At 71.8% G+C, this 83,724-nt stretch carries 80 protein-coding genes and 1 tRNA gene; 43 read left to right on the top strand and 38 right to left on the bottom strand.

All coding sequences use genetic code 11. The features are described from left to right. Positions 1 to 106: 106 nt before the first annotated feature. The 7 genes from ACZ56L_RS34605 to ACZ56L_RS34575 all read right to left on the bottom strand — a co-directional run bounded on the left by ACZ56L_RS34605 (position 107) and on the right by ACZ56L_RS34575 (position 9,262). Positions 107 to 1,663, bottom strand: coding sequence for an amidohydrolase family protein (locus tag ACZ56L_RS34605; RefSeq protein WP_471069021.1), 1,557 nt, complete (start codon positions 1,661 to 1,663; stop codon positions 107 to 109). Between the two features lie 180 nt (positions 1,664 to 1,843). Continuing rightward, the gene (locus ACZ56L_RS34600) at positions 1,844 to 3,508 is read right to left on the bottom strand and encodes a type IV secretory system conjugative DNA transfer family protein (protein ID WP_471069019.1); all 1,665 of its coding nucleotides are present in this window, start codon (positions 3,506 to 3,508) and stop codon (positions 1,844 to 1,846) included. Position 3,509: 1 nt separating this feature from the next. Continuing rightward, positions 3,510 to 4,937: an ATP-binding protein gene (locus tag ACZ56L_RS34595; RefSeq protein ID WP_345220518.1), complete on the bottom strand. Its 1,428-nt coding sequence runs from the start codon at positions 4,935 to 4,937 to the stop codon at positions 3,510 to 3,512. Positions 4,938 to 4,961: 24 nt separating this feature from the next. Further along, positions 4,962 to 6,512 (bottom strand): SCO6880 family protein, encoded by a 1,551-nt coding sequence (locus tag ACZ56L_RS34590; protein WP_345220516.1) that lies wholly within the window; start codon positions 6,510 to 6,512, stop codon positions 4,962 to 4,964. Then, a complete protein-coding gene (locus ACZ56L_RS34585; protein ID WP_471069016.1) occupies positions 6,509 to 7,912 on the bottom strand; it encodes a hypothetical protein in 1,404 nt (467 codons plus the stop codon). Before ACZ56L_RS34585 ends, ACZ56L_RS34590 begins: the two co-directional genes overlap by 4 nt. Further along, positions 7,902 to 8,747: a DUF8175 domain-containg protein gene (locus ACZ56L_RS34580; RefSeq protein ID WP_471069014.1), complete on the bottom strand. Its 846-nt coding sequence runs from the start codon at positions 8,745 to 8,747 to the stop codon at positions 7,902 to 7,904. The genes ACZ56L_RS34585 and ACZ56L_RS34580 overlap by 11 nt, the downstream gene beginning before the upstream one ends. Positions 8,748 to 8,953: 206 nt before the next feature. Continuing rightward, positions 8,954 to 9,262, bottom strand: a complete 309-nt coding sequence (locus ACZ56L_RS34575) for a hypothetical protein (RefSeq protein ID WP_189826809.1) — start codon at positions 9,260 to 9,262, stop codon at positions 8,954 to 8,956. A gap of 425 nt (positions 9,263 to 9,687) precedes the next feature. On the opposite strand from ACZ56L_RS34575, the gene ACZ56L_RS34570 reads away from it, so the two are divergent. The 3 genes from ACZ56L_RS34570 to ACZ56L_RS34560 all read left to right on the top strand — a co-directional run bounded on the left by ACZ56L_RS34570 (position 9,688) and on the right by ACZ56L_RS34560 (position 13,140). After that, positions 9,688 to 10,875 carry a hypothetical protein gene (locus tag ACZ56L_RS34570; RefSeq protein WP_471069012.1) on the top strand — a complete coding sequence of 396 codons (1,188 nt, stop codon included), beginning with the start codon at positions 9,688 to 9,690 and terminating at the stop codon, positions 10,873 to 10,875. Between the two features lie 195 nt (positions 10,876 to 11,070). Further along, positions 11,071 to 12,075 (top strand): C40 family peptidase, encoded by a 1,005-nt coding sequence (locus ACZ56L_RS34565; protein ID WP_401765648.1) that lies wholly within the window; start codon positions 11,071 to 11,073, stop codon positions 12,073 to 12,075. A gap of 330 nt (positions 12,076 to 12,405) precedes the next feature. Beyond that, positions 12,406 to 13,140, top strand: a complete 735-nt coding sequence (locus tag ACZ56L_RS34560) for a phosphatase PAP2 family protein (protein WP_468690871.1) — start codon at positions 12,406 to 12,408, stop codon at positions 13,138 to 13,140. A 72-nt stretch (positions 13,141 to 13,212) separates the two neighbouring features. Here the strand turns inward: ACZ56L_RS34560 and ACZ56L_RS34555 are convergent, their stop codons facing one another. Together ACZ56L_RS34555 and ACZ56L_RS34550 are read right to left on the bottom strand one after the other, a co-directional pair. After that, positions 13,213 to 14,793: an FAD-binding oxidoreductase gene (locus ACZ56L_RS34555; protein WP_471069009.1), complete on the bottom strand. Its 1,581-nt coding sequence runs from the start codon at positions 14,791 to 14,793 to the stop codon at positions 13,213 to 13,215. A gap of 274 nt (positions 14,794 to 15,067) precedes the next feature. Next, the gene (locus ACZ56L_RS34550) at positions 15,068 to 15,241 is read right to left on the bottom strand and encodes a hypothetical protein (RefSeq protein ID WP_345220498.1); all 174 of its coding nucleotides are present in this window, start codon (positions 15,239 to 15,241) and stop codon (positions 15,068 to 15,070) included. An 83-nt stretch (positions 15,242 to 15,324) separates the two neighbouring features. On the opposite strand from ACZ56L_RS34550, the gene ACZ56L_RS34545 reads away from it, so the two are divergent. Both ACZ56L_RS34545 and ACZ56L_RS34540 read left to right on the top strand, forming a co-directional pair. Further along, on the top strand, positions 15,325 to 16,137 hold the full coding sequence (locus tag ACZ56L_RS34545; protein ID WP_345220496.1) for an SCO4651 family lipoprotein: 813 nt from the start codon (positions 15,325 to 15,327) through the stop codon (positions 16,135 to 16,137). Between the two features lie 190 nt (positions 16,138 to 16,327). Then, the gene (locus ACZ56L_RS34540) at positions 16,328 to 16,489 is read left to right on the top strand and encodes a hypothetical protein (protein ID WP_266665070.1); all 162 of its coding nucleotides are present in this window, start codon (positions 16,328 to 16,330) and stop codon (positions 16,487 to 16,489) included. A 146-nt stretch (positions 16,490 to 16,635) separates the two neighbouring features. On the opposite strand, the gene ACZ56L_RS34535 is transcribed toward ACZ56L_RS34540, so the two are convergent. Next, positions 16,636 to 17,001, bottom strand: a complete 366-nt coding sequence (locus ACZ56L_RS34535) for a metal-sensitive transcriptional regulator (protein ID WP_471069006.1) — start codon at positions 16,999 to 17,001, stop codon at positions 16,636 to 16,638. A 206-nt stretch (positions 17,002 to 17,207) separates the two neighbouring features. Here ACZ56L_RS34535 and ACZ56L_RS34530 point away from each other — a divergent pair, with 206 nt between their 5' ends. Together ACZ56L_RS34530 and ACZ56L_RS34525 are read left to right on the top strand one after the other, a co-directional pair. Continuing rightward, positions 17,208 to 17,828 carry a DUF47 domain-containing protein gene (locus ACZ56L_RS34530; protein WP_345220491.1) on the top strand — a complete coding sequence of 207 codons (621 nt, stop codon included), beginning with the start codon at positions 17,208 to 17,210 and terminating at the stop codon, positions 17,826 to 17,828. A 5-nt stretch (positions 17,829 to 17,833) separates the two neighbouring features. Next, a complete protein-coding gene (locus tag ACZ56L_RS34525; RefSeq protein ID WP_345220489.1) occupies positions 17,834 to 18,832 on the top strand; it encodes an inorganic phosphate transporter in 999 nt (332 codons plus the stop codon). 192 nt (positions 18,833 to 19,024) lie between these two features. On the opposite strand, the gene pstB is transcribed toward ACZ56L_RS34525, so the two are convergent. The 8 genes from pstB to ACZ56L_RS34485 all read right to left on the bottom strand — a co-directional run bounded on the left by pstB (position 19,025) and on the right by ACZ56L_RS34485 (position 27,947). Further along, positions 19,025 to 19,801 carry a phosphate ABC transporter ATP-binding protein PstB gene (gene pstB, locus ACZ56L_RS34520; RefSeq protein WP_345220487.1) on the bottom strand — a complete coding sequence of 259 codons (777 nt, stop codon included), beginning with the start codon at positions 19,799 to 19,801 and terminating at the stop codon, positions 19,025 to 19,027. Positions 19,802 to 19,860: 59 nt separating this feature from the next. After that, positions 19,861 to 20,937: a phosphate ABC transporter permease PstA gene (gene pstA / locus ACZ56L_RS34515; protein WP_471069002.1), complete on the bottom strand. Its 1,077-nt coding sequence runs from the start codon at positions 20,935 to 20,937 to the stop codon at positions 19,861 to 19,863. Beyond that, positions 20,934 to 21,929, bottom strand: a complete 996-nt coding sequence (pstC, locus tag ACZ56L_RS34510) for a phosphate ABC transporter permease subunit PstC (RefSeq protein ID WP_471069000.1) — start codon at positions 21,927 to 21,929, stop codon at positions 20,934 to 20,936. The genes pstA and pstC overlap by 4 nt, the downstream gene beginning before the upstream one ends. Positions 21,930 to 22,077: 148 nt before the next feature. Continuing rightward, positions 22,078 to 23,208, bottom strand: a complete 1,131-nt coding sequence (gene pstS, locus ACZ56L_RS34505) for a phosphate ABC transporter substrate-binding protein PstS (protein WP_468690862.1) — start codon at positions 23,206 to 23,208, stop codon at positions 22,078 to 22,080. Between the two features lie 333 nt (positions 23,209 to 23,541). Further along, entirely contained in the window at positions 23,542 to 23,946 is a 405-nt protein-coding gene (locus tag ACZ56L_RS34500; protein WP_471068998.1) for an NUDIX hydrolase, read from the bottom strand. After that, the gene (locus ACZ56L_RS34495) at positions 23,943 to 24,932 is read right to left on the bottom strand and encodes a CHAD domain-containing protein (RefSeq protein WP_401765639.1); all 990 of its coding nucleotides are present in this window, start codon (positions 24,930 to 24,932) and stop codon (positions 23,943 to 23,945) included. The genes ACZ56L_RS34500 and ACZ56L_RS34495 overlap by 4 nt, the downstream gene beginning before the upstream one ends. Further along, positions 24,919 to 27,219: an RNA degradosome polyphosphate kinase gene (locus ACZ56L_RS34490; RefSeq protein WP_401765637.1), complete on the bottom strand. Its 2,301-nt coding sequence runs from the start codon at positions 27,217 to 27,219 to the stop codon at positions 24,919 to 24,921. Before ACZ56L_RS34490 ends, ACZ56L_RS34495 begins: the two co-directional genes overlap by 14 nt. Positions 27,220 to 27,440: 221 nt before the next feature. Then, positions 27,441 to 27,947, bottom strand: a complete 507-nt coding sequence (locus tag ACZ56L_RS34485) for a GbsR/MarR family transcriptional regulator (protein ID WP_345220469.1) — start codon at positions 27,945 to 27,947, stop codon at positions 27,441 to 27,443. Between the two features lie 101 nt (positions 27,948 to 28,048). On the opposite strand from ACZ56L_RS34485, the gene ACZ56L_RS34480 reads away from it, so the two are divergent. Continuing rightward, on the top strand, positions 28,049 to 28,960 hold the full coding sequence (locus ACZ56L_RS34480) for an ABC transporter ATP-binding protein (protein ID WP_468690856.1): 912 nt from the start codon (positions 28,049 to 28,051) through the stop codon (positions 28,958 to 28,960). Continuing rightward, the gene (locus ACZ56L_RS34475) at positions 28,957 to 30,561 is read left to right on the top strand and encodes an ABC transporter permease (protein ID WP_471068994.1); all 1,605 of its coding nucleotides are present in this window, start codon (positions 28,957 to 28,959) and stop codon (positions 30,559 to 30,561) included. Before ACZ56L_RS34480 ends, ACZ56L_RS34475 begins: the two co-directional genes overlap by 4 nt. A gap of 100 nt (positions 30,562 to 30,661) precedes the next feature. On the opposite strand, the gene ACZ56L_RS34470 is transcribed toward ACZ56L_RS34475, so the two are convergent. Continuing rightward, on the bottom strand, positions 30,662 to 31,561 hold the full coding sequence (locus ACZ56L_RS34470; RefSeq protein WP_471069028.1) for a diacylglycerol kinase family protein: 900 nt from the start codon (positions 31,559 to 31,561) through the stop codon (positions 30,662 to 30,664). A gap of 229 nt (positions 31,562 to 31,790) precedes the next feature. Here ACZ56L_RS34470 and ACZ56L_RS34465 point away from each other — a divergent pair, with 229 nt between their 5' ends. Further along, complete coding sequence (locus ACZ56L_RS34465; protein ID WP_345220462.1) at positions 31,791 to 33,074, top strand: adenylosuccinate synthase; 1,284 nt, start codon at positions 31,791 to 31,793, stop codon at positions 33,072 to 33,074. A gap of 193 nt (positions 33,075 to 33,267) precedes the next feature. Then, complete coding sequence (locus ACZ56L_RS34460; protein ID WP_401765631.1) at positions 33,268 to 34,644, top strand: lipase family protein; 1,377 nt, start codon at positions 33,268 to 33,270, stop codon at positions 34,642 to 34,644. 67 nt (positions 34,645 to 34,711) lie between these two features. Here the strand turns inward: ACZ56L_RS34460 and ACZ56L_RS34455 are convergent, their stop codons facing one another. Beyond that, a complete protein-coding gene (locus ACZ56L_RS34455) occupies positions 34,712 to 35,977 on the bottom strand; it encodes an MFS transporter (RefSeq protein ID WP_471068991.1) in 1,266 nt (421 codons plus the stop codon). 26 nt (positions 35,978 to 36,003) lie between these two features. Between ACZ56L_RS34455 and ACZ56L_RS34450 the strand changes: the two genes are divergently transcribed. Beyond that, the gene (locus ACZ56L_RS34450; RefSeq protein WP_471068989.1) at positions 36,004 to 36,528 is read left to right on the top strand and encodes a CGNR zinc finger domain-containing protein; all 525 of its coding nucleotides are present in this window, start codon (positions 36,004 to 36,006) and stop codon (positions 36,526 to 36,528) included. A gap of 34 nt (positions 36,529 to 36,562) precedes the next feature. Here the strand turns inward: ACZ56L_RS34450 and ACZ56L_RS34445 are convergent, their stop codons facing one another. The 3 genes from ACZ56L_RS34445 to ACZ56L_RS34435 form a co-directional block, all read right to left on the bottom strand. After that, entirely contained in the window at positions 36,563 to 37,222 is a 660-nt protein-coding gene (locus ACZ56L_RS34445; protein WP_471068987.1) for a TetR/AcrR family transcriptional regulator, read from the bottom strand. Between the two features lie 184 nt (positions 37,223 to 37,406). After that, positions 37,407 to 37,652 (bottom strand): DUF397 domain-containing protein, encoded by a 246-nt coding sequence (locus tag ACZ56L_RS34440; protein ID WP_471068985.1) that lies wholly within the window; start codon positions 37,650 to 37,652, stop codon positions 37,407 to 37,409. Then, positions 37,649 to 38,485: a helix-turn-helix domain-containing protein gene (locus tag ACZ56L_RS34435; protein ID WP_471068983.1), complete on the bottom strand. Its 837-nt coding sequence runs from the start codon at positions 38,483 to 38,485 to the stop codon at positions 37,649 to 37,651. Before ACZ56L_RS34435 ends, ACZ56L_RS34440 begins: the two co-directional genes overlap by 4 nt. 146 nt (positions 38,486 to 38,631) lie before the next feature. On the opposite strand from ACZ56L_RS34435, the gene ACZ56L_RS34430 reads away from it, so the two are divergent. From ACZ56L_RS34430 to ACZ56L_RS34415, 4 genes are all read left to right on the top strand, one after another. Then, positions 38,632 to 39,072 carry a hypothetical protein gene (locus ACZ56L_RS34430; RefSeq protein ID WP_468690845.1) on the top strand — a complete coding sequence of 147 codons (441 nt, stop codon included), beginning with the start codon at positions 38,632 to 38,634 and terminating at the stop codon, positions 39,070 to 39,072. Positions 39,073 to 39,210: 138 nt separating this feature from the next. Further along, positions 39,211 to 40,152, top strand: a complete 942-nt coding sequence (locus tag ACZ56L_RS34425) for a hypothetical protein (protein ID WP_468690843.1) — start codon at positions 39,211 to 39,213, stop codon at positions 40,150 to 40,152. A 141-nt stretch (positions 40,153 to 40,293) separates the two neighbouring features. Further along, complete coding sequence (locus ACZ56L_RS34420) at positions 40,294 to 40,557, top strand: hypothetical protein (protein WP_345220447.1); 264 nt, start codon at positions 40,294 to 40,296, stop codon at positions 40,555 to 40,557. Further along, positions 40,554 to 40,946, top strand: a complete 393-nt coding sequence (locus ACZ56L_RS34415) for a PIN domain-containing protein (RefSeq protein ID WP_345220445.1) — start codon at positions 40,554 to 40,556, stop codon at positions 40,944 to 40,946. Before ACZ56L_RS34420 ends, ACZ56L_RS34415 begins: the two co-directional genes overlap by 4 nt. Before the next feature lie 68 nt (positions 40,947 to 41,014). On the opposite strand, the gene ACZ56L_RS34410 is transcribed toward ACZ56L_RS34415, so the two are convergent. After that, positions 41,015 to 42,934 carry a serine/threonine-protein kinase gene (locus tag ACZ56L_RS34410; RefSeq protein ID WP_471068979.1) on the bottom strand — a complete coding sequence of 640 codons (1,920 nt, stop codon included), beginning with the start codon at positions 42,932 to 42,934 and terminating at the stop codon, positions 41,015 to 41,017. A 51-nt stretch (positions 42,935 to 42,985) separates the two neighbouring features. Continuing rightward, complete coding sequence (locus tag ACZ56L_RS34405) at positions 42,986 to 43,444, bottom strand: hypothetical protein (RefSeq protein ID WP_471068977.1); 459 nt, start codon at positions 43,442 to 43,444, stop codon at positions 42,986 to 42,988. A 119-nt stretch (positions 43,445 to 43,563) separates the two neighbouring features. Between ACZ56L_RS34405 and ACZ56L_RS34400 the strand changes: the two genes are divergently transcribed. The 4 genes from ACZ56L_RS34400 to ACZ56L_RS34385 all read left to right on the top strand — a co-directional run bounded on the left by ACZ56L_RS34400 (position 43,564) and on the right by ACZ56L_RS34385 (position 47,546). Next, positions 43,564 to 44,214, top strand: a complete 651-nt coding sequence (locus ACZ56L_RS34400) for a M15 family metallopeptidase (RefSeq protein ID WP_345220439.1) — start codon at positions 43,564 to 43,566, stop codon at positions 44,212 to 44,214. Between the two features lie 131 nt (positions 44,215 to 44,345). Beyond that, positions 44,346 to 44,939, top strand: coding sequence for a type 1 glutamine amidotransferase family protein (locus tag ACZ56L_RS34395; RefSeq protein ID WP_471068975.1), 594 nt, complete (start codon positions 44,346 to 44,348; stop codon positions 44,937 to 44,939). After that, positions 44,936 to 45,436: a MarR family winged helix-turn-helix transcriptional regulator gene (locus tag ACZ56L_RS34390; RefSeq protein ID WP_468690835.1), complete on the top strand. Its 501-nt coding sequence runs from the start codon at positions 44,936 to 44,938 to the stop codon at positions 45,434 to 45,436. The genes ACZ56L_RS34395 and ACZ56L_RS34390 overlap by 4 nt, the downstream gene beginning before the upstream one ends. Before the next feature lie 112 nt (positions 45,437 to 45,548). Next, positions 45,549 to 47,546, top strand: a complete 1,998-nt coding sequence (locus ACZ56L_RS34385) for a serine/threonine-protein kinase (RefSeq protein WP_471069026.1) — start codon at positions 45,549 to 45,551, stop codon at positions 47,544 to 47,546. A 10-nt stretch (positions 47,547 to 47,556) separates the two neighbouring features. On the opposite strand, the gene ACZ56L_RS34380 is transcribed toward ACZ56L_RS34385, so the two are convergent. From ACZ56L_RS34380 to ACZ56L_RS34365, 4 genes are all read right to left on the bottom strand, one after another. Further along, entirely contained in the window at positions 47,557 to 48,204 is a 648-nt protein-coding gene (locus ACZ56L_RS34380) for a hypothetical protein (protein WP_345220432.1), read from the bottom strand. 214 nt (positions 48,205 to 48,418) lie between these two features. Continuing rightward, positions 48,419 to 49,150, bottom strand: coding sequence for a GntR family transcriptional regulator (locus ACZ56L_RS34375; RefSeq protein ID WP_471068972.1), 732 nt, complete (start codon positions 49,148 to 49,150; stop codon positions 48,419 to 48,421). Between the two features lie 155 nt (positions 49,151 to 49,305). After that, positions 49,306 to 50,667 carry an aminotransferase class III-fold pyridoxal phosphate-dependent enzyme gene (locus ACZ56L_RS34370; protein ID WP_471068970.1) on the bottom strand — a complete coding sequence of 454 codons (1,362 nt, stop codon included), beginning with the start codon at positions 50,665 to 50,667 and terminating at the stop codon, positions 49,306 to 49,308. 185 nt (positions 50,668 to 50,852) lie between these two features. Next, positions 50,853 to 51,632, bottom strand: a complete 780-nt coding sequence (locus ACZ56L_RS34365; RefSeq protein WP_380837417.1) for an SLATT domain-containing protein — start codon at positions 51,630 to 51,632, stop codon at positions 50,853 to 50,855. 318 nt (positions 51,633 to 51,950) lie between these two features. Between ACZ56L_RS34365 and ACZ56L_RS34360 the strand changes: the two genes are divergently transcribed. The 7 genes from ACZ56L_RS34360 to ACZ56L_RS34330 all read left to right on the top strand — a co-directional run bounded on the left by ACZ56L_RS34360 (position 51,951) and on the right by ACZ56L_RS34330 (position 59,126). After that, a complete protein-coding gene (locus ACZ56L_RS34360; RefSeq protein WP_468690828.1) occupies positions 51,951 to 52,286 on the top strand; it encodes a YbaB/EbfC family nucleoid-associated protein in 336 nt (111 codons plus the stop codon). A 96-nt stretch (positions 52,287 to 52,382) separates the two neighbouring features. Then, entirely contained in the window at positions 52,383 to 52,982 is a 600-nt protein-coding gene (recR, locus tag ACZ56L_RS34355; RefSeq protein WP_345220423.1) for a recombination mediator RecR, read from the top strand. Then, on the top strand, positions 52,975 to 53,643 hold the full coding sequence (locus tag ACZ56L_RS34350) for a DUF5063 domain-containing protein (RefSeq protein ID WP_468690825.1): 669 nt from the start codon (positions 52,975 to 52,977) through the stop codon (positions 53,641 to 53,643). The genes recR and ACZ56L_RS34350 overlap by 8 nt, the downstream gene beginning before the upstream one ends. Positions 53,644 to 53,920: 277 nt before the next feature. Beyond that, positions 53,921 to 55,192, top strand: a complete 1,272-nt coding sequence (locus ACZ56L_RS34345; protein WP_345220417.1) for an aspartate kinase — start codon at positions 53,921 to 53,923, stop codon at positions 55,190 to 55,192. Further along, positions 55,189 to 56,250 (top strand): aspartate-semialdehyde dehydrogenase, encoded by a 1,062-nt coding sequence (locus tag ACZ56L_RS34340; RefSeq protein WP_471068965.1) that lies wholly within the window; start codon positions 55,189 to 55,191, stop codon positions 56,248 to 56,250. Before ACZ56L_RS34345 ends, ACZ56L_RS34340 begins: the two co-directional genes overlap by 4 nt. A gap of 759 nt (positions 56,251 to 57,009) precedes the next feature. After that, positions 57,010 to 57,636 carry a SigE family RNA polymerase sigma factor gene (locus ACZ56L_RS34335; RefSeq protein WP_401765667.1) on the top strand — a complete coding sequence of 209 codons (627 nt, stop codon included), beginning with the start codon at positions 57,010 to 57,012 and terminating at the stop codon, positions 57,634 to 57,636. Beyond that, positions 57,633 to 59,126 (top strand): hypothetical protein, encoded by a 1,494-nt coding sequence (locus tag ACZ56L_RS34330; RefSeq protein WP_471068963.1) that lies wholly within the window; start codon positions 57,633 to 57,635, stop codon positions 59,124 to 59,126. The genes ACZ56L_RS34335 and ACZ56L_RS34330 overlap by 4 nt, the downstream gene beginning before the upstream one ends. On the opposite strand, the gene ACZ56L_RS34325 is transcribed toward ACZ56L_RS34330, so the two are convergent. Together ACZ56L_RS34325 and ACZ56L_RS34320 are read right to left on the bottom strand one after the other, a co-directional pair. Then, positions 59,096 to 60,010, bottom strand: a complete 915-nt coding sequence (locus ACZ56L_RS34325) for an SURF1 family protein (protein ID WP_471068961.1) — start codon at positions 60,008 to 60,010, stop codon at positions 59,096 to 59,098. The genes ACZ56L_RS34330 and ACZ56L_RS34325 overlap by 31 nt on opposite strands. Before the next feature lie 93 nt (positions 60,011 to 60,103). After that, positions 60,104 to 61,924 carry a S9 family peptidase gene (locus ACZ56L_RS34320; RefSeq protein WP_468690819.1) on the bottom strand — a complete coding sequence of 607 codons (1,821 nt, stop codon included), beginning with the start codon at positions 61,922 to 61,924 and terminating at the stop codon, positions 60,104 to 60,106. A gap of 94 nt (positions 61,925 to 62,018) precedes the next feature. Here ACZ56L_RS34320 and ACZ56L_RS34315 point away from each other — a divergent pair, with 94 nt between their 5' ends. Then, the gene (locus ACZ56L_RS34315; protein ID WP_468690817.1) at positions 62,019 to 62,435 is read left to right on the top strand and encodes a nuclear transport factor 2 family protein; all 417 of its coding nucleotides are present in this window, start codon (positions 62,019 to 62,021) and stop codon (positions 62,433 to 62,435) included. Between the two features lie 145 nt (positions 62,436 to 62,580). On the opposite strand, the gene ACZ56L_RS34310 is transcribed toward ACZ56L_RS34315, so the two are convergent. The 3 genes from ACZ56L_RS34310 to ACZ56L_RS34300 all read right to left on the bottom strand — a co-directional run bounded on the left by ACZ56L_RS34310 (position 62,581) and on the right by ACZ56L_RS34300 (position 65,844). Continuing rightward, on the bottom strand, positions 62,581 to 63,633 hold the full coding sequence (locus ACZ56L_RS34310; RefSeq protein WP_471068958.1) for an acyltransferase family protein: 1,053 nt from the start codon (positions 63,631 to 63,633) through the stop codon (positions 62,581 to 62,583). An 871-nt stretch (positions 63,634 to 64,504) separates the two neighbouring features. Continuing rightward, positions 64,505 to 65,074 carry a GNAT family N-acetyltransferase gene (locus ACZ56L_RS34305; RefSeq protein WP_471068956.1) on the bottom strand — a complete coding sequence of 190 codons (570 nt, stop codon included), beginning with the start codon at positions 65,072 to 65,074 and terminating at the stop codon, positions 64,505 to 64,507. Further along, positions 65,071 to 65,844, bottom strand: a complete 774-nt coding sequence (locus ACZ56L_RS34300; protein ID WP_471068954.1) for a GntR family transcriptional regulator — start codon at positions 65,842 to 65,844, stop codon at positions 65,071 to 65,073. Before ACZ56L_RS34300 ends, ACZ56L_RS34305 begins: the two co-directional genes overlap by 4 nt. Positions 65,845 to 66,343: 499 nt before the next feature. Here ACZ56L_RS34300 and ACZ56L_RS34295 point away from each other — a divergent pair, with 499 nt between their 5' ends. The 14 genes from ACZ56L_RS34295 to ACZ56L_RS34230 all read left to right on the top strand — a co-directional run bounded on the left by ACZ56L_RS34295 (position 66,344) and on the right by ACZ56L_RS34230 (position 78,704). After that, positions 66,344 to 66,616, top strand: a complete 273-nt coding sequence (locus ACZ56L_RS34295; RefSeq protein ID WP_471068952.1) for a DUF6284 family protein — start codon at positions 66,344 to 66,346, stop codon at positions 66,614 to 66,616. Next, complete coding sequence (locus tag ACZ56L_RS34290; RefSeq protein WP_471068950.1) at positions 66,613 to 67,284, top strand: GGDEF domain-containing protein; 672 nt, start codon at positions 66,613 to 66,615, stop codon at positions 67,282 to 67,284. Before ACZ56L_RS34295 ends, ACZ56L_RS34290 begins: the two co-directional genes overlap by 4 nt. Further along, on the top strand, positions 67,281 to 67,817 hold the full coding sequence (locus ACZ56L_RS34285) for a hypothetical protein (protein ID WP_471068948.1): 537 nt from the start codon (positions 67,281 to 67,283) through the stop codon (positions 67,815 to 67,817). Before ACZ56L_RS34290 ends, ACZ56L_RS34285 begins: the two co-directional genes overlap by 4 nt. 8 nt (positions 67,818 to 67,825) lie before the next feature. Further along, a complete protein-coding gene (locus ACZ56L_RS34280; RefSeq protein ID WP_471069023.1) occupies positions 67,826 to 68,833 on the top strand; it encodes a DUF2637 domain-containing protein in 1,008 nt (335 codons plus the stop codon). A 47-nt stretch (positions 68,834 to 68,880) separates the two neighbouring features. Further along, complete coding sequence (locus ACZ56L_RS34275) at positions 68,881 to 69,210, top strand: RRQRL motif-containing zinc-binding protein (RefSeq protein ID WP_471068946.1); 330 nt, start codon at positions 68,881 to 68,883, stop codon at positions 69,208 to 69,210. A 101-nt stretch (positions 69,211 to 69,311) separates the two neighbouring features. Next, positions 69,312 to 70,907, top strand: coding sequence for a hypothetical protein (locus tag ACZ56L_RS34270; RefSeq protein WP_471068944.1), 1,596 nt, complete (start codon positions 69,312 to 69,314; stop codon positions 70,905 to 70,907). Between the two features lies 1 nt (position 70,908). Continuing rightward, on the top strand, positions 70,909 to 73,029 hold the full coding sequence (locus ACZ56L_RS34265) for a hypothetical protein (RefSeq protein ID WP_471068942.1): 2,121 nt from the start codon (positions 70,909 to 70,911) through the stop codon (positions 73,027 to 73,029). 224 nt (positions 73,030 to 73,253) lie between these two features. Beyond that, the gene (locus tag ACZ56L_RS34260; protein WP_471068940.1) at positions 73,254 to 73,577 is read left to right on the top strand and encodes a hypothetical protein; all 324 of its coding nucleotides are present in this window, start codon (positions 73,254 to 73,256) and stop codon (positions 73,575 to 73,577) included. Positions 73,578 to 73,591: 14 nt separating this feature from the next. Beyond that, positions 73,592 to 73,756, top strand: coding sequence for a hypothetical protein (locus ACZ56L_RS34255; RefSeq protein WP_471068938.1), 165 nt, complete (start codon positions 73,592 to 73,594; stop codon positions 73,754 to 73,756). Positions 73,757 to 73,846: 90 nt separating this feature from the next. Then, entirely contained in the window at positions 73,847 to 74,575 is a 729-nt protein-coding gene (locus ACZ56L_RS34250; protein WP_471068936.1) for a DNA methylase, read from the top strand. Then, complete coding sequence (locus ACZ56L_RS34245; protein ID WP_471068934.1) at positions 74,572 to 75,462, top strand: bifunctional DNA primase/polymerase; 891 nt, start codon at positions 74,572 to 74,574, stop codon at positions 75,460 to 75,462. Before ACZ56L_RS34250 ends, ACZ56L_RS34245 begins: the two co-directional genes overlap by 4 nt. A 346-nt stretch (positions 75,463 to 75,808) precedes the next feature. Continuing rightward, a complete protein-coding gene (locus tag ACZ56L_RS34240; RefSeq protein ID WP_471068932.1) occupies positions 75,809 to 77,002 on the top strand; it encodes a DUF3631 domain-containing protein in 1,194 nt (397 codons plus the stop codon). Positions 77,003 to 77,215: 213 nt separating this feature from the next. After that, positions 77,216 to 77,434: a helix-turn-helix domain-containing protein gene (locus ACZ56L_RS34235; RefSeq protein WP_471068930.1), complete on the top strand. Its 219-nt coding sequence runs from the start codon at positions 77,216 to 77,218 to the stop codon at positions 77,432 to 77,434. A gap of 79 nt (positions 77,435 to 77,513) precedes the next feature. Beyond that, the gene (locus ACZ56L_RS34230; RefSeq protein WP_471068928.1) at positions 77,514 to 78,704 is read left to right on the top strand and encodes a tyrosine-type recombinase/integrase; all 1,191 of its coding nucleotides are present in this window, start codon (positions 77,514 to 77,516) and stop codon (positions 78,702 to 78,704) included. 93 nt (positions 78,705 to 78,797) lie between these two features. Here the strand turns inward: ACZ56L_RS34230 and ACZ56L_RS34225 are convergent. The 3 genes from ACZ56L_RS34225 to ACZ56L_RS34215 all read right to left on the bottom strand — a co-directional run bounded on the left by ACZ56L_RS34225 (position 78,798) and on the right by ACZ56L_RS34215 (position 80,714). Continuing rightward, positions 78,798 to 78,871: transfer RNA gene (locus tag ACZ56L_RS34225), tRNA-Pro, on the bottom strand. Positions 78,872 to 78,901: 30 nt separating this feature from the next. Continuing rightward, positions 78,902 to 79,630 (bottom strand): Pr6Pr family membrane protein, encoded by a 729-nt coding sequence (locus tag ACZ56L_RS34220; protein WP_471068926.1) that lies wholly within the window; start codon positions 79,628 to 79,630, stop codon positions 78,902 to 78,904. Positions 79,631 to 79,784: 154 nt separating this feature from the next. Then, the gene (locus ACZ56L_RS34215) at positions 79,785 to 80,714 is read right to left on the bottom strand and encodes a metallophosphoesterase (protein ID WP_401765579.1); all 930 of its coding nucleotides are present in this window, start codon (positions 80,712 to 80,714) and stop codon (positions 79,785 to 79,787) included. Positions 80,715 to 80,803: 89 nt separating this feature from the next. On the opposite strand from ACZ56L_RS34215, the gene ACZ56L_RS34210 reads away from it, so the two are divergent. Next, positions 80,804 to 81,280, top strand: a complete 477-nt coding sequence (locus ACZ56L_RS34210; RefSeq protein ID WP_345220380.1) for a GatB/YqeY domain-containing protein — start codon at positions 80,804 to 80,806, stop codon at positions 81,278 to 81,280. Positions 81,281 to 81,369: 89 nt separating this feature from the next. On the opposite strand, the gene ACZ56L_RS34205 is transcribed toward ACZ56L_RS34210, so the two are convergent. Further along, positions 81,370 to 83,580: a transglycosylase domain-containing protein gene (locus tag ACZ56L_RS34205; RefSeq protein ID WP_345220376.1), complete on the bottom strand. Its 2,211-nt coding sequence runs from the start codon at positions 83,578 to 83,580 to the stop codon at positions 81,370 to 81,372. Between the last annotated feature and the right edge of the window lie 144 nt (positions 83,581 to 83,724).

Below are 83,724 nucleotides of genomic sequence, written 5' to 3'. Positions count from 1 at the left end.
CAGGGGGGACCCTGTGGGAGAGTAGGACGCCGCCGAACAATCATTGTGGAAAAGCCCCGTACCGGGAAACCGGTACGGGGCTTTTCTGCGTTCGGGGGCTTTTGCGTCAGTGGGGTGCGTTGCAGGCGCAGCCGGGAGTGGCCGTGGCCGGAAGTGCTTCTTCTTCGGGAGGGGTGCTTTCGGCTGCGGCCTTTTCCACGTCCGCGAGCAGACGGACGCGGTCGGCGGGGGAGAGGTAGTGGCCGGCGTTGACCACGGAGTGGATGTCGCGGGTGCGACGGATGTCGTGGAGGGGGTCGCTGTTGAGGACCAGGAGGTCGGCGGGACGGTACTTCGGGAGGCGCAGGAGGGCGTCGGGGTGGGTGGTGGCCGTGGCGAGGACGTCGGGGGCGGGGAGACCGGCTTCGGAGAGGAGGCGGAGTTCCTCGTGGAGGGAGAAGCCGGGGACGGCGTATCCCGTGCCCGTATCCGTGCCCGCGGTCAGGCGGACGCCGGCGCGGTGCATCTCGGAGACGAGGGTGAGGCGGTGCTCGTAGATGCGGCGGATGCGGGCGGTGTCCTCCGGGGTGCGGGAGCCGGTCATCGCTTCCCAGATGGCGGGCCAGGAGGCGACCGCCCAGGCGGGGAGGTACTTCCAGTCGGGGGAGGAGGCGGGCAGGTCCGCGATGCGTTCCAGGGAGTGGTGGACCAGGAGGGTCGGGGTGACGTACGTGCCGTTCTCGGCGAGGGTGTCGAAGAGGCGGCGGGCGCGGCCCTTGTCGTACGAGAGCGTGGCCTGCCACTCCAGCGGGTGGACCTGGCGGAACCAACTGCCGTAACGGGAGAGGCTGGAGGGGTCGGTGGGGTCGATGCGGACCTCGGCGAGGGCTCGGCGGATCTCGTCCTCGCGGGAGGACGTGGCCAGGAGCATGGCGTGCAGGTGCTCGATGGAGCGTTGGCCGGAGGTGGCGGCGCGGGACATCGGCAGGATGTCCGGGCAGTGGCCGGCGAAGGGGATGCGCAGGCGCTTCGCCTCGTCGGCGATCGCGTAGTAGGCCTCCGGGGAGAGGCGGGAGTAGACCTTGACGAAGTCGGCGCCCTCGCGGTGGACCTTGCGTACGGCGGCGCGGGCCGCCTGCGCGTCGGCCACTTCGAGGACGGGCAGACCGAGGTCGTCCGCCCAGATGGACGGCGGGCCGTCGAGGATCGGGCTCGCGATGACGAAGCGGGGACCGAGGAGGGTTCCGGAGGAGATCCTGCGGCGCCAGGCGTGGTGGAAGGGCTGGCCCCACATCTCGCGGACCGAGGTGATGCCGGTCAGCGGGAAGAGCGGGGCGGTGAGGGCCTCGTCGCCCAAGGTGTGGATGTGCGACTCGGTCAGGCCCGGGACGATGTACTTGCCCGTGAGGTCGACGACCCGGGCGTGCGGCGGGGGTTTGAGTTGGGAGCTCGGTCCGGTGGCGGTGATTCTGCCGTCGGTGAGGAGGAGGGTGTGGTCGGGGAGCGGGCGGGAGTGGGGGGTGAGCAGAACGGTGGCGTGGGTGAGGGCGAGGACGAGGGGTGCCGGGCGGGCGGCCCGGGGGCTCGCGGTGGCCGGAGCGGGGGCGAGGTCCGTGGTGGTGGGCGCGGCCGTGGTGGCGGGGGCCGGGCGGCGGTCGGGGTGGGTGTGCGGGGGCTTGGACATGGGTGGGCGTCTCTTCCGACGGGAGTGGGTGCGGGCCGGGTGGGTGCGCGCCGGGCCCGCGCGTCCGTGAGGTCCGCGAGGCCGGTGCGTACGACTCGTCACTCTTGTCGAAGAGAGGGGCGAGGGGGAGGGGGGTGGCGGGCCTGTTCGGGGTGGTGGTCGGTGCACCCCGGGGGCGTTTCAACGTGTGCTGGGCCAGGCCGAGTTGAACTGTTCCTGGGAGCGGAGCAGGGCCAGGGTCGGGAGGCCCTGGGCCCGGCCGGAGGTGAGGAGGTCCGGGAGCTGGGGGAGCGGGGCCACGGCCGCGATGTCGTCCAGGACGAGCGTCATTGGTGGGTCGAGCCGACCGTCGGATGACCGTGCGGCCATGCGGCGGCCGTGCTCGACCACGTATGAGGCGAGGGCGGTGAGCAGCGGCATCGCGCCCGGTCCCGAGGGGCGGGTGCGGGGGTCCTCGATGGATTCACCGACCATGTAGAGCGTTCCCCCCTCGACCACAAATGATTCCAAGGTGAGCGAATCGGTTCGGTTGGGGGTGCAAGCCTCGCGGAGGTGGATCGAGGAGAGGGCGGAGAAGGCGCGGGTGGTGAGGTTTTGGGCCTGTTCGCGGCGTTCGGGATAAGCGGTGAGGGCCGATTCGAGGAGGCCGGCGGCACCGGAGCGGGCGCGGGGGTGGGTGCGGAGGATGCGGACGGGCTCGTGGGCCCCTGATCCTTGCGCCCAGCGGAGCAGGTGCTTGAAGGGGCGGTCGTCTATGGCTGCGGCCTGCAGCCAACTGCTGAGGAGGGTCTCGGCGGTTTCGGCGACGGCGGAGTCGGCTCGGGCGCGGGGGCGGACGGGGGCGAGCAGGGCCCGGGCGCGGGCGGTCGCCGTGCCGGGGTCCTGGCAGCCGGTGGTGGGGGACCAGTGGAGGCGGGAGGGGGTGTCGCAGCGGTGCTCGGGGTCGTAGAGGAGGACGGGGCCCAGTTTGGCGCGGGCGTCTTTGGTCTCCGACCAGAGGGCGGGGTCGGAGGTGAGGACGAGGGCGGGGCCGGGGGCGTCGAGGATGGCTTCGGTGGCGGTGGTGCGGTGGGTGTGGCGGTTGAGGAGGAGGCCCTCGTGGGGCGTACGGGGTGAGGGGGACGGGGCGATGCGGGGGGTGGTCAGGTGGGCGGTGGTGGTGGGTGCGGGGGGCTGGGTGGTGCCGGGGTGGGCCGGGGCAGGGGCCTGGGCGGCACCGGGATGGGCCGGGGCGGTGTCGAGGTGGGCCGGGGCGGGGGGTTCGGCTCCGCCGGGGGCCGCCCCCTTGCCCGCCCGTTCCGCCCCCTTGGGGCGGCCCCGTCGCCCAAGGGGGCTCAGGGGAGCGGGGACCTCTTGGGCGAGGGGGCTCACGGGAGCGGAGCCCCGTCGCCCAAGAGGGCTCACGGGGGTGGGGTCCTCTTGGGGGAGGGGGGCGGTGGATGTGCGGGAGCGGGCGCGGGTGTGGCGCCAGCGGGTGAAGGTGCCGATGGCGAAGATCGTGAGGACCAGCAGGACCAGGAGCTGGCCGATGAGCAGGCCGTAGAAGAGGCCGTAACCGGAGAGTTCGGCGGGCGGGGTGGCGGGCCAGGCGGCGGGGATGTCGCCGGGGTCGGCGGCCAACTGGCGCAGGGCGGACGGGGTGTGGGGGAAGGTGACCCGGCTCGGCCAGGAGCCGTGGGCGAACAGGCCCGCCAGGCCCGTGGAGGTCCAGGTGAGGACCGTCAGGCCCAGCAGCAGGCCGAGGAGGGCCAGCAGGAGGCCGTCCGGGATGCCGCCCGTTCCTCCGCGGTTCCGGTCGCCGCCCCGACTGCCGGCGCCGTGTCCCCGATCGTACGAACCGGGCATGTCAGGCCACCGTCGCGTCCGAGGACTCGACTTCGGCCATGTGCTGCTCGATGAGGGCCGCGCGCTGCTCCGCCTCCCAGTCGGCGGCGCGGGCGTCGTCGTTGAGGAAGGACTCCTCGGGGGTCGCCGAGGACTCGGTCATGGCGCGGTCGGTGAAGACCAGGGGGCGTTCGGCCTCGGTGATCAGGTGTTTGACGACCTGGACGTTGCCGTTGACGTCCCAGACGGCGATGCCGGGGGTGAGGGTCGGGATGATCTCCACCGCCCACCGGGGGAGGCCGAGGACCTTGCCCGTCGCGCGGGCCTCGTCGGCCTTCTGGGCGTAGATCGTGCGGGTGGAGGCCATCTTGAGGATCGCCGCGGCCTCGCGGGCGGCGGCTCCGTCGACGACGTCGGAGAGGTGGTGGACGACGGCGACGAAGGACAGGCCCAGGCGGCGGCCGAATTTGAGCAGGCGCTGGAAGAGCTGGGCCACGAAGGGGCTGTTGATGATGTGCCAGGCCTCTTCGACCAGGAAGATGCGCTTCACGCGGTCCGGGCGGATCCAGGTGTGTTCCAGCCACACGCCGACGATCGCCATGAGGATCGGCATGGCGATGGAGTTGCGGTCGATGTGGGAGAGGTCGAAGACGATCAGGGGGGCGTCCAGGTCGATGCCCACGGTGGTGGGGCCGTCGAACATGCCGCGGAGGTCGCCGTCGACCAGGCGGTCCAGAACCAGCGCGACGTCCAGGCCCCAGGCCCGTACGTCGTCCAGGTCGACGTTCATCGCCTGGGCGGACTCCGGTTCCGGGTGGCGGAGTTGTTCGACGATGTCGGTCAGGACGGGCTGGCGGTTGGTGATCGTCTCGTTGACGTAGGCGTGCGCGACCTTGAGGGCGAAGCCGGAACGTTCGTCCAGGCCGTGGCCCATGGCGACTTCGATGATGGTGCGGAGCAGGGCGAGCTGGCCGGTGGTGGTGATGGCGGGATCGAGGGGGTTGAGCCGGATGCCGTCGTTGAGGGCGGCCATCGGGTCCAGGCGGATGGGGGTTATGCCCAACTGCTGGGCGATGAGGTTCCACTCGCCGACGCCGTCCTCGCCCTGCGCGTCCAGGACCACGACCTGGCGGTCCTTGAAGCGGAGCTGGCGCAGTACGTAGGTCTTCTCCAGGGCGGACTTCCCGTTTCCGGATTCGCCGAGGACCAGCCAGTGGGGGGCCGGGAGTTGCTGGCCGTACAACTGGAAGGGGTCGTAGATGTAGCCCTTGCCGCTGTAGACCTCGCGGCCGATGATCACACCGGAGTCGCCGAGGCCCGGGGCGGCGGTGGGGAGGTAGACCGCCTGGGCCTGGCCGGTGGAGGTGCGGACCGGGAGGCGGGTGGTCTCGACCTTGCCGAAGAGGAAGCTGGTGAAGGCATCCGTGAGTGCGGACAGGGGGTCTCGCATGGTCTGTCCTTCCGGGGGGAGCGGTCAGCGACGGATGCCGGTGGCGAAGGGGAGGGTGTTCACGAAGGCGCGGTGGTGCTCGCGGTCGCACCATTCGAGCTTCAGGTACGACTTTCCGGCGGAGGCGCGGATGGTGCGCTTGTCGCGGGCCAGCTCCTCGGGATTGCGGGAGGAGACCGTGATGTAGCCGACGATGTTGACGCCGGCGGCTCCGGAGGCCAGGTCCTCGCCGCGCTGGTCGAGGCGGCCGTGGGCGGCGATGTCGCGGGGGTCGACGGTGCGGTTCATCTTGGCGGCGCGCGACGCGTCGGCCTCGTCGTTGGTCTTCTCGGTGAGCATGCGCTCGATGGCGACCTCGGTGGGTTCGAGGTCCATGCAGACGGCGACGGTACGGATCACGTCCGGGGTGTGGACGAGGAGCGGGGCGAGGAAGTTGACGCCGACGGGGGTCATCGGCCACTCCTTCACCCACGCGGTGGCGTGGCACCAGGGCTCGCGGGTGAGGGACTCGCGGGTCTTGGCCTGGAGGTAGGTCGGCTCGACGGCGTCCAGCTCGGCGGGCCAGGCGTTGCGCTTGGTCATGGCCTGGATGTGGTCGATGGGGTGGTCCGGGTCGTACATGGAGTGGACGAGGGAGGACAGCCGGGACTGGCCGAGCGGCTGGCGCACCCGGATGTCGGCCTCGGCGAGGCGGGCGCAGATGTCGGTCAGCTCGCGGGCCATGACGATGGCGAGGCCGGAGTCCTTGTCGAGCTTGCGCTGGCCCTTGGGACGCGACGCGCGGGCCATCGCGGCCCCCTCGGCGGCGAGTTCGCGGGTGTAGTGCATGCAGGCGACGAGGTAGGCGCGGTGCTGCTCGCTGGAGGTGGACACCATCGACTGGAGCTGGTCGTACGAGTCCAGGAGCCAGTCGGGGGCGGTGCGGTCGCCGCGCTGGGCGACGTCCTTGGCGTGCGCGTCGGGGTCGGCGGGGAGGGTGCGGGCGAGCATCTGGAGGCGGGTGACGAAGCCGTCGCCGTTCGCGACGTGCTTGAGGAGCGTGCCGAAGCGGTCGACCAGGGCCTCCTGGTCCTCGCTGTCGCGCAGCCCGACGCCGGGGCCCTCGATCTCGATGGCGGCGGTGACGGTGCGCCGGTCCGCGTGCAGCAGGACGGCGATCTCGTCGGGGCCGAAGGGGGCGGCCAGCCAGTTGATGCGGCCGATGCCGGGGGGCGGGCCGATCTCGACCTCGCGGCCGTCGATGCGGGTGCCGGCGTCCATCGCCTGGGAGCGGTAGGCGGTGCCCTTGCGGAGGTTCCGCTTGTAACTCCGGTTGATCTCGAACCACTTGTAGAAGGTGCGGTGCTTGTACGGCACGTACACCGCCATCAGGGCGAGCAGGGGGAACCCGACGAGGAGCAGGATGCGCAGGGAGAGGCTGGGGACCAGCAGGCCGCACATCATGCCGATGAAGCCGCCGGCGATGATCAGGGCGATCTCGCCGGTCTCGCGGTTCTTGCCGACGATGGCGTTGGGGCGGGCCCGGCCGATGAGGTAGGTGCGACGGGGCGCGATCGGGTGGGACTGGGTGGTCAACGCCCTCCCCCTCCTGAGTTCTTGCGGTGGCTGTGCGGGGAGTTGGAGGTGCCCGTGTTGCCGGTGCCGCGGTTGCTGTGGGTGCTGTTGCTACGGGCCGACGGGGCGGCGGAGGGGATGGACCCGGTGCCGCCGGTTCCTCCGGTCGGGGTTCCGCTCGAGGTGGGCCCCGGATTTCCCGTACGGGAGCCGTGGGCGGTGACGCCGGAGGAGGCGTTCGCGGCCTGGCGGGGGGCGGGGGCGCTGCCTCCGCCTCCGCCGCCGCCCCGGCTGCTGTGGGTCTTGATGCCCTGGGAGACGAGGTTGGCCGGGGAGGAGAGGACCGCGGAGGCGCGGGCGCCGTCGGTGACCTGCTTGCGGCTGGCGCTGGCGGCGGCGATGTCGTCGCCGAAGCCGGGCACGAAGCGGTAGATCATCGCGGAGGCGAAGATGGCGAGCAGGATGATCGCCAGGCCCGAGACGACGGCGGAGAAGGCGTTGGGGCCGTCGCCGGTGGAGAGCGCTCCGGCGAGGCCGAGGACGATCACGATGACCGGTTTGACCAGGATGACGGCGATCATGATGCCGGCCCAGCGGCGGACGTGGCTCCACAGGTTCTTGTCGACGAGGCCCGCGTAGACGACCGTGCCGAGGAGGGCGCCCACGTAGAGGAGGGCGGCCCTGATCACCAGTTCGAGCCAGAGGACGCCGGCGGCCAGGATCGTGACGAGGGCGACGACGATCAGCATGATCGGGCCGCCGCCGATGGACTCGCGGTTCTTCAGGGCCTCGGCGAAGGAGCCGAAGAAGACGTCGGTCTGGCCGCCGGACGCGGCGGCGATGACCTCGGTGACGCCGTCGGTGGCGGAGACGATCGTGTAGAGGATCAGCGGGGTGAAGGCGGAGGCCAGGACGGTCAGCCAGAGGAAGCCGATGGCCTCGGATGCGGCGGTGGCGAGGGGGACGCCGCGCATGGCGCGCTTGGCCACCGCGAGGAGCCACAGGACGAGGGTCAGGACGGTGGAGGCGGCGAAGACGACGGCGTACTGCTGGAGGAACTTGGGGTTAGTGAAGTCGACGTTGGCGGTGGACTTCACGGCCTCGCTGAGCTTGCCGACGATCCAGGCGGCGGCGTCGGCGCAGCCCTTGGCGAGGGAGGTGAGGGGGTCGAGGGGGGCGTCATTGGCGGGCGGCGACGGGGCGGCGCCGGGGTCGGAGCTGCCCCGCTCGCAGTACTCCCGGGACGAACCGATCAACCCGTCGCAGACGTTGCTGCTCGGGCTGGGCGAGGGGGTCGCGGCAGGGCTCGGCGGCGGGGTGGGCGCCGCCACGGCACGGGTGGCCGCCATCAGGACGGCGACCTGCGCGGTGACCAGTACGGCCAGCGCCGGGGCGGTGCGGCTGCGGAGGCTACCTGGCATAAGTGAACCCTCCATACTCTTCGACTGCCTTGCTGATCTCTGCCGAGTCGGAGGCCGCCTGGTCGCCGGGCAACGGAGCCGGTCCCTTCTTCTCCGTGGTGCTGACGACCTTCCAGTCGCCCTTCTCCCACCTCAGCCGGAAGGTCAGGGTGTTCCAGCTGGACTTCACGGGGTCGGTGGAGCTGGGGCTGGACATGCCGATCAGGGCCGAGTACCAGACGGACACGGTGGCGTTGTCCGCGTCCGCCGACTCGACCTTCGTCCCCACCGGGAGCGCGCGGGACACGAACAGACTCCCGGCCGGGGCCTCGCCCCGGGCGTCGAGGCCGGTCCGGCGCAGGAACTCCGCGGAGTACAGGGCGTCCTGCGACGCCTTCAGCCCCGGCGCCTCGGCGGAGGTGTAGAGGGCGTCGACGATGGCGTGCCGCTCGGCGGTCTTGAACATGTCCGCCGAATTCAGCGCCACCGTGTAGTTCGACGCCGCGCTCTGCGCGCCCTGGCTGCTCCGCGCGAAGCCCGAGGGGATGCCGGACGGGCCCTTGGCCGTCACGGGCTTGTCGCCCGTCGCCGCCGTCGAGCTGGACTCCGGCTCGCCGCCCGCCCGGCCCGTGCCGCCGCCGCTGCTCCCCGGCCCCCGGTTGACGAACGCGATCGCCGCGATCAGCAGCACCGCCACGCCCACCACCGTGACCGTCGAACGCGACGCCCGGGCCCGTGGGGCGCGCGGCCGGGCCGTGCCCGTGTCGTCCGGCATGCGGGTACGCGTCTGACGGGTGCCGCCCATCGTCGTATAGGGGTCGTCCGTCCCCCGTCGCTCGTCGTCACCGCGGTTCATGCCGCGTACGCCCCCTCAGCCTTTCGCCGTCCCGTGTCCGTCCCGCCGCACCCGCACACGTATGCGGAGGCGTACTGCTTAGACGGTAGCGGTGCCGCTTCCCGGGTGGGCGCGGTGTGGTGACTCGTCAGGTGAGTCGGCATCAGAGAACGCAACCTCGGGGGGAATTCCGGGCACGCCCGGTGCGGAGTGGGGGGGGAAGGGGGCTAGACAGCCATGCCGTACACGATGGTGAACAGCGTGCCGAGCGAGCCGATGATGAACACGCCGGTCAGACCCGCGACGATGAGGCCCTTGCCCTGTTCCGCGCTGAACGTGTCGCGCAGTGCCGTGGCTCCGATGCGCTGCTTGGCCGCGCCCCAGATGGCGATGCCGAGGCACAGCAGGATCGCCACGGCCATGACGACCTCGACCATGATGCGGGCCTCGTTGCCGAGGTTTCCGAACGGTCCCCAGTTCGGCGCGATTCCGCCGATGATGGTGGTGATGTCGCCCTTTTCGGCTGCCAGGATCATTAAGTCACCGCCCCTGTCGGGTAGTTCGCACTCCTGCCGGACGGCAGGGAGCATCGCCCTATCTTCGCTGATGAAACCGCCCGGGTATGTCGACTTGGCGGCAATCTTTGTCGGTTTTTCGCACACAGGTCCGGTCTCACCGCTCTGACCTGCGGTGCGGAGGGGTCCAAACCGGTTGTCGGGCGAAAAGCCGTACGGTCACTCTGTGTATCACGGGGGGTGACTCCGGGCAATGACTGGCGTTGTGCACCTTGGCCCTGTTACATCCGGCCGAGGCGTGCGCTCCCCTGCGCCCGCGTTGCGTCCACGCGCGCGGGCGCTGCGTCGGATGCGGTGGCGGGCCGGCGTTCCGACGTCCTTTCGTCGGGGCCCCTCGATCCGAACGCATGTGCTTTCCGGGGCGTCGCCGCGCGATAGTGTCCAGCATGCCCGAGACCCAGGCGCCGCCCCGGCCCCGGACGGACGGAGTGGAACCGGCCGCCGCCGCCCGCCCGTTCGCGGACGCGCTGCGGTACGCCGCCCCCGCGCTGCTCGGCTATGCCGCCGTGCGGCTCACCGGTCTGGCGATCCTGCTGGCCGTCGCCGCCGCCCGGGGCCAGGACGGCGTGCTGCGGCTGCACGGACGCTGGGACTCCCTCTGGTACCAGCGCATCGCCCAGCACGGCTACGGCCACACCGCGGTGCTCCCCGACGGCACGCTCCACTCCGACCTCGCCTTCTTCCCGCTGCTCCCGGCACTGGAACGGGCCCTGCACGCGCTCGTGCCGCCGCTGGACGTCGCCGGGGCGGGGCTGCTCGTCTCCTGGGCCGCGTCGGTCGCCGCCGCGTGGGGGATCTTCGCGGTCGGCGCGCGGCTTTACGGACGCCGGGCGGGCGTGCTGCTGGCGGTGCTGTGGGGGGCGTACCCGACGGCCTTCGTGCAGTCCATGGCGTACACCGAGACGCTCTTCACCGCGCTGGCGGCCTGGTCGCTGTACGCGGTCCTGCGCGACCGGTGGGTGTCGGCGGGCCTGCTCGCGGTGGGCGCGGGGCTGACCCGGCCGGTGGCGGCGGCGCTCGTCGCGGCGATCGCCGTCGCGGGGGTGCGGCGGCTGGCTGCCCGGCGGGGGTCCGGCGTGCGTCCCCGGCGGGTGGTCGCGGGCGTGCTGCTGGCCCCGCTGGGCTGGCTGGGATACGTCTGCTTCGTGGCGGTACGGGAAGGGCGGCCGTTCGCGTACTTCGACGTCCAGGCGGGGTGGGACAACCGGATCGACGGCGGAGTGGCGCTGGCGCGGTTCGTCGCCGGGCAGTTCGCGGTGAACGCCTTCGCGGGGGCGGGCCTGTGCGCCGCCTTCGCGGTGCTGGGGTGGGCGCTGTGGGCGGCGCTGCGGCTGCGGCCTGCGCTGCCGGTGGCGGTGTACGGGGTGGCGGTCGTCGTGGTCTCGCTGGTCGGGTCCGGGTACTTCGGGTCGCGGCCGCGGCTGATGATGCCGTCGTTCCTGTTGCTGCTGGGGCCCGCGGTGGCGCTGGCGGGGCTGCGGCGGCGCTGGGCGCCGGCGGTGGTCGTGGGGGCGGCGGGGGTCGCGTCGGGGGCGTACGGGGCGCTGACGCTGCTGGGGACGGGGCCGCCGTGAGACGCGAGGGCAACGGGGCTGCTCCGCCGGGGGGTTCGGGCGGGCCGCGCGCCGCGTGACGAGCCCCGCGAACGGCGAGTGCGACGCCTGCCGCGCTCCCTGCCGCATGCCGGGCGCTCTTGCCTGGACCGGCGGCGCGACACGACAGTGTGGAGAACCCCCGTGAACCGGGCCGCGATGAGGGAGGGTTGGGGCGTGCGCAAAGTCTGGGTGGCGAGCGGGGCCGGGATCGGGCTGTTCCTGGCCTTCGTCGTGCTGCTCGTGGTCGGTACGTTCTCGGCGGCGGCGGGCATCGCGGGCCAGGGCGGTGCCGGCGGGCGGGCCGTCGGACTGGTCAAGGGGGCGGTGCCGGCCCTCTACCAGCCGCTCGTCCAGAAGTGGGGCAACCTCTGCCCGGCCATCAACCCGGCGCTGCTGGCCGCCCAGCTCTACCAGGAGAGCGGCTTCGACCCGAAGGTGGTGAGCCCGGCCAAGGCGCAGGGCATCGCCCAGTTCATCCCCGGTACCTGGGCCACGCACGGCATCGACGGCGACGGCGACGGCGACCGGGACGTGTGGGACCCGAAGGACGCCATTCCGTCGGCCGCCTCGTACGACTGCGAACTGGCCGGGTACGTGAAGAAGGCCCCCGGCGACCCGACGAACAACATGCTGGCCGCCTACAACGCGGGCGCGTACGCGGTGATCAAGTACGGCGGGGTCCCCCCGTACAAGGAGACCCAGAACTACGTCAAGATCATCCGCTCCCTGGAGCAGAGCTTCGCCAAGCCCGTCGGCCGGGTCGCGCCCTCGCGGGCCGCGGCGACCGCCATCAACTACGCGCAGAGCAAGCTCGGCACGCCGTACCTGTGGGGCGGCAACGGGACGCCGGACCAGCAGGGGCGGTTCGACTGCTCCGGGCTCACGCAGGCCGCGTACCGGACCGTCGACATCGAGCTGCCGCGCGTCGCCAACGACCAGTACAACGCCGGACCGCACCCCTCCCGCGACGAGCTGCTGCCGGGCGACCTGGTGTTCTTCTCCGACGATCCCGCCAACTCCCGGATGATCCGGCACGTGGGGATCTACGTGGGCGGCGGTTACATGATCAACGCGCCCTTCACCGGTGCCGTGATCCGCTTCGACAAGATCGACACGGATGACTACTTCGGGGCCACCAGAGTCACCGCTGATGGCGCGAAGGCATTGCCCAAGGCGTGATGCGCGCCGTCGTCCGGAAGCCTGACGGGACGTCGGTTCTGGCCGGAACTCTCTGTGACGACTCCGCCCTGAGCTGGGACGATGAGTCTCTCTTCGATAACGTCATGGTGATCGTTCGGTGGAGAGTGGAACCTCGGGACGCCCCAGGGCGTTCCCTGGACGCGACGACCGTGACGACGCGGCGACCGTGCTGTCGAGGGCGTCGGCTCCAGCTTCGGGAAAGACTTTCGGGAAGAACTGTCACGGGGGTGATGGGCCCGCCGCGCACAACGACGTGCGCGGGCCGGGAGACGTGCGACTGCGACACAGCAAGGGCAAGGGGCCGTGCAGATGGCTGGACTCTCGATGGACGGGTCGAACCCCGATGTCAGCCTGCTCTACGACATCAACGGCATCGCCGCCGACGCACCCGGCTGGGCCGACCGGCTCGTGGAGTACGTCGGCGAGTACGGAATCCTGCTCGGGCTCGTCCTGGTCGCCCTGTGGTGCTGGTGGCGCGGGCGCACGCGCGGGAGCGCCGAGGACTCGGTGGCGTCGGCGGCGGCGATCGTGTGGGCCCCGCTCGCGGCCGGCATCGCACTGCTGGTCAACATCCCGATCCGGAGCTTCGTGGAGCGGCCGCGGCCCTTCCTGGAGCACAAGGGGCTGGAGGTGCTGGTCGCCGGCAAGACGGACTTCTCCTTCGTGAGCGACCACGCCACCCTGGCCATGGCCGTCGCCATCGGGGTGTTCATGGCGAACCGCAGGTGGGGGCTGCTGAGCATCGCGCTCGCCTGCGCCGAGGGCTTCTGCCGGGTCTACATGGGGGTGCACTACCCGACCGACGTGGTGGGCGGCTTCGCGCTGGGCACCGCGGTGACGCTGCTGCTGGCCCCGCTCGCGCTGATGCTGCTGACACCGGCCGTGGGGGCGCTGTCCCGCTGGGGGGCGACGCGCTTCCTCGTGCGGTCCAGGAGCGCGCGGGAGCGGGACGCCGAGCGGCGGACCGCCGCGTCGGCCGGACAGGCACGGGCGGCGGTGGAGGCGCGGCAGGACGGCAGCGGTTACAACGGACTCGCAGCTTAGGTTTTTTGGCTGAAAACCGTCGGGCCGAGCCGCGGCCGGCGGACCTCGGGGGTCCGGGCGGCCGTGGCGGAATCAGAGGGCCTGCGGGAAGTCGAAGAGGCGGTCCGGGTCGTAGCGGGCCTTGAGCCCGGTGAGGCGGCCGGCCGCGCTGCCGAAGTACGCACGGCGCCAGTCGGGCAGGTTCGCGTCCGGGTAGTTCTGGTAGGCGGAGCCCGAGGCGTGCCTGCGCAGCGCGTCATGAGTGGCCGTCAGCCACTGCTGGTGCGCGGTGCCGGGGGTGGCGGGCCGCCAGGACGCCGTGTACTGGGCGAGCATCCGCATGTTCCGGTGGACGAAGGCGGTGGCCTCGGGCGCGACCCGGTTGACCGCGCCGCCCAGTGCGGTGAGCGCGACGCTGCCGGCGCCGCCCTGCGCGGCCGGGACACGGGTGAAGCGCTCGACGGCGGCGAGCAGGGTCCGTACCCCCGCCCGGTCGAGGGACGCGGCGAAGAAGGCGGAGCGGGCGCCGTAGTTCTCCCGGCCGAGGGTCCCGGCGGGGTCGCGGCCCGGGGTCGTGCCCGGCAGGTGGCACTGGGCCTCGGAGAGTCCGGCGCAGCCCGCGTACTGGAGCATCGCGTCGAGGTGCGGGGTGGTGCGCAGAGAACTGGAGCGGGGGGCTCCGGCCCGCGCGGTGAGGCGGTCGAGGGCGTCGGCCAGTGCGGAGCGGGAGCCCAGGGAGCAGGCGGTGACGTTCACGGTGGGGGTGCCGCCGCCCGCGCCCGCGGAGAAGTGCGCCGAGGACCAGATCTCGTCGGGCTGGGCCGGGCCCCACTCCTGCCAGGCGGTGAGGACGGCCGCCGCCTTCGACCAGGGCCAGGTGAGACGGGCGATGACGACCTCGGGGGCCGGGTGGGTGCGGAATTCGAGCCGGGTGACGACGCCGAACTGCCCGTTGCCCGCGCCGCGCAGGGCCCAGAAGAGGTCGGGGTGGGTGGCGTCGTCGCAGCGCAGTGTCGTGCCGTCGGCGGTGACCAGGGTCGCGGCGGTGAGGCTGTCGCAGGTCAGTCCGTACGCACGGGACAGCACGCCGTGCCCGCCGCCGAGGGTGAGTCCGGAGATGCCGACGGTGGGGCAGGAGCCGCCGGGAACGGTGCGGCCGGTGCTGGTGGTGAGGGTGCGGTAGACGTGGACCAACCGGGCGCCGGCACCGACGGTGGCGGTGGAGGGGGTGGTCGTGATGGCGCTGAGCTGCGACACGTCGATCACCAGGTGGCCCGTGCCGCTGGACCAACCGGTGTAGGCGTGGCCGCCGTTGCGGATCGAGACGGGGGTGCGGGCCGTCCGGGCGAACGCGAGGGCCTCGCGGACGTCGGCCTCGTGCGCGACGTAGGCGACGGCGGCGGGGCGCAGGCCGTCGAAGCGGGGGTTGTAGAGCTGGCGCGCGGTGGCGTAGTCGGCGTCCTGGGGGCGGACGAGGGGGCCCTGGAGGGAGCGGGCGAGGGCGGCCCAGTCCTGCGGGGCCCTGGGGGCGGGCCTGGGAGGCGCCTCGGGGGCGGGGTCCGCGCCGGGCTTCGGGTCCGTCGGCGGCCGCGGCGCGGGAGCGGTGTCGCAGGCCGAGGTCAGGGCGGCGGCGCCGGTGGCGGCGAGGAGGGTGCGTCGGCGGGGCAGGGGCATGGCGGTCTCCCGGGGCGGACGGGGCGGCGGCCCGGGACGGGGGCGGATGGGCGTTGCCGCTGCGCGGGGCGGTGTGCCCGGCGCGGAGGGGGTTGAACCGAGGGGGCGGGGTGCGGGACCGCCGGTCGGACTGGGGCTTCCCGCCGGGGAGCTCGGGTCGCTCGGTGGGCCGGGGCTTCCCGCCGGGAAAGCTTGGGCCGCCGGCCGGGCAGGGGCTTCCCGCCGGGGGTGCTCGGGTCGCCGGTCGGGCCGGGGCTCTTGTCGGGCGGGGCGGTCAGCGGGCCGCGGAAGCGTGTTCCGTCGCGTCCGTTCTGGCCCGGTCGCGGCTGCGGCGGGCTGGGCCGCGCCAGCCGCACGGGCAGTGGGCGTGGGTGAAGGAGCCGTGTTCGGTGACGGTGGGGGTGTGGGGGGCGGTGGAGGCCTGCCGGGGGGACTCGTTCTCGGGCACCTCTCCACGGTACGGCGTGACGAAGTTCCCCCGGCACTCGTTAGGCGGGGCGAGCAGGAGGCTCGTACTCCGGAGGCAGACGGATGGACAGGGTGAGCGGGGGCGCGGCTGCGCTGGCCGTCGTGGTGGGGCTGGTGGGGACCTGCGCCGGGTGCGGCGGGAGCGGGGCCGCCGCCGAGGACCGTAAGGGCGTCGATCCGGGGCGGGCCGTCAGGGGAGCCGCCGACGCGGTGCTGCGCGCGGGCAGCGCGGACGCGGTGCGGACCGGCATGGAGATGGCGGCCGGCGGCACGCGGGTGACCATCCGGGGCACGGGTGTCTACGACTTCCGGCGCAGCCGGGGCCAGTTGGAGGTGTTGCTGCCGACCGGCCCGGCGGGCAAGCAGGAACACCGGCCGATCATCGAGGTGTTCGTGCCCGGGGCCCTGTTCATGAAGAACCGGGGAGCCGGGGTGCCCGCCGACAAGTGGGTGCGGATCGACACGGCGGCCCTGGCCGACGGGAACCTCGTGACGGGCGGCGCGACCGATCCGCTGGCCGCCGTGGAGCTGTTGCGCGGGGCGCGGGAGGTCGCCTTCGTGGGGCAGGGGGCGGACGGCGTCCGGCGCTACCGGGGCGTCGCCGATCTCGCGCTCGCGTCGAAGGCCGCTTCGCCGCAGGTCCGGGGGCCGCTCGGAGCGGCGGCGAAAGGGTTCTCCACCAAGGGGGTGCCGTTCGAGGCGTACCTGGACGGGGCGGGCCGGGTGCGCAAGGTGCGCCACGAGTTCAGCTTCGTGAACGCCGGGAAGACGGTCGCGGTGGCCTCCACCGTCACGTTCGACGGGTTCGGGAAGCCGGTACGGGTCGTCACACCGCCCGCCGGCGACATCTACACCGGGAAGATCCGCAGGCAGTAGCGGTCGGGGGCGGGCCGACCGGGGTTCCGGCCGGCCCGGGGGCCGGGTCCGTGGTCCCGGCGCGCCCCGGCGCATGGCGAGGGCGGGTGGGGGTGAAATGGCCCGTCCGTGCCATGCGCGGTGAGTGCCGTCCTCCCTACGCTAGGAAGTCGGCCCGCGGGGGGAACGAGGTCGGGAAGAGGTGATGCACGTGGGTTCGATGCGTGGTGCGGCCGTACAGGACCGTGTCGCCCTCGCCGAGATCGAGCTGTGCGGCGAGTTGATGATCGCGGCGTCGTCCGTGGACGGCGACCGGCTCAGTCCGGACCGGATCGACGAGGTGCTGATGCACGCGGCGAAGGAGTTCGAGTAGCCGAGGGGGACGCGTGCGGGCGGGACCGCTCCGGCGCCGGCGGGCGATCCGCGTTCCGGCGGCCCCGGGCAGGAGGAGAGGGGGGAGGCGACCGATGTCGTCTCCCCCCTCTTCCGTGCGCCCGGCTCGCGCACGTGCGGGAACGGTCACGTCCGCAGCATGCGGGCGATCGCCTTCGTCGCCTCCTCCACCTTCTCGTCGATCTCCGCCCCGCCCTTGACGGCCGCGTCCGCGACGCAGTGCCGCAGGTGCTCCTCCAGGAGCTGGAGCGCGAAGGACTGGAGGGCCTTCGTGGAGGCCGAGACCTGGGTGAGTATGTCGATGCAGTAGACGTCCTCGTCCACCAGGCGCTGGAGGCCGCGGATCTGGCCCTCGATCCGGCGCAGGCGCTTGAGGTGCTCGTCCTTCTGCTTGTGGTAGCCGTGCGTGGCGTGCACCACGGCGGTGCCGGCGGCCTCGGTGGAGGGCGCGTCCGTCGTGGTCACGCCGGCCGCCTCTTCGGTGGTCGTCATCGCGTCCTCCTGGGGAAGGGGGGAGGGGCCGTATACGGGATCGCATACCCCTCGTGGGTATATTCTACGGGATTTTGCCGGGGTGCTCGGGGGCCGCTGCCTGCCACTGTCCCCGATGGGCGACACTGAAGAACGCCGGTTAGCCGTGGCCGGATGATGCGCCTAGCATCAGCCTGACCGAATCCAATGCACCCCGAGGACCCCACGTGCGCTTTCGTCTGACCCCCCGGGAGACGAGCTTCTACGACATGTTCTCCGCATCCGCGGACAACATCGTCACGGGCTCCAAGCTCCTCATGGAACTGCTCGGTGCGGATTCCGCCGCCCGGGCCGAGATCGCGGAGCGGATGCGGGCAGCCGAGCACGCGGGTGACGACGCCACGCACGCGATCTTCCACCAGCTCAACTCCTCCTTCATCACGCCGTTCGACCGCGAGGACATCTACAACCTCGCGTCGTCGCTCGACGACATCATGGACTTCATGGAGGAGGCCGTCGACCTCGTCGTCCTCTACCAGGTGGAAGAACTGCCCAAGGGCGTCGAGCAGCAGATCGAGGTGCTCGCGCGGGCCGCCGAGCTCACCGCGGAGGCCATGCCCGGTCTCCGTACGATGAGCAATCTGACCGAATACTGGATCGAGGTCAACCGCCTGGAGAACCAGGCCGACCAGATCCACCGCAAGCTGCTCGCCCACCTCTTCAACGGCAAGTACGACGCCATGGAGGTGCTGAAGCTGAAGCAGATCGTGGATGTGCTGGAAGAGGCCGCCGACGCCTTCGAGCACGTGGCGAACACGGTGGAGACCATCGCCGTCAAGGAGTCCTGAGCTTCGTGGACACCTTTGCGCTGGTCGTGACCATCGCCGTCGCGCTCGGCTTCACGTACACCAATGGCTTCCACGACTCGGCGAACGCGATCGCCACGTCGGTCTCCACGCGTGCGCTGACGCCGAGGGCGGCGCTGGCCATGGCCGCGGTGATGAACCTCGCGGGCGCCTTCCTCGGGCAGGGCGTCGCGAAGACCGTCAGTGAGGGGCTCATCGCCACTCCGCACGGTCAGAAGGGCATGGGAATCCTCTTCGCCGCGCTGGTCGGGGCGATCGTGTGGAACCTCGTGACCTGGTACTTCGGGCTGCCGTCCTCGTCCTCCCACGCACTGTTCGGCGGCATGGTCGGAGCGGCGCTGGCGGGCGGGACGGAGGTGATCTGGGGCGGTGTGCTGTCCAAGGTCGTCATCCCGATGTTCCTGTCGCCGTTCGTCGGCCTGGTCATCGGCTATCTGGTGATGGTCGCGATCATGTGGATGTTCCGGAAGTCCAACCCGCACAAGGCGAAGCGGGGCTTCCGTATCGCCCAGACGGTCTCGGCGGCCGGCATGGCGCTCGGTCACGGTCTCCAGGACGCGCAGAAGACCATGGGCATCGTGGTGATGGCGCTGGTCATCGCCGATGTCGAGGGTCAGGACGACGCCATTCCGATCTGGGTCAAGATCGCGTGCGCGGTGACGCTCTCGCTCGGCACGTACGCGGGCGGCTGGCGCATCATGCGGACGCTGGGACGCCGGATCATCGAGCTGGACCCGCCGCAGGGATTCGCGGCGGAGACGACCGCGGCTTCGGTGATGTACACGGCCTCCTTCATGTTCCACGCGCCCATCTCGACTACGCACGTGATCACCTCGGCGATCATGGGCGTCGGCTCGACGAAGGGGCCGCGCGCCGTGCGGTGGGGGGTCGCGAAGAACATCGTGATGGGCTGGTTCATCACGATGCCGGCGGCGGCGATCGTGGCGGCGGTCAGCTTCTGGGCGGTTCAGCTCGTCTTCGGCTAGACGCTCTCCTTTCTTCGTACGGTCCTGGGCCCGTTCCCGGCGCTTTTCGGCGCGGGGGGCGGGCCTTCTCCGTGCCCCGGGGACCACGTGCTTCGCCCCGCCGGGGTCTGGCCCGGCGGGGCGAAGGGGACTCGCGGTGGCACCGCCATGCAGCACCGCGAGGATCAGGGGGGCCGCTGGGGCCCGTCCGGTTCAGCCGAAGCGGCCGGAGATGTAGTCCTCGGTGGCCTGGACGGAGGGGTTGGAGAAGATCCGTTCCGTCTCGTCGATCTCGATCAGCTTGCCGGGCTGGCCGACCGCCGCCAGGTTGAAGAAGGCGGTGCGGTCGGAGACGCGGGCGGCCTGCTGCATGTTGTGCGTCACGATGACGATCGTGAAGCGCTCCTTGAGCTCCCCGATCAGGTCCTCGATGGCGAGGGTGGAGATCGGGTCCAGGGCGGAGCACGGCTCGTCCATCAGGAGCACCTGGGGCTCGACCGCGATGGCGCGGGCGATGCACAGACGCTGCTGCTGGCCGCCGGAGAGGCCCGAGCCGGGCTTGTTCAGGCGGTCCTTGACCTCGTTCCAGAGGTTGGCGCCCTTGAGGGACTTCTCCACGACGTCGGCCAGTTCGGACTTCTTGTACGAGCCGTTCAGGCGCAGCCCCGCCGCCACGTTGTCGAAGATCGACATGGTGGGGAAGGGGTTGGGGCGCTGGAAGACCATGCCGACGGTACGGCGTACCGAGACCGGGTCGACGTTGGAGGCGTAGAGGTTCTCGTCGTCCAGGAGGACCTTGCCCTCGACCCGGCCGCCGGGGGTGACCTCGTGCATGCGGTTGAGGGTGCGCAGGAACGTCGACTTTCCGCAGCCGGAGGGGCCGATGAAGGCCGTGACGGAGCGGGGTTCGACGGTCATGGAGATGTCGTCGATGGCCCGGTGGGAGCCGTAGTAGGCGGAGAGTCCGGAGACGTCGATTCGCTTGGCCATGATGTCGGTCACTTCGCTTTCGGGGGGTGTCTCACGCGGCAGGGCCGCTCATCGGCGCTTCAGCGACCGGTCTTGGGTGCCTTCCAGCGGGCGATGCCGCGAGCCACCAGATTGAGGATCATGACGAAGGCGATGAGGACGAGGGCCGCTGCCCAGGCGCGGTCGTAGCTCGCCTCGCTGCCGACCCGGTACTGCTCCCAGATGTAGAAGGGGAGCGAGGACTGGGCGCCTTCGAAGGGGTTCGGGTTGATCAGCTGGCTGCCGAAGACGAGGAGCATGATCGGCGCGGTCTCGCCGGCGATGCGGGCGATGGCGAGCATGACGCCGGTGGTGATGCCGCCCAGGGCGGTCGGCAGGACCACCTTCAGGATCGTGCGCCACTTCGGTACGCCGAGGGCGAGGGAGGCCTCGCGCAGCTCGTTGGGGACCAGCTTGAGCATCTCCTCGGTGGAGCGGACGACCACCGGGACCATCAGGATGGCCAGGGCGAGCGCGCCCAGCAGGCCGGAGGGGCCCAGGCCGAACATCAGCATGATGGCCAGCAGGAACAGGCCGGCGACGATCGAGGGGATGCCGGTCATGACGTCCACGAAGAACGTCACCGCCTTGGCGAGCGCCCCCTTGCCGTACTCGACCAGGTAGACGGCGGTCAGCAGGCCGACCGGCGCGGCGATCAGGGTGGCGATGCCGACCTGCTCCAGGGTGCCGATCAGGGCGTGGTAGACGCCGCCGCCGGTCTCGAAGCCGGGGACGCCCGCCATCGAGTGGGTGAGGAAGTAACCGTCGAGGACCTTGATGCCGCGGCTGATCGTCGTCCACAGGAGGGAGACCAGCGGAATGATCGCGAGGAGGAAGCAGACCCAGACGACGCTGGTGGCGACCCGGTCCTTGGCCTGCCGCTTGCCCTCGACCGCGGTGCTGACCGTGTAGGTCAGGACGACGAACAGGAGGGCGGCGATCAGGCCCCACTGGACCTTGCTGTGCCAGCCGGCCACGAGGCCGAGGCCGGCGCCGAGCGCCAGGGACACGGCGGCGAAGCCGAAGGGCGACCAGCGCGGCAGGCTCTTGCCGGCCAGCGAGGAGGGGCGGGGGGCCGCGGGGGCGGTGGTGTCCTGGGTCATCGTTGCCTGGCTCATGCGTTGGCCCCCGAGTACTCCTTGCGGCGGGCGATGATCAGCCGGGCCGCGCCATTGACGATCAGGGTGAGGACGAAGAGGACCAGACCGGAGGCGATCAGTGCGTCCCGGCCGAGGTCGTCGGCCTCGTCGAACTTCGCGGCGATGTTCTGCGCGAAGGTGCCGCCGCCCGCGTCGAGCAGGTGGAAGGAGAGCAGGAAGTTGGGGGACAGGACGGTGGCGACGGCCATCGTCTCGCCGAGCGCGCGGCCCAGGCCCAGCATCGAGGCGCTGATCACTCCGGAGCGGCCGAAGGGGAGCACCGACATCCGGATGACTTCCCAGCGGGTGGCGCCGAGCGCGAGGGCGGCCTCCTCGTTCATCTTCGGGACCTGGAGGAAGACCTCGCGGCTGACGCTGGTCACGATCGGCAGGATCATGATCGCGAGCAGGATGCCGACGGTGAACAGGTTGCGGGCGGCGCCCACCTCGGTCTTCTCGAAGACGATCGTCCAGCCGAGGAAGGCGTCCAGCCAGGAGTTCAGGCCGTCGAGGTAGGGGACCAGGACCAGGGCGCCCCAGATGCCGTAGATGATCGACGGCACGGCGGCCAGCAGGTCCACCACGTAGGCGAGCGGCGCGGCCAGCTTGCGGGGCGCGTAGTGCGAGATGAACAGCGCGATGCCGACGGCGATCGGGACCGCGATGACCATCGCGATGACCGAGCTGACGACGGTGCCGTAGAGGAGTACGGCGATGCCGAAGACCGGCGGGTTGGCGGCCGGGTCCCAGTCGAAGGTGGTGAAGAAGTTGCCCTCGTTCTGGGTGAGGGCGGCGGTGGCGCGGACCGTCAGGAAGATCGCGATCGACGCCATGACGACGAGCAGCAGGATGCCGGAGCCCCGGGAGAGGCCCGAGAAGATCTTGTCGCCGGGGCGGTTCGCGGATTTCGCGGTGACGGGCGGTGGAGGTGGGGAGGGGGGCGAGTCGGTCGGTGTGGCGGTGATGGTCATGGTGGGTCTTTCCGGTCTGGGAGGGAGCGCCCTGGGGCGCTCCCGGGCGGCGGTGCACCGGATCGGGCTGGGTGGGGCGGGGTCGTGCCGGGCGGGCGGGGAGGCGGGCCGTGCGGGGCGCGCCTCCCGTCCCGGGTGCTGCGGGGTGTTACTTCAGGCCGGCGATGGTCTCGCGGACCTTGGCGTTGATCTCGGCCGGGATGGGCGCGTAGCCGATGCCGGAGAGGGCCTTCTGGCCGTCGTCGGAGGCGGTGTAGCCGAGGAAGGACTTGAGCGTCGGCAGGGTCTCCGGGTTGTTGCCCGAGTCGCAGACGATCTCGTACGTGACGAGGACCAGCGGGTAGGCGCCCTCGGCCTTGGTCGCGTAGTCCAGCTCCAGCGCCAGGTCCTTGCCGGTTCCCTTGATCTTGGCGGCGGCGATGGCCTTCGAGGCGTTCTCGGAGTTGGCGGCGACCGGGGCGGAGGCGCCGGTGTCGACCTTCACCGTGGGGATGGACTGCGAGGTCGCGTAGCTGAGCTCGAAGTAGCCGATGGCGCCTTCCACCTGCTTGACCTGGGCGGCGACACCGGCGGAGCCGTTGGCGCCCTGGCCGCCGGGGGCGGGCCACTTCTTCTCGGCCTCGTACTTCCAGTCGTTCGGGGCGGCCTTGCCCAGGTACTTGCCGAGGTTCTGGGTGGTGCCGGAGTCGCCGGAGCGGTGGACGGACTGGATGGGCTTGTCCGGCAGCTTGGCGTTCGGGTTGAGCTTGGCGATCGCCGGGTCGTTCCACTTCTTGATCTGGCTGTTGAAGATCTTGGCGATCGAGGAGGCGTCCAGGACCAGGTCCTTGACCTCGGGGAGGTTGTAGCCGATCGCGATCGGGCCGCCGACCATCGGCAGGTCGATGCCCTGGCCGGTCTTGCAGGCGGTCTTGGAGGCGGCGACCTCTTCGGGCTTCAGCGCGGAGTCGGAACCGGCGAAGCTGACGACGCCCTTGGTGAAGTTGCTGATGCCCTCGCCGGAGGAGGAGGACTTGTAGTTGACCTCGATGCCCTGGCAGGCGGCCATGTAGTTCTTGACCCAGAGGTCCATGGCGTTCTTCTGCGCGGAGGAGCCGGCGGCGAGGAGCTTGCCCTTGGCGCCTTCGCACTTGACGTTCTTGGCGGCGGTGTTGGTGCCGGTGCCGCCGGTGCCACCGGTGTTGTTGTCCGAGCCGCACGCCGTGAGGAGCAGGGCGCCGGAGACGGCGAGGGCGCCGAGTGCGGAGGCGCGGAGCCGGTTCTTGCGCGGGAGCTTCATCACTCTCTGGGTTCCTTCCGGGTGCCGCCGGGCCCTGTGGCGGGCGGCGTGCGAGGTGGGACAGGGGGGTTCTCGGCCGGATAGCCGGTCCCTTGCGTTGCCAGTACGAAATTAGGCAGATCAGGTGAAGCGGGCTGCGGGGGAGAGTGAACGGGGGGTGAACCGTGGCGGGCGGGCAGGGGACTTCCGGAGCTTCGCGTTCCTGCCCGGCTCATCCGTGCCCCGTTCCGGGGCGCGGGCAATCGCGCGCCCGCACATCGCCATGCGGGAACGAGGGGAATCAAGGGGGAACGGAGCCGTCCAGGGAGAGCGGGGAGAGGGAAGCTCCGCAGCTCAGAGGCTGGAGAGGAGGGCGGGCAGGAGCGGCCGGTCACGGGGGTGGGTGAGGCGGGTGGCGGCCGCGCCCGGCGGCAGCCAGAGGAGCCGGTCCACCTCGGAGTTGGCCGCGAAGGAGCCGGACACCGCCTCGGCGGCCCAGTAGAGGACCTGCTTGGGCCGCCCCCCGGTGACATACCGCAGGGTGGGCAGCCGCGCCCCCGGCCGGGCGTGGAAGCCGGTCTCCTCCAGGACCTCCCGCAGGGCCCCGGCGAGCGCATCCTCGCCGCGCTTCAGCTTGCCCTTGGGGAAGGACCAGTCGTCGTAGCGCGGCCGGTGCACCAGGCACACCTCGAGCTCCCCGTCGTACGGCGCCCGCCGCCACAGCACGCACCCCGCCGCCCGCACCACCCCGCTGCTCACCGCGCCACCACCGCCTGCCGCCACGCCCGCTGGAAGGCGAAGCGGGCCGCCTCGACCTCGTGGCGCTGTGAGGAGTGGAGCACCCCGAGCGCGTACGCCGTGGCGGGCGCGATGCGGGCGGTCCTGGCGGCCGCCGCCGCGGCGGCCCCCGCGTCGGCCGCGTCGCGGTGCCGGTCCAGGGCTCCGCCCGCCTCGGCGAGGGCCCCGGTGTCGCCGCCGGTGACGTCGGCCGCATACCGGTGCAGGCGGAGCAGCAGGCGTACGTGGTGCCAGGGGGAGTCCTGCCCGTCGTGGGCGGCCTCCGCGTTGTACGGGCGGGCCGCCCGGCCCAGGGGCAGCGCGTCCACCGCCTCGGTCAGCCGGCGGGCGGCCCGCGCCGCGTGTTCGTACGGGTCGCCGGGCACCACCGGCGCGTCCGACGCCAGCAGCGCCACCGCGTCGGCCAGCGCGTGGAAGCGGGCGGAGCCGAGGGCCTGGAGGGCGGCGGAGTGGGCCCGGGTGCGGGCCAGGGTGAGCTGCCGCTCCAGCAGGGCGCCGGCCCGGGCGATGCCGAGCGCGGTCTCCCGTACGGAGGCGGCGGACGGGTCGTCCCGCTGGCCCGGCACGGAGGCGCCGGAGCCCAGCCGCTCCATCGCCTCCAGCAGCCTGCCCAGCCGTGCCGCGCACGCGTGCTCCCGGCCCAGGGTGCTGCCCAGCCAGGCCAGTTCGGCCCGCAGCGGGTCCGCCCAGGCGGTGTCGGTCATCGGCCGGAAGGTGTGCAGGGCGCTGCCGATCCGGCGGGCCGCGCGCCGCATGTCGAGCGCCGAGCGCGCGGCCTGCGCCGGGTCGGCGGCGTCCGAGCCCTCCCGGTGCCGCCGCAGTGCGCGCAGGAACTCGGCGGCGTGGGCGTTCAGGTGGCCGGCGAGCATGGCCTCACCGCCCGTGACGGCGGCCGCGGCGCCGGGCCGGGCAGGGGGAGTCGAGGTAAGCGGTTCATGGTGTGGCACGCCGGCGCCTCCGGGCGTCGATCAGCATTTCCTGTACGTGACGAAGGGGGTGCCCGTCCGCGTCCGTGGCGTGGCGCGTCCAGTTGCCGTCCGGGCCCAGGTGCCAGGACGAGGTGGTGTCCGACATGCCGGTCTCCAGCATCCGGGACAGGGCGGCGCGGTGGGCCGGGTCGGTGACGCGGACCAGGGCCTCTATGCGCCGGTCGAGGTTGCGGTGCATCATGTCGGCGCTGCCGAACCAGACTTCGGGCTCGCCGCCGTTGCCGAAGGCGAAGACGCGGGAGTGCTCCAGGAACCGGCCGAGCACGGAACGCACCCGGATGTTCTCCGACAGGCCCGCCACGCCCGGCCGCACCGCGCAGATCCCGCGCACCCACACGTCCACCGGGACGCCCGCCTGGGAGGCCCGGTAGAGGGAGTCGATGACGGCCTCGTCGACCATCGAGTTGACCTTGATCCTGACGTACGCGGGGCGGCCGGCCCGGTGGTGCACGACCTCCTGGTTGATCCGCGAGACGAGGCCGTCGCGCAGGGACTTGGGCGCGACGAGCAGCCGCCGGTAGGTCTCGCGGCGCGAGTACCCCGACAGCCGGTTGAAGAGGTCCGAGAGGTCCGCCCCGACCTGCGGATCGGTCGTGAGCAGCCCCAGGTCCTCGTACAGGCGGGCCGTCTTGGGGTGGTAGTTGCCCGTCCCGACGTGGCTGTAGCGGCGCAGCGTGTCGCCCTCCTGCCGGACGACCAGGGAGAGCTTGCAGTGGGTCTTCAGCCCGACGAGGCCGTAGACGACGTGGCAGCCCGCCTCCTCCAGCTTCCGCGCCCACTTGATGTTCGCCTGCTCGTCGAAGCGGGCCTTGATCTCCACCAGTACGAGGACCTGCTTGCCGGACTCGGCGGCGTCGATCAGCGCGTCCACTATCGGCGAGTCGCCCGAGGTGCGGTACAGCGTCTGCTTGATGGCCAGCACGTCCGGGTCGGCGGCGGCCTGCTCCAGGAAGAGCTGGACGGAGGTCGAGAAGGAGTCGTACGGGTGGTGCAGCAGGACGTCCCGCTCGCGCAGGGCGGCGAAGATGTCCGGCGCGGACGCCGACTCGACCTCGGCGAGGTCGCGGTGGGTGCCGGCGATGAAGCGCGGGTACTTCAGCTCGGGCCGGTCGAGCCCGGCGATGCCGAAGAGGCCGGTGAGGTCCAGCGGGCCGGGCAGCGGGTAGACCTCCGCGTCGGAGACCTTCAACTCCCTTACCAGCAGGTCCAGTACGTACGGGTCGATGGACTCCTCGACCTCCAGGCGCACCGGCGGCCCGAAGCGGCGCCGCATCAGCTCCTTCTCCAGGGCCTTGAGGAGGTTCTCGGCGTCGTCCTCCTCGACCTCCAGGTCCTCGTTGCGCGTCACCCGGAAGGCGTGGTGGGCCAGCACCTCCATCCCCGGGAACAGCTCCTCCAGGTGCGCCGCGATGACGTCTTCGAGGGGCACGTACCGCTCGGGCGAGGCCTCCAGGAAGCGTGTGAGCAGCGGCGGGACCTTCACGCGGGCGAAGTGGCGGTGCCCGCTGACCGGGTTGCGCACCACCACCGCGAGGTTCAGGGACAGCCCCGAGATGTACGGGAAGGGGTGCGCGGGGTCCACCGCCAGCGGGGTCAGCACCGGGAAGATCTGCTGCCGGAACAGGGTGAAGAGGCGGGCCTGCTCCTTCTCCGTGAGTTCCGGCCAGCGGATGAGGTGGATGCCCTCGTCGGCCAGCGCCGGGCAGATGTCCTGCTGGAAACAGGCGGCGTGCCGGGCCATGAGCTCGCGCGAACGCGTCCAGATCAGGTCCAGCACCTCGCGCGGCTGGAGTCCGGAGGCGGACCGGGTGGCCACTCCCGTCGCGATGCGCCGCTTGAGACCGGCGACCCGGACCATGAAGAACTCGTCCAGGTTGCTGGCGAAGATGGCCAGGAAATTAGCCCGTTCGAGGAGGGGGGTGCTGGGGTCCTCGGCCAGTTCCAGGACCCGCTCGTTGAACGCGAGCCAGCTCCGCTCCCGGTCCAGGAAACGCCCCTGGGGCAGCGGGACGCGGGTGCCGTCCCCGCCCTCCTCCTCGCTCTCCTCGTACGTGTCCAGGTCGGAGTCCAGGTCCGGATCGAACCCGGAGGAGGGTGCGGCGGCCAGGGTGTGCGGCCGGTGGGCGGCTATGGCGCCGACCGAGGGCTGCGCGTGCTGGACCGGGACGTCGGCACTCGCGCCGGCGTTCTCGCTCGCGCTCTGGCTCGTGCTCTTGCTGGCGCCGGTGCTGGGCTGCTGGCTCATGGACCCATTCTTCCGTGCGGGGCCCTCGGCGGGCGCGCCGAAATAGAGGGCGGCGGGAGGGGTGGGCGCGGGGGGTCGCATTGAGCGAGGGTCGCAAGGGTGTCTGAATCCCGGGTTACGGGGAGGTGGCCCCTCGGGGAGCGGCGGCGAACCGGGTCCCTCCGCACCGGACCGCCCGCGGCCCTCCGGCCGGGACGCCGGCGCCCCGTGCCCCGCGGGTTCTATTCCTCCCGCTGCCGCGCCCGCTGGGCCCGCCAGCGTTCCATCATCAGCGGGATCTCCTCCTGGACGAAGGCGAAGAATTCCGCCGACTCCGCGATGCGGCGGCCCGCCGGGGTGTCCGGGCCCAGCAGCTCCGCGCCCTCCACGAGGACCGCCTCCCAGCGCACCAGGATCTGGTCGCGGCGGCCGAAGGCCTCGTACCAGAGCTGGTCGTGCAGGAGGTAGCGGTCGCGCCGGGTGCCCGGTTCGCGTTCGCGGCGGACCATGCTCACGTGCGTGAGGTAGCGGATCGCGCCCGAGACCGCCGCCGGGCTGATCCGGAGCTGCTCGGAGAGCTCGGTGGAGGTCAGGGAGCCCTTCTCGGAGGCGAGGAGCGCCGCGAAGACCCGGGAGGCCATCCGCTGCATGCCCGCGTCCGCCATCTCGCCCGCGAAGCGCTCCACGAACCGGGACACGGCCTCGGGGTCCCGTCCGCCGCCCGGCGGGGCACCGTTCGTACTGGTCATCGGCCCATCTTCTCCCCTGCTCCGGGTCCCCCCGCCGTCGCCCCGACTTTATACGCTTCCTTAACTTCACAAATTTGTGAAGTAAGCGTACGTTCAAAAACATGACCACCGCACTCAGCGTCGCCGGACTCCGCAAGTCCTTCGGGCGCACGCACGCATTGGACGGACTGGACCTGGAGGTCCGCTCCGGCGAGGTCCACGGCTTCCTCGGCCCCAACGGGTCCGGCAAGTCCACCGCCATCCGCGTCCTGCTGGGCCTGCTGCGCCCCGATTCCGGGACCGTGCGGCTGCTCGGCGGCGACCCCTGGCGGGACGCGGTCGCCCTGCACCGGCGGATCGCCTACGTGCCCGGCGACGTCACCCTGTGGCGCAACCTCTCCGGGGGCGAAGCCATCGACCTGTACGGCGCCCTGCGCGGCGGGCTCGACCCGGCGCGGCGGGCCGAGCTGGTCGCGCGGTTCGAGCTCGACCCGACCAAGAAGGGACGTACGTACTCCAAGGGCAACCGGCAGAAGGTCGCCCTCGTCGCCGCCTTCGCCGCCCGCGACGTCGACCTGCTGATCCTCGACGAGCCGACCAGCGGGCTCGACCCGCTGATGGAGTCGGTGTTCCAGCGCTGCGTGCGGGAGGCCCGCGACGACGGGCGGACCGTGCTGCTGTCCTCGCACATCCTCAGCGAGGTCGAGACCCTCTGCGACCGGGTCAGCATCATCCGCCGGGGCCGCACCGTCGAGACCGGCTCGCTCGCCGAGCTGCGCCACCTCGCCCGCACGTCCATCACCGCCGAACTGGCCTCCGCGCCCGACGGCGTCGCCGCGCTCCCCGGCGTCCACGACGTCGATGTGCGGGGCCGCCGGGTCCGCCTCCAGGTCGACACCGACAAGCTGGACGCGGTCCTCGGCGCGCTCACCGCGGCCGGCGTGCGCTCGCTGACCAGCACGCCGCCGACGCTGGAGGAGCTGTTCCTGCGGCACTACAGCGACGCGCGCGCCGAGGGGGTGCCCGCGCGATGAGCGCGCTCACCCCCGCGCCCGCCCGGTCGCGCCGACTGGCCGGCACGGGAACCCTGTTGCGGCTCGCCCTGCGGCGCGACCGGATCGTGCTGCCGGTGTGGGTCCTGGTGCTCGGCCTGGTCGTGAGCAGCGGCGCCGGCACGGTCGAGGGGCTGTACGGCACGGCCGCCGAGCGCGCCCAGGTGGCCGGGACGATGTCCGCGAACGGTTCGCTGCGCGCCCTGTACGGACCGGTCTTCGACTCCTCCGTCGGCGGCCTCGTGGCCTGGCGGCTCGGCGGGTTCGTCGCCCTGATGGCGGGCGCGATGAGCCTGGTCGTCGTCGTACGGCACACCCGGGAGGAAGAGGAGACCGGGCGGCAGGAGCTGCTGTCGTCGGCCGTGGTGGGACGCCGGGCCCCGCTGGCCGCGGCCCTGCTCACCGCCCTCGTCGCCGACACGGCCCTGGTGCTCCTCACCTTCGGCGGCCTCGCCTCCGCCACCGGCGACACGGCCGGGGCGCTCGCGCTCGGCCTCGGCATCGGCGCGACGGGCATGTTCTTCGCCGGGGTCGCGGCCGTCACCGCCCAGCTCAGCGAGAGCGCCCGGCTGGCGAAGGGGCTGGCGGCGGCGGTGCTCGGCGCGTCCTTCGTGCTGCGGGCCGCCGGCGACGCCGCGACGGCGGACGCCTCGTCCGCGCTGAACTGGATCTCCCCGCTCGGCTGGACCGAGAACATCCGCCCGTACGCCGCCGAACGCTGGTGGGTCCTGCTGCTGCTCCTCGCCGGTGCGGCCCTGCTGGCGGTGGCGGCGCAGCTCCTGGCCGCCCGCCGGGACGTCGGCATGAGCTTCCTGCCCGCCCGGCCGGGACCCGCCGCCGGACGCCTGTCCTCCGCGTACGGACTGGCCCTGCGCCTCCAGCGCGGCACCCTGGCCGCCTGGACCGTCGCCTTCCTGCTCTGCGGCCTGCTCTTCGGCGGCATGACGGACGGTGTGAGCGACCTGCTCGGGGGCAGTGCGCGGACGGCCGAGATCTTCCAGCGCCTGGGCGGGAAGCAGGGGTTGAGCGAGGCGTTCCTCGCCGCGATGGTCGGGCTGCTGGGCATGGTGGCGGCGCTGTACGTCGTCGGGTCCGTGCTGCGCCTGCACGGCGAGGAGACCTCGGGCCGGGCCGAACCGGTGCTGGCGGGCGCGGTGGGACGGCTGCGCTGGGCGGCCGGTCACCTGGCCGTCGCGTTCGGCGGCACGGTGCTCGTCCTGCTCGCCGGAGGGCTGGGGCTGGCCCTCGGGTACGGCGAGGGCTTCGCGCCGGTGCTGGGGGCGTGCCTGGTCCAGGTGCCGGCGGTGTGGGCGCTGGGGGGCCTGGCGGTGCTGCTGTACGGCTTCGTGCCCGCGCTGGCGCAGGCGGCCTGGGGCCTGACGGGGCTGTGCCTGGCGGTGGGGTGGATCGGGCCGCTGACCGGCGCGCCGGACGCGCTGCTGCGGATCTCCCCGTTCGGGCATCTGCCGAAGCTGCCGGGGGCGGGGATGGAGTGGACCCCGGTGACGGTGCTGCTGGGGCTCGCGGTGGCCCTGGTGGGAGCGGGGCTGGCGGGACTGCGGAGGCGGGACGTGACGGGGTAGGGGCGTCCGGCTCGGGGCCGAGGGGGGCGGCCCCCCTCGGCCGGTCCGAGGCACCGCTCAGGGTCTCGGGGCGAGCACCCCGGGGGCCCGGGGCGCCCGCTCAGGGCCCCGGAACGACCGGAGCATCCGGATCGACGGGACCGCCCGAGCCGCCCGGGCCGCCCGGATCAACCGAACCGACCGGATCGAGCGGCTCAAGCGGTTCGACCGGACCGGCCGAACCGACCGGCACGACCAGCCGCCACCCGCCCTCCCGCACCGTCCACGTCCTCCTCCGGACCGGGCCCCCCACCGCCCCGTCCGCCCGGTAGCGGAAGTCCGGGCCCGAGACCGTCACCGTGCGGGCGCGGGCCGACGCGCCCGAGGTTCCCGCGACCTCCACCTCGACCGTGCCGCCGCCCCGGGAACGGAGCGACACGCCCCGCACCGCCTCGTCGAGATCGCTCAGCAGCACCCCGTCCGCCTCCACCCGCAGCCGGTACGTCACCAGCCGCTCCGGCGGCGTCGGGCGCACCAGCGTACGGACGAGGGAACGGCAGGCCGTCCAGACCGAGGGCGGGCTCCCGGAGGCCGCGCCCGGCCCCGAGGGCGAGAGCGCCGGGACGCGCAGCCCGCCCAGGACCACCCCGTCGCTGTCGTCGACCAGGAGGTCGAGCCGGCGCGAGGCCCCCTCCAGGACCGCCCGCGCCGCCGCCACCGTCTCCGTCGGCACGCCGAGGGAGCGCGCGAGCACCACCCGGTCGCCCACCGGGACGAGCCCCACCGGCCGCCCGTCGGAGAGCTCGCGTTCGCGGTGCAGCAGGCCCACGGCCCGTAACAGCGCCCGGTCGTCACCGATCACCACCAGCCGCCTGCGGCCCCGGCGGGACAGGGCCCGCGCGAACTCCTCGGCACTCTCCGGAAGAGAGATCCTCGTCCGTGCCCCGGCGCCCAGCACGTCCTTCGCGATGCGCACGGACTCGCCGTCCGTACGCCGGGCGACCGGGTCGATGACCACCATGAGCTGGTCGGGAGCCGACACCTCGGTCCTTCCTCGGGTAGCATCTTTGTGCAAGAGCCCCTTGCGCTATTGCGCCAGGGGCTTCGTCTATTCCGGGGCAGCTCGTTCAGCGGTCAAGGCACGCGACGGACGTCAGCAGACGTCTCGTACGCCGACACAGTCGTCGGCGCACGTCATCGCGCACTCCCCTTGGCCTTGGACATGCCCCGCCCGGAAGGGGTGTACGCCTGTGCCCGCACTTGTGCTGCTCGGTGCTCAGTGGGGTGACGAAGGCAAGGGAAAGGCCACCGACCTGCTCGGTGGGTCCGTTGACTATGTGGTGCGCTACCAGGGCGGCAACAACGCCGGCCACACGGTCGTCGTCGGCGACCAGAAGTACGCGCTGCATCTTCTCCCTTCCGGAATCCTCTCGCCTGAGTGCACGCCGGTCATCGGAAACGGTGTCGTCGTCGATCCCGCCGTCCTGCTCTCCGAGCTGAGCGGACTGAACGACCGCGGTGTCGACACGTCCAAGCTCCTGATCAGCGGCAACGCTCACCTGATCACGCCGTACAACGTCACCGTCGACAAGGTGACGGAACGGTTCCTCGGCAAGCGGAAGATCGGTACGACCGGCCGGGGCATCGGTCCGACGTACGCCGACAAGATCAACCGCGTCGGCATCCGCGTCCAGGACCTCTACGACGAGTCGATCCTCACCCAGAAGGTCGAAGCGGCGCTGGAGACCAAGAACCAGCTCCTCACGAAGCTCTACAACCGCCGCGCCATCGAGTCGGCGCGGATCGTCGAGGAGATGCTCCAGTACGCGGAGCAGATCAAGCCCTTCGTCGCCGACACCACCCTGATCCTCAACAAGGCGCTGGACGAGGACAAGGTGGTCCTCTTCGAGGGCGGCCAGGGCACCCTGCTCGACGTCGACCACGGCACGTACCCCTTCGTCACCTCCTCGAACCCGACCGCGGGCGGCGCCTGCACGGGTGCGGGCGTGGGCCCGACGAAGATCAGCCGCGTCATCGGCATCCTGAAGGCGTACACGACCCGCGTCGGCGCGGGCCCGTTCCCGACGGAGCTGTTCGACGAGGACGGCGAGGCGCTGCGCCGCATCGGCGGCGAGCGCGGTGTCACCACCGGCCGCGACCGCCGCTGCGGCTGGTTCGACGCGCCGATCGCGCGTTACGCCACCCGGGTGAACGGCCTCACGGACTTCTTCCTCACCAAGCTGGACGTCCTGACCGGCTGGGAGGAGATCCCCGTCTGCGTCGCGTACGAGATCGACGGCAAGCGCGTCGAGGAGCTGCCGTACTCGCAGACCGACTTCCACCACGCGAAGCCGATCTACGAGAAGCTCCCCGGCTGGTCCGAGGACATCACCAAGGCCAAGACCTTCGCCGACCTGCCGAAGAACGCGCAGGCGTACGTGAAGGCGCTGGAGGAGATGTCGGGCGCGCCGATCTCCGCGATCGGCGTCGGCCCCGGCCGCACCGAGACGATCGAGATCAACTCCTTCATCTAGGGGCTTTCGGCGGTACGGGAAGGGGCGTCCGGACTTCGGTCCGGGCGCCCCTTCCGTCATGCCCCGACGCGCCCGGTCTTGTGAGAACTCTGGTCAACAGGCGTACCCCTTGGTAACTTTCGGCGCTGTTACCGCCAGGTAACACCCCCCCCACGCCGTCCCCGTGTTCCATGAGCCGAATCCGAGGGAACCCATGCCCCGCAGCACCGCACCGCGCCTCGCACCCCGCCGCACGCCGGGCAGGCTGGCCGCCGCCGTCGTCACCGCCCTGGCCGTCACCGCCGTCCCGATGACCGCCACCGCCACCGCGTCCGCCGCCCCGCGCGAGGCCGTCTCCGCCGCCGCGAAGGACCCCTTCTACGCGTACGACGGAAGCAAGCCGCTCTCCGAGTACGCCCCCGGCGACGTGCTGAAGACGCGCACGCTGAAGTACCACGTCCTCGGCGTCCCGACCCCCGTCAGGGCGACTCAGCTCCTCTTCCGCACGGTCGACGCCCAGGGCAGGCCGTCGGCCGGGGTGACCTCGGTCGTGCGCAGCCCGAACGGCGACAGCGGCAAGGCCGTCTCCTACCAGTCGTTCTACGACTCCCTCGACCCCGAGCACGGACCGTCCCGGGCGATCGCCGGTGACGTCTCCCTCGGCGGCGCGATCGCCAACGGCGAGTCCCTGCTCCTGGCGCCGCTGCTGCTCGCGGGCTACAACGTCGTCATCCCGGACACCGAGGGCCAGACCGCCAACTTCGCGGCCGGCCCCGAGTACGGCACGACCACGCTCGACTCGATCCGGGCCGCGAGCAAAGCCCCGGAGACCGGCCTGAACTCCGCCACCCGGTTCGGGCTCGCCGGGTACTCCGGCGGGGCCATCGCCACCCACTGGGCGGCCGTCCTCGCCCCGGGCTACGCGCCGGACGTCAACAGGAGACTGGTCGGCTACGCGGAGGGCGGGCTGCTGGTGAACCCGTCCCACAACCTCAAGTACATCAGCGGCAGTTCGATCTGGGCGGGCGTCGCGCCGATGGCCGTGATCGGGGCGGCCCGCGCGTACGACATCGACTTCACGCCCTACCTCAACGACTACGGCCTGAAGGTCTTCAAGAAGCTGGAGAAGGCGTCCATCGCGAACGCGCTGGGCCAGTACCCGGGTCTGACCTGGAAGAAGATGGTCAAGCCGCAGTACGAGAACCCGAACTCGGTGGGCCCCTTCCTGGAGGCCGTGAACAAGCTCAACCTCGGCTCGGCGGCCACCCCGCAGATCCCCGGCTACATCGCCCAGGGCAACGGCGGCGTCCTCGAAGGCACCCTCAGCAACCACCCGGGCATCGGCCGGGGCGACGGCGTCATGGTGTCCGGCGACGTGCGGGCGCTGGCACGGCAGTACTGCGCCAAGGGCGGCACGGCGATCAAGTACCAGCAGTTCGAGCTGCTGAGCCACGTCGGGGCCGCCGTGCCGTGGGCCCCCACCGCCCTGGGCTGGCTGAACGACCGCTTCGCGGGCAAGAAGGCGCCGTCGGACTGCGGGCGCATCCCGGCGGGCAACTCGCTGGACCCGGAGGTTCCGACGGGGTCCTGAGGGCGGGGCGCCCGGGTGCGGCCGGGGCCGCGGACCGCACCCGGGTGACGCTCCATGCCTTCCTGCGTCAGCGGGTACGGAGTTCCGCCCTCGCCGTGACCGCCAGGGCGACGGCGGTCAGCAGGCAGAGCAGCGCCCAGGCCGGGGTGAAGCTGCCGGTGAGGTCGGCCAGCAGCCCGAGCACGGGCGGCACGGTGACGATGGCGATCTGGTTCACGGACATGGCCAGCCCCAGGGCGAAGCCGGTCCTGCCCGGCGGGGCCGCCTCGGTGACGTGGGCGACCCAAGGGCCGTACCAGCCGAAGCCGAAGAAACCGAGCCAGACGAAGACGCCGGACGCGACGGCCGGCGACCGCCCGGCCGGGGTCATCAGCACGGTCAGGCCCGCGAGCACGGCGACCATGCAGACCAGCACGACGGCACAGCGCCCGGACCGGCTCCGGTCGCTCCAGGCCGCCAGGCAGATCCGGCCCGCGACACCGGCGGCCTGGGAGGCCACCAGGACCAGCGCCGCCGTCCCGGCGCCGACCGATGCCGTCCGGTGGAGGTGGAGCACCGTCAGAATGCCCACGCCGCACTGCACGGAGACCAGGCTGGTCCCCGAGAGCATGATCTTCACCGTGGACGGCTCCCGGAGCATGCGCAGCCGGGCGCGGAGCTGGGCCGCGAGCGGGAGCGGGGCCTCCTCGTCCTTCGGGACGTCCGGCGCGGGCGGCCGGCGGTGGCAGCCCATGAAGAGACCGGCTCCGAGCAGCGCGACGAAGCCGCTGGCCAGCAGGGTCGCCCGCCAGCCGAACTCCACCGCCACGAAGGGCAGTACGGCCGAGGCGAGCGCCGCTCCCAGCGGCAGCCCGGCCTGCCGGACGCCCATGGCGAAGCCGCGCTGCGACGCGTCGAACCAGGACGCCACCGACTTGCTCCCGCCCGGCTGGACGGTGCTGTACCCCATCCCGACCACGAACAGAGCGGTCAGCAGTGCCGCGTATCCCGGTGCCAGGCTCCCCGTGCACAGAGCCAGCCCGACCGTGCCGGCCCCGATGCCGACCACCCAGCGTTCGCTGTAGCGGTCCAGCAGCTCGCCCGCCACCAACAGCCCTGCCAGCGGCGCGAGTTGGGCAGCCGAGACCAGCAGGCCCAGTTGCGCAGTGGTCAGGTCCAGGGCGCTCTGCAGGTGGACGCCGAGCGCGCCGATGCCGCCCACGAAGAAGCCGGACGCCGCCTGGGTGAAGGTGGCGACGCCCAGCACGACCCAGCGGTAGCGCCACGGGTCGCCGGACCGCAGTCCGGTGCGCCTGGCGGAACGTACGACGTGCCCTGCCGTGCCTTGTGTCATGCCCGACACCCTGCTGTCATGGTCTTGTGCAGCTCAACCCTTACGGCGCGGACGCGGTGAATCTCGCCGCGGACCTGGCCAGCCGACGGCCCGGCAGCACGGAAGAGCTGGCGGATCGCTGCCGTGCTGCCGGGCTCGTACTGGAGCGCCCGGTGACGGCGGACGACCTCGACCGTGCCGGGGCCGCACTCGACGCCTGGGAGGAGGTCGTCGACGCCGCCGGGGAGCAGGAGCGCGCCGAGCTGCTCAACCGGATGCTGGCCGAGGCCGCCGCCTACCCACGGCTGACCTCCCACCCCGGCACCGGCTGGCATCTGCACTACCGGGACGAGGAGCAGCCGCTGGGCTCCGTCCTGTTCACGCTGTTCGCGGTCGGCACGGCGTTCCACCTGGCGGGCCGGGGCATGCACCGCCTGGGGCGCTGCGAGACGGCCGGATGCGCCACGGCCTTCGCCGACACGTCGCGCACCGGACGGCAGCGCTACTGCTCGCAGCGCTGCGCCAACCGTGACGCCGTCCGCCGGCACCGGGCGCGGTCGACGCCTGCCTGACCGGAGCGTGCTCCGGCCGGCCTGCGGCCTCTGCCTACGTCCTGGGGCGCAGGCAGGTGGAACAGTCGGGGGACGGGGAGAACAGGCCGTGGACGAGGGCCCGTGTCGTGCGGTCGAGGTCGGACTCGGGCAGGGCGGAGGGCAGCAGGGCGAGGGGGACGAGAGTGAGCAGGAGGACGGGGGCGTAGGCGGCGGGCGCGGGGGCCGGGGAGGCGGTGCCCGCCGTGTCCGGGGTGGTGAGGGGGGCGGAGTTCCTGGCGTAGTCGCTGAGGCGTTGGTGCAGCCAGGACTTCGCGGCCCAGTACAGGGGGTGGTCGCTTGTGCTCGCGGCCTCCAGCAGTACGTCGGGGGAGCGTTGCCGGAGTGAGGCCGTGAGCGGGTGCTCGCGCAGGAGGCGGGTGGCGTACGTCAGTTGAGCGGCCAGCTCGCAGAGCGGCGGGAGCCGGGTGAACAGCGACTGCGGAGGTTCGGCGGCGTGCTGGAGAAGCATGTCGAGGCCGTAGGCGAGGGCTTCGGAGAGCAGCAGCCGGGGGCGGGGCCAGTGCCGGTAGAGAAGGCTCCGGTGGGTGCCCGCGAGCTGGGCGATGTTCTGGAGGCCGGGCGTGCGGACGCCGCGTTCGGCCATGGCCTGGAGGGTGGCCTCGTACACGAGGCGCTGCGGAGGCGGGTCCATCACCCGGGGACGAGCGTTCATGCCACCAGCGTGGCCGCGCTCCCGGCTGCCGCGCGGTCGATACCCCACAAGATCACCCAGAGGTGGCGATCGGCGGGGGGTGCAGGAAAAGTGGGACGCTTTCGGGGGAAAGTGTCCCACTTTTCGGGAGGGGGGACTTTTTGGCGGGAGGAAGCACGTCACCGTCCGGGCCCGGACGGTGTGTTCAACGCACCAGAGCGCTGCCGAGGAACGCCGTCCAACTGGCGGAGGCGACGGTGAAGACGGGACTGGAGTCGCTCAGCTTGGAGTCACGGACGTGGACGGTGTGGGGGCACGCGGAGACCTCGACGCACTCACCGCCGCTGCCCGCGCTGTACGAGGACTTGTGCCAGTCGTAGGCCACTTCGAGGCACTCCCCTCCGCTGCCCGCGCTGTAACTCGACTTGAACCACCGGAGGGTCTTGCTCATGTAAGTTCTCCCGCCAACTGTTCGACGAAGCCTAGTGACTTACGGGGACTCAAAGCCTGTTCCCGGATCTTCGCATACCGCTGGACGTAGACGCTCACTGCTGAGGGTTCATCGATCAGTGTGCTGATGTCTTGAGTTTCCGTGTATGCCCGATACTCGTGGTCGCGCGTTTCGATGACAGTCAACGGGCCCCGATCACCCGCGTATTCACCCTCGTAGCCGCAGTCCAGGGTGAGCACCCGCATGGTGACATTCCGGCGCTTGGCGCACTCGATGAGATGCACCAACTGATCTCGCATGATCGCCCTGTTGCCGACTCCGCGGGAGAGGACCGCCTCATCGAGGATGACCTCGATCATGGCGATCGGGTCGCGGTCGAAGAGTTGCTTGCGTGCCATGCGTCCTACCGTCAGCTCCTCCACCCGTGCTTCAGAGTTCAGTGGGTAGGTGCCGTTGAAGAGAGCGCGCATGTACCCCTCCGTTTGGAAGAGCCCATGGATCACGTGCATCGAGTAGATGTGCAGTGACACGGCATGCCGCTCCAGCTCCGCGAACGCCTGGAACTCGGATGCGTACCTCTCACGTCTTATCGCGATCATTGCGTCCCTGAAAAAACCCGATCCCTCACCGAGGACCGCTTCCAGCCGCATCAGCATCTGATCACTGGGCGGTTGGGCAAGCGTCTCCAGCGCGCTCACCGCTGCACCTGAGTATCCGAGTTCGTGGCCGAGCCGCTCCTGGGACCATCCTTTCTGCTTGCGGATCGACAGAACCATCTTCGCTACCAGCCTTGCCGTCGGACCCGCCGATTCCTTGTTCTCCGAACTCGCCATCGCGCCCACCGATTCGCTCTCAACTGGCCTCAACCAGCCTCAACCAGTCCCCACCGAATTCAACCCGTCGCAACGGAAGCTCGTTCTGCTCAACGGTCCGCCGAAGCCTATGGAAAACGTAAGTCAGACCTCGCCAAGCTGTCAGCGTGAATACGCAAACTCGCGAACTAAACATCGACTGGATTCCCGCATCCGGCTTCCAGCTCCGCAAAGCGGGCGTGCAATTCGATGCCGTACGCATCGAAGGCGACGCGGGCCGACGCGTGGCGGAGGCGCTGGAGGAGATGACGGACGGCGACCCCGGACCGATCGTCGCGGAGGTCAGGGGTGCGCGCGCCGTGTACTTCCTGGTCCGGGCCGGCAGCACGGGGTACCGGGCGTGGCCGCAGGGCGTGACCGTACTCAACTCCGGCCCGAACAGGGTCAGTTACATCCCGGTTCCCGCACTCAGTGGCGGGACCTGGCCATTGGTGTGGTGGTGTCCGCCGAGTTCGGCCGGGCGGCGGGTGCATCTGGGACTGCTCGCCGGGACGGCGGACGCGGTGCTGGGGGAGGGGTCAGCGGAATCGGAGTCCTCACCCGTATGAGTGGGAAAGGCCAACTCGGCTTGCGTGGCGCGCTGTTGATGGTCGCGTAATGGTCACCGACACATCAACACACTGACATAAGTCGGCCCCGCGGTGTTCTCAGCACCCGGGGCCCGGCACCAGGAGAAGCAAGCTCCGATGCAGATTCACCGTACCTCCCCCACGCGCGCCTTCACCGTCTTCCGGAATGAATTGCTGCGCGATTGCTCGATCTCCTGGTGCGCGGCAGGCGTACTGATGTACCTCATCAGCCTCCCCGAGGAAGCCCGCGCGTCCGTCCGCTCACTGGCGGAGAAGCGCAAGGAGGGCCGCGCCCGGATCGCTTCCGCCCTGCGTGAGCTGGAGAAAGCCCGGTATCTGCGGCGCGAGGTGCGCAAGGACCCCGGGTCGGGGCAGCTCCGCACGGTGTACGTGGTGTTCGACAACCCGTACGACAGGGGTGACGCGGAGCCCGTCGAGGCCGATCCCGGAAATGAACCCGAAAGTGGCCGGAACCCGGCCCCCGGCGGCCCGGAGGCTCCCGCGACGGGCCCGAAACCCTTGGTTTCAAGCACCTCTTCCAAAGAACCTCCCTCCCTGGCGGAGGGCGGGGCCGACCCGGCCGTACGAACCGGCCGGGCCGCCCGCTTCCTGCACGGGCTCGGGCGGACCGCCCCCGCCCTGTCGCTGGGAGCCGCCGAGGCGCTGAAGCTCGCACCGCTGGTGGAGGTGTGGTGGGAGCGGGGGGCCAGTGACGCCGTGCTGACGAAGGCGCTGACGGCGGGGCTGCCCACGGAGGTGCACTCGGCCCCGAAGCTCCTCGCCGACCGGCTGCGGCGCAAGTGCCCGCCGGTGCCGCCCGCCCCGCCGGAACCGCTGCTGCGGCACGCGTGCGAGGGGTGCGGGGCGCGGCTGCCGCACGCGGGGCGGTGTGCGGCGTGCGTACGGGCGGCGGCGCGGGACAGCCGGGAGCCGGTGCCGGTCGCCGAGGGCGTGCTCGGGTTCATCGAGTCGGCCAGGCGGGGCGCGGAGGCGGCACGGGCCGCGATGCGGGGGCTGGGCGGGGACGCGCCGACATCGGGCGGCCTCGCGGCGGTGTAGCGGGGCGGGGCCCCGTACGCCCAAGGGCTTCCGGTCCGGACCCGGGCCGGTGGAAGCAAGTAACCGAAGAAGCAGGAAGGGATCCTTGTGACCGCATTGCTCGAACCACCCCAGGCGGTATACCGGCGGTATACTGTTGTCATGGCCGACACCACGATCAAGGTTGACCCCGACACCCGAGACCGGCTCATGGTCCTCGCCAGGGAGCGCGGCATGACCATGCGCGACCTGCTCACGGAGCTGGCCGGTGCCACGCCCACCCGTGAGGAGCTCCGCAAGCGGTACGAGGCGACCAAGACGTACTGCGAGACGCACTTCGGCGTGACGCTGACCGACGACGACCACGATCGGGCCGAACAGGCGTGGAAGGACTTGGAGGCCGGACGGCCCGTGGACAGCCTGTGACCCGATCCGTGGCGGTGGTCTACGACGAATCCGCGCTGCTCGCTCTGGGCCGGGGCAACCGGCTCGCCTCGCAGTTCCTGTCCAACACCGAGCACGGACCGACCCGGCACGTGTACGTGCCCGCCGTCTGCCTCGCCACGGCGGACGGTGTGCGCAAGGGGCTCGCGGACCACGTCGGAGCTCTGCCCGCCGCCGAGATCGTGGATCTGGATTTCGCAGGTGCCTCGGCGCTGGGCGCACTGCTCAGGGACGGGATCGCGATGCCGGTCGGACACGCCGTACATCTGTCCCGCCCCACTCTGGACTGGCCGGACGGGCGGCCGGTCGTAACGGTGGAGCCGGAGCTGTATGCCGACATGCCGCTGGTGCGAACCATCCGGCTGCCCTGAGGTGAGGGGGTGGGGCGCGCCCCACCCCCGGCGTGGCGACCGGCCCACCCACTCGCGGCGGGGCGGGATCAGCCCCCCGCCCCCCACTTCCGGGTGAACTGCCCGGGTTCGCTGTCCGTGCCCATGGAGAAGTCCTGGAGGAGCTCCTTGCCCTCGTGGCGGATGATCCGCAGGTTCCGCGAGGTCGTGTCCCGTGGGCACTGCTGGTCGGAGGTGTCGCGGTCGAGGGTCATCGGGCCGAGCACCAGCAGGTTCCCCGCGCCGCCGACGGTCGCCGTCTTCACGCACAGCACGTCGCCCGGCAGCGGGCTGCCCTCGGCGTCCGTGCGGGGCATGGTCTCGTCGATCCGGACGAGCGGGGCCCCGACCGGCCCCTGGCTGACGGTCAGGGTGGTCCGGTAGCGGTCCTGCTGCTCGCGCGGCAGCTCCTTGAACGGCACGCTCTGCCAGACCCCGACGAACCGCGCGGGCACCGCCTCCGGTCCCGCCTTCGCCCGCTTCAGCGTGGCGGTGAGCTGCCCCGATCTCCACTCCAGTACGTCGGCCGAGCGCAGGGTGAGGGTCTGGCGGGCGGCGGGGGCGCACCGCTTGGCGGGCACGCCGGTGGTCACGTTGCTCTCGCCGAGCTCCACCGCGTCGGCGCTGGCCGAGACCAGTACCGACCGGCCCATGCACAGCAGGTCCGGGCCGACCTGGACGTACGTTCCGGCCTTGTCCCCGGCCCGCCCCTGGGCGAGCTCGATCCGCCGGGTCTCGCTCGGCATGTCCTGGTCCCCGCGCACGACGCCCTCCCACGCCCCGAGGAACGCGGCGGGCACGGCACCGGCGTCCTGTGCGGGGCGGGTGGGCGAGGGGGAGGCCCCGCCGCCCGCCGCGCCCGGCGTCTCCTTGTCCCGCGCCTGGTGGGCGGCGAAGGCCCCGCCCGCGGCGAGCGCCAGCACCGCGCAGACGGCGACGACGGCCCGGTGCCGGCGGCGGGGCGGGGCGGCGGTGGGGGAGTCGGGCGTGCCGGTCCCCTCGGGCGCTGCGGGGGGTGTGGGGGGTGCGGCCGCGCGCTCCTCGTCGCCCGCCGTGCCCCGTACCTCGAAGTCCAGCAGTTCGGCGTTGCGCTCGCCGATCAGCGCCAGCACCCCGGCGGGCAGCCACGGCCCCGGCGGGGGCGACAGGTGCGCGGCGATCGTCGCGGCGTCGGGGCGGGCGGCGGGGTCCTTGCGCAGACAGGCCCGCACCAGACCGGCCAGGTCCTCGGGCAGGTCCTCCGCCCCGGGCAGCCGCGGCTCGTCGTGCGCGATGCGGAACATCACCGAGTGCGCCCCGCTGGCCCCGTCCCCGAAGGGCTGCGTCCCGCTCGCCGCGTACGCCAGCAACGACCCGAGGCAGAAGACGTCGGAGGCCGTGCCGACCCGCTCGCCGCGCACCTGCTCCGGCGACATGAACCCGGGCGACCCGAGCAGCTCGCCGGTGCCGGTGAGGGTGAGCGCGCCCTCCCCGGTGACCGCGTCCAGTGCCCGCGCGATGCCGAAGTCGATGACGCGCGGGCCCTGCACGGCCAGCAGGACGTTCGACGGCTTGAGGTCCCGGTGGACGAGACCCCCGGCGTGGATGGCCTCCAGCGCCTGCGCCAGCCCGTACGCCAGGACCCGTACCGTGTCGGGCGGCAGCGGACCGAACTCCCGGCCCACGACGTCACGGAGGGACGGCCCCGGGACGTACGCGGTCGCCACCCACGGCACTTCGGCCTCCGTGTCGGCGTCGATGACCTCCGCCGTCCAGAGGCCGCCCGCGCGCCGGGCCGCCGCGACCTCCCGGGCGAACCGCTCCCGGAAGGCGGGCTGCTGCGCCAGGTCCGGCTGGACGAGTTTGACGGCGACGGTGCGCCCCCCGGCCGACCGCGCGAGGAACACGCGGCCCATGCCGCCCGCCCCGAGCCGGGCGAGCAGCCGGAACGGTCCCACCCGAGCGGGGTCTTCGGCTCTCAGCGCATCCACGGCGGCATGATCCCACGAGGCGCGGCGGGCGGCCGAGGGCCTCCGGGAGGGTCAGCCGGCGGCGCGGGTCAGGCGGCCGGTCTCGTTGTCCTCGACGGTGGCGGTGGTGCTGGTGACGCGGGTCGGGCGGGACGGGTCCTCGCACCGGGGGTCGCTCAGGACGGTCGCGCCCCACGTCGACCGGAAGAGGACGGAGGGGGAGGGGTCGCCGAAGTAGCGGCGGATCTCCCACTGTTCGGTGCCGTTGGCCTCGTCCGTCCGCAGCCGGAACCTGTCGTGCGTGAGGTGCACGAGGAAACCGGCGCTGACGGGGCGGTTGTGGTGGTCGAAGTGGACGCGTCCCACGTACGTCCCGCCGAGGTCTCCCGGGTCCGCCCAGTCGGCGGCGGTGCCGCCGCATTCGGGAGCGGGAGCGGGAGCGGAGGCGGCCCCGGCGGGGGCCGGGGCGGCGGCGAGGAGGGCGGTGGTCAGGGCGGCCGCGCTCAGGGTGGCGGCGAGGGGGCGGTTCATGCGGAACATCCTGTTCCAGTACGCCGGGCCGCCGCGCGGGGGAACTCCGAATGGACGCGGGGGCGAGGGAGCGCGAGAAGGCGTGCGGAGACGGGTGTGCGCCGGGCATGATCCCCGTTATGACTGCTGCCGAGATCGTTCTGATGGCCGACCCCCGCATAGCCGCCGTGCCGGTGCGGGACTGCGGCGAACCGCTGGTCGACGTACGGGAGTCCGGGCTGGAGCTGAGGCCGGAGCGGGTGGACGGGGTGGAGGCGTACGCGCTGCTGCGGTCGGGCGTCGTCGAACGGCTGCTGAAGGCACAGGAGCTGCTGCCCGACGGGCTGCGCCTGGTGATCGTGGAGGGTTACCGGACGCCGGCGCTCCAGCGGGAGTACTTCGAGGAGTACGAGGAGGAACTGCGCGGCCTGCACCCGGACTGGCCCGCCTCCCGCGTCCGGTCCGCGGCCAGCCGCTATGTGTCGCCGCCCGAGATCGCCCCGCACAGCGCGGGCGGCGCGGTCGACCTGACGCTCGCGGACGCGGCGGGCGTCGAGCTGGACATGGGCACGCCGATGAACGCGAGCCCGGAGCAGAGCGGCGGCGCGTGCTACACGGAGGGCCCGGGCGTGGGCGCCGCCGCGCGGGCGAACCGGGCGGTGCTGGGCGCGGCGCTGGACGCGGCGGGTCTGGTCAACTACCCGACGGAGTGGTGGCACTGGTCGTACGGGGACAGGTACTGGGCCCTGGCCCGGGGCGAGCGGGCGGCCCTGTACGGACCCCGGGGCTGAGGCGGCCCGGTCCGGACGCGTTGCGCGTCAACACCGTTCCGGTGCAAGGGCGTTGACAGTGAACTGTCGTGATGACAGCCTGCTGTCACCGGTCCGAGGGGGCCGCGTTCCACGATCTCCAGGAGACGTCCATGTCCCGCAAGACCGTGCACCTCGCCGTCTACGACACCTACTCCGACTGGGAGTCCGGCCACATCACCGCCGAGCTGGGCGACCAGGGGTACACGGTCAGGACCGTCGCCCTCACTCCGGAGCCCGTCACCACCAAGGGCGGCCTCCGCGTCCTCCCGGACCTCGTCCTCGCCGGCCTCCGGCCCGAGGACAGCGCGCTGCTCATCCTGACCGGCGCCGAACTCTGGGACGAGGGCGTGGAGCTGGAGCCCTTCGCCAAGGCCGCCCGGACCTTCCTCGACGCCGGGGTGCCCGTCGCCGCCATCTGCGGGGCGACCGCGGGGCTGGCCCGCGAAGGGCTCCTCGACGACCGCCCGCACACCAGCAACGTCCCCTTCTACCTCGACGCCACCGGGTACCGGGGCGGCGCCCACTACGTCGACACCGACGCCCTCACCGACGGCGACCTCATCACCGCCAACAGCACCCAGCCCGAGGCCTTCGCCCGCGAGATCCTGCGCCGCCTGGACGTGTTCCCGCCGGAGAAGCTGGACGCCTGGTACCGGCTGTTCCACGACTCCGATCCCGCCGCGTACGAGGTCCTCGCGTCGTGACGTCCCCGCGCCCGGGCGCCCGCTCCCCGGAGACCCTCGCCCAGCAGCTCCTCACCCGTACCGCGCTCGGCGTGTTCCACCTCAACGGCCAGTTCGTGGCCGTCTCCGACCGGATGGCCCGCGAGGTGGGCCTCACCGCCGCCTGGTGGCAGGTGCTGGGGGCCGTCGACCGAGCGCCGGCCCCCGTCGCGGCCGTCGCCCGCACCATGGGCATCACCCGCCAGAGCGTGCAGCGCATCGCCGACGTCCTGGTGGAGCGGGGCCTCGCGGAGTACGCCGACAACCCCGCCCACCGCCGGGCCAAGCTGCTGCGCATCACCGGGGAGGGGGCGGACGCGCTCCGCCGGTGCAACCCCTCCCACGAGGCCCTGGCGAACCGGCTGCGCGCGGAGCTGGGCGAGGAGGGCTTCGCGGAGACCGTCCGCGTCCTGGAGCGCCTCTCGGCGGCGATGGACACGGTGCCCCCGGCATTCCCCTCCCCACCGGCCGCGCCATGAGGGACACTCGGTGACGAAACGGTAGCGATCGGCAGACTTCTCCGTCGTACGACGGCACTATCCTCGGCCCATCGCTGTCGCATCGGGGGAGGGTGGCACAGCAGTCATGGCCATGGAGAAACTGGGGCCCGTCGACCCCCAACACATCGGCGCCTACCGCCTGTTGGCCCGGCTCGGTGCGGGCGGGATGGGCCAGGTCTACCTGGCCCGCTCCGACCGCGGCCGTACCGTCGCCGTGAAGCTCGTACGGCGCGAACTCGCCGAACAGGAGGAGTTCCGCTCCCGGTTCCGCCAGGAGGTGCGGGCGGCGCGGCGCGTCGGCGGGCACTGGACGGCTCCCGTGCTGGACGCGGACACCGAGGCCGAGGTGCCGTGGGTGGCCACGGGTTACGTCGCCGGTCCCACCCTCCAGCAGGTCGTCTCCGGCGGGCACGGGCCGCTGCCCGAGCGCTCGGTGCTGATCCTGGCGGCCGGTCTCGCCCGCGCCCTGAAGGACATCCACGCGGCGGGCCTCATCCACCGCGACCTGAAGCCCTCCAACGTCCTGGTCACCATCGACGGCCCCCGCGTCATCGACTTCGGCATCGCCCGCGCGCTGGAGACGGTCACCGACAGCGGGCTGACGCGGACGGGCGCGCTGGTCGGCTCACCCGGGTTCATGGCCCCCGAGCAGATCCGGGGCGACCGGGTCACCGCGGCCTGCGACGTGTTCTGTCTCGGTTCCGTGCTCGCGTACGCGGCGACCGGACGGCTTCCCTTCGGTACGACGCACAGCGGCGTCCACGCGCTGATGTTCCGCATCGCACAGGAGCCGCCGGACCTGGCGGACGTGCCGGAATCCCTGCACGACCTGATCCGCGACTGCCTCCAGAAGGCACCGGAGGCGCGCCCGGGCCTGGACGCGGTCCTGGCCCGCACCGGCCCGGCGCAGGCCCCGGGCGAACCGTGGCTCCCGGCGTCGCTGGTGGCCCAGCTGGGCGCGCACGCGGTGCAGTTGCTGGACCTGGAGAACCCGACGACGTCCTTGCCCGGGGCGGGGCCCGGGTCCGATTCCGGGTCTGATCCCGGGGCCGGGCCCGGAGCCGGGGTGCGGACGCCGACGATCGGTGTCGGGACTCCGCTGCCGCCCGGGACGCAGCCCCCCGGGGGCAATGTGCACGCGCTGCCCACGATGAGCGTCGGCCCGCGGCCGGGCGGCCCGCCCCCCGGCGACCCGAGCGGCGCCGGTACGAGCGGCCAGGCCCCCTCCGCACACCCCGGCGCACCGGGCTCCGCCGGACCGCCCGCCCCCGGGACCCCCGGCGCGTCCGGCACTCCCGGCGCCTCCGGCAGCGCGGTGCCGCCGCGTGCCGCCCCGGGCCCGGGGCTCCCCGCGCTCCCGCCCGCCGCTCCCGCCCCGTACGGCTACCCCGGCGCCCCCGCTCCGCAGGCCGCCTACGCCTACCCGCCGAGCGGCTTCGACCCGTACGGCAGGCCCACCCCGCCCGGCGGCTACGGCTACCCCGGCCCGGCTCCCGGCCCGGCCCCGGAGCCCCCGGCGCAGCGCAGCAGGCGTTCCACGGCCGCCCTGGTCGTCGTCGCGGTCGTCGTCGCGCTCGCGGCGGGCGGCTCGGTGTACGCGTTCATGCGGGGCGACGGCCAGGACAGACCGCCGGCCGCCGTCGGCACGTCCGACGACAAGCCCTCCCCGCGGGGCTCGGCGTCCTCCTCGGGCGGCGTCCCCTCCAGCGGCACGGTCACCACGCCCCCGCCCACCTCGGCCGACCCGGCCGGAACGATTCCCTCCGAATTCCTCGGCACCTGGCACGGCACGGTGAGCGGGGACTCGGGGACGAGCACCCGCGACCTCACGCTCCGGCAGGGGCGGTCCGGCGAGATGGTGATGTCGCTGGTGGCGGAGGGGTCTTCGTTCCGCTGCCTGTTCGAGGCGGAACTCGCCGCGGACCCGCCGCCGGGCGGACCGGTCCGGCTGGGCCCGTCCCGGGTGGTGACGGGCCCGGCCGCGTCCTGCTCACCGGGCCGGGCGTCGGAGGTGGTGCTCCTGCCGGACGGCAGAATGCGCCGTACGACCCCGGACAACAGGTCCGTCACCTACACCCGGTCGGACTGATCCCGGTACGTCAACTGAAGACGATCATGGAGCCCTGGCCCAGGCTCCGCGTGGTGGCGGCGTGCAGCCCCAGCCAGACGTGCCGTTCGCGCGCGAAGGGCGAGGGGTCCGTCACCGGGGCCGCGGGCTCGTCCAGCGCGGTCGGCCCGGCGGGCGGCAGCGGAGGCGCGGGCGGGTTCGCCGGATCGATGCCGATCGCGGGGGCGACGTACTCCAGCTCCCGCAGGAGTCCCTGGGCGGAGCCCAACGGGCCGCCTCCGGCGAGGAGTTCCTCGTTGGAGAGGGGGGCCGGGAAGTCGACCGGGACGTACGCCCCCGCGTGGTCGAAGTGCCAGACCAGGTGCGAGTGGAGCGCCGTCTCCTCGAAGATTTCGAGCAACTGCTCGTAGTCGCCGCCCAGTTCGTCGACCGGTGTCACCGCGAGCCCGCGCGCCTGGAGCATGTACGCGCGCCGCAGCAGGTGCAGGGCGTCGTAGTCGAAGCCCGCGACCGGGGCCACGTCGCCGGACAGGCCCGGCATGTACGGGAAGATCGGGACCGTCGGCAGACCGGCGTCGGTGAGTGCCTTGTCGTAGGCGGCGATCTCTTCGGCGAAGGGGTTGTCGGGGCTCTGGCAGAGGATGTCGACAAGGGGGACCAGCCACAGGTCACAGGCCAAGGGGTGCGCTCCTCCACGGTCCGGGAAGTGTCGGGGATGTCCGGGGCTCCCGGCCCCGTGGTCGGCGACCGGTCGGTCCAGGCAGCGTAATGCCATGTGTGCGCCGAGCGAAGACCACCGGCGACAAGCCCCGGGCCGGCCGCTCCACCGACGCCCGCACCGCCACCGGGCGCACCGCCCCGCCGGTGTCCGCGCCCGCGCCGGTACGGCCGCCTCAGAAGCCCGGCGGGCCCGCGTACCCGCCGCGCCCCTCCAGCCGGTCCGCCCACCCGAGCGCCCGCTCGTCGTGCTCGGCGAGGAGCGCGTACACCCCCTCCTCATCCCCCCGGGCGAGCGCCGCGACCACCTCCTCGTGCCGGCTCCACAGCCCGCCCGCGCCGCTGCCCGGCGCGTGCCGCAGGAGCTCCGCGCGCAGCCGGGATATGGAGAACACCCAGCAGCGGACCCGGAGTTGGTGGAGGAAGGCGGCTATGTGGGGGTTGCCGACCATGGTCGCCAGCTCGCTCCAGAAGCGCAGGTCGTAGCCGATCAGCACGTCCAGGTCCCCGGCGCCCGCCGCTCGGGCGGCCTCCTCGGCGCGGCGGCGCAGCACCGCCAGCCGGTCGGGCGCGAGGTCGCTCGCGGCGATGGCCAGCCGGCCCTTGACCCCGGCGACGACGAGCGAGCGGGCCTCGACCATGCCCCGGAACTCGGCGACGCTGTACTCCCGCACCCGGAAGCCCTTGTGCTGGTCGGATTCCAGCAGGCCCTGCGCCGCGAGGTCGAAGAGGGCCTCGCGCACCGGGGTCGCGGAGACCTCGTACTGCTCGGCGATGTGCTTGACGGTGAACTCGCGGCCGGGCGGCAGGCGTCCCGCCAGGACCTCGTCCCTCAGCGCGTCGGCGAGCTGCTGGCGCAGCGTGCTGCGGTGCACGATCCCGCGCGCACCGGCTCCGCTCGCGGGCATGGTGTCTCCCCCTTCGTCCGCTCCGGACACCTTATGGGGCGTTCGGAGCGGGACAAGGGGGAAGATCACATTCCGTTACGCGGCCGGGTCCGCGGTCCGGTCCGCGGCCGCAGCCGAAGCCGAGGGCGCACCCGAAGCCGCGGCCGGCGGGACGGTCACGCCGTGTGTTCGTCCGCCACCGCGAGCGCCTCGTCGAGCGCGGCCAGGCCCTCCTTCGCCTCGGCCTCGGTGACGTTGCACGGCGGGACGACATGGGTGCGGTTCATGTTGATGAAGGGCCACAGGCCGTTCTTCTTGCAGGCCGCGCCGAAGGCCGCCATGGGGGCGGCGTCCGCGCCGGTCGCGTTGTACGGGACGAGCGGCTCGCGGGTCTCGCGGTTCCTGACCAGCTCCAGCGCCCAGAACATGCCGGTGCCGCGCACCTCGCCGATGCTCGGGTGCCGCTCCGCGAGGTCGCGCAGGCCGGGGCCGATGACGCTCGCGCCGATGTGGGCGGCGTTCTCGACGACCTTCTCCTCCTCCATCACCCGGATCGTGGCGACGGCGGCGGCGCAGGCCAGCGGGTGCCCGGAGTAGGTGAGGCCGCCCGGGAAGGCCCGCTTCTCGAAGGTCTCGGCGATCGCGCCGGAGATGGCGACGCCGCCCAGCGGCACGTAACCGCTGTTGACGCCCTTGGCGAAGGTCATCAGGTCCGGTACGACGTCGTCGTGCTCGGCGGCGAACCACTTGCCGGTCCGCCCGAAGCCCGCCATGACCTCGTCCAGCACGAACACGATCCCGTACCGGTCGCAGAGCTCGCGCACGCCCTGGAGGTAGCCGGGGGGCGGCGTCATGATCCCGGCGGTGCCGGGGACGGTCTCCAGGACGATCGCGGCGACGCCGGCCGGCCCCTCGAAGACGATGGTGTCCTCCAGGTGCTGGAGGGCGCGGGCGCACTCCTCCTCCTGGGTCGCGGAGTAGAACGCGGACCGGTAGAGGAACGGCGCCCAGAAGTGGACGGTGCCCGACGACCCGTTGTCGGAGGCCCAGCGGCGCGGGTCACCGGTGAGGTTGATGGCCGTGTTCGTCGCGCCGTGGTACGAGCGGTAGGCGGCCAGCACCTTGTGGCGGCCGGTGTGCAGGCGGGCCATGCGCACCGCGTTCTCGACGGCCTCCGCCCCGCCGTTGGTGAAGAAGATCTTGTCGAGGTCGCCGGGGGTGTGCGAGGCGATGAGGCGTGCGGCCTCGGACCGGGCCTCGACGGCGAACGCGGGCGCGAAGGTGGTCATCCTCGCGGCCTGCTCCTGGATCGCCCGGACGACCTCGGGGTGCTGGTAGCCGATGTTGGTGAAGACGAGGCCGCTGGTGAAGTCGAGGTAGCGGTTGCCCTCGTAGTCCCAGAAGTACGACCCCTCCGCGCCGGCGACGGCCAGGGGGTCGATCAGGCCCTGCGCGGACCAGGAGTGGAACACGTGCGCCCGGTCCGCGGCCTTGACGGCTGCGCCCTGGGCCGGGTCGGGGGTGAGATGAGGGGTCATGGGGGGAGGGTAGATCGCCCCGGGCGGCAGGGGCCATGGCCATCCTGTACGGGATGGGCCGCCCGGATCGGCAGGGTGTCGAGGCAGACCCCCGCCGGAGCCCCGGGAGGCCGCGGGGAGGCGGGCCCCGCAGGGGGCGCTCCGCCGTCGGCCGGGGAGGGCGGGCCCGCGCCGGCGCGGCCCCGCTAGCGGGGCGGCTCCGGAGGGCGCTGGCGGGGCATGTTCGGGCGGGCGCCCGGGGGGAGGGGGATGCGGCTCGGGTGCGGAACGCCGGGCTCCGGGCGGGCCGGGGACGCGCCCAGGGTCTGCATGACCAGGGGAGCGGGCCCCGAGCGGAACTCGACCATCCAGTCCGTCGTCTCCACCCGGATCAGCTCGGTGATGTCCTCGGTGAAGCGCCGCAGCACCCCCAGGCACCGCTCCGCGGCCTCGCTCGCCGTGCCCTCCGTCGGCCCCAGGATCTCCCGTACGCTCTCCGACGCCCAGTCGAACTGCAGGGCCGTCAGCCGCCGCTGCACCGCCTGCGCGGTGGCCATGTCCCGCATCCACCCCGAGGTCAGCCCGAAGTACCGGTCGCAGGCCAGGCACGCGGCCCCCGCCAGCAGCGCCAGATACCCCCATCCCGCGCCCCCGGCGACCGTGCCCGTCAGGTCGAGCAGGGGCAGCGAGGCCCCGGCCACCACCCCCACCGCCGTGCCGATCCGCAGCGCCCGCGCGCCCCGCCGCTTCCAGCCCCGGTCGGCGAGGTACCAGCGGGCCGTGCGCAGCGCCCCCGCCTCCACCCACCGGTACAGCTCGTCCAGCCGCTCCGCGGGCTCGCCCCAGTCACCGAGCGGAAAGGGCCGGCCGGCGAGGTCCTCGGCGTCCCAGCCCCACTCTTCCCCGCCGTTCCCGGCGAAATCGTGACCGGAACCGGCGTCGTGCCGGGCCGGCGGCCCCTCGGGCTGCATCTCCGGCTGACTCACCGGGCACTCCTCTGCTCTTCTGCTCTGAGAGTTCCGCACCGGGAACGCCGTACGGCGAACCGGCAAACTGCTCCGTACGGGTGCGCTTGCCCTTCCTACCGCCGCAGGGCGCGCCCTGGGGCCGTTGTCCCGGTATTTCCCCCCGTACGAGGCCGTGAACAGGTGGAGGAGCCGAAGCGCCGTCACTCGAAAGAGTCAGCTCGTACGGCGTGCGGCGGGCCGTCGGGCGACCACGTAGGCTCGGATCGACCGACCTTTCGACCCGTACGCGTTCCCCGTGATCCGTACGAGGTCCTCCCGACCCGTAGGAGACATGCCGTGATCCCCGGTGGTGGCCAGCCCAACATGCAGCAGCTGCTCCAGCAGGCCCAGAAGATGCAGCAGGACCTCGCCCAGGCGCAGGAGGAGCTCGCCCGCACCGAGGTGGAGGGCACCGCCGGCGGCGGCCTGGTCAAGGCGACGGTCAACGGCTCCGGCGAGCTGCGCGGCCTGGTGATCGACCCGAAGGCGGTGGACCCGGAGGACACCGAGACCCTCGCGGACCTCGTCGTCGCCGCCGTCCAGGCCGCGAACGACAACGCCCAGACCCTCCAGCAGCAGAAGCTCGGCCCGCTCACCCAGGGCCTCGGCGGGATGCCGGGCCTGCCCTTCTAGGGCGAGCCACCGGCCCGCGGCCCTTCTGCGCGGGCCCCCGCAGCAACTACCGTACGAACCGAGCACGACCGCAGGAAAGAACAGGAAAGGCACTCCGTGTACGAAGGCGTGGTCCAGGACCTCATCGACGAGTTGGGCAGGCTGCCCGGCGTCGGTCCCAAGAGCGCGCAGCGGATCGCCTTCCACATCCTCCAGGCCGAGCCGACGGACGTCCGCCGGCTCGCGCACGCCCTGCTGGAAGTCAAGGACAAGGTCCGCTTCTGCGCGGTGTGCGGGAACGTGGCGCAGGAGGAGCGGTGCAACATCTGCCGCGACCCGCGCCGCGACCAGACCGTCATCTGTGTCGTGGAAGAGCCCAAGGACGTGGTCGCGATCGAGCGGACGCGGGAGTTCCGGGGGCGCTACCACGTGCTGGGCGGCGCGATCAGCCCCATCGAGGGCGTCGGCCCGGACGACCTGCGGATCAGGGAACTGCTCGCCCGCCTCGCCGACGGCTCCGTCACCGAGCTCATCCTGGCGACGGACCCGAACCTGGAGGGCGAGGCCACGGCCACCTACCTGGCGCGGATGATCAAACCCATGGGTTTGAAGGTCACCCGGCTGGCCAGTGGTCTCCCCGTAGGGGGAGATCTTGAGTACGCCGACGAGGTCACGCTCGGGCGTGCCTTCGAGGGGAGACGATTGCTGGATGTCTGAAGCCACCGCCGCAGCGACGCCTGTCGGCACCGAAGCCGAACCGGACGACTTCGCCGTCCAGATCGCCGACCAGATCGAGAGCTTCCTCCTCACCGTCACGGAAGTGGCGAAGGGCGACGAGCCGGACAGCGCGGTGCCCTTCCTGCTCCTGGAGGTGTCCCAGCTCCTGCTCGCGGGCGGCCGGCTGGGCGCGCACGAGGACATCGTCCCGGACGAACGGTACGAGCCGGACCTCGGCCCCGAGCCGGACGCCGACGACCTGCGCATCCGCTTCGCGCGCATGCTGGAGCCGATCGACGTCTACTCCGAGGTCTTCGACCCGTACGAGCCGCGCAAGGCGCCCGTCCCCTGCCGGATCTCCGACGACCTCGCCGACATCGTCACCGACCTGCGGCACGGCCTCGCGCACTACCGCGCGGGCCGCACGTCCGAGGCGCTGTGGTGGTGGCAGTTCTCCTACTTCTCCAACTGGGGCTCCACCGCCTCGGCCTGCCTGCGCGCCCTCCAGTCCCTGGTGGCGCACGTCCGCCTCGACCAGCCGCTCCAGGAGCTGGACGGCCTGGACACCGACGAGGACCTGGGCGAGAAGGACCTGGAGGAGGAGGCGGGCCGCGTGATGCTGGAGGAGATCGCGGGCCCGCTGGGGCTGCGGACCACGTAGCGGACGCCGGTACGGGGAGGGGGGCGGCCCGCGCGGTGCGGGCCGCCCCCCTCCCCGTACGTACCGCCGCACAGCGGGCATGTGAGGCAGGACACCTTTCGCGTAGCCCCCGGGGAGCGGGGCAGCATCCCGTTCGAGCAGGCAGGACGCCGGCGGCGGGACCAGTGCGTGAGCGGGACGTCTCACCATGCGATACCCGCCCGGCGCGGGACTCCCGCTCGTTAAACTGACCCGAGCGCAGTAATGAACTGCCGCAATGGACTAACGAGGAGCGCACGTGGGCCTTGTCGTGCAGAAGTACGGAGGCTCCTCCGTCGCCGATGCCGAAGGCATCAAGCGTGTCGCCAAGCGAGTCGTGGATGCCAAGAAGGCCGGCCATCAGGTCGTCGTCGTGGTGTCCGCGATGGGCGACACCACGGATGAGCTGATCGACCTCGCCGGGCAGGTATCTCCGATCCCTGCCGGACGCGAATTCGACATGCTGCTGACCGCGGGAGAGCGGATCTCCATGGCCCTGCTGGCCATGGCGATCAAAAACCTGGGCCACGAGGCCCAGTCCTTCACGGGCAGCCAGGCCGGAGTCATCACCGACTCGGTCCACAACAAGGCGCGGATCATCGACGTCACCCCCGGCCGCATCCGGACCTCGATCGACGAGGGCAACATCGCCATCGTCGCCGGGTTCCAGGGCGTCAGCCAAGAGGGGAAGAACATCACGACCCTCGGTCGCGGTGGCTCGGACACGACGGCCGTGGCGCTGGCCGCCGCCCTCGACGCCGAGGTCTGCGAGATCTACACGGATGTGGACGGCGTGTTCACCGCCGACCCCCGGGTGGTGAAGAAGGCGAAGAAGATCGAGTGGATCTCCTTCGAGGACATGCTGGAGCTGGCCGCGTCCGGTTCCAAGGTGCTGCTGCACCGCTGTGTGGAGTACGCACGCCGATACAACATCCCGATCCACGTCCGCTCGTCCTTCTCCGGACTGCGCGGCACCTGGGTCAGCAACGAGCCGCAGGGAGACCAGCAGGTGGAGCAGGCCATCATCTCCGGAGTCGCCCACGACGTCTCCGAGGCCAAGGTCACGGTCGTCGGCGTCCCGGACAAGCCGGGCGAGGCCGCGGCGATCTTCCGCGCCATCGCGGACGCCGAGATCAACATCGACATGGTCGTGCAGAACGTGTCCGCCGCCTCCACCGGGCTCACGGACATCTCCTTCACGCTGCCCAAGACCGAGGGCCGCAAGGCCACCGACGCGCTGGAGAAGGCGCGCACGGCCATCGGCTACGACTCGCTGCGCTACGACGACCAGATCGGCAAGATCTCCCTGGTCGGAGCCGGTATGAAGACGAACCCGGGCGTCACGGCCGGCTTCTTCGAGGCGCTCTCCGACGCGGGCGTGAACATCGAGCTGATCTCGACCTCCGAGATCCGCATCTCGGTGGTCACCCGCGCCGACGACGTCAACGAGGCCGTCCGCGCCGTGCACACCGCCTTCGGACTCGACACGGACTCCGACGAGGCCGTGGTCTACGGAGGCACCGGAAGGTGACGCACAAGCCGACGCTCGCGGTCGTCGGGGCGACCGGAGCGGTCGGCCGGGTCATGCTCCAGATCCTGTCGCAGCACGCCGACGTCTGGGGCGAGATCCGACTCCTCGCCTCCCCGCGCTCGGCCGGCGCCAAGCTGGCCGTGCGCGGGGAGGAGTGCGAGGTCCACGCACTCTCCGAGCAGGCTCTGGAGGGCGTGGACGTCGCGCTGTTCGACGTGCCCGACGAGGTGGCCGCCCGCTGGGCGCCCGTCGCCGTCGCCAAGGGCGCGGTGGTGGTGGACAACTCGGCCGCCTTCCGCCAGGAGGCGGACGTTCCGCTCGTGGTCCCCGAGGTCAATCCGCACTGCGTACGGGTCAGACCGCGCGGCATCGTCGCCACCCCCAACTGCACCACCCTCTCGATGATCGTGGCGCTGGGCGCCCTGCACGCCGAGTTCGGCCTGGCCGAGCTGGTGGTCTCCTCGTACCAGGCGGCCAGTGGGGCCGGGCAGCGCGGCATCGACACCCTGCGCGCCCAGCTCTCGCTGCTGGCGGCCGAGCCGGACGCGGGCACCACCCCCGGCGGGGTGCGCCGGGCGGTCGGCGACGACCTCGGCCCGTTCCCGGCCCCGCTCGCGCTGAACGTCGTGCCCTGGGTCGGCACCCCGCAGGACGGCGGCTGGTCCTCGGAGGAGCTGAAGATCCGCGAGGAGTCCCGCAAGATCCTGGGCCTGCCCGATCTCCGGGTCACCGCGACCTGTGTCCGGGTACCGGTCATCAGCACGCACTCCGCGTCCGTGCACGCCCGCTTCGAGTCCGAGGTGACCGTGGCGCGGGCCGAGGAGATCCTCGCCACCGCCCCCGGCGTGGTCCTCTTCGACGACCCGGCGGCCGGCGACTTCCCCACCCCCGCCGACGTGGTCGGCACCGACCCCACCTGGGTCGGCCGGGTGCGCCGCTCGATGGACGACCCACAGGCCCTGGAACTCTTCGTCTGCGGCGACAACCTGCGCAAGGGATCTGCCCTGAATACGGTGCAGATCGCCGAATTGGTCGCTTCCGAACTCGCTCCGAACTGACCGGAATTCTTTGTAGGATCCGTGAAAGCCCTGTGGATGAGTGACAGGTCCGGACCACAGAGGATGGACTGTCGGGCAGGGCACTGTCGTGCAGGTTTCCCGTTGCGCGGGGGGTCGTACGGGAAAGTGTGCGGGCCGCCGTGCGGGGAGCACGGGAGGCACGGGAAGCACCAGCAGCACGTGAAGCACGGGACGTTCGGGAAAGTTTCGGGGAAGCCCGGGGAAGTCCGGAAGGTCCGCGGGAGTTCGGGAAGGGCCGCGGGTGATGCCTGCGGCCCCGCGGGAACCGGCGGTCGGGCGCGTGGCGTCTTCGCCGACGCCCTCGGACGGGCCGCGGCGATTTCGGGGAAAATTCCGGGGTGAATTCCGGGGCAAAGGGGAGGGGCGGTTACGCATGGGGCACATCGATGCGGCGCGGGTGGGGCACCGCGCGACGCGTACATCGAGCACGCCGGTGAAAGCGGCGACCCGCGCGTACAACCCTGACGGGGAGAAGCGTGTCCAACAGGCGTGGCAGCAGAGGTTCTCGACATCACGGCGGTCTCGCTGCGCGGCGCGTCGGCGCGCCCGCGGCGCAGGTCCCGCGTGCCCGGCGGCATGCCGGTGATCGCCCCCATGCCCGCGGCGCGCCCGGTGCGCCTGCCGGTGCAGCAGGCGCTCTCCGCGATCCCGTCGATGGCGGCGCCTCCCGTGCCGCCGGCGGTGTCGCCCGTCAGGTCCGTACCGGACCGGTCCGCCGCGCCCTCGGGACCCGGGCCCGTGGGCGCTGAGGAGAGGACCCTCGCCGGACACCCGGCCGAGGGCACGCAGAGCGCCGCGGGCGCGTACGGCGCGGCGGGCACGCCCGGTGCGGCAGGCGCGCAGAGCGCCGCCGGCCCGCACGCCGCCGCCGAGGGCACCACCGTCGACCACCTCACCGAGACCTACCGCGCGCACTACCGCTCACTGCTGGGCCTCGCCGCGCTGCTGCTGGACGACCTCGCCTCCTGCGAGGACGTGGTCCAGGAGGCCTTCATCCGGGTCCACTCGGCGCGCGGCCGGGTCCGCGAGCCCGAGAAGACCCTGGCCTACCTGCGCCAGACGGTCGTCAACCTCTCGCGCTCGGCGCTGCGCCGCCGCATACTCGGCCTCAAACTCCTCTCCAAGCCGATGCCGGACATGGCGAGCGCGGAGGAGGGGGCGTACGTCAGCCTGGAGCGCGACGCGCTGATCAAGGCCATGCGCGGCCTGCAGCGCCGCCAGCGCGAGGTGCTGAGCCTGCGCTACTTCGCCGACATGACGGAGGCCCAGGTCGCCGACGTGCTCGGAATATCGCTGGGCTCGGTGAAGGCGTACGGTTCACGCGGGATCGCGGCGCTGCGCGTCGCGATGGAGGCGACCGCATGAGCGGGAGCGACCAGGAGAGGCACGGGCCGGACGGGCCGCGCACCGACCGGACCGGAAAGAACAGGGCTGTGAACGACGGGCGCGACGGGCGCGAGGAGCGCCACGGGCGGGAGAACCCGGCGCATCCTCGCGGGGAGTCCTCCGACTCCCGCACCGAAGCCTTCGGCGACAGGGGTACGACGTCCTGGGGCGCGGACGGCGACGACAGGGGTACGTCCTGGGGCTCGGACGGCGGTGCGTTCCCGGCCGGTGCGTTCCCCGGCGGTGCGTTCCCCGCCCGGAACGGCGGTGGTTCCTCCCCGGGCACGGGCGGTCCCTCCCCGGCCCGCGACGCCTTCCCGGGGCCCCGCCGGGCCCCGGCGCCCACGCTCGCCTTCCCCGCCCCCGGCCCGCAGCCGGCCGGCGCCGCCCTCAGCCCCGACGAGCTGGCCATCAGGCGCCTCATGCAGGGCGCGGTGCACGACCTGAAGCCCGCCGACGGCGCGCTGGACCAGCTGCGCCGCGCGGTGCCGCTGAGGCGCACCCGCAGGCGGCAGGCGGTGGTCGGGGCGGCCGCCGCGGCACTGCTGATAGGCACCGCGATCCCGGCCTTCCTGCACGTCTCGCGCTCCGACGGCAGCACCACCGCGCACTCGGCCAACGCGGGCCACTCCCAGAGCACCGAAGGCTCCGACGGGGACAGGTCGACCGGCACCGGCAGCGACGGCACCGGCCAGGGCCCGGCCGACCCGCAGGGCAAGACACCGGGCAAGACCACCGGCAAGGACCCCGGCGCCTCCCGGCCCCCGGCCCCCGGCGTCCCCGACACCGGGCAGAACGTCACCGAAGGCTCCGACGAGCACCGCCCGGACGCGTACGAACAGAGCGGCGACGCGCCCGAGAAGCCCGCCTGCGACGGCGACCAGCTCCAGGTCATCCAGGCCACCACGGGGGCCCCGGACGCCACGGGCAAGGTCTACGGGGCGTTCCGCATCGCCAACAAGTCCGGCGCGGAATGCACCGTTCCGGGCGAGGGCCGGATGAAGTTCCAGGCGATGGGCGCGGCCGACCAGAAGCGCATCAAGGTCGTCGAGCACAAGCAGGGCGACCCCGCGGTGGGCCTGCCCGATCCGGCGAAGGAGGCGCGCAGCCTGGTGCTGCCGCCGGAAGCGGCGTACGAGGTGCAGTTCGCCTGGGTGCCGCAGGACACCTGCCCCAGCACGAACGACACCACCCCGGAGCCGACCCCCACGGGCGAGAACCCGGGCGCGAGCGGCACGGTCGGCGGCACCCCGGGCGGCGAACCGGGCGGCAAGGTCCCCGAGCCGGGCCCGGAGGACGCGAAGTCGACGGGCACCACGACGCAGCTCCTCACCGGCGACGGCGACCCGGCGGACGGCAAGGTGGCGGTGACGCACACGCCGGAAGAGGGCGCGCCGAGCGCCGCGACGACGATCCCTAACGCGTGCGCGGGAACGATCTACCGGACGGGCGTCCTGGACGCTCCCTGACCGGCGGACTCCTCCTGGCCGGTGGTCTCCTCCTGACCGGCGGACTCCTCCTGGCCGGCGGTCTCTTCCCGCCCCGTGGAACCACCCCGACCGGCGGTCCCGTCGTGACCGCCCGTCCCCCCGTCCTCGCTCGGAAGCCCGAGTGCGAGGTCCCGGGCGGCCTCGACCTCCCTGCGCACCAAGCGGAACCACATGAACAGCACGAACCCTGCGAAAACGAACCACTCGCCGGTGTACCCGAGGTTCTGGAACGCCTTCAGGTCCAGCCCGCTGCCCTGCGGCGCCACCGCGGGCACCGCCTTCATCCCGGCCGGCTGCCCGGAGCTCTGCGTGATCCACGCGTCGTGGACGTCGTACGGCACCAGATTGACCAGCGTCGCGGAGCTGATCATCCCGACCTGCCCCCGCGGCAGTCCGCCCGCCGCGTCGACGCCGTCGGTCCGCGCGTTCTCGGAGGCCTGAAGCGCCCCGACGACGGTGACCGGGCCCCGGGGCGCGGGCGGCGGCGCGGCCTTGTCCGCGTCCCCGGCGACCCACCCCCGCACCACGGGCAGCGCCGGGCCGCCCTCCGTCCGCAGCATCCCCAGCACGTAGTACCCGTCCCGGTCGTCGAGCCGCCGGCCGGGCACCAGGAACTGCTCCGCGTACGTCCCCCTGGCCTCGGCCTGCTTGCCGGACGTCTCGGTGGTCACCGGCAACAGCTCCGCCAGCGGTACGGCAGCCTGTCGGGCGGGATCGGGGGCGGCCTCGGCGCTGCGGTGCGAGTCGACCCGGTCCTCGAAACGGCCGAGCTGCCAGGACCCCATGAAGATGCAGAAGGGGATGGCCAGCACGACGAACAGGTTGATCCCCCACCACCGCGGGGTCAGCAGAAACCGGTACACCCCCCCAAGGTACGTTCCCCTCCTCCGGTCCCCCCACGCGCCCCTGCGGGGTGCGGCCCGCTCGTGCGGAGCGGCCGCACCCGCCCCGGCCCGTCAGCCCAGATGCCGCTTCACGAAGTCGATCTCCAGCCGCACCTGCTTGATCCGCTCCTCCACCACCAGCGACCCGTGCCCCGCCTCGTACCGGTACACCTCGTGCACCGCGCCCCGCGCCGCCAGCCGGTCCACGTAGTTCTCGACCTGCTGGATCGGGCACCGCGGATCGTTCATCCCCGCCGAGATGTAGACCGGCACCCGCACGTCGTCCACGTAGGTGATCGGCGAGGACGCCGCGTACCTCTCGGGCACCTCCTGCGGCGTGCCCCCGAACAGCGTCCGGTCCAGCGCCTTGAGGGCCTCCATCTCGTCCTCGTACGCCGTCACGTAGTCGGCGACCGGCACCGCCGCCACCCCCAGCGTCCACGCCTGCGGCTGCGTCCCGATCCCGAGCAGGGTCAGGAACCCGCCCCACGACCCGCCGGACAGGACCAGCCGCTCCGGGTCCGCGAGCCCGCTGTTCACCGCCCACTCCCGGACCGCCCCGATGTCCTCCAACTCGATCAGCCCGACCCGGTGCTTGAGCGCGTCCGTCCACTCCCGGCCGTACCCGGTGGACCCCCGGTAGTTCACCCGCACCACGGCGAACCCGTGATCCACCCATGCCGCGGGCCCGGACGCGAAGGCGTCGCTGTCGTGCCACGTCGGCCCGCCGTGCACCTCGAAGACGGTCGGGTACGGACCGTCTCCGGCCCCCTCCGGCCGCTGCACCAGCGCGTGCACCCGCCCGCCGGGCCCGTCCACCCACACGGTCTCCACGGGGACCGACCTCGGGGCCTTCGCCCCGGGCGGGTCCAGCACGACCCCGCCCGCCGTGGACCGCACCACCGGCGGCTCGGCGGCCGACGACCACAGGTACTCGACCGAGCCGTCCGGCCGCGCGGTCGCCCCGCTCACCGACCCGGCCGGCGTCTCGATCCCGACCAGCTCGGCGCTGTCGATCTCGTACCGCCACAGCTCGCCCCGCGCCTCGAAGCTGTGCCCGACCACCAGCGCCGAGCCGTCCGGGTACCAGTCGGCACTGACATCGCCCGGCAGGTCGATGGCCAACTCGGTCTCGGTCCCCGCCACGGGGTCCCAGATCATGGGCTCCCAGCGCCCCCGCCGCTGGTGGCCCACCAGCAGCCGGGTGTCCCCGTCCACCGGCGAGAACCCGAGCACGGCGAGCCCGAGCTCCTCCGTGCCCCCCTTGGTGTCGTCCAGCTCCGCGACCACACCGCCGTCGCTCACCCGCAGCACCCGCAGCGACGAGTGCATGGCGTCACCGTGCTCGGTGTGCTCGACGGCGAGCAGGGAGGAGTCATGACTCAGGTCCCCCACCCCGGCCGACTCCCGGTGCCGGTAGATCTCGACGGGCTCGCCCACCCCGCCCCGGACCACGTGCACGGTCGACCCGTCCTCGTCGGTGGACCGCCCGACGACGACGGTCCCGTCGGCCCCCAGCGCCAGCCCGGCCGGGTACGAGGCCGCCAGGCCCGCTACGGCGACGACGTCCGCGCCCCCCTCGAAGGGCTGCCGCATCCAGACCCCGAACTCGTCCCCGTCGGTGTCGCTGAACCACCACACGTGCCGCCCGTCCGGCGTCAGCACCCCGTCCGTCGTGCCGTTCGCCCGGTCGGTGACCTGCCGCTGCACGCCGGTGCCGCGGTCCCAGGCATACAGCTCGTACGTCCCCGTGGCGTTCGACACGAACAACGCCCGCTCGGGAGCCTCCTCGGCCCACTCGGGCAGCGAAACCCGGGGCGCCCGGAACCGCTGCTCCCACACGGGCACGTCCGCCGCTTCGTCCTTACCCACACTGCTCTCACCACTGGTCATCCCCCCATCAAACAGGACCGCCCACCACTCCCGCCCCACCCCCAAGCGGAATCCATACCCCCTGTTTGTCGGACCCGCCGGGCAGACTGCCCCCATGACGGAGAACACACCGAACCCACCGAACCCACCGGCCGCTCCACCCCTGGACGCCCTGATCGCCACGTACTGGAAGGCGCTGGACACCCGCGACTGGGGCCTCCTCGACACGACCCTCGCGGACGACGTCGTCCACGACCTCCCGCAGACCCGCGAACGCATCCGCGGCAGGCAGGCCTGCTCCCGCTTCCACCGCGACCACCCGGGCGCACGGCAGACCCGCGTCCTGCGCACGGTCGTCGAGTCCCCCCAGGCGGCCACCTGGACCCACACCACCTCAGGCCTGACGGAGCTCCACGCCCAGACCTTCTTCACCACCGACCCGCACACGGGCCTGATCACCGAGATCACCGAATTCTGGCCCGAACCCTACGAACCCCCCGCCGGCCGCGACCACTTGGTGGAGCGCTACTGACACCCGCTTCCCCGTACCCCCTCGCCTCCGGGGCAGCCGCACCACCACGGTCCCGCCCGGCAGCACGAGCAGACTCCGCTGCCCGCCCGCCCCCTCCGCGGCAGCAACCGACCCACTCACGCCACCACGGCTGACGCGATACGGCTCAGACGGCCCTCGCCCGTCCCCCCTCGGGCTTCGGCCCCAGCCACTTCCGCAGCGCCTTCCCGCCCGGCCGCTCGACGAGCCGATGGACGGTGTACGACACCACGAACAGCCCGGCGAGCGTCACCCCGATCACGGCCCACGGCGGCATCGAGGGATGCAGCCACCGGATCGCCTCCCAGCCGAAGTCCTCGTGCAGCAGGTACAGCGGATAGGTGAGCGCCCCCGCCGTCACGAGCCACGGCCGGTTGACCGCCCGCAGCGGCAGCAGCGCCACGGCCAGCAACAACCCGTAGAAGACGGTCACCAGCCCCAGCGCGATCTCCCACGACAACTTCCCGCCCACCGCGCCCTCGGCGCCCTCCACCAACCCCTGCAACTGGTGCTGTGCGACCAGCCAGGACCCGCCGAGCAACAGCCACAGCACGGCCGACGTCCCGAACCGGCGCATCAGGAAGACGACCATGCCCCCGACGAAGAAGGGCGCGGCCTCGGCCATCACCGCCATCTCCACCAGCGGACTGTCCGACTGCGGCGCGACCATCGCCGCCAGCAGCCACAGCGCACAGAACACCACGCACCGCCGGTAGGTGACCCCGAGCGCGCACACCACGGCGAACAGGAGATAGAACCGCATCTCCACCCACAGCGTCCACGCCACGGGCGTGACGTTCCCGACCCCCATGCCGCCCTGGAACATGGTCAGGTTCGTCAGGATCTTCGACGCCGTGATCCCCGTCTGCTCCGACCCGTGCACCAGCAGCATCAACGTCGCGACGGCCAGCACGGCGAACCAGTACGCTGGGTACAGCCGCACGATCCGCGACACCGCGAACTGCCGGACCGTACGCCCCCAGCAGGACATGCAGATGACGAACCCGCTGATGAGGAAGAAGAACTGCACCCCGAGCCACCCGTAACCGCCCACCTGGTGCGCCACCGGGAAGACCACCGAGGTGGACTCGGGCCACGGCGGAGCCGTCCACCGGTCGTACCCGACGAAGTGGTACCCGACCACCATGAGCGCGGCCACCAGCCGCAATCCGTCCAGCACGTACAACCGCCCGCCCCGCGCCCCCTCCGGGGAAGCCGGCGCCCCGCTCTCCCGGGGGAGAACGGGCGCAGGTATGGCAGGGGGCCCAGCCACGACGGACGCAGTCATCGGGATGTACTCCAATAAGAGGCGGCACGGCCACGAAATGGACCCGGAGCGCCAGACCCCCCTGGCACACGGCCACCCACACCGCTCCCGGCCCACCTCAATCAGCGGCGAACTGTACCGGCCCCGGGCCCCGGACGCCCGCGTACCCCCACGGCCCGCATCGGCTACGGGGCGGGGATGATCCGCTGACCGGTGACGGCGCCGATGCGGGCGTCACCTCCGCCCACGCCCAGCCACAACGATCAGGCCGGGAACGGCACCGATGGAGGCTTCAATCACAGCGGAACCTCGGGGGACGACAGAGCCGGATCAGGGTGAAGGAGTGTTCCGGCCCTGAGGAGGGGGACGCTGGGGGTGCAGTACCTGCCCGTGGTCGCCGCCCTGCCACCGCCGCGGTCATACGCACGTGGACCACATGCGGGGAACCGTCGCCCTGGCCGTCGGCGGCACCGATGTCGCGGGAGCGGCGCTTCCCCCGTTGCTGGACGCCGACCGAAGATCCACTCACTCCCCACGGCCTCCCCAACGCAAATCAGGCCCGGTCTTTCCCTAAGGAAGACCAGGCCTGACCTGATGTTTCAGCTGTCGGGGTGGCGGGATTTGAACCCACGACCTCTTCGTCCCGAACGCGATTAGGGGCGCGTGCGACGCAGGGACGGCGGTGGTCACCAGCGCTTTCGGGGACTCTGAGTGTCCGTAACCGTCCGAGGTGATCCAGCCGAATTTGCCACGGGTGGCTCCCTGTTTGGCTCCCAGGCATGCACTAACGCACGGACGGGAGTCGCTCCGGACGTGCGGTTTCGTCTGTGAATCCGTGAGCCGTGGGGCACGCTGCGCGCTGGGCAAGCCACCCTGAGACGCGCGGCCCTCCGTTCACAGCACCGCCCTCCCGAACCGTACGAACGTGCTCGAACCCATGGCGCAAGTAGTAGCGCTGAAGCGCCTCGTTGGTGGTCCAGGCATCAAGGCGTACCCACTTAGCTTCCGCCGCGTGTGCGCGGTCGCATGCCCAATCCAACAGGCGGCCACCGACGTTCTTCCCTGCGTGCGTGCGGGCCACGGTGAGCTTGTTGACAAACATTGACGGCTCCTGGAGTTCGCTGTCAGACCAGAGCCCTTCCTCAACGTCCGGAGTGAGGGTGATAGTCGCGGCAGTCGCGTCGTGGTCCCGGACCATGAACACGGTGCCGGACTGGATCGTGGCGAGTAGCCGATCCGCTGGGTACGGGCGCTGCCACTGATCGGTGCCGAGATGGCTCAGCCATGCCGCAGCTTCCGCCCGGAAAGCTAGAAGCTGCGGCAGGTCAGCAGGTTGAGCAGGGGTGATTCTCACTGAGGGTCGTTTCCACTTCGCCCGGCCAAGTCGCCGATCTCGTAGTTCATTCGGTTCAGGTCGCCCCGGAAGGTGGTGATGGTGCACCGGATCGGCCGCTCATCGGTGTAGCCGGTCCGCGTCCAGAGCAGGACCGGAACCCCCGCGCCGATCTCTAGCAACCGGGCCTCTTCCGGCGTGGGCATACGGGTTGAGATCTCATCGAAGTACCCGATCTGCGTGATGCCGGCGGATGCCAGGTAGCGCGTCGTGCCTTCCGCGATGTCGCCGGGCGACGTGAGACGCGGCGCCTTTTCGATCAGCCACTCGGGATAGTGGGTGTCCTGGGTGGACCACGGCACGTCGTCCACGAAGCGGTGGCAGTGTCGACGCACTGTTGCGGAGGTGGGGGCGATCAACAGCCTCTCCGCGATGTAGTCAGGGGCGGGACGCAGCTCAACCCGGAACGTCTGCGTGGGCCGGCGTCCGGCGTTTGTCACGTCGGTGTTGTAGGCGTCGCCGTGCTGCGGGAACTCCAGGTTCTCGAAGCGCGTGGCGTTCAGCTCGAACACCTCATGCTTGACCACCTCGTACCCGAGTCCCTGGCTGGACGAGATCAACCCTTGTGTGACCAGGAGGCCCAGCCCTGAGCGCACCGTGTTGCGGGACGCATCGAAACGGGCTGAAAGCTCGCTCTCTGAGGGCAGTCGCGACCCAGGCGGGTACGTGCCGTTGTCGATCTCACGACGCAGGGCGTCGGCCACCTGTTGGTACTTCGGCTGCCTACTCATGCCGCCATCATGACGCACTCGCGCAACTTGTTGGTACATCTAGCGTCCAATCACTTGACGACTCACGGTCCGTGGGTGCAGCATCACTACATCAGCTTGTACCAACAAGCTGAGCAAGCGGTGCAACGCCTTCAAGTGTCTCCGCTTGTGCGGTATTCCGGCCCTCTGGGTCGGTGCACGACCAGGAGCCCCGCGTTGGTCGGGGGGAGGGTGCCGGACAGCCGCTCGCGCGGTCCCTTGTCAGTCCGGACGGTCTGTCTCACCTGAGACGGGGCCACGACCTGTACCTGATACGGCAGGCGCGGTCCCGAACGAGACACCTGAAGTACCCAACTCCGCAGCGTCTCGCTGCGGCCGGTTGCCTCCCCCGCCCGTCCGGCCCCTGTGGTCGTACGGACGGGGCCGAGGGGAGCCGGACACCTGCTCCACGGCGTGCGGCCCCGGTGCTCGAACACCGGGGCCGCTTCGGGCCGTTCCTCCCAGAAAGGAACCACGACCCATGGAACACATCGTCACTGTTCAGGAAGCCGTTACCGCGTTCTCCGACTGGTGTGAGCCCACGGATGCGGAGCTGGGCGCCATCGAGCGCGAGATGCCCGTCATCGTGGCGGAGGTCGCGTTGCTGGACGCGCAGATTGTCGCCCTGACCCACCCCGTCCCGAACGAGCTGGACGTCCGCCGTCTGCGCCGGGCCCACAACCGGGTGTTGGCGGCCCGCCGGGACCTGGAGAACCGGGCTGCCGTGGCGGACCTGCCGGGCGGTGCGGCATGAGCCACACCCTTGCGGCACTCGCCGCAGCCCTTCCCGTCGCGTCCGGCTGGTCGGTCCACACGCTGTGGATGCGCCGCCGGATGGAGTCCGCTCGCCGTGACCCGCTGACCGGTCTGTGGACCCGTGAGCCGTTCGAGGAGCGGGCCCGTAAGAGCCTGGCCCGGGGGCAGCAGCAAGCCGTGTTCGTCGTGGACCTGAACTGGTTCAAGCAGATCAACGACACCTTCGGCCACGCGGCGGGCGATGCCGTACTGCGGGCAACCGGCCAGCGCCTCGGGCAGTGGGCCACCGACAACGCCGGCGTCGCGGGACGACTTGGCGGGGATGAGTTCGCGGCAGTCACTCCCGTGTACGGGGAGCAGGGCACCGTGACCGGCAACCTGCTGGTCACGCTCCCTGACCTGCTGCATCGGCTGGAACGTCCGGTCGAGTTCGAGGGCCGGCGTATTGACGTTCACGCTTCCATCGGTGCGGCACGGTACTGGCGTTCCTGCGGTGCTGACCTGTCCGCGCTGCTGCGTCGGGCGGATGAGCACATGTATGAGGTCAAGCAGGAAGGCGGAGGCTGCGGCATCGCCCCGCTGTTCGGGTCCGCCACGGGCGTGCGGACGGTCAACGGCCGTCGTGAGGGCCGCTCGGGCACCACGGTCACGGAGGTGTCGTCATGATTCGCCTGGTCACCCGTTCCCGTCTCGCCCGCCTGGCCGCCGACGCGGACGCTGCCCGCTCTGGGGCCCGCCTGGTGCGGGAGCAGGCGGATGCCGCCTTCTCCGAGCACATCCGCACCGTCTACGGGCTGACCGGCCGTGCCGAGTCGTCCGAGAAGGAAGCGGACACCCTCCGGGCGGACATGCGGATGATGCAGGTCGCCCTGGAGGACTTGGCCGACGACCTTCACCGCACCCGCAAGGAGCTGGACGACCGCACCCGCGAGGTCGCCGCACTGAAGGCGGCGCCGACCGTGGAGCTGCCGGTGCTGCTGCTCCACTACGGGAAGCCGCACAGCATCCACCCCGACAGTGCCGCCGCCCGCGCATACGCGGCTACCCACGGCGCCCCGCTGAACGGCTGGGTGAAGTGCGATGAACGCTCCGCCCCCGCGCTGGCGTGGCTGTGCATCCCGTTCACATTCGATGCCGGCCGGGGCCACTTCGTGAGCGTGGTTGCCCCCGCGGTGCGGGCAATGGAGGGTGCGCGATGAGCATCTCCATGAACAGTGTTCAGGTGCGTTCAGCAGAGACCGCGCTGTCGGTCGGCACCTGGCTGATCGTGGCCGGAGCGATGCTGTACTCGATCCTCACCGTCACGCCGCTGATGGTCTCCCACACCGCCCCCGAGTGGCGGTGGACGGCGCCGATTCTGCCGCTGGTTGTCGACGCGGCGGTGGTCATCGTGGTCCGCCTGGACTCCGTCCTGGCCCGACTTGGCGGGCACGGCGGCCGGTGGCCGGTGGTCCTGCGGTGGATGACCGGGGCGATGACGCTCGCCCTGAACATCGCCGACTCCGCCCTGAAGAAGGACCTGGTGGGCGTCGCCGTCCACTCGGTCGCCCCGCTTCTGCTTATCGTCACGGCAGAGAGCGGACTGGCTTACCGCAGGGCCATCACCGCCGCCGTGAACGCCCTTGAACAGGAGCGCCGCAGCGAGCAGGAACGACGCGAGCAGGCGGCCCGGGAACGTGCTGAGGCCAGCCGTGCGCAGGCCCGTGAGGAGCGTGAGCATGCAGCCCAGCTCGCCCGCGAAGAGCGGGAGCACGCAGCCAGGCTCGCCCGTGAACAGCGTGAACACGAGGACCGGCGACGGGCGGAAGACAGGGAGCGGGCCGAAGCCGCAGAGCGTGCGGAGCGAGAGGCCCGTGAACGCCGTGAACGTGAGCGTGAACAACTTCGCGTGGCCAGTGAACAGCGTGAACGCCAAGCCGCCGAACGCATCGAGCGTGAGCGCCGCGAAGCTGCGGAGCGGGCGGACCGTGAACGCCGTGAACGCGAGGAACAGGCGGAGCGTGCACGCGCCGCACTGCTGGAGCGCGGACCGGCGGCTGAGAAGCTGCCCGAGGACGAAGCCCGCGCCCTGGTGAGCCAGGCGTTCACTGTCAGTCTCCCCGTGCGGGCCGCAGCAGAGCTGTGCGGCTGGTCGGTGGGGTGGGTCAGCAGCCGCTACGCCGAACAGCGCCCGCCGCAGTCACAGAGCCGGGCCGATGACCTGGTGAGTGCCTGATGGGCGCCCTCAACGGCAGGTGCCTTGGGGCGCCGGCCCTGGGGGAGGTGCCGCGTGTGCTGTGGCGGTGCGCCCCCAAGGGCTACGCCACCCGCCGACAGCTCCGGGCCATGAACCTGCGGCCCGGGGGCCAGGACGTGCAGATCGAGGTGTTCCGCCCGCGTCACCGGCGCGGCCCCCTGATCGCCTACCTCTACCGCGTCGACCTCGCCCTGCCGGTGCGTCCGATGACCCCGGCCAAGCAGGCCGCGCTCGCCAAGGCGAACACCGCCCGCCGAACCTGCCCCTCCTGCCGACGGGACGCCGGATACGTCATCCCGGCCTCACTCGGCATGTGCGTGCCCTGCGCGTACCCCGAAGAACAGCGCGCCGCCTGAACACCCCCCATCAGACAGGCACTTCAAGCGCAGGACCCGAACGCCGCTGGCAGGCGAAGACCGTCCGGGTCCTGCTTCTCCCCATAAGGAGTGGCACCAGCATGACCGACACCACCCTGACCCCGACAGAGGCCCCGCCTCCCGCCGCACCGATCCAGACACCGCCCCCGACCGAGCAGAAGGCCACCACCGGGCCGGAAGTGGAGTCCACGCCCGGTGGCTGGCCGGTGGTCCCGCTGGCGTTCACCGGGGCCAACACCACCGTCAGCATGGTCGCCGCCGCCGGTCTCGCCGGGGGCCCGGTCGCCGCGATCGTGGCCGCGACCGGCGCCGCCGTGCTCGGTACGGTCGCCACCTACCGCAACCGCAACCCTCGCCCCAAGCAGTCGGCACGGCGTGCTGCGGCTCACGCCGCTGGACACCGTGCCGCACCCGGCCACCGTGCCGCCCTCCGTTCCGCCGGCCTTCGTACGGCGGGCAGTGCGGGGCGGGTGCCCGGCCAGAAGCGCCACGGCTCGCACGGCGCTGCGGGCAGCAACCGCAGTTCCACCGCCGGGCAGGCCCGGGCAGGAGCGGGCAGGCACAGTGCCCCTTCGTCCCTGAACAAGCCTGCCGGGCTGAGGAGCAGCCGTGGCGGTGCTGGCATGTTGGGCAAAGCCTCGCAGGTGAAGGCGTTGCGGTCGGCGCAGAAGGCGGCCGGTGGTCGCAGTGAGAAGCGGGCGCAGACCACGGCGGCCCGCCGTGCGGTCGCGGACGCCCGCCGCAACACCGCCAAGCCTCAGAGCCTCAAGGCCGCTGGTGGCGGGCGGAGCGGGTCCGACAGGAAGTCGGGCCCGCGGGGCGGTGTGGCCGGCCGCCTGACGGGCGGCGCGAAGAGCAAGGCGCGGAGCGCCCGGGACAAGGCGATCGCGAAGGACCGGGGCCGCCGGGACGCGAACACCCGCCGGAAGGTCGACGGCAACCGCTCTGCGGTCCGTAAGGCCCCGGCCCGCAAGGCGGCCCGCAGGGCTCTGCGCCGCTCGTACGCCCGCTTCCAGGGCCGTCGTCTGGTGGCTGCTCTGCTGGCCCTGCCGGTCGGCCTGCTGGGGTTTCTGACCAGTCCGATCGGCCGGAAGTTCGGGTGGCCTCTGCTGGTCCACCCCGGGCGCCGCCTGTACCGGCGGATGACCGAGGAAGCCGCCGCCCGCCGTGCCAAGCGCGACGACACCATCCGCGGCGAACTCGCCACGGCGGAAGCCGCGGCGGACGCGGACGCGGAGCAGGACGCAACCGACGGGGTCGGGGACCGGGTGGAGCGCCCGGCCGGCCAGGTCCCGGAGAACACCACCGCAGCAACTACCGGAGGAGAGCACGTGTCTGGGTTCCAGTTCGAAGAGCACGCCGCCGAGATGGAGAGCGCGGCCAACTCCTACGACCCCGAGAACGCCATGGAGATCCTCGCCATGGTCGAGAGTCTGCCCGCCGCGATCACCTCGGTCGCCAACGTGATGCGCATCCTCGCGGAGCGCTCCGACAGTGAGTTCCCGCTGGAAAAGGAGGTCGCGGACGGCTTCAACGACATCTTCGGCGCCCTCATGAGCGCGGTCGCCGTGGCGGAGGACATGGGGCCGCTGTTCCGCCAGGCCCACGAGCAGGACATCGCCCGTCACGAGGACCCCCGCAACGGTCCCGAAGCCGAGAAGGGCTGGAACGTCTGACATGAGCGCCACCACTGCCACCAACAAGCGCAAGCAGGCGGACAGTGGCCCGGTGCTGGACTGGAGTGCCGGTCACGGACCCGTGACCGGCGCTCTGTCCGCCACCACCGGAGCCCTCGCCGTCGCCACCACCGGCGCCGCCACCGGCATGCCGCCCGCCTGGGCACTGGCCGTCGGAGCCGCCGGGGCCCTCGGTCACACCGTGGCCGGGCTCAAGGTCCGCAACGCGGGCCGCACCCTCGCCTTCAAAGCGTCCTCCTGGCTGGTCGGAGCAGGGTGGACCACGTGGGCCATGACCACCGGCCCGCTCTCCTGGGCCGCCCTCGGCAGCCTGGCCACGATCGGCGTGGGCATCGGGGCCGGGGCCCGCTCGGTCGCCCTCTACGAAGAGGCCCGCGAGGATGAGGCCCTCGCCGCAGCACACCGTCAGGTCGTCGCGGAGCTCTCCGCCGACCGGCGTGCGATCGCTGCGGAGTGGGCGGAGCGCATTCAGCGCATCTGCAACGTCACCGTCAAGGTGCTGGCGGTCGAGATGTGGGAGACCGGCAACGGCTACTCCCTCGACCTCGAACCGCAGGGCGGCGTCACCCATGACCGCATCGCCCAGTACGGGCCGCAGTTGTCGGCTGATGCGAAGCTGCCGCACGGCTGCACCGCCTCGGTGGGCCCCGGCGTCCACCAGGGGCGGGCCATCGTGGACGTCACCACCCGCAACGTCCTCGCGGAGGCCCGCATCTACCCCGAGGACTACAGTCCCCTCTCGGTCCACACCGGCATTCCTTGGGGTTTTCGCACCAACGGTGACGACGTGCTGGCCTACCTGCGCGAGCAGTGCGCGCTGGTCGTCGGGCCCACGGGGTCCGGGAAGACGAACCTGCTGCACACCATCCTCGCCGGGTTCGCCCGCGCGACCGACATGCTGACCTTCGTCATCGACCTCAACGCCGGATCGGCCGGCCTGCCGTGGGTGCTGCCCGCCCTGAACGGTGAGCTGAAGCAGGACAACGGCAATCCCGTACGGCCCGGAATCGACTGGCTCGCCGGAACGTACGAGGAAGCCGTGCTCCTCCTGGACGCCGCGCTGGCCATCGGCTCGACCCGCAAGCGCGCCTATCAGGAGCTGATGGCCAAGCACGACACCGACCTCCTGCCAGTGAGCGCGGAGGTTCCCCAGATCATGCTGGTCGTGGACGAGGGTGCGGAGATCCTCGTCAGCACCGACCGGCGGATGAAGGAACTCGCGGGAAAGATCCGGGAGTTCATCCGGATGCAGCGCGCCATGGGCGGGCGCACCGTCATCACCGCCCTCGGGGCCACCGGCAGCGTCCTCGGGGATCTGCTCATCCGCCGCGAGGCCAAGGTGCGCGTCGCGTTGACCGGCGGTGAGACCGAGGGCATGGACCTCTCGAAGATGTTCCCCGGACGACGGGGGCTGCGGGTGGACCAGGCCCCGTTCAAGGGCGCCGGGTTCATGGGCACCCCCGAATCCCCGGGGGCCCTGTTCAAGGCGTGGCGGATCAAGCCCTCGCAGATCCGTGACATCACGGTCGCCACGTCCGAGCGGCGCCCCCGCCTGGACGCGGTGTCCGCGAAAGCCGCGGGCAGCGCGTACGCCCGGCGGTGGAACAGCGACCGCACCGCGTGGATGCGCGACCTCAGCACAGCAGCATCCGAGGAGACCCCCGGCCCGGCCGGGACGGGCCACAGCGCGGGGCTCAACCTGTCCGCCCACCGCGCCGCCCAGGCACCGGAAGACGAGCTGCTGGCGAAGTTCCGGCAGGAGATCGACGCGCAGTTCGCCACCGCACCCGACCCGGACGCCACCACCCGCGAGCCGGGAGCCGGTCCGGGGCTGAACCTGTCCGCGCTGCGCAACGAGGCGGAGCAGGACAGTCCCGCGCGGCGGGCAGCGCTCGCCGCACTGCTGGCCGCCGGCCGTGAGGGAACGGGGGCGTCCGCGATCGCCCGCGCCCTCGCGGACGGGCACGGAACGACCCGGCAAACGGTCGTCGGATGGCTCAAGGAATGGGCAGAGGACGGCACCGCCGTCCGCGTCGGGGAGGGCACCAGGGCCCGCTACGTCCACCGTGACCACGCCCCTGGACAACCGCCCCGCAACTGACCGCTTGTCGCTTGTCGCCCGCCCTCACGAAGAGCCCTCCCCGGGTTGTCGTCCCCCCGGAAAAGGGGCTGTGACCTGGGAGGCGACAAGCGACAAGACAAGCGACAAGACAAGACAAGCGACAAGTGAGCCGACAAGCCACACGACAAGCCAGGCCCCCGCCCACACGCCCCACAACGGGCCGGGGCCCGGCGCGCCCGCATCCCCTTCAAGGAGGTTCCGCCATGGCCCGCTACCACCCGCCGACCACCGCACCGCCGGGGCTCACCCCGCACATCCCCGCCGACCTCTACCACCGCGCGCAGGCCACCGGACAGCCCATCGTCATCGTCCAGCAGGCCACCCCGGTACGCGTCCGGCGCCCGGCAGGTGACTACCTGATCCCGCTCGCCGTCACCCTCGCCGGGGCCGCCGGAACCCTCGGACTCGTGGCCGCCGCGATCGCCCTGTTCGAGTTCGCCGTCCGTACCGCCGTCCTGATCGCCGGGGCGGCCGGACCGGTCGGCATCGGCCTCACCCTCAAGCTCACCCGCCCCCGCAGCAAGTGAGGAGATCTGACCCCATGGACGAAACGACCTACTGCGACGAATGCGCCGACTACGGCTGCCCCGGACACGAGATGTGCGAGGAGTGCGGCGGCGACATCTGCAACGAGTGCGGCGGCTGCGACTGCCCCGACACCGCCTGCCCCGGCCCCGTCGCCCACGCCACCGGCAACGACTTCTAGACGCGCCAAGGGCGGCCCCCGTATCTCGCCAAAGTCACGGGGCCGCCCTTGTCCACCCACCAGTCATCAAGACCTGTGGAGGTCTCCAGCATGACGCAACCCACCACCATCCGGCGAGACGGCCCCCGGCCGTTGCTGCTGGATCTGTTCTGCTGCGCCGGCGGCGCGGCGATGGGCTACCACCGGGCCGGATTCGACGTGATCGGCGTCGACATCGCCCCGCGCCCGAACTACCCCTTCACCTTCCACCGGGGCGACGCCCTGGAGCACCTCTCCCGCCTGATCGCCACGGGGGAGATCCGGCAGTACGCGGCCGTGCACACCTCCCCGCCGTGCCAGCACGCGTGCGCGCTCACCGTCGGCACCAACCAGGCCATGGGGTGGGGTCGCCCCCACACCCAGCTCATCCCCGCACTGCGGGAACTCCTCGACGCCACGGGGCTGCCGTACGTCATCGAGCAGCCCACCGGGCGCGCGCCGGTCCGCAAAGATCTCGCGCTGTGTGGGGAGATGTTCGGGCTGGGGGTCCTGCGGCACCGCAACTTTGAGCTGGGCGGCTGGACGGCCGCACAGCCCGCCCACCGGGCGCACCGGGGCCGGGTGCGCGGCTGGCGGCACGGCCAATTCTTCGACGGCCCCTACGTCGCCGCGTACGGGGCCGGCGGGGGCAAGGCCACCGTGGCGGAGATGCAGACGGCCATGGGCATCACGTGGACGAACGTCCGCGAGGAGCTGACCGAGGCGATCCCCCCGGCGTACACCGAGTGGATCGGCCGCGCGTTCCTCGCACGCGTCACGTCCGGGGCGGTGGCGGCGTGAACGAGAACCTGATGGACGCCGCCCTGAACGCCGCCGCCCGCGGCTGGCCCGTGTTCCCGCTCCGCCCCAACGACAAGCGGCCCGCCCTGCACGGTGAAACCGCCTGCCCCCGCACCGGGGAGTGCGCGGACGGGCACGTGAAGTGGGAGGGCCGCGCCACGACCGACCCCGACCGCATCCGCCGGGCGTGGTCGACCGGCGCGTTCAACGTCGGGCTGGCGACCGGCCCGGCGGGGTTGCTCGTGGTGGACCTGGACCAGGTCAAGGCGAAAGACGTGAAAGGAACGCCTGACGGCGTCACTTCCTTTGCGGCGCTCTGCGAGCGCGCCGGGCAGCCCGTCCCGCACACCTACCGGGTGCGGACTGCGGGCGGGGGGCAGCACCTGTACTTCTGGGTGCACCGGGCCATCCGGATGCCGTCCAGCAAGGGCAGGCTCGCCCCGAAAATCGACACCCGGGCATGGGGCGGGTACGTCGTCGCCCCCGGCAGCACCGTGGGCGGCACCCCCTACGAGGTCACCGACGGAATGCCCGTCGCGGAACTGCCCACCTGGCTCATGCTCCAGCTCCAGGACCGGCCCCGCCCGGCCACGCCGCCCGTGCTCGCACCCGTCGGGAACGGGGCGCGGGTGTCGCACGTCGCCCTGGAACGGGAAGCGGCTGCGGTCGCGGCGGCGGTGGAGGGGGAGCGTGAGGCGACGCTGTTCAGGGCCGCCCGGTCGATGGGGCGCTTCGTGGCGTGGGGCGACATCCCCCGGCACGTGGTGGAAGACGCTTTTCAGGTGGCGGGGGAAGCGGCCGGCCTCAAGGCGTACGAGGTGCGCTCCACCCTCCGCAGCGCACTGAACTGGTCCATCCGCACCGCACGGCCCCGGGCGTCGGCATGAACGCCCACCACCCCACCACTGAAAAGCCGTCGTTGACCGCCCACGGGCCCGACGCCGCCGGACCGCCGGTCACCGTCACCGGCGTCCGCCCCGGTCTCCAGGTGCGCGGGCTCGACCGCGGACAGGTCCCCGTCGCGGACTGGCTGTGCTCCTGCGGCCACCACGAACGCGCCCGGGGCCGCAGGGCCGTGCACGCGTTGTGCGAGCGCGTCACCGCAGGCCACTGCCCGCACGCCGCCGACGCACCCGCACCGCCCCCGGCGGTAGGCGCGGAAGTCGTCGCCTCAGTTCTTCGTTCTGACCCGCACCCTCACGCCGCTTCTGCGGCCGGAAGGAGGCACGCCGCATGACCACTACGACCACCACCGAACCCGCCACCACGACCACCTCGACCGCCAGTGAAGGGGCGGCTTTGCTGGACGAGGTGGAGGCTTTCCACCGTCGGTTCAACGTGTTCCCCACCGAGGCGGCGTACGTCGCCGTGACGCTGTGGGACGCGCACGCGCACCTGTTGGACTCCTTCGACTCCACCCCGCGTCTGGCGTTCCTCTCCCCGGAACCCGGGTCGGGCAAATCCCGGGCGCTGGAGATCGTGGAAACCCTGGTCCCGCACCCGATGGTGGCGGTCAACGCGAGCGCGGCGGCCCTCTTCCGGGCCGTGTCCGCGACGGCCGGACGCCCCACGATCCTCTTCGATGAGATCGACACGGTTTTCGGCCCGAAAGCGGGGGACAACGAGGAGCTGCGCGGGTTCCTGAACGCCGGGCACCGCCGTACCGGGGTCACCTACCGGTGCGTCGGGGACGGCGGGAACCAGACGGTGCAGGCATTCCCCTCGTACACAGCCGTGGCCGTCGCCGGGCTGGGCTCGTTGCCGGACACGATCCTGACCCGCTCCGTCATCATCCGCATGCGGCGCCGGGCCCGGAACGAGAAGGTGGAGCCCTTCCGGGCACGCCTTCACGAGCTGGAGGGCCACAAGCTCCGCGACCGGCTCGCCCGGTGGGCGGAGCAGGTAGAGAAGCGCATCGCCGGGGCCTGGCCGGACATGCCCGAGGGTGTCACCGACCGGCCGGCGGACGTGTGGGAACCGCTGCTGGCCGTCGCGGACGCCGCCGGGGGCGACTGGCCTGCTCGGGCCCGCACCGCATGCGTGGACCTGGTGAACGCGTCCAAGGCCAACGACAAGGGCAGCATCGGTATCCGCCTGCTGACCGATCTGCGGGATCAGGTGTTCAGCGGCATTGACCGGCTGCCCACCGTCGCCGTTCTCGACCGGCTGTGCAGCCTGGACGAGTCGCCCTGGGCCGACATGGCCGGGCGCCCGCTGGACTCCCGGGGGCTGGCGCGGATGCTCCGGGAGTACATGACCACCGACAACACCCCGGTGACGGCCCGGAACATCAAGACCGGCGCGAGCGTGATGAAGGGCTACTACGCCAAGGACCTCCACGACGCGTGGCAGCGGTACTGCCCGCCCCCTCCTGAGAGTCCGCTACCTCCGCTACCTCCGCTACCGGGCAGCTCAGAGGCCCTGTAACAGGTAGCGGCAACCACCCCGGTAGCGGACGACTCCCGCTACCGCCGACCGGCCCCGCACGCATGACGTGCGGGGCCGGTAGCGGCAAACGTCCGCTACCGCTACCCCTTGCCGCTACCTCGATCATGCCCCTGACCAGGGCGGTAGCGGAGGTAGCGGAAGTAGCGGACCTGACAGGGGGACCCCCTCCGTGTGATCGAAGGAGACAGGTTCATGGATACGGCGCCTTCCGCCTCCACGCCCCAACTTCGGCTGCACCGCGTAGAGGACGCGGCTGCACTCCTCGGTGTGAAGCGCTCCACCGCGTACGAGGAAATCCGACTCGGACGACTTCAGACCGTTCGCATTGGCCGCCGACGCCTCGTGCCGGTCGAGTACATCGACGACTACATCGAACTACTGAAGCGCGAAGCGACCAACGCCGCGAGCTGACCGCAGCATCCGAGCGACCTGCCAAGGACCGCGTCCAACAGGGTGCGGTCCTTGGTCATTCGAGAGATAGGGAATCAAGATGACCGAGACTCCGCCGCGCACCCGCAGGGCTGGTCAGGGCGAAGATTCGATCTACTGGGACGAGTCCAAGAAGTCGTTCGTGGGAGCCGTCTCCCTTGGTTTTACGCCGAGCGGCAAGCGCCGTCGTTCGAAGGTCTACGGGAAGACCAAGACCGAGGTTCGGGCCAAGCTCCGTGTCCTCAAGAAGGAGCTGGAGACCGGCGTCAAAGCCCCGGCTAACTACACGGTCGCGAATGCCGTGACGGACTGGCTGGAGCGGGGCCTCAAGGGCCGCGATGACGCGACCGTGAGCAAAAACCGCACCCTCGCGGACAAGCACCTCGTGCCGTACATCGGAAAGTGCAAGCTCAAAGATCTGAGTGCCGATGACGTCGATGACTGGCTGGACGGTCGCGTGGAAGTGCTCGCCACTCGCTCCCTTCGGGACCTGCTCGCCGTACTGCGTCGTTCGATCTCTCACGCACAACGACGCAACAAGGTGCTGCGGAACGTAGCCGAGCTGGTGACCGTTCCGGAGGGCCGCGCCGGCCGACCGAGCAAGGCCCTGAACCTGGAGCAAGCGCGGGCGGTGCTGTTTGCCGCACGAGGCTCCCGCCTCTACGCCTACCTCGTACTGTCGCTGCTGAGCGGCGTACGCACCGAGGAAGCGCGTCCGCTCACGTGGGATCACGTCTATCTCGACCCGGGCAAGGATCAACCGCCGCACGTCGCCGTTTGGCGGTCGGTGCGGAAGCACGGCGACACCAAGACTCGGAAGAGTCGCCGGACCATCGCTCTCCCGAAGCAGGTGGTGGACGTACTGGAAGAACACCTTCGGTGGCAGAAGCAGGAGCGCGCATCGAAAGGGCAGGAGTGGAGCCCGGCCGGTCTCGTGTTCACGACCCGGAGCGGTGAACCCCTGGACGCGGCGAACGTGCGGCGCGACTTCCGGGCCATCGTGGTCAAAGCAAACCTTGCCCCGGAGTGGACGCCGCGTGAGCTGCGGCACAGCTTCGTTTCGCTGCTCTCGGACCATGGCATTCCGCTGGAGAAGATCGCCGTTCTCGTCGGCCACAGTAGTCAGGCAACGACCGAAATCGTCTACAGGCATCAGCTTCGCCCTGTGATCACGCAGGGTGCGGAAGCGATGGATGAGATCTTCCCCGTTGAGGCTTCCGACAAGGACGGGAAGGGCAGCCAGAAGGGCTGACACTCTCCCGGTGGCTCCCTTTTTGGCTCCCCGGACACGCAAGAGGCCACCTCCGGAAATCCGGAGGTGGCCTCTTACCTGCTGCTTTAGCTGTCGGGGTGGCGGGATTTGAACCCACGACCTCTTCGTCCCGAACGAAGCGCGCTGCCAAGCTGCGCTACACCCCGATGTCCACCGCGTTGCCGTGGCGACATCGATTACTTTAGCCCACCCGCGCGCTCACGCGAAATCCGGTTTTCGCGGCGGCGCAGGTCGGGGCGTACGCGGTCCAGGGCGACCAGGCCGAGGGCCAGCGCGTAGAAGGCCAGGCCCAGGACCAGGGCGGCTGTGGCGGTACTGGCGTAGCCGTGGGCGGCGACGTCCAGGAAGGGGTAGGGGTAGCGGGCCTCGGCGGCGGGGGCGAGGAGGGCGCCGCGGATCAGGGCGAAGGCGAGGTAGGCGGCCGGGTAGAGCAGCCACTGGGCGGCGTACCGGAAGCGGAGGCCGCCGGGGGCGGTGAGGAGGAACCAGTCCAGGGCCGCCCCGAGGGGGGTGACGGTGTGCAGGAGCTGGTTGGAGGCCGCGCGCGGGCCGGTGAGGGCGTCGCCGGTCATGGAGAAGCCGCTGGAGTCGTTGGCCAGGATCAGGTGGTAGACGAGGCCGGTGATGGCGATGAAGAGGAACGCGCCGCCGGTGAGGCGTGGGGAGAGGGTCGGCCGGCCGGTCCAGGCGCGCTGGGCGGACCAGCCGAGGACCAGGGCGAGCAGGGCGTTCGACTGGATCGTGAAGTAGACCGGCACTCGGAGCGGATCGCCGAGGGCCGTGTCGATCACGATGCCGGTGACGGCGGCCGCGCAGAGCAGTGCGCGGAAGACGGCTGCGTACGGACGACGGTGGGGCGGCACGACCGCTGCGGCCGGCACACCCGGGGAGGACGGGGCGATCATGACTCCCACGGTAGGGGAGTTCGTCCGGGTTTGAGGCGGTGGGTCGAGATGGGGGAGCGGGGCCGGGTCTCCGGCGCGGTGGGCCCCGGGCCCGTACGGGTGGGGGCGCGGGCCGGGCCCCTGCGCGGTGGGGCCCGGCCCGTACGACCGCTGGTCAGGCCTTCGGCGTCAGCGTCAGCAGGGTCGCCTCCGGGGGGCAGGCGAGACGCACCGGCGTGTAGCGGTTCGCGCCGCAGCCCGCGGAGACGTGGAGGTAGGAGCGGTGGCCGCCGTGGGTGTGGGTGGAGAGGCCCTTCACGCGGTCGGTGTCCAGGTCGCAGTTGGTGACCAGGGCGCCGTAGAAGGGGATGCAGACCTGGCCGCCGTGGGTGTGGCCGGCGAGGACCAGGGGGTAGCCGTCGGCGGTGAAGGCGTCCAGGGCCCGCAGGTACGGCGCGTGGACCACGGCGAGCGAGAAGTCGGCGGTGGCGGAGGGGCCGCCCGCGACCTCGGCGTAGCGGTCGCGCTTGATGTGCGGGTCGTCGAGGCCGGTGAGGGCCAGGTCGAAGCCGTCGCGGAGCTTGAGGTTGCCGCGGGTGTTGGTGAGGTTGAGCCATCCCGCGGCGTCGAAGCCGTCGCGGAGCTCTTCCCACGGGTTGTGGACGGCGCCGACGACGGGCGGGTTGCCGTTCAGGCCGTGCTTGCCCTGGACCTTTTCGAGGAGGTAGCGGGCGGGGTTGCGGGGCTTCGGCCCGTAGTAGTCGTTCGAGCCGAAGACGTACGCGCCGGGGAACTGCATGAGCGGGCCGAGCGCATCCAGGACCTCCGGCACGCCCTCCGGGTCGGAGAGGTTGTCGCCCGTGTTGACGACCAGGTCGGGGCGCAGCCCGGCCAGCGACTGGAGCCAGCGCTGCTTCTTGCGCTGGCCGCTCACCATGTGGATGTCGGAGACCTGGAGCAGGCGGAGGGGCTTCGCGCCCGGCGGGAGGACGGGAACGCTCACGCGTCGGAGTCTGAAGGAACGGGCCTCGAAACCGGCCGCGTAGGCGAGTGTGGCCGCGCCAACGGCCGTGATTCCCAGGGGTACTCCGTAACGTGCGCGCATGCCTCCCATCGTTGCAGATGGGGGAGGGGCCGGACGCCGCGGCGTAAATCGGTGGGCGGCGGGGGCGTACGACCTGCCACACTTGCGTCATGACCACGCTCAAGTCCCAGCTCAAGTCGCAGTTGAAGGAAGACCTCACCGCCGCCATCCGGGCGCGCGACGAGCTCCGCTCCTCCACGCTCCGGCTCACCCTCGCCGCCGTGCAGGTCGAGGAGGTGTCGGGCAAGGAGGCCCGCGAGCTCTCCGACGCCGAGGTCGAGAAGGTGATCGCCAAGGAGGCGAAGAAGCGCCGCGAGGCCGCCGACGCCTTCGCCAAGGGCGGTCGCGCCGAGCAGGCCGAGCGGGAGAAGGCGGAGGGCGAGATCCTCGCGACGTACCTGCCGCAGCCGCTGAGCGACGAGGAGCTGAAGGCGGTCGTCGCCGAGGCCGTCGCCGAGGCGCGGGCGGCCGGGGCCGAGGGGCCGCGCGCGATGGGCGCCGTCATGAAGATCGTCAGCCCGAAGGTCGCGGGCCGCGCCGACGGCGGCCGCGTCGCCGCGGCGGTGAAGGAGCTGCTGGCGGGCTGACCCGCAGCGGCCGAGGTACGTGTGAGGGCGCCACCCCGGTCGGGGTGGCGCCCTCACGTCGTGCTCAGGGGGTCACCGGTGGCGCCGGATCACGGCCAGTCGCCGAAGATGTCATCCCCGTCGTCGCCCCCGCCGTCGCCCCGGCCCGGGGGCTTGTTGTCGCCGCCGGGGCGGTTCTTGTCACGGCCCTTGTTCTTGTCGGGCTTGCCCTCGTCCTCGCCCTTGTCCTTCTGGGCCTCGGGGATGTGGACCGTCCTGAACTGCGGCGAGTCCTTGCCGGCCAGGGCGCCGGACATCGCGTCCTTCCAGATCGGGCCGGGGACCTGCCCGCCGAACACCTTGGCCTCGTACTTGCCGCCGATGGTGATGTTCTCCATCTTCACCCGCTGGGTGGGGCTGCCCACCCAGACGGCGCCGGAGAGGTTCGGGGTGTAGCCGACGAACCAGGCGTTCTTGCGCTCGTCGGTGGTACCGGTCTTGCCCGCGTTGTCACGGCCGTCCTTGAGCCCGGCTTCCTTGCCCGTACCGGAGTCGACCACTCCGCCCAGCAGCGTGTTGACGGTGTCCGCGGTCTGCTCGGCCATGGCGGCGGAGCAGGAGGTCTTCGGCACCGGCAGCGACTTGCCGCCGGGGGCGGTGATCGACTCGATGGCGATCGGGGTGCAGTACGTGCCCCGGTTGGCGAAGGTCGCGTACGCGCTGGCCATGGTCAGCGGCGACATGCCGGTGGAACCCAGGGTCAGCGTCGAGGGCACCTCCGGGATCTTCTTGCCGTTGCCCTGGACCAGGCCCATCTTCTCGCTCATCTTGGCCACCGGGCACATTCCGATGTCCTGGAGCATCTGAACGAAGTAGGTGTTGACCGACATGTTCATCGCTTCACGGAGCGGGTACGGACCGACCTCCTTGTCGTTCTCGTTCTCCAGCTTCTCGTTGGCGGCGTTGACCCACGGCTTGCCGCTGCACGTCTGGATGCGGTCCGGATAGGGCATCTGGTACGGCGCCGAGTACACCTGCGTCGGGGGCCTGCCCTCCTCCAGCGCGGCCGCGGCCAGGAACGGCTTGAAGGTCGAGCCGGTCGGGAAGCCGAAGTTCGAGCCGCCCATCTTCTTGTCGACCGAGTAGTTGATCTGGGTCTCGTTGTTCCCGAAGCCGTACGGCTTGGACTGGCCCATCGCGAGGACCTTGCCGGAGCCGGGCTCGACCAGGGTGACGGCCGTGGCGACCTTGTCGCTCTTGTAGACGTGGTCCTTGATGGAGGCCTGCGTCGACTTCTGGGCCTTCGGGTCCAGGGTCGTGCGGACGGTCAGGCCGCCCTGGTTCCAGATCTTGGCCCGGTCCTCCTTGGTCTTGCCGAAGACCGGGTCGTTGAGGAAGATCTCGCGGACGTAGTCGCAGAAGAACCCGGCGCCGCTCACCGCGGTGATGCAGCCGTTCTTGGGCCGGCTGACGTTCAGCTTGAGCGGGGCGGCCTTGGCGCGCGCGGCCTCGGCGGGCGAGATCTCGCGGATGTCGGCCATGCGCTGGAGCACGACGTTGCGCCGCTTGGTGGCCTCGGCGGAGTCGTTGACCGGGTCGTAGCGGGTCGGCGACTGGACGAGCCCGGCCAGCAGCGCGGCCTCCTCCAGCTTCAGGTCCTTGGCGCGCTTGCTGAAGTACCGCTGCGAGGCGGCCTCGACGCCGTACGCCTGCTGGCCGAAGAAGGTGATGTTGAGGTAGTTCTCCAGGATCTTCTTCTTGCCGAGTTCCTTCTCGACCTGGATCGCGTACTTCAGCTCACGGATCTTGCGGCCGAGGGTCTGCTGGGTGGCCTCGGCGACCTTGTCGGGGTCGTCGCCGGCCTCCTCGACGAACACGTTCTTCACGTACTGCTGCGTCAGCGTGGACGCGCCCTGCGCCGTGCCGCCCGCCTGCACATTGCGGTTGAGGGCACGCAGGATGCCCTTCATGTCGACCGCGCCGTGCTCGTAGTAGCGGTTGTCCTCGATCGCGACGATCGCCTTCTGCATGTACGGCGAGATGTCCTTCAGGTCGACCACCGTGCGGTCGCGGGAGAACACCGTGGCGATCTTGCCGCCCTGGCTGTCGAGGATCGTGGTGCGCTGGCTCAGCGGCGGGCGCTTGAGGTTCGCCGGGATGGTGTCGAATCCCTCGACCGTCCCCTTGGCCGCGAGACCGAGGGCGCCGGCCGCGGGCAGGGCGATGCCGGCCAGCACGGCTCCGGAGAGCACGCTGACACCGAGGAACTTGGCGGCCTGCTGGGTCCGCGTGAGACCCCCGCCCGAGCGCGTTTTTGCCATGGGGAGCAGCCTACGTTCTCAATCGCCGGACATACGTAAAGGCTCTGGCCTAAGACCGTGTCCTACGTGGTGAGGCGGTCGTTGTCCCGGTATGGGGCGGGGAACGTGGAGCTGGATCGTGCCGGATGGCTTGTGGGAGATCGC

It is taken from the genome of Streptomyces sp. NPDC039736, assembly GCF_055596485.1.
Note: the sequence above shows the minus strand (reverse complement) of the source record. Positions and strands in the feature narration are given on the sequence as shown.

Excerpts from the sequence above, each read along its gene's own strand:
- ACZ56L_RS34605 (WP_471069021.1), bottom strand. The coding sequence starts at position 1,663 with ATGTCCAAGCCCCCGCACACCCACCCCGACCGCCGCCCGGCCCCCGCC.
- ACZ56L_RS34600 (WP_471069019.1), bottom strand. The coding sequence starts at position 3,508 with ATGCCCGGTTCGTACGATCGGGGACACGGCGCCGGCAGTCGGGGCGGC.
- ACZ56L_RS34595 (WP_345220518.1), bottom strand. The coding sequence starts at position 4,937 with ATGCGAGACCCCCTGTCCGCACTCACGGATGCCTTCACCAGCTTCCTC.
- ACZ56L_RS34585 (WP_471069016.1), bottom strand. The coding sequence starts at position 7,912 with ATGCCAGGTAGCCTCCGCAGCCGCACCGCCCCGGCGCTGGCCGTACTG.
- ACZ56L_RS34580 (WP_471069014.1), bottom strand. The coding sequence starts at position 8,747 with ATGAACCGCGGTGACGACGAGCGACGGGGGACGGACGACCCCTATACG.
- ACZ56L_RS34575 (WP_189826809.1), bottom strand. The coding sequence starts at position 9,262 with ATGATCCTGGCAGCCGAAAAGGGCGACATCACCACCATCATCGGCGGA.
- ACZ56L_RS34570 (WP_471069012.1), top strand. The coding sequence starts at position 9,688 with ATGCCCGAGACCCAGGCGCCGCCCCGGCCCCGGACGGACGGAGTGGAA.
- ACZ56L_RS34560 (WP_468690871.1), top strand. The coding sequence starts at position 12,406 with ATGGCTGGACTCTCGATGGACGGGTCGAACCCCGATGTCAGCCTGCTC.
- ACZ56L_RS34555 (WP_471069009.1), bottom strand. The coding sequence starts at position 14,793 with ATGCCCCTGCCCCGCCGACGCACCCTCCTCGCCGCCACCGGCGCCGCC.
- ACZ56L_RS34545 (WP_345220496.1), top strand. The coding sequence starts at position 15,325 with ATGGACAGGGTGAGCGGGGGCGCGGCTGCGCTGGCCGTCGTGGTGGGG.
- ACZ56L_RS34535 (WP_471069006.1), bottom strand. The coding sequence starts at position 17,001 with ATGACGACCACCGAAGAGGCGGCCGGCGTGACCACGACGGACGCGCCC.
- pstB (WP_345220487.1), bottom strand. The coding sequence starts at position 19,801 with ATGGCCAAGCGAATCGACGTCTCCGGACTCTCCGCCTACTACGGCTCC.
- pstA (WP_471069002.1), bottom strand. The coding sequence starts at position 20,937 with ATGAGCCAGGCAACGATGACCCAGGACACCACCGCCCCCGCGGCCCCC.
- pstC (WP_471069000.1), bottom strand. The coding sequence starts at position 21,929 with ATGACCATCACCGCCACACCGACCGACTCGCCCCCCTCCCCACCTCCA.
- pstS (WP_468690862.1), bottom strand. The coding sequence starts at position 23,208 with ATGAAGCTCCCGCGCAAGAACCGGCTCCGCGCCTCCGCACTCGGCGCC.
- ACZ56L_RS34490 (WP_401765637.1), bottom strand. The coding sequence starts at position 27,219 with ATGAGCCAGCAGCCCAGCACCGGCGCCAGCAAGAGCACGAGCCAGAGC.
- ACZ56L_RS34485 (WP_345220469.1), bottom strand. The coding sequence starts at position 27,947 with ATGACCAGTACGAACGGTGCCCCGCCGGGCGGCGGACGGGACCCCGAG.
- ACZ56L_RS34480 (WP_468690856.1), top strand. The coding sequence starts at position 28,049 with ATGACCACCGCACTCAGCGTCGCCGGACTCCGCAAGTCCTTCGGGCGC.
- ACZ56L_RS34475 (WP_471068994.1), top strand. The coding sequence starts at position 28,957 with ATGAGCGCGCTCACCCCCGCGCCCGCCCGGTCGCGCCGACTGGCCGGC.
- ACZ56L_RS34470 (WP_471069028.1), bottom strand. The coding sequence starts at position 31,561 with ATGGTGGTCATCGACCCGGTCGCCCGGCGTACGGACGGCGAGTCCGTG.
- ACZ56L_RS34460 (WP_401765631.1), top strand. The coding sequence starts at position 33,268 with ATGCCCCGCAGCACCGCACCGCGCCTCGCACCCCGCCGCACGCCGGGC.
- ACZ56L_RS34455 (WP_471068991.1), bottom strand. The coding sequence starts at position 35,977 with ATGACACAAGGCACGGCAGGGCACGTCGTACGTTCCGCCAGGCGCACC.
- ACZ56L_RS34445 (WP_471068987.1), bottom strand. The coding sequence starts at position 37,222 with ATGAACGCTCGTCCCCGGGTGATGGACCCGCCTCCGCAGCGCCTCGTG.
- ACZ56L_RS34440 (WP_471068985.1), bottom strand. The coding sequence starts at position 37,652 with ATGAGCAAGACCCTCCGGTGGTTCAAGTCGAGTTACAGCGCGGGCAGC.
- ACZ56L_RS34435 (WP_471068983.1), bottom strand. The coding sequence starts at position 38,485 with ATGGCGAGTTCGGAGAACAAGGAATCGGCGGGTCCGACGGCAAGGCTG.
- ACZ56L_RS34425 (WP_468690843.1), top strand. The coding sequence starts at position 39,211 with ATGCAGATTCACCGTACCTCCCCCACGCGCGCCTTCACCGTCTTCCGG.
- ACZ56L_RS34420 (WP_345220447.1), top strand. The coding sequence starts at position 40,294 with ATGGCCGACACCACGATCAAGGTTGACCCCGACACCCGAGACCGGCTC.
- ACZ56L_RS34405 (WP_471068977.1), bottom strand. The coding sequence starts at position 43,444 with ATGAACCGCCCCCTCGCCGCCACCCTGAGCGCGGCCGCCCTGACCACC.
- ACZ56L_RS34400 (WP_345220439.1), top strand. The coding sequence starts at position 43,564 with ATGACTGCTGCCGAGATCGTTCTGATGGCCGACCCCCGCATAGCCGCC.
- ACZ56L_RS34395 (WP_471068975.1), top strand. The coding sequence starts at position 44,346 with ATGTCCCGCAAGACCGTGCACCTCGCCGTCTACGACACCTACTCCGAC.
- ACZ56L_RS34385 (WP_471069026.1), top strand. The coding sequence starts at position 45,549 with ATGGAGAAACTGGGGCCCGTCGACCCCCAACACATCGGCGCCTACCGC.
- ACZ56L_RS34375 (WP_471068972.1), bottom strand. The coding sequence starts at position 49,150 with ATGCCCGCGAGCGGAGCCGGTGCGCGCGGGATCGTGCACCGCAGCACG.
- ACZ56L_RS34370 (WP_471068970.1), bottom strand. The coding sequence starts at position 50,667 with ATGACCCCTCATCTCACCCCCGACCCGGCCCAGGGCGCAGCCGTCAAG.
- ACZ56L_RS34350 (WP_468690825.1), top strand. The coding sequence starts at position 52,975 with ATGTCTGAAGCCACCGCCGCAGCGACGCCTGTCGGCACCGAAGCCGAA.
- ACZ56L_RS34330 (WP_471068963.1), top strand. The coding sequence starts at position 57,633 with ATGAGCGGGAGCGACCAGGAGAGGCACGGGCCGGACGGGCCGCGCACC.
- ACZ56L_RS34320 (WP_468690819.1), bottom strand. The coding sequence starts at position 61,924 with ATGACCAGTGGTGAGAGCAGTGTGGGTAAGGACGAAGCGGCGGACGTG.
- ACZ56L_RS34315 (WP_468690817.1), top strand. The coding sequence starts at position 62,019 with ATGACGGAGAACACACCGAACCCACCGAACCCACCGGCCGCTCCACCC.
- ACZ56L_RS34300 (WP_471068954.1), bottom strand. The coding sequence starts at position 65,844 with ATGAGTAGGCAGCCGAAGTACCAACAGGTGGCCGACGCCCTGCGTCGT.
- ACZ56L_RS34295 (WP_471068952.1), top strand. The coding sequence starts at position 66,344 with ATGGAACACATCGTCACTGTTCAGGAAGCCGTTACCGCGTTCTCCGAC.
- ACZ56L_RS34290 (WP_471068950.1), top strand. The coding sequence starts at position 66,613 with ATGAGCCACACCCTTGCGGCACTCGCCGCAGCCCTTCCCGTCGCGTCC.
- ACZ56L_RS34285 (WP_471068948.1), top strand. The coding sequence starts at position 67,281 with ATGATTCGCCTGGTCACCCGTTCCCGTCTCGCCCGCCTGGCCGCCGAC.
- ACZ56L_RS34280 (WP_471069023.1), top strand. The coding sequence starts at position 67,826 with ATGAACAGTGTTCAGGTGCGTTCAGCAGAGACCGCGCTGTCGGTCGGC.
- ACZ56L_RS34270 (WP_471068944.1), top strand. The coding sequence starts at position 69,312 with ATGACCGACACCACCCTGACCCCGACAGAGGCCCCGCCTCCCGCCGCA.
- ACZ56L_RS34265 (WP_471068942.1), top strand. The coding sequence starts at position 70,909 with ATGAGCGCCACCACTGCCACCAACAAGCGCAAGCAGGCGGACAGTGGC.
- ACZ56L_RS34260 (WP_471068940.1), top strand. The coding sequence starts at position 73,254 with ATGGCCCGCTACCACCCGCCGACCACCGCACCGCCGGGGCTCACCCCG.
- ACZ56L_RS34255 (WP_471068938.1), top strand. The coding sequence starts at position 73,592 with ATGGACGAAACGACCTACTGCGACGAATGCGCCGACTACGGCTGCCCC.
- ACZ56L_RS34250 (WP_471068936.1), top strand. The coding sequence starts at position 73,847 with ATGACGCAACCCACCACCATCCGGCGAGACGGCCCCCGGCCGTTGCTG.
- ACZ56L_RS34240 (WP_471068932.1), top strand. The coding sequence starts at position 75,809 with ATGACCACTACGACCACCACCGAACCCGCCACCACGACCACCTCGACC.
- ACZ56L_RS34235 (WP_471068930.1), top strand. The coding sequence starts at position 77,216 with ATGGATACGGCGCCTTCCGCCTCCACGCCCCAACTTCGGCTGCACCGC.
- ACZ56L_RS34230 (WP_471068928.1), top strand. The coding sequence starts at position 77,514 with ATGACCGAGACTCCGCCGCGCACCCGCAGGGCTGGTCAGGGCGAAGAT.
- ACZ56L_RS34220 (WP_471068926.1), bottom strand. The coding sequence starts at position 79,630 with ATGATCGCCCCGTCCTCCCCGGGTGTGCCGGCCGCAGCGGTCGTGCCG.
- ACZ56L_RS34215 (WP_401765579.1), bottom strand. The coding sequence starts at position 80,714 with ATGCGCGCACGTTACGGAGTACCCCTGGGAATCACGGCCGTTGGCGCG.
- ACZ56L_RS34210 (WP_345220380.1), top strand. The coding sequence starts at position 80,804 with ATGACCACGCTCAAGTCCCAGCTCAAGTCGCAGTTGAAGGAAGACCTC.
- ACZ56L_RS34205 (WP_345220376.1), bottom strand. The coding sequence starts at position 83,580 with ATGGCAAAAACGCGCTCGGGCGGGGGTCTCACGCGGACCCAGCAGGCC.